This window comes from Mycolicibacterium flavescens (genome assembly GCF_001722335.1).
Classification (GTDB): Bacteria; Actinomycetota; Actinomycetes; order Mycobacteriales; family Mycobacteriaceae; genus Mycobacterium; species Mycobacterium flavescens.
In genome coordinates this window covers 1-113,382 of record NZ_MIHA01000014.1, presented here as the reverse complement: position 1 = coordinate 113,382, position 113,382 = coordinate 1, and the positions used below count along the sequence as shown (strand labels likewise).

112 protein-coding genes and 3 pseudogenes (1 of these 115 only partly in view) are annotated in these 113,382 nt (G+C 69.1%); 76 read left to right on the top strand and 39 right to left on the bottom strand.

From position 1 onward, the window contains the following. From eccCb to eccD, 7 genes are all read left to right on the top strand, one after another. Positions 1-793, top strand: the 3' end of a protein-coding gene (gene eccCb / locus BHQ18_RS18975) for a type VII secretion protein EccCb (RefSeq protein WP_069415196.1). Its footprint begins 989 nt before the window's first position; 793 of the gene's 1,782 nt are visible here — the last part of the coding sequence; its start codon lies beyond the left edge, outside the window; the stop codon is at positions 791-793. Between the two features lie 144 nt (positions 794-937). Then, the gene (locus BHQ18_RS18970; protein WP_069415195.1) at positions 938-1,231 is read left to right on the top strand and encodes a PE domain-containing protein; all 294 of its coding nucleotides are present in this window, start codon (positions 938-940) and stop codon (positions 1,229-1,231) included. 41 nt (positions 1,232-1,272) lie between these two features. Then, complete coding sequence (locus BHQ18_RS18965; RefSeq protein WP_069415194.1) at positions 1,273-2,556, top strand: PPE family protein; 1,284 nt, start codon at positions 1,273-1,275, stop codon at positions 2,554-2,556. Between the two features lie 100 nt (positions 2,557-2,656). Further along, positions 2,657-2,959: a WXG100 family type VII secretion target gene (locus tag BHQ18_RS18960; protein WP_069415193.1), complete on the top strand. Its 303-nt coding sequence runs from the start codon at positions 2,657-2,659 to the stop codon at positions 2,957-2,959. Positions 2,960-2,996: 37 nt separating this feature from the next. Continuing rightward, the gene (locus tag BHQ18_RS18955; RefSeq protein ID WP_069415192.1) at positions 2,997-3,284 is read left to right on the top strand and encodes a WXG100 family type VII secretion target; all 288 of its coding nucleotides are present in this window, start codon (positions 2,997-2,999) and stop codon (positions 3,282-3,284) included. Positions 3,285-3,371: 87 nt separating this feature from the next. Next, on the top strand, positions 3,372-4,763 hold the full coding sequence (locus tag BHQ18_RS18950) for a MinD/ParA family ATP-binding protein (protein WP_069415191.1): 1,392 nt from the start codon (positions 3,372-3,374) through the stop codon (positions 4,761-4,763). Then, entirely contained in the window at positions 4,760-6,286 is a 1,527-nt protein-coding gene (gene eccD / locus BHQ18_RS18945) for a type VII secretion integral membrane protein EccD (protein ID WP_069415190.1), read from the top strand. Before BHQ18_RS18950 ends, eccD begins: the two co-directional genes overlap by 4 nt. Here eccD and BHQ18_RS18940 read toward each other — a convergent pair. From BHQ18_RS18940 to BHQ18_RS18930, 3 genes are all read right to left on the bottom strand, one after another. Beyond that, the gene (locus tag BHQ18_RS18940; protein ID WP_069415189.1) at positions 6,283-7,095 is read right to left on the bottom strand and encodes a DUF427 domain-containing protein; all 813 of its coding nucleotides are present in this window, start codon (positions 7,093-7,095) and stop codon (positions 6,283-6,285) included. The two genes, eccD and BHQ18_RS18940, sit on opposite strands and share 4 nt — an antisense overlap. 10 nt (positions 7,096-7,105) lie before the next feature. After that, entirely contained in the window at positions 7,106-8,488 is a 1,383-nt protein-coding gene (locus BHQ18_RS18935) for an acyl-CoA dehydrogenase family protein (RefSeq protein ID WP_069415188.1), read from the bottom strand. A 99-nt stretch (positions 8,489-8,587) separates the two neighbouring features. Next, positions 8,588-8,887, bottom strand: a complete 300-nt coding sequence (locus tag BHQ18_RS18930; RefSeq protein WP_069415187.1) for a hypothetical protein — start codon at positions 8,885-8,887, stop codon at positions 8,588-8,590. Between the two features lie 188 nt (positions 8,888-9,075). Between BHQ18_RS18930 and BHQ18_RS18925 the strand changes: the two genes are divergently transcribed. Next, complete coding sequence (locus tag BHQ18_RS18925; RefSeq protein ID WP_234794235.1) at positions 9,076-9,633, top strand: hypothetical protein; 558 nt, start codon at positions 9,076-9,078, stop codon at positions 9,631-9,633. A gap of 32 nt (positions 9,634-9,665) precedes the next feature. Beyond that, the gene (locus tag BHQ18_RS18920) at positions 9,666-9,974 is read left to right on the top strand and encodes a hypothetical protein (protein WP_069415186.1); all 309 of its coding nucleotides are present in this window, start codon (positions 9,666-9,668) and stop codon (positions 9,972-9,974) included. A gap of 26 nt (positions 9,975-10,000) precedes the next feature. Here BHQ18_RS18920 and BHQ18_RS18915 read toward each other — a convergent pair whose 3' ends face one another. Further along, on the bottom strand, positions 10,001-10,270 hold the full coding sequence (locus BHQ18_RS18915; protein ID WP_069415185.1) for a hypothetical protein: 270 nt from the start codon (positions 10,268-10,270) through the stop codon (positions 10,001-10,003). 69 nt (positions 10,271-10,339) lie between these two features. Between BHQ18_RS18915 and BHQ18_RS18910 the strand changes: the two genes are divergently transcribed. After that, entirely contained in the window at positions 10,340-11,317 is a 978-nt protein-coding gene (locus tag BHQ18_RS18910) for a pirin family protein (RefSeq protein WP_069415184.1), read from the top strand. Here the strand turns inward: BHQ18_RS18910 and BHQ18_RS18905 are convergent. Beyond that, entirely contained in the window at positions 11,289-13,451 is a 2,163-nt protein-coding gene (locus BHQ18_RS18905; RefSeq protein ID WP_372516612.1) for an FUSC family protein, read from the bottom strand. The genes BHQ18_RS18910 and BHQ18_RS18905 overlap by 29 nt on opposite strands. A 16-nt stretch (positions 13,452-13,467) precedes the next feature. Further along, the gene (locus BHQ18_RS18900) at positions 13,468-14,034 is read right to left on the bottom strand and encodes a TetR/AcrR family transcriptional regulator (RefSeq protein WP_069415248.1); all 567 of its coding nucleotides are present in this window, start codon (positions 14,032-14,034) and stop codon (positions 13,468-13,470) included. A 146-nt stretch (positions 14,035-14,180) separates the two neighbouring features. On the opposite strand from BHQ18_RS18900, the gene BHQ18_RS18895 reads away from it, so the two are divergent. The 8 genes from BHQ18_RS18895 to BHQ18_RS18860 all read left to right on the top strand — a co-directional run bounded on the left by BHQ18_RS18895 (position 14,181) and on the right by BHQ18_RS18860 (position 21,611). After that, the gene (locus BHQ18_RS18895; protein WP_069415183.1) at positions 14,181-14,816 is read left to right on the top strand and encodes a TetR/AcrR family transcriptional regulator; all 636 of its coding nucleotides are present in this window, start codon (positions 14,181-14,183) and stop codon (positions 14,814-14,816) included. Positions 14,817-14,862: 46 nt separating this feature from the next. Beyond that, complete coding sequence (locus BHQ18_RS18890) at positions 14,863-15,798, top strand: class I SAM-dependent methyltransferase (protein WP_069415182.1); 936 nt, start codon at positions 14,863-14,865, stop codon at positions 15,796-15,798. A 75-nt stretch (positions 15,799-15,873) separates the two neighbouring features. Continuing rightward, the gene (locus tag BHQ18_RS18885; protein WP_069415181.1) at positions 15,874-17,277 is read left to right on the top strand and encodes an aldehyde dehydrogenase family protein; all 1,404 of its coding nucleotides are present in this window, start codon (positions 15,874-15,876) and stop codon (positions 17,275-17,277) included. Between the two features lie 72 nt (positions 17,278-17,349). Then, positions 17,350-18,213 carry an SDR family NAD(P)-dependent oxidoreductase gene (locus tag BHQ18_RS18880; RefSeq protein ID WP_069415180.1) on the top strand — a complete coding sequence of 288 codons (864 nt, stop codon included), beginning with the start codon at positions 17,350-17,352 and terminating at the stop codon, positions 18,211-18,213. A gap of 7 nt (positions 18,214-18,220) precedes the next feature. Continuing rightward, the gene (locus tag BHQ18_RS18875; protein ID WP_069415179.1) at positions 18,221-19,186 is read left to right on the top strand and encodes an NADPH:quinone oxidoreductase family protein; all 966 of its coding nucleotides are present in this window, start codon (positions 18,221-18,223) and stop codon (positions 19,184-19,186) included. Next, complete coding sequence (locus BHQ18_RS18870) at positions 19,183-19,890, top strand: haloacid dehalogenase type II (RefSeq protein ID WP_069415178.1); 708 nt, start codon at positions 19,183-19,185, stop codon at positions 19,888-19,890. Before BHQ18_RS18875 ends, BHQ18_RS18870 begins: the two co-directional genes overlap by 4 nt. A gap of 62 nt (positions 19,891-19,952) precedes the next feature. Further along, positions 19,953-20,438, top strand: coding sequence for a DUF456 domain-containing protein (locus tag BHQ18_RS18865; protein WP_069415177.1), 486 nt, complete (start codon positions 19,953-19,955; stop codon positions 20,436-20,438). A gap of 9 nt (positions 20,439-20,447) precedes the next feature. Beyond that, on the top strand, positions 20,448-21,611 hold the full coding sequence (locus BHQ18_RS18860; protein WP_069415176.1) for an LLM class flavin-dependent oxidoreductase: 1,164 nt from the start codon (positions 20,448-20,450) through the stop codon (positions 21,609-21,611). Here BHQ18_RS18860 and BHQ18_RS18855 read toward each other — a convergent pair. The 4 genes from BHQ18_RS18855 to BHQ18_RS18840 form a co-directional block, all read right to left on the bottom strand. Beyond that, complete coding sequence (locus BHQ18_RS18855; protein ID WP_069415175.1) at positions 21,608-22,405, bottom strand: tyrosine-protein phosphatase; 798 nt, start codon at positions 22,403-22,405, stop codon at positions 21,608-21,610. The two genes, BHQ18_RS18860 and BHQ18_RS18855, sit on opposite strands and share 4 nt — an antisense overlap. Beyond that, entirely contained in the window at positions 22,402-23,637 is a 1,236-nt protein-coding gene (locus BHQ18_RS18850) for an acyl-CoA dehydrogenase family protein (RefSeq protein ID WP_069415174.1), read from the bottom strand. Before BHQ18_RS18850 ends, BHQ18_RS18855 begins: the two co-directional genes overlap by 4 nt. 23 nt (positions 23,638-23,660) lie before the next feature. After that, entirely contained in the window at positions 23,661-23,915 is a 255-nt protein-coding gene (locus BHQ18_RS18845; protein ID WP_069415173.1) for a hypothetical protein, read from the bottom strand. A gap of 78 nt (positions 23,916-23,993) precedes the next feature. After that, positions 23,994-24,242: a hypothetical protein gene (locus tag BHQ18_RS18840; protein WP_069415172.1), complete on the bottom strand. Its 249-nt coding sequence runs from the start codon at positions 24,240-24,242 to the stop codon at positions 23,994-23,996. Between the two features lie 170 nt (positions 24,243-24,412). On the opposite strand from BHQ18_RS18840, the gene BHQ18_RS18835 reads away from it, so the two are divergent. Continuing rightward, positions 24,413-25,051 (top strand): response regulator, encoded by a 639-nt coding sequence (locus BHQ18_RS18835; protein WP_084294140.1) that lies wholly within the window; start codon positions 24,413-24,415, stop codon positions 25,049-25,051. Positions 25,052-25,054: 3 nt separating this feature from the next. Then, positions 25,055-26,275 carry a sensor histidine kinase gene (locus BHQ18_RS18830; RefSeq protein ID WP_069415171.1) on the top strand — a complete coding sequence of 407 codons (1,221 nt, stop codon included), beginning with the start codon at positions 25,055-25,057 and terminating at the stop codon, positions 26,273-26,275. Between the two features lie 42 nt (positions 26,276-26,317). On the opposite strand, the gene BHQ18_RS18825 is transcribed toward BHQ18_RS18830, so the two are convergent. Continuing rightward, positions 26,318-27,460, bottom strand: coding sequence for an acyl-CoA dehydrogenase family protein (locus BHQ18_RS18825; protein ID WP_069415170.1), 1,143 nt, complete (start codon positions 27,458-27,460; stop codon positions 26,318-26,320). 54 nt (positions 27,461-27,514) lie between these two features. Further along, entirely contained in the window at positions 27,515-28,408 is an 894-nt protein-coding gene (locus tag BHQ18_RS18820; protein WP_069415169.1) for a DUF4436 domain-containing protein, read from the bottom strand. 129 nt (positions 28,409-28,537) lie between these two features. Between BHQ18_RS18820 and BHQ18_RS18815 the strand changes: the two genes are divergently transcribed. The 8 genes and pseudogenes from BHQ18_RS18815 to BHQ18_RS18780 all read left to right on the top strand — a co-directional run bounded on the left by BHQ18_RS18815 (position 28,538) and on the right by BHQ18_RS18780 (position 35,430). After that, complete coding sequence (locus tag BHQ18_RS18815; RefSeq protein WP_069415168.1) at positions 28,538-29,650, top strand: Re/Si-specific NAD(P)(+) transhydrogenase subunit alpha; 1,113 nt, start codon at positions 28,538-28,540, stop codon at positions 29,648-29,650. Further along, complete coding sequence (locus BHQ18_RS18810; RefSeq protein ID WP_069415167.1) at positions 29,650-29,976, top strand: NAD(P) transhydrogenase subunit alpha part 2; 327 nt, start codon at positions 29,650-29,652, stop codon at positions 29,974-29,976. Before BHQ18_RS18815 ends, BHQ18_RS18810 begins: the two co-directional genes overlap by 1 nt. After that, positions 29,973-31,406, top strand: a complete 1,434-nt coding sequence (locus BHQ18_RS18805; RefSeq protein WP_069415166.1) for an NAD(P)(+) transhydrogenase (Re/Si-specific) subunit beta — start codon at positions 29,973-29,975, stop codon at positions 31,404-31,406. The genes BHQ18_RS18810 and BHQ18_RS18805 overlap by 4 nt, the downstream gene beginning before the upstream one ends. A gap of 16 nt (positions 31,407-31,422) precedes the next feature. After that, positions 31,423-32,039, top strand: a pseudogene (locus tag BHQ18_RS18800) (DUF3159 domain-containing protein). 147 nt (positions 32,040-32,186) lie between these two features. Next, entirely contained in the window at positions 32,187-33,029 is an 843-nt protein-coding gene (locus tag BHQ18_RS18795) for an ABC transporter permease (protein WP_069415165.1), read from the top strand. Then, on the top strand, positions 33,030-34,058 hold the full coding sequence (locus BHQ18_RS18790; protein WP_069415164.1) for a taurine ABC transporter substrate-binding protein: 1,029 nt from the start codon (positions 33,030-33,032) through the stop codon (positions 34,056-34,058). Between the two features lies 1 nt (position 34,059). After that, a complete protein-coding gene (locus BHQ18_RS18785; protein ID WP_109789344.1) occupies positions 34,060-34,857 on the top strand; it encodes an ABC transporter ATP-binding protein in 798 nt (265 codons plus the stop codon). A gap of 45 nt (positions 34,858-34,902) precedes the next feature. Further along, positions 34,903-35,430 (top strand): DUF2231 domain-containing protein, encoded by a 528-nt coding sequence (locus BHQ18_RS18780; RefSeq protein WP_069415162.1) that lies wholly within the window; start codon positions 34,903-34,905, stop codon positions 35,428-35,430. On the opposite strand, the pseudogene BHQ18_RS30560 reads toward BHQ18_RS18780, so the two are convergent. Then, positions 35,427-35,537 (bottom strand): annotated as a pseudogene (locus BHQ18_RS30560) (CAP domain-containing protein); the annotation flags it as partial. The gene BHQ18_RS18780 and the pseudogene BHQ18_RS30560 sit on opposite strands and share 4 nt — an antisense overlap. Before the next feature lie 140 nt (positions 35,538-35,677). Here BHQ18_RS30560 and BHQ18_RS18775 point away from each other — a divergent pair. Next, positions 35,678-36,349 (top strand): TetR/AcrR family transcriptional regulator, encoded by a 672-nt coding sequence (locus tag BHQ18_RS18775; RefSeq protein WP_069415161.1) that lies wholly within the window; start codon positions 35,678-35,680, stop codon positions 36,347-36,349. 3 nt (positions 36,350-36,352) lie between these two features. Here the strand turns inward: BHQ18_RS18775 and BHQ18_RS30790 are convergent, their stop codons facing one another. Further along, positions 36,353-36,487: a hypothetical protein gene (locus BHQ18_RS30790; protein ID WP_264010132.1), complete on the bottom strand. Its 135-nt coding sequence runs from the start codon at positions 36,485-36,487 to the stop codon at positions 36,353-36,355. Between the two features lie 37 nt (positions 36,488-36,524). On the opposite strand from BHQ18_RS30790, the gene BHQ18_RS18770 reads away from it, so the two are divergent. Continuing rightward, entirely contained in the window at positions 36,525-38,333 is a 1,809-nt protein-coding gene (locus tag BHQ18_RS18770; protein WP_069415160.1) for an acyl-CoA dehydrogenase, read from the top strand. A 3-nt stretch (positions 38,334-38,336) separates the two neighbouring features. Here the strand turns inward: BHQ18_RS18770 and BHQ18_RS18765 are convergent, their stop codons facing one another. Beyond that, a complete protein-coding gene (locus BHQ18_RS18765; RefSeq protein ID WP_069415246.1) occupies positions 38,337-39,443 on the bottom strand; it encodes an alcohol dehydrogenase catalytic domain-containing protein in 1,107 nt (368 codons plus the stop codon). A gap of 35 nt (positions 39,444-39,478) precedes the next feature. Between BHQ18_RS18765 and BHQ18_RS18760 the strand changes: the two genes are divergently transcribed. Both BHQ18_RS18760 and BHQ18_RS18755 read left to right on the top strand, forming a co-directional pair. Beyond that, on the top strand, positions 39,479-39,910 hold the full coding sequence (locus tag BHQ18_RS18760; RefSeq protein ID WP_069415159.1) for an acyl-CoA thioesterase: 432 nt from the start codon (positions 39,479-39,481) through the stop codon (positions 39,908-39,910). Between the two features lie 16 nt (positions 39,911-39,926). Continuing rightward, on the top strand, positions 39,927-40,367 hold the full coding sequence (locus BHQ18_RS18755; protein WP_069415158.1) for an SRPBCC family protein: 441 nt from the start codon (positions 39,927-39,929) through the stop codon (positions 40,365-40,367). Between the two features lie 5 nt (positions 40,368-40,372). Here the strand turns inward: BHQ18_RS18755 and BHQ18_RS18750 are convergent, their stop codons facing one another. Next, positions 40,373-41,047 (bottom strand): GntR family transcriptional regulator, encoded by a 675-nt coding sequence (locus tag BHQ18_RS18750; protein WP_069415245.1) that lies wholly within the window; start codon positions 41,045-41,047, stop codon positions 40,373-40,375. Between the two features lie 133 nt (positions 41,048-41,180). Between BHQ18_RS18750 and fadD5 the strand changes: the two genes are divergently transcribed. The 16 genes and pseudogenes from fadD5 (at position 41,181) to BHQ18_RS18670 (ending at position 60,009) form a co-directional block, all read left to right on the top strand. Next, positions 41,181-42,836, top strand: a complete 1,656-nt coding sequence (gene fadD5 / locus BHQ18_RS18745) for a fatty-acid--CoA ligase FadD5 (RefSeq protein ID WP_069415157.1) — start codon at positions 41,181-41,183, stop codon at positions 42,834-42,836. A 212-nt stretch (positions 42,837-43,048) separates the two neighbouring features. Next, the gene (locus BHQ18_RS18740; protein WP_069415156.1) at positions 43,049-43,846 is read left to right on the top strand and encodes an MlaE family ABC transporter permease; all 798 of its coding nucleotides are present in this window, start codon (positions 43,049-43,051) and stop codon (positions 43,844-43,846) included. A 1-nt stretch (position 43,847) separates the two neighbouring features. Continuing rightward, a complete protein-coding gene (locus BHQ18_RS18735; protein ID WP_069415155.1) occupies positions 43,848-44,717 on the top strand; it encodes an MlaE family ABC transporter permease in 870 nt (289 codons plus the stop codon). A gap of 2 nt (positions 44,718-44,719) precedes the next feature. Further along, a complete protein-coding gene (locus BHQ18_RS18730; protein WP_069415154.1) occupies positions 44,720-45,931 on the top strand; it encodes an MCE family protein in 1,212 nt (403 codons plus the stop codon). Continuing rightward, positions 45,928-46,959, top strand: coding sequence for a virulence factor Mce family protein (locus BHQ18_RS18725; RefSeq protein WP_069415153.1), 1,032 nt, complete (start codon positions 45,928-45,930; stop codon positions 46,957-46,959). Before BHQ18_RS18730 ends, BHQ18_RS18725 begins: the two co-directional genes overlap by 4 nt. Then, positions 46,956-48,533: a virulence factor Mce family protein gene (locus tag BHQ18_RS18720; RefSeq protein WP_069415152.1), complete on the top strand. Its 1,578-nt coding sequence runs from the start codon at positions 46,956-46,958 to the stop codon at positions 48,531-48,533. Before BHQ18_RS18725 ends, BHQ18_RS18720 begins: the two co-directional genes overlap by 4 nt. Before the next feature lie 11 nt (positions 48,534-48,544). Continuing rightward, entirely contained in the window at positions 48,545-50,200 is a 1,656-nt protein-coding gene (locus BHQ18_RS18715) for a virulence factor Mce family protein (RefSeq protein ID WP_069415151.1), read from the top strand. Continuing rightward, entirely contained in the window at positions 50,197-51,342 is a 1,146-nt protein-coding gene (locus tag BHQ18_RS18710) for a virulence factor Mce family protein (protein ID WP_069415150.1), read from the top strand. Before BHQ18_RS18715 ends, BHQ18_RS18710 begins: the two co-directional genes overlap by 4 nt. 3 nt (positions 51,343-51,345) lie before the next feature. Continuing rightward, a complete protein-coding gene (locus BHQ18_RS18705) occupies positions 51,346-52,911 on the top strand; it encodes an MCE family protein (protein ID WP_069415149.1) in 1,566 nt (521 codons plus the stop codon). Beyond that, entirely contained in the window at positions 52,881-53,513 is a 633-nt protein-coding gene (locus tag BHQ18_RS18700) for an Rv1363c family protein (protein ID WP_069415148.1), read from the top strand. The genes BHQ18_RS18705 and BHQ18_RS18700 overlap by 31 nt, the downstream gene beginning before the upstream one ends. Further along, positions 53,510-54,484 (top strand): RDD family protein, encoded by a 975-nt coding sequence (locus BHQ18_RS18695; RefSeq protein WP_069415147.1) that lies wholly within the window; start codon positions 53,510-53,512, stop codon positions 54,482-54,484. The genes BHQ18_RS18700 and BHQ18_RS18695 overlap by 4 nt, the downstream gene beginning before the upstream one ends. Further along, on the top strand, positions 54,481-55,032 hold the full coding sequence (locus BHQ18_RS18690) for an Rv1363c family protein (RefSeq protein WP_069415146.1): 552 nt from the start codon (positions 54,481-54,483) through the stop codon (positions 55,030-55,032). The genes BHQ18_RS18695 and BHQ18_RS18690 overlap by 4 nt, the downstream gene beginning before the upstream one ends. Next, positions 54,999-55,820 (top strand): mammalian cell entry protein, encoded by an 822-nt coding sequence (locus BHQ18_RS18685; RefSeq protein WP_084294139.1) that lies wholly within the window; start codon positions 54,999-55,001, stop codon positions 55,818-55,820. The genes BHQ18_RS18690 and BHQ18_RS18685 overlap by 34 nt, the downstream gene beginning before the upstream one ends. Positions 55,821-55,826: 6 nt before the next feature. Continuing rightward, on the top strand, positions 55,827-56,507 hold the full coding sequence (locus BHQ18_RS18680; RefSeq protein ID WP_069415145.1) for a YoaK family protein: 681 nt from the start codon (positions 55,827-55,829) through the stop codon (positions 56,505-56,507). Next, positions 56,504-57,279: pseudogene (locus tag BHQ18_RS18675) on the top strand (fructosamine kinase family protein). The gene BHQ18_RS18680 and the pseudogene BHQ18_RS18675 overlap by 4 nt, the downstream one beginning before the upstream one ends. Before the next feature lie 135 nt (positions 57,280-57,414). Then, positions 57,415-60,009 (top strand): hypothetical protein, encoded by a 2,595-nt coding sequence (locus tag BHQ18_RS18670; RefSeq protein ID WP_069415144.1) that lies wholly within the window; start codon positions 57,415-57,417, stop codon positions 60,007-60,009. Here BHQ18_RS18670 and BHQ18_RS18665 read toward each other — a convergent pair. Then, positions 60,006-61,088 carry a phosphodiester glycosidase family protein gene (locus BHQ18_RS18665; RefSeq protein ID WP_069415143.1) on the bottom strand — a complete coding sequence of 361 codons (1,083 nt, stop codon included), beginning with the start codon at positions 61,086-61,088 and terminating at the stop codon, positions 60,006-60,008. The two genes, BHQ18_RS18670 and BHQ18_RS18665, sit on opposite strands and share 4 nt — an antisense overlap. Positions 61,089-61,256: 168 nt before the next feature. On the opposite strand from BHQ18_RS18665, the gene BHQ18_RS18660 reads away from it, so the two are divergent. Further along, positions 61,257-61,550 (top strand): GlsB/YeaQ/YmgE family stress response membrane protein, encoded by a 294-nt coding sequence (locus BHQ18_RS18660; RefSeq protein ID WP_069415142.1) that lies wholly within the window; start codon positions 61,257-61,259, stop codon positions 61,548-61,550. Here the strand turns inward: BHQ18_RS18660 and BHQ18_RS18655 are convergent, their stop codons facing one another. Continuing rightward, on the bottom strand, positions 61,551-62,849 hold the full coding sequence (locus BHQ18_RS18655) for a PQQ-dependent sugar dehydrogenase (RefSeq protein WP_069415141.1): 1,299 nt from the start codon (positions 62,847-62,849) through the stop codon (positions 61,551-61,553). Then, positions 62,827-63,588 carry a pirin family protein gene (locus BHQ18_RS18650; RefSeq protein WP_069415140.1) on the bottom strand — a complete coding sequence of 254 codons (762 nt, stop codon included), beginning with the start codon at positions 63,586-63,588 and terminating at the stop codon, positions 62,827-62,829. The genes BHQ18_RS18655 and BHQ18_RS18650 overlap by 23 nt, the downstream gene beginning before the upstream one ends. Before the next feature lie 69 nt (positions 63,589-63,657). On the opposite strand from BHQ18_RS18650, the gene BHQ18_RS18645 reads away from it, so the two are divergent. Continuing rightward, complete coding sequence (locus tag BHQ18_RS18645; protein WP_069415139.1) at positions 63,658-64,104, top strand: MarR family winged helix-turn-helix transcriptional regulator; 447 nt, start codon at positions 63,658-63,660, stop codon at positions 64,102-64,104. A 136-nt stretch (positions 64,105-64,240) separates the two neighbouring features. Continuing rightward, on the top strand, positions 64,241-65,122 hold the full coding sequence (locus tag BHQ18_RS18640; protein WP_069415138.1) for a DUF559 domain-containing protein: 882 nt from the start codon (positions 64,241-64,243) through the stop codon (positions 65,120-65,122). Positions 65,123-65,202: 80 nt separating this feature from the next. Here the strand turns inward: BHQ18_RS18640 and BHQ18_RS18635 are convergent, their stop codons facing one another. Beyond that, complete coding sequence (locus tag BHQ18_RS18635; RefSeq protein ID WP_205866139.1) at positions 65,203-66,198, bottom strand: sigma-70 family RNA polymerase sigma factor; 996 nt, start codon at positions 66,196-66,198, stop codon at positions 65,203-65,205. 82 nt (positions 66,199-66,280) lie between these two features. Between BHQ18_RS18635 and BHQ18_RS18630 the strand changes: the two genes are divergently transcribed. From BHQ18_RS18630 to BHQ18_RS18615, 4 genes are read left to right on the top strand one after another with little or no spacing between them, the layout of a single operon-like run. After that, complete coding sequence (locus tag BHQ18_RS18630) at positions 66,281-67,120, top strand: alpha/beta hydrolase (protein ID WP_069415136.1); 840 nt, start codon at positions 66,281-66,283, stop codon at positions 67,118-67,120. Between the two features lie 26 nt (positions 67,121-67,146). Further along, positions 67,147-68,112 carry an alpha/beta hydrolase gene (locus tag BHQ18_RS18625; protein WP_234794231.1) on the top strand — a complete coding sequence of 322 codons (966 nt, stop codon included), beginning with the start codon at positions 67,147-67,149 and terminating at the stop codon, positions 68,110-68,112. 42 nt (positions 68,113-68,154) lie between these two features. Then, entirely contained in the window at positions 68,155-68,922 is a 768-nt protein-coding gene (locus BHQ18_RS18620; RefSeq protein WP_069415135.1) for a DUF2786 domain-containing protein, read from the top strand. Then, positions 68,919-69,413 carry a TIGR04338 family metallohydrolase gene (locus BHQ18_RS18615; RefSeq protein WP_069415134.1) on the top strand — a complete coding sequence of 165 codons (495 nt, stop codon included), beginning with the start codon at positions 68,919-68,921 and terminating at the stop codon, positions 69,411-69,413. The genes BHQ18_RS18620 and BHQ18_RS18615 overlap by 4 nt, the downstream gene beginning before the upstream one ends. Here the strand turns inward: BHQ18_RS18615 and BHQ18_RS18610 are convergent. Genes BHQ18_RS18610 through mycP form a run of 4 tightly spaced genes read right to left on the bottom strand, consistent with a single transcriptional unit; the run spans position 69,410 to position 74,066 of the window. Continuing rightward, entirely contained in the window at positions 69,410-69,748 is a 339-nt protein-coding gene (locus BHQ18_RS18610) for a YbaB/EbfC family nucleoid-associated protein (RefSeq protein WP_069415133.1), read from the bottom strand. The genes BHQ18_RS18615 and BHQ18_RS18610 overlap by 4 nt on opposite strands. Next, positions 69,745-71,271 (bottom strand): PPE domain-containing protein, encoded by a 1,527-nt coding sequence (locus BHQ18_RS18605; RefSeq protein WP_234794230.1) that lies wholly within the window; start codon positions 71,269-71,271, stop codon positions 69,745-69,747. The genes BHQ18_RS18610 and BHQ18_RS18605 overlap by 4 nt, the downstream gene beginning before the upstream one ends. A gap of 39 nt (positions 71,272-71,310) precedes the next feature. Further along, positions 71,311-72,708: a type VII secretion protein EccE gene (eccE, locus tag BHQ18_RS18600; protein WP_069415131.1), complete on the bottom strand. Its 1,398-nt coding sequence runs from the start codon at positions 72,706-72,708 to the stop codon at positions 71,311-71,313. Beyond that, the gene (mycP, locus tag BHQ18_RS18595) at positions 72,705-74,066 is read right to left on the bottom strand and encodes a type VII secretion-associated serine protease mycosin (protein ID WP_069415130.1); all 1,362 of its coding nucleotides are present in this window, start codon (positions 74,064-74,066) and stop codon (positions 72,705-72,707) included. The genes eccE and mycP overlap by 4 nt, the downstream gene beginning before the upstream one ends. Positions 74,067-74,547: 481 nt before the next feature. Between mycP and BHQ18_RS18590 the strand changes: the two genes are divergently transcribed. The 4 genes from BHQ18_RS18590 (at position 74,548) to BHQ18_RS18575 (ending at position 78,216) form a co-directional block, all read left to right on the top strand. Beyond that, positions 74,548-75,018, top strand: a complete 471-nt coding sequence (locus BHQ18_RS18590; protein WP_069415129.1) for a PPOX class F420-dependent oxidoreductase — start codon at positions 74,548-74,550, stop codon at positions 75,016-75,018. Between the two features lie 180 nt (positions 75,019-75,198). Further along, a complete protein-coding gene (locus tag BHQ18_RS18585; protein WP_069415128.1) occupies positions 75,199-76,434 on the top strand; it encodes an MMP alpha-(1->4)-mannosyltransferase in 1,236 nt (411 codons plus the stop codon). Then, entirely contained in the window at positions 76,428-77,159 is a 732-nt protein-coding gene (locus BHQ18_RS18580; protein ID WP_069415127.1) for a class I SAM-dependent methyltransferase, read from the top strand. Before BHQ18_RS18585 ends, BHQ18_RS18580 begins: the two co-directional genes overlap by 7 nt. Further along, positions 77,146-78,216 carry an MMP endo-(1,4)-3-O-methyl-alpha-D-mannosidase gene (locus BHQ18_RS18575; protein WP_069415126.1) on the top strand — a complete coding sequence of 357 codons (1,071 nt, stop codon included), beginning with the start codon at positions 77,146-77,148 and terminating at the stop codon, positions 78,214-78,216. Before BHQ18_RS18580 ends, BHQ18_RS18575 begins: the two co-directional genes overlap by 14 nt. 2 nt (positions 78,217-78,218) lie before the next feature. On the opposite strand, the gene BHQ18_RS18570 is transcribed toward BHQ18_RS18575, so the two are convergent. Then, positions 78,219-78,866: a class I SAM-dependent methyltransferase gene (locus BHQ18_RS18570; RefSeq protein ID WP_069415125.1), complete on the bottom strand. Its 648-nt coding sequence runs from the start codon at positions 78,864-78,866 to the stop codon at positions 78,219-78,221. 73 nt (positions 78,867-78,939) lie between these two features. Between BHQ18_RS18570 and BHQ18_RS18565 the strand changes: the two genes are divergently transcribed. After that, complete coding sequence (locus BHQ18_RS18565) at positions 78,940-79,509, top strand: TetR/AcrR family transcriptional regulator (protein ID WP_069415124.1); 570 nt, start codon at positions 78,940-78,942, stop codon at positions 79,507-79,509. Position 79,510: 1 nt separating this feature from the next. Here the strand turns inward: BHQ18_RS18565 and BHQ18_RS18560 are convergent, their stop codons facing one another. After that, positions 79,511-80,116: a TetR/AcrR family transcriptional regulator gene (locus BHQ18_RS18560; RefSeq protein WP_069415123.1), complete on the bottom strand. Its 606-nt coding sequence runs from the start codon at positions 80,114-80,116 to the stop codon at positions 79,511-79,513. Between the two features lie 95 nt (positions 80,117-80,211). On the opposite strand from BHQ18_RS18560, the gene BHQ18_RS18555 reads away from it, so the two are divergent. Further along, complete coding sequence (locus tag BHQ18_RS18555) at positions 80,212-81,582, top strand: cytochrome P450 (RefSeq protein WP_069415122.1); 1,371 nt, start codon at positions 80,212-80,214, stop codon at positions 81,580-81,582. Further along, the gene (locus tag BHQ18_RS18550) at positions 81,579-82,910 is read left to right on the top strand and encodes a cytochrome P450 (RefSeq protein WP_069415121.1); all 1,332 of its coding nucleotides are present in this window, start codon (positions 81,579-81,581) and stop codon (positions 82,908-82,910) included. Before BHQ18_RS18555 ends, BHQ18_RS18550 begins: the two co-directional genes overlap by 4 nt. A gap of 81 nt (positions 82,911-82,991) precedes the next feature. Here BHQ18_RS18550 and msrA read toward each other — a convergent pair whose 3' ends face one another. After that, the gene (gene msrA / locus BHQ18_RS18545) at positions 82,992-83,507 is read right to left on the bottom strand and encodes a peptide-methionine (S)-S-oxide reductase MsrA (protein WP_069415120.1); all 516 of its coding nucleotides are present in this window, start codon (positions 83,505-83,507) and stop codon (positions 82,992-82,994) included. Next, positions 83,504-83,965, bottom strand: coding sequence for a peptide-methionine (R)-S-oxide reductase MsrB (msrB, locus tag BHQ18_RS18540; RefSeq protein ID WP_069415119.1), 462 nt, complete (start codon positions 83,963-83,965; stop codon positions 83,504-83,506). Before msrB ends, msrA begins: the two co-directional genes overlap by 4 nt. Positions 83,966-84,024: 59 nt before the next feature. Between msrB and BHQ18_RS18535 the strand changes: the two genes are divergently transcribed. The 3 genes from BHQ18_RS18535 to BHQ18_RS18525 are packed head-to-tail and all read left to right on the top strand — an operon-like array spanning position 84,025 to position 85,974. Continuing rightward, entirely contained in the window at positions 84,025-84,423 is a 399-nt protein-coding gene (locus BHQ18_RS18535) for a hypothetical protein (protein WP_069415118.1), read from the top strand. Positions 84,424-84,463: 40 nt separating this feature from the next. Beyond that, on the top strand, positions 84,464-84,970 hold the full coding sequence (locus BHQ18_RS18530) for a nuclear transport factor 2 family protein (RefSeq protein WP_069415117.1): 507 nt from the start codon (positions 84,464-84,466) through the stop codon (positions 84,968-84,970). Further along, on the top strand, positions 84,967-85,974 hold the full coding sequence (locus BHQ18_RS18525; protein WP_069415116.1) for an NAD-dependent epimerase/dehydratase family protein: 1,008 nt from the start codon (positions 84,967-84,969) through the stop codon (positions 85,972-85,974). The genes BHQ18_RS18530 and BHQ18_RS18525 overlap by 4 nt, the downstream gene beginning before the upstream one ends. Before the next feature lie 288 nt (positions 85,975-86,262). Here the strand turns inward: BHQ18_RS18525 and BHQ18_RS18520 are convergent, their stop codons facing one another. Continuing rightward, positions 86,263-86,928, bottom strand: coding sequence for an enoyl-CoA hydratase-related protein (locus BHQ18_RS18520; RefSeq protein WP_069415115.1), 666 nt, complete (start codon positions 86,926-86,928; stop codon positions 86,263-86,265). Between the two features lie 37 nt (positions 86,929-86,965). Between BHQ18_RS18520 and BHQ18_RS18515 the strand changes: the two genes are divergently transcribed. Then, positions 86,966-88,282 (top strand): NAD(P)/FAD-dependent oxidoreductase, encoded by a 1,317-nt coding sequence (locus tag BHQ18_RS18515; protein WP_069415114.1) that lies wholly within the window; start codon positions 86,966-86,968, stop codon positions 88,280-88,282. Here BHQ18_RS18515 and BHQ18_RS18510 read toward each other — a convergent pair. Together BHQ18_RS18510 and BHQ18_RS18505 are read right to left on the bottom strand one after the other, a co-directional pair. Next, entirely contained in the window at positions 88,276-88,752 is a 477-nt protein-coding gene (locus tag BHQ18_RS18510; RefSeq protein WP_069415113.1) for an SRPBCC family protein, read from the bottom strand. The two genes, BHQ18_RS18515 and BHQ18_RS18510, sit on opposite strands and share 7 nt — an antisense overlap. 19 nt (positions 88,753-88,771) lie before the next feature. Next, a complete protein-coding gene (locus BHQ18_RS18505; protein ID WP_069415112.1) occupies positions 88,772-90,211 on the bottom strand; it encodes an HNH endonuclease signature motif containing protein in 1,440 nt (479 codons plus the stop codon). 68 nt (positions 90,212-90,279) lie between these two features. On the opposite strand from BHQ18_RS18505, the gene BHQ18_RS18500 reads away from it, so the two are divergent. From BHQ18_RS18500 to BHQ18_RS18490, 3 genes are all read left to right on the top strand, one after another. Then, positions 90,280-90,660 carry a DUF427 domain-containing protein gene (locus tag BHQ18_RS18500; RefSeq protein ID WP_069415111.1) on the top strand — a complete coding sequence of 127 codons (381 nt, stop codon included), beginning with the start codon at positions 90,280-90,282 and terminating at the stop codon, positions 90,658-90,660. A 19-nt stretch (positions 90,661-90,679) separates the two neighbouring features. Beyond that, positions 90,680-91,591 carry a DNA-3-methyladenine glycosylase family protein gene (locus BHQ18_RS18495; protein WP_069415110.1) on the top strand — a complete coding sequence of 304 codons (912 nt, stop codon included), beginning with the start codon at positions 90,680-90,682 and terminating at the stop codon, positions 91,589-91,591. An 81-nt stretch (positions 91,592-91,672) separates the two neighbouring features. Then, positions 91,673-92,236: a Dps family protein gene (locus BHQ18_RS18490; RefSeq protein ID WP_069415109.1), complete on the top strand. Its 564-nt coding sequence runs from the start codon at positions 91,673-91,675 to the stop codon at positions 92,234-92,236. A 67-nt stretch (positions 92,237-92,303) separates the two neighbouring features. Here BHQ18_RS18490 and BHQ18_RS30785 read toward each other — a convergent pair whose 3' ends face one another. Both BHQ18_RS30785 and BHQ18_RS18480 read right to left on the bottom strand, forming a co-directional pair. Next, complete coding sequence (locus BHQ18_RS30785) at positions 92,304-93,761, bottom strand: PGRS repeat-containing protein (RefSeq protein WP_165614574.1); 1,458 nt, start codon at positions 93,759-93,761, stop codon at positions 92,304-92,306. Positions 93,762-94,128: 367 nt separating this feature from the next. Next, positions 94,129-94,932 carry a PaaI family thioesterase gene (locus BHQ18_RS18480; RefSeq protein ID WP_069415107.1) on the bottom strand — a complete coding sequence of 268 codons (804 nt, stop codon included), beginning with the start codon at positions 94,930-94,932 and terminating at the stop codon, positions 94,129-94,131. A gap of 61 nt (positions 94,933-94,993) precedes the next feature. Between BHQ18_RS18480 and BHQ18_RS18475 the strand changes: the two genes are divergently transcribed. The 4 genes from BHQ18_RS18475 (at position 94,994) to BHQ18_RS18460 (ending at position 104,399) form a co-directional block, all read left to right on the top strand. Beyond that, positions 94,994-97,051 (top strand): heavy metal translocating P-type ATPase, encoded by a 2,058-nt coding sequence (locus BHQ18_RS18475; RefSeq protein ID WP_084294138.1) that lies wholly within the window; start codon positions 94,994-94,996, stop codon positions 97,049-97,051. A 400-nt stretch (positions 97,052-97,451) separates the two neighbouring features. Further along, complete coding sequence (gene gltB, locus BHQ18_RS18470) at positions 97,452-102,035, top strand: glutamate synthase large subunit (RefSeq protein WP_069415106.1); 4,584 nt, start codon at positions 97,452-97,454, stop codon at positions 102,033-102,035. Continuing rightward, on the top strand, positions 102,028-103,494 hold the full coding sequence (locus tag BHQ18_RS18465; protein ID WP_069415105.1) for a glutamate synthase subunit beta: 1,467 nt from the start codon (positions 102,028-102,030) through the stop codon (positions 103,492-103,494). The genes gltB and BHQ18_RS18465 overlap by 8 nt, the downstream gene beginning before the upstream one ends. Before the next feature lie 80 nt (positions 103,495-103,574). Beyond that, positions 103,575-104,399, top strand: a complete 825-nt coding sequence (locus BHQ18_RS18460) for a polysaccharide deacetylase family protein (protein ID WP_069415241.1) — start codon at positions 103,575-103,577, stop codon at positions 104,397-104,399. A gap of 394 nt (positions 104,400-104,793) precedes the next feature. On the opposite strand, the gene BHQ18_RS18455 is transcribed toward BHQ18_RS18460, so the two are convergent. Together BHQ18_RS18455 and BHQ18_RS18450 are read right to left on the bottom strand one after the other, a co-directional pair. Next, positions 104,794-105,642 carry an LLM class F420-dependent oxidoreductase gene (locus BHQ18_RS18455; protein WP_069415104.1) on the bottom strand — a complete coding sequence of 283 codons (849 nt, stop codon included), beginning with the start codon at positions 105,640-105,642 and terminating at the stop codon, positions 104,794-104,796. 144 nt (positions 105,643-105,786) lie between these two features. Further along, positions 105,787-107,283 carry a potassium/proton antiporter gene (locus tag BHQ18_RS18450; protein ID WP_069415103.1) on the bottom strand — a complete coding sequence of 499 codons (1,497 nt, stop codon included), beginning with the start codon at positions 107,281-107,283 and terminating at the stop codon, positions 105,787-105,789. 183 nt (positions 107,284-107,466) lie between these two features. Here BHQ18_RS18450 and BHQ18_RS18445 point away from each other — a divergent pair, with 183 nt between their 5' ends. Both BHQ18_RS18445 and BHQ18_RS18440 read left to right on the top strand, forming a co-directional pair. After that, positions 107,467-108,147 carry a potassium channel family protein gene (locus tag BHQ18_RS18445; RefSeq protein ID WP_069415240.1) on the top strand — a complete coding sequence of 227 codons (681 nt, stop codon included), beginning with the start codon at positions 107,467-107,469 and terminating at the stop codon, positions 108,145-108,147. A 30-nt stretch (positions 108,148-108,177) separates the two neighbouring features. Then, positions 108,178-108,753: a TIGR03086 family metal-binding protein gene (locus tag BHQ18_RS18440; protein ID WP_069415239.1), complete on the top strand. Its 576-nt coding sequence runs from the start codon at positions 108,178-108,180 to the stop codon at positions 108,751-108,753. On the opposite strand, the gene BHQ18_RS18435 is transcribed toward BHQ18_RS18440, so the two are convergent. The 4 genes from BHQ18_RS18435 to BHQ18_RS18420 form a co-directional block, all read right to left on the bottom strand. Further along, a complete protein-coding gene (locus tag BHQ18_RS18435; RefSeq protein WP_069415102.1) occupies positions 108,739-110,376 on the bottom strand; it encodes a SulP family inorganic anion transporter in 1,638 nt (545 codons plus the stop codon). The two genes, BHQ18_RS18440 and BHQ18_RS18435, sit on opposite strands and share 15 nt — an antisense overlap. Then, positions 110,373-110,750, bottom strand: a complete 378-nt coding sequence (locus BHQ18_RS18430; RefSeq protein ID WP_069415101.1) for an ArsR/SmtB family transcription factor — start codon at positions 110,748-110,750, stop codon at positions 110,373-110,375. Before BHQ18_RS18430 ends, BHQ18_RS18435 begins: the two co-directional genes overlap by 4 nt. A gap of 83 nt (positions 110,751-110,833) precedes the next feature. Continuing rightward, positions 110,834-111,175: a 2Fe-2S iron-sulfur cluster-binding protein gene (locus BHQ18_RS18425; RefSeq protein WP_069415100.1), complete on the bottom strand. Its 342-nt coding sequence runs from the start codon at positions 111,173-111,175 to the stop codon at positions 110,834-110,836. A gap of 6 nt (positions 111,176-111,181) precedes the next feature. Further along, entirely contained in the window at positions 111,182-112,540 is a 1,359-nt protein-coding gene (locus BHQ18_RS18420) for an oxygenase MpaB family protein (protein ID WP_069415099.1), read from the bottom strand. Positions 112,541-112,617: 77 nt separating this feature from the next. On the opposite strand from BHQ18_RS18420, the gene BHQ18_RS18415 reads away from it, so the two are divergent. Next, positions 112,618-113,259 (top strand): TetR/AcrR family transcriptional regulator, encoded by a 642-nt coding sequence (locus tag BHQ18_RS18415; RefSeq protein ID WP_069415098.1) that lies wholly within the window; start codon positions 112,618-112,620, stop codon positions 113,257-113,259. The last annotated feature ends 123 nt before the right edge of the window (positions 113,260-113,382 follow it).

The following is a 113,382-nucleotide window of genomic DNA, read 5'->3' as shown; positions in this document are numbered from 1 at the left end:
CCTGCACGACCTCGATCCGAACCCGCCCGGCCCGGATGCGGACTACCGCACCCGCTGGACGGTGCCGCTGGGGCTGCGCGAATCCGACATGGGGGTGGCTTACAACCACATGCACACCACCCCGCACCTGTTGATCTTCGGGGCGCCCAAGTCCGGCAAGACCCGCATCGCGCACGCGGTTTCGCAGGCGATCTGCGCGCGCAACAGCCCCGCGCAGGTCCGGTTCATGCTCGCCGACTTCCGGTCGGGTCTGCTCGACGCGGTGCCCGACAGCCACCTGCTCGACGCGGGTGCGGTCAACCGCAACAACGCGACGCTCGAAGAGGCGATCAAGGCGTTGGCGTTCAACCTGCAGAAGCGTTTGCCGCCACCGGATTTGACGACCGCGCAACTTCGTGCGCGGTCGTGGTGGAGCGGGCCCGACGTGGTGCTGCTCGTCGACGACTGGCACATGATCGTGGCGGCCAGCGGGGTCATCCCGCCGATGGCGCCGCTGTTCCCGCTGCTGCCCGCCGCCGCCGACATCGGTCTGCACCTGATCGTGACGTGTCAGATGAGCCAGGCGCACCGGGCCACCATGGACAAGTTCGTGGGCGCCGCCTACGGCGCCGGGTCCCCCACGATGTTCCTCTCCGGAGAGAAGCAGGAATTTCCTTCCAGCGAGATCAAGCTGAAGCGTCGGCCTCCTGGCCAGGCATTTCTCGTTTCGCCGGACGGGAAGGACGTCATCCAGGCGGCGTATGTGGATCCACCGGAAGAAGAAGTGCAGCCAGCACTCTCTGAGCGCGGTTAAGATATTAACCGGACGCGTCAGCAAACTTCATATCGCGTCAGCGGCAAAGGGGTCGGGGGACGATTCCTAGCTTCGGGCGACCGCAGCGCATGCGGTTCACAAGTCCATAACCTTTGTTATCTCGGCATTTGAGGAGCATTTGCAATGCAACCGTTGGAGCACAATCCCGGCGCCGTGGGCATCGGCGCGCAAGTTGTTGCAAACGGCGCGCGGGGTCTGGCGGGCGGCACGACGGCCACCGCCGCGGTGACCGCGCTGGTGCCTGCGGGCGCCGATGAGGTCTCGGCGCAGGCGGCGCTGGCGTTCGCGGCCGAGGGTGTGGAAACCCTCGCGATGAACACCTTCGCCCAGGAGGAAATGGCCCGCGCCGGTGCCGCGGTCATGGAGATCGCCGGGATCTACGCCGCGGTCGACAGCGCGAACGCCGCGAACTTCTGATCCCGGCCGACTCCACGTCACGTTCAAGGAAGTAGTCGACGATGTTCTGGCACGGGATGCCGCCCGAACTGAACACCGCCCGGCTGATGGCTGGCGCCGGTCCGGCGCCGATGCTGCAGGCAGCGGGCGGGTGGGAGGCTTTGGCGATTCTCCTGGAGACTCAGGCCGACGAACTGGCCGGGAGTCTGGCTGCCTTGTCGTCGACGTGGAGCGGCGCCGGTTCCGAACGCGCCGTCGCGGCGATCACCCCGATGGTCATCTGGCTGCGTACCGTCGCGGCGCAGGCGCAGAAGCGGGCGTTGCAGGCAACCGCGCAGGCGAACTCGTACAGCCTGGCGATGGCCACCACCCCGCCGCTGCCCGAGATCGAACAGAACCACATCACGCACGCGGTGCTGGAAGCCACCAACTTCCTGGGCATCAACACGGTGCCGATCGGTGTCAACGAGTTCGACTATTTCGTGCGGATGTGGAACCAGGCGGCCGGGGCGATGGATGTCTACCAGGCGGAGACGGCGCTGAACCTGCTGTTCGAACCGATCATGCCGATGAAGCCGATCGTGATCCCCGGGGTCGGGGAGAGCGCGGTGAGCGCCGCACTGGGTCAGGCGGCTGCGGGTGCGCCGGCCGCGGCGCTGCGCAACGCCTCGATCGCGCATGTCGGTGCGCAGGCCACGGTCGAGTCGGCGGCGCTGATGACCGGACGGATGGTTTCGCAGACCAACCAGATGGCCGTGCACGCCGAGAACCAGACCCAGCGCACCCAGAACTCGCAGCAGCTCGGCCCGCAGCAACAGGCCCAGCAGGGCATGCAGATGGGCATGCAGCTGGCGTCGCAGCTGGGTTCGACGCTGGGGCAGTTGCCGCAGCAGGCTTCGCAGATGGTGATGCAGCCGATGCAGCAGCTGACCCAGCCGCTGCAGCAGGTCACCTCGATGTTCAGCCAGATGGGGTCGCTCGGCGCCGACAAGGCGCAGATGGGGCTGATCGGCGCCAGCCCGTTGTCGAACCACCCGGTGGCCGGCGGCACGGGTGCGGCGGCGGGCGCGGGTCTGGTGCGCGCGGCGTCGCTGCCGGGCGCCGGCGGCACGCTGTCGCAGACCCCGCTGATGGCCAACCTGCTCGGCGGCGCCGACAAGTTGCAGCCGGTCGGCGCGGCGGCGGGCGGCAGCGGTGGCGGTCTGGCCCCGGTCGGCGCCGGAGGCGGCGGGGCGCCGATGGGCGGGATGGGCCAGCGCGGCACCAGCGGCGGCTCCAAACAAGGTCTCAAGGCACCGGGACTGTTGCCGCAGGACCTTGGTGAAGACGACGAAGACGATTGGTAAACAACAGAATTCGTCAACACAAGACTTCCCGGTCACCCGGCCGGAAAGACTCGCCATACCGATGTGGTGAGGACACGCAAAGAAAGAAAGAGTATCCAGCATGGCAGCTTTGAATACCGATGCCGCTGTCCTCGCCAAGGAGGCAGCGAACTTCGAGCGGATCTCCGGAGAGCTCAAGGGCGTCATCTCGCACGTGGAGGCCACCGCCGGCGCGCTGGCCGCCCAGATGGTCGGCCAGGCCGGCACCGCGGCGCAGGCCGCTCTGGTCCGCTACAACGAGGCCGCGGCGCGTCAGATCCAGGAGCTCAACGACATCTCGGCCAACATCCACACCTCCGGCATCCAGTACACCGCGTCGGACGAGGACGCAGCAGGCACGCTGCAGTCCGCGATGAACATCTGAGACCGCCGAACATCAACTGAGAAACGGAGATCAAGACATGACGGAACAGGTTTGGAATTTCGCCGGAATCGAAGGCGGCGCAAGCGAGATCCAGGGTGCTGTCGGCACCACCGCGGGTCTGCTCGACGAGGGCAAGGGCTCGCTGGCCGCGCTCGCCTCGGTGTGGGGCGGCAGCGGTTCGGAGGCCTACCAGGCTGTGCAGATGCGCTGGGACAGCACCTCCAACGAGCTCAACGCGGCGCTGCAGAACCTGGCGCAGACGATCAGTGAAGCCGGCGCGACGATGGCTCAGACCGAAGCCGGCGTGACCGGGATGTTCGCATAACACGACGCTGTGCGCCGGTGGGCGGGTCGACCACAGGGCACCCGCCCACCGCGCGCGTCGTCTCGTGTTTGACGATGAGAGGTACTCATGTCGGCCGACTATGACCGGCTCTTCCACTCCGGCGGCGACCCGGTGCAGACCGCCGACGACGGAGCCGACCGCGACGTCACCCCCCCGGCCGCGGCGGCGCCCGCCCCCGCCGGCCGCAGCGACGTGACGCCACCGCCGATGCCGGTAGGAGCCACGCCCCCCAGCACCGGACAGACCAAGTCCGCCGCGGCCCCGCCGCCGCGCGAAACCGAGGTCACCACCCAGATGCCCCCCGCGCGGTCGACCACACCGCAGCGACCACCGAACGCGATGCTGCGCACCCCGAAGGCCAACCCCGCGGGCGCCCGCTTCGAGCAGCCCCGTCAGGCACCCGCGCCCGCGCCGCGACCGGCGCCGGCCCCCGCGCCGAGCCAGCACTTCGCCGAGCCGCAGGCCGAGATCAGCGGAGCGTTCCGGGCGGGTCCGCCCGCGCCGACGTCGGCGGCCACCATCGGCAACCACCGCGCCATCGACGCGCTGTCGCATGTCGGGGTGAAATCCGCGGTGAAGATGCCGTCGCAGCGCGGCTGGCGTCACCTGCTGTACATGCTGACGCGGATCAACCTCGGGCTGTCGCCCGACGAGCTCTACGAGATGGAGCTGCACACCCGGATCCGCCGCAACGCCCGCGATTCGTACCAGATCGGCATCTTCGGGCTCAAGGGCGGCGTCGGTAAGACCGCGGTCACCGTCGCGCTGGGCTCGGCGTTGAGCAAGGTGCGCGGGGACCGGATCCTGGCCGTCGACGCCGACCCCGACGGCGGCAACCTCGCCGACCGCGCGGGCCGCCAGTCCGCGGCGACCATCTCCGACCTGCTGTCGGATCAGGAGTTGGCGCGTTACAACGACATTCGCGCATACACGAGCATGAACGCCGCCAACCTCGAGGTGCTGTCCTCGGAGGACTACAGCGGGGCGCGTCGGGAATTCAACGACGAGGACTGGAAGGGCGTGACCAACATCGTGTCGCGCTACTACAACCTGGTGCTCGCCGACTGCGGCGCCGGGCTGTTCCAGCCGGCGGCCCGCGGCGTGCTGTCCACGGTGTCAGGTCTGGTGATCGTGGCCAGCGCCTCCATCGACGGTGCCCGCCAGGCCGCGCTGACCATGGACTGGTTGCGCCAGAACGGATATCAGGATCTGCTCGGCCGCTCCTGCGTGGTGATCAACCACGTCGTGCCCGGAAAGCCGAACATCGACGTGGACGATCTGGTCGCCCAGTTCGAGCGCCACGTCGCGCCCGGCCGGGTCCTCGTGCTGCCGTTCGACAAGCACATCGCGGCCGGTACCGAGATCCAGCTGGACCTGCTCGGCAAGACGTTCCAGCGCCGGATCGTCGAACTGGCCGCGGCGCTGTCCGACGACTTCGACAGGCTCGAACGGCGTTGACGTCCACCGCCGCTGCAGCATCGACATCCAGCGTCACGCCGGGTCGGCCGGCGACGACGCGGGTCACCATCCTGACCGGACGGCGGATGACCGACCTGGTGCTGCCCGCGGCGGCACCGATCGAGAGCTACATCGACGAGACGGTGTCGGTGCTGGCCGAACTGCTCGAGGACACCCCGAAAGATGTGCTGGCCGGTTTCGACTTCACCGCGCAGGGGGTGTGGGCGTTCGCGCGCCCCGGCGCCCCGCCGCTGAAGGCCACCGAGTCGCTCGACGACGCGGGAGTGGTGGACGGCTCGCTGCTGACCCTGGTGTCGGTCAGCCGCACCGAACGGTACCGGCCGCTGGTCGAGGACGTGATCGACGCGATCGCGGTGCTCGACGAGTCGCCGGAGTTCGACCGCTCGGCGCTGAATCGCTTTGTCGGACTGGCCATTCCCGCGGTGGCCCTGCTCGTCACGGTGATGACGCTGGTGGGCTGGAGCCGCGGCGGCCAGCAGTGGTGGTGGGCCGTCGCGCTCGGCGTGCTCGGGCTCGGGCTGCTGGGCGCCAGCATGCTGGCCACCAACCGCTACCAGAACCTCGACATGGCCGAGAGCCTGCTGGCCGCGTCGCTGCCGACGTTGGCGGGCGCGACTGCGTTGGCCGTGCCGCTGCCGCGCGGCGTCGACTCGCTGGGCGCACCGCAGATCGCGGGGGCGGGCGCAGTGGTGCTGCTGGTGACACTGGCGACCCGCGGCGGGCCCCGGCGGCGCGCGGAGTTGGCGTCGTTCCTCGCCGTCGTCTCCATCGCGGTGACCGGTGCGGCCGTCGCGTTCGGTTACGGGTGGCAGTACTGGGTGGCCGCGGGCACGATCGCGTTCGGCCTGATCATCGTCACCAACGCCGCGAAGCTGACGGTCGCGGTGGCCCGGATCGCGTTGCCGCCCATCCCCGCACCGGGTGAGACCGTCTCCAACGACGAACTGCTCGACCCGGTGACCACGACGGTCAGCGACGAGGAGTCGCCGACGTGGCAGGCGATCATCGACTCGGTGCCCGACTCCGCGGCGCGGCTGCACGAGCGCAGCGAGCTGGCCAAGCGGCTGCTGATCGGTTTCGTCACCGCGGGCGCGTCGGTGCTCGCGGTCGGCGCGGTAGCGGTTGTGGTGCAGGGCCACTTCTTCGTGCACAGCATGATCGTCGCCGCTCTGGTCACCGCGATCTGCGGTTTCCGCTCGCGGCTGTACGCCGAACGCTGGTGCGCGTGGGCGCTTCTGGCGGCGGTGGTCGTGATCCCGTCGGGCGTGATGGTCCGGTTGTGCCTGTGGTACCCGGACTCCGCGTGGCTGGTGCTGGCCGGCTACCTCGGGCTGGGCGCCGTCGCGCTGATCGTGATCGGGGCGACCGCCGGTGTCCGTCGGGTGTCGCCGGTGACCAAGCGGATCCTGGAACTGCTCGACGGCGCGGCGATTGCCGCGGTGATCCCGCTGCTGCTGTGGATCGCCAGCGTCTACGACATCCTGCGCAACATCCGCTTCTAGCTCCAGGGTGTGGACGGCCGGTCGCGGCGCACACCGTCGACGGTGACGTCGACCCGTTCGTCGAAGAAGCAGATCCGGTCGCGGACCGGTTCACCGTCGTGCAGCGGGTCGCGGTAGCTCCAGGCGACGTCGCGCGGCCCGTCGGGAACCGAGAAATACGACGCGCGACCCTTGTAGGCGCAGTAGCTGACCGTGTTGCTGGGCTGCAGGCGGACCGCGACGTCCTCGCGCGGCAGGTAGAACCGCACCGGCAGCATCGTCTCGAACAGCAGCTTGGGGTGCGACGACTCGGCGAGCAGCGTGCCCTCGAACTCGACGCGCACGGTCCGGCTGCCGGCGAGCACGTCGATCCGCTTGAACGGGTCATGCGGGTGGCTGGTGATCGGCTCGTCCTCCTCGCGCCATTCGAAGGCGTCGAAGTCGAGGACGGCGTAGTCGGCGAGGTCGGGGTCGTCGGGCCGGAACGCCGCCGCGCCGGCGGTGTCGTCGCCGGCGATCACGTCGAATTCGGTGCCCGCACTGGAGTGGTGACCGAACGGAACCGACGGGTCGAGCAACGCGTGCGAGGTGCCCGGGCGGTCGGCGTCATCGTCGCCGGATTCGGCGCCGGCGGGTACCAGGTGCGCCGCGATGGCCGACCACGGCACCGCGTAGGTCGGCACGATGCGCCGCGGCTCCCACACCAGCAGAGCGTCCTGGGTGTCGGCGACCAGTTCACCCCCGCGGCACACCCGGATGCGTTTGGCGGTCGGCTCGAATCGCAGTGCGTCGTGGTTTCCGGTGAACAGATCCATCATCCGGACGGCCATGGGGGGCTCCTCACTTGCGGGGTGGGCGGAGAACGTTCATCGCCAACCGCATGATCGGCGCCGGGACGCGGTCCTTGGCGGCCAGCGCGGCGTCGGCCGCGCGTCCCCGCAGCGGTGTGCCGCGACCGAACGTGCGGTTGAACGGTCCACCGGTGGGTTCGAGGTCGAAGTGCAGCGGCGGCTTCCCGTCGGCCGCGCCGAGGGCGTTGGAGATCACGATGCGCTGGATCTCACTGGTGCCCTCGAAGATCGTGTACAGCTTGGCGTCGCGGTACCACTTCTCGACCGGGTGGTCCTTGATATAGCCCCAGCCGCCCATCGTCTGGATCGCGCGTTCGGTGGCGCGGACCGCGAGCTCGCTGGCAGCCAGCTTCGACATCGACCCCTCGCCGCGTTCGAAGGGCACGCCGCTGGCCGCCATCCAGGACGCCCGCCACGTCAGCAGCCGCGCCGCGTCCAGCCCGGTCGCCAGTTCGGCCAGCGGGAACGAGATCCCCTGGTTGTCGATGATCGGCGCGCCGAACGCCTCCCGCCGGTTGGCGTACTCGGTCGCGTATTCGATTGCGGCGCGGGTGATTCCCAGCGCCTGGGCGGCCACCATCGGGCGGGTCTGCTCGAAGGTGCCCAGCGTCGCGGACCCGGAGTGCTTGGCTCCCTCGACGGCTTCCCGGGCCTTGGCGAGCTTGTGGTCGAGTTTGTCCTGGCCGCCGAGCAGGTTCGCCGCCGGCACCCGGACCCCGTCGAACTTCAACTCCGCGGTGTGCGACGCGCGGCAGCCCATCTTGTCGAGCTTGCGGACCATCTCCAGGCCGGGGGTGCCGCCGGGCACGATGAACAGCGCCTGACCCTTGTGCCCGAGTTCCTGGTCGACGACGGCGTTGACGACGTGGACGTTGGCGATGCCCCCGTTGCCGATCCACATCTTGTGACCGTCGATGATCCAGTCGTCGCCGTCGCGCCGCGCAGTCGTGCGTAGGTTGCGGACGTCGCTGCCGCCCTCGGGTTCGGAGATCGCGAGCGCGGCGAGCTTGAGATCGCCTGGGGTGCCGAAGCATTCGGGCGCCCACTCGAGCATCTGCTCGGGTGAGGCGGCCTGGCCGATCGCCGAGAGCGCGAGCGCGGGCATCACCACCGCCAGCCCGATGCCGGCGCATCCCCAGAACAGTTCCTCCATGAAGATCGGCAGCGACAGCCCGGTCGGGTCGCCGATCAGGTCGCGGTAGAACAGCGGGCTGTAGAAGCCGCGCTGCGCGGCCTCTTCCAGGACCGGCCACGGAAACTCCTGGCGCTGGTCGTAGTCCAGGGCCACGGGCCGGACCACGTCGGCGGCGAAATCGTGGGTTCGTTGCGCCAGGTCATGCTGGGCCGCGGTGGGCGTGATGTCGAAGGCCACCCTGGGGGATTAACCGGCCGTATCGTTGGTGAAACACTTGTTCGCTGAAACGAACAGGCCCCCGGATGCCGTGGCATCGCGGGGACCTGTCCGGGGGGTCTACTTGACGTCGACGTAGACCGTCTTGTTCAGCACCCGGGTGGCGATGTCGTTGTCGTTACCCAGTGAGTCGGTCTGGGTGTACGTCTGTCCCTGGCGTACCGACACCACCGACGCCTTCTCCAGCGGGGCATTACCGATGCGGTTGACGATCACGTGGTAGCCCTGCGACTGCAGTTCGCTGATGGTCTGCTGCGCATTGCCCGGTCCCGACGGTGCAGCCTGGACCGGCGCAGCCAGGCCGATCAGGCCCGCGGTCAAGGCGGTGGCGGCGATAGTGGCGATCCCGAACTTCTTCATTTTCGAGCCCTCTTTTGTGTTGCGTTTCAATCCGAGCCGTGGCGTGTGTCGCGGTTCGTAGCTGCAGCTGATCTTGTAAACCGTCAGGTCAGAGGTTTAATTCCGGTGGCAGAAATTGATTGCCGGTTGGCAGCAATCATGCAGGGCGGCAACCGATTGCCCATGTTCGGCGACTCGAATTGGACCGGATGGGTGTGGCGCGCGCGACACTGGAGGCCATGAAGGTCAGCGGTCCCGTTCTGCGCCAGCGCGACGGCATCACGTGCGGGCCGACGGTCGCCCTGGTCGCCGGGATGCTGCTCGACCCGCGCCGTCGGACCGCGATGGCCGACGCGGCGTGGTTCGCGGCCGAACAGGGGCGGGTGCACGCCGAGGCCAACCGGGTCTGGCCGCGCCGGCTGGGTACGACGCCGCGCGGCCTGATCCGCGCGTTGGGCGCCCAGGGCGCGCGGTACCGCTGGCGGCTGTTCCGCGGCCGGGGCGACGCGTTGGCCGATGTGCGCGACGCGGTCGCCGACGGTTGGCCGGTGCCGATGCTCGTCGGCCGGGGCGTCCCGAGGCACTGGGTGCTGATCGTCGGCGTCGGCGACGCCTGGTTCGACGTGTACGAGCCGTCGTCCGGGCAGGTCCGTCGGATCGAGATCGACAGCGTCCGCGGTGCCCGGTTGCGCGGGCTCGGCTTCTCGCGGCCGTTCGGCTTCGTGCTGCCGATCAGGGAGCGGCACCGTGACGTCCGGGCGCTCTAGAGACGCGCACAGTTCGAACGTATGATCGAACAGTGGGCGAGCTGAAGGGCATCGGGTACAACGGTCAGCCCACCCAGCAGGCCTTCCGCCGGGTGGATCCACCGATCACCGTGCTGGTCGACCTCGCTGCGGTGTTCCCGCGCGAGCCGCATGCCGCCGGCGGCTACAACCCGGCGGGCCTGCAGATGCACGCCGTGGTCGAGGGCCGACTGTCCTGCTGGGGACTCTGCGAGCAGGGCTACTGGTGGGGGCTGGTCACGTACCAGATCGCCTACGGCGCGCGGCGCAAGCCCGTCACGCACTGGATCCCGGCCTGGACGCTGAAGCCCAAGGCCGTCTGACTAGGCCGTCTGACTATGCAGTCTGACTACGAGGCCGCCAGACCCAACCGGCGCTGCGCTTCGCCCGGCGAGATGCGCAGTCGCCGCGCGACGTCCCGCGGCGACGAGGCGCTGTCGGCGAGCAGCCGGCCGAACAACTTCTGGTCGAGTGCCGCGAGCTGCTGATCCAACTTGTCGAGGTGCTCGATCAGCGCATAGAGCTCGGTCCGCGACAGGCCGTCCAGCCGCAGCGCGGCCACGTCCTTGTATATCGACTCGATTCGGGTGAGTACGTCAACCACTGTATTCGAACGCATGTACGAACCATAACCGCGGGCACTGCCAACGGCGGGAATGTCGCGGACTGCAGTCCGGTTAGTAGGGGTATGCCTGCCATCACCGCCGACACCCTGACACTGCCCCGCATCGCGGCGGCTACCCCGTCGCAGACCCAGCGACCGGTCCGCTCGATCACCACCGGCCCCCGCGGCTACGAGGGCGAGGGCTTCCCCGTGGTCCGCGCGTTCGCCGGGGTGAGCGCACGCGACCTCGACCCGTTCATCCACATGGACCAGATGGGCGAGATCGACTACGAGCCCGGCGAGCCGAGGGGCACCGACTGGCATCCGCACCGCGGGTTCGAGACCGTCACCTACATGATCGACGGCCGGTTCGCGCATCAGGACTCGCACGGCGGTGGTGGACTGATCACCGACGGCGCCACCCAGTGGATGACCGCGGGGTCGGGAATCCTGCACATCGAGACGCCGCCCGCCGAACTCGTCGAGCGCGGCGGCCTCTTCCACGGCATCCAGCTGTGGGTGAACCTGCCCCGCGCCGACAAGTTCGCCACGCCGCGCTACCAGTCCATCGAGGGCGACGAGGTGACCCTGCTGTCCTCCGACGACGGCGGCGCGCTGCTGCGCGTGATCGCCGGCGACATCGACGGCAGGGGCGGCCCCGGTGCCACACACACCCCGATCACGTTGGCGCACACCACCATTCAGCCCGGCGCCCGCCTCGACATCCCGTGGAACCGGGACTTCAACGCCCTGGTGTACGTGCTGTCGGGCCGCGGGGCGGTCGGACCGGTCAGCCATCCCGTCGAGCAGGGGCAGCTGGCCGTGCTCGGCCCGGGTGACCGGATCACCGTTGCGGCGCAGGCGAATCAGGACTCCAACCGCCCGGCGCTGGAAGTGCTGTTGCTCGGCGGGCGGCCGATCCGCGAGCCGGTGTTCCAGTACGGCCCGTTCGTGATGAACAGCAAGAGCGAAGTGGTCCAGGCGTTCGAGGACTTTCAGGCAGGGCGGTTCGGCGCCGTCCCGCCGGACGCGCTCATGCCGCACCGTCCGTCGGCCTCCTGACGGCCTTCGGATAGAGCAGTTCGAGCGCACCGAGGTGCGCGGCGACGGCCACCAGCGGCAGCGCCGCCGACACCGCGAGCCCGTCGTCGGTGGCCTCGGCGCGCAAGGCCATCACCAGGTCGTCGCTGATCGGCGCCGGCGTGTCGGTGGATCCGTCGGTGGCCCGTGCGCTGATCGCGTCGGCGTGCGCCTCCAGCACCCGCCGCGTGCGCTCGTACACGCCCAGGGGTGGCGGGCTGACGTCGGCGATCAGTTCGGCCGCCGCCCGCAGCCGCACCGCCCGGTTGGCGGAGCGCACCGCGGGCGCCCGGATGTCGGTGGGACCGCTGCTCTCCGAGAGGAACTGCCGGACGGCGTCGTCGGCGGTGCGCGAGGCCTTGAGCGCCTGCTGACTCAACGAGTTCACCCGGTTCGTCGCGTCCTCGGAGTCTCCTCGGGTGACCCTGCGCACCGCGGCGGTGAGGAACTGCGCACCGACGGTAAAAGCTTCGTCGATGGCGCGTGACACCCGGGTGCGCGCGCCGCGCGGCCACAGCAGCACCGAGACCATCACGCCGACCAGGGCGCCGACCGCCACGTCCTCGACCCGGATCAGACCGACACTCCAACCCGTCGGCGCGATCAGGTTGAAGATGATCAACACCATCATGGTGAACGCCGCCTGCCCGGCGATGAACGAGGCGACCTCCGGCACGAACGCAGAACCGAACGCCACCACCGGAAGCAGCATCCACATCACGACCGGGTCGACCCCGAGCAGCTCGATCAGCACGACCCCGAGCAGGAAGCCGATCGCGGTGCCCGCCACCGCCCGCACCACGCGGGTGCCGGTGGTCAACGCGCTGCTGCGCAACACCGACATCGCGCCCAGCACGACCCAGAATCCTTGTTGCAGCGGGAACAGATGGGTCACCGTAACCGCCATCGACAACCCGAGTCCGGTGCGAAGGCTGTTGCGCAGCACCACGGCTCGGGTGGCGAAGAACCCTCGGGTGATCACCGCGACGGCCGTCGTCTCGGGCATCACCCAGTCCGCTGTGCCGGTCTTCGGCAGCCCCCGGCCGAGGATCCGCGCCCACACCGGGCGGGCGTCGGCCGCGGCGGCGTTGCGGATGATGCGCCCGGTGACTCCGACACTCGCCGAGAATGTACGGCGCGCCAACAGCTTCCGCCCCACAGCGACCGCGGCCGCGTCGTCCGAACACGCCAGGATCTCGGCGATGTCCTCGCGGTAGCGGCCCTGGGCGATCTCGCGTTGTTCGGTCAGCGCGGCGTCGAGGTCGCGGCTGCGGGCGGTCCTTCGGGCGACGTCGGGAACGCCGAGCACCGCGGCGCTGTCGCGCAGCACCCGCACCAACGGGTCGCGCATGTCGCCCAGCCACCGCCCGGTGTCGTCGGTGATGCGGTCGGCCAGCCAGCCGAGGTCGTCGACGACACGCACCAGAGCACGGCTGCCCGCGGTCAGCGCGACGGGCCGAAAGTCGGTGTTCAGGAACGTCACCCAGAGCTGGTTCATCGCCCGGGTCGCGTCCTTGGCGCCGGCGCGGCCCTGCAGGCAGTCGGCCAACCGGTTGCAGACCCGCGCCGCGTCGCCGCGCAGTTCGTCGTGATGGCGCGGCGGCAGCAGGAACAGCGCGGCGGGCACGCAGATCGCCAGCGCGATGAGCCACCCGAACAGCCGGTCGGGGATGGGCCCCGGCGGCGTACACGCCGGCAGCACGAACGTCAGCAGCGTGGCGCGTTGGCCGGCGGCGACGATCTCACTGAGCACACCGGAGAACGTCACGACGAACCCGAGCACGAACATCGCCGCCACGCTCACCCACGGATGCGGGGACACCAGCGTGCCGAGCGTGATCAGCAGCGCGCCGTTGAACCCGAGCCCGCAGTAGGCCAGCGCCCGCGCGGGCCGGTTGCCGGGGAAGTCGACGAGGATCAGCAGCGCGACCGAACCGAAGATGGTGAACATCGGCGTCTGCGAGCCTCCACCGACCGCGAAGCTGACCGCCGCCGCGACGGGCAGCACGATCGCCGCCCGCGTCGCGCGGCGCAGCGCATCCCGTTCCGGGTCGCGGGTGCGGATGCGGTCCGACGCGCGTTGCCAGAGCTGGGCGACGATGCCGGGACGTGTCACCCTCACCGGCCCGTTGCTAGCGGTTGTCCGGGACCGACTCGAACGCCCCGGCGTCCAGGGCCGCGATCAGCTGGTTGGCGATCCACTGCAGCGCGTCCGGATCACGGGTCAGGGTGGTCTGTTCGTAGCCGACGAACAGATACACCGCCCACGCCGCGAACAGCTGGGCCTGCCGTTTGTGCTTGAGGATCTCGTAGGCCGATTCGTAGAGGACGTCGAAGCGCTGCTGGTCGACGGCGGACTGCACCGCATGGACGTGCGGATCCAGCGAACTCCAGACCCGGATCGCGGCTTCCGCGCCGTGCGGCAGGTGCAGCCCGGTCATGATCAACGAGTCGATGCGGCGCCGCGGGTCGGGTTCGGCGTGCACCTGCTCGATGACGCGCACGGTGCGCACCTCCGTCCAGTGGGCCAGCAGGTCCTTGGTGAAGGCCGCCCAGTTCGGGAAATAGTGGTAGAACGAGCCGGTCGTGACGCCGAGGCGGTGACACACCTCGGCCAGCTTGAGTCCGCCGTAGCCGAGGTCGGAGAGGATCTCGAGCCCCGTGTCGAAGTAGGACTCCCGAGAGACGACGTTGGCCATGGGACGCGACATTAACGGCTCCAAGGTTGAATTTCTGCCGATGCGCCTTCGCCGGATGACGGTTCCTTTCTCCCCAAACGACATGCCCGGACAGCCGCGATCAGCCGGTGCCTGTTAACCCAAGTGACGTGTGGCACAATTTGACCGTGCCGCATACGGCTAGTAGAGGACCCGGTCGTCCCCCCGCAGCGAAGGCCGCCGAGACGCGAGAGCGCATTATTCAAGCCGCTCGCGAAGTCTTCAGCGAACTCGGGTATGACGCTGCCACGTTCCAGGCGATCGCAATCCGCGCGGATCTGACCCGGCCGGCGATCAACCACTACTTCGCAAGCAAGCATGTGCTGTGGCGCGAAGTCGTCGAACAGACCAATGCCGCAGTGGTCAACGCGGGCAGGGCGCGCGCGCAGGGCGAGACCAGCCTGCTCAACCGGCTGTCGGCGTACTTCACCGCGGCGATGCAAACGGAATCTGAAGACCGTTCGGCCGCAGCGTTTTTGGTGACCTCGGTGCTGGAGTCGCAGCGCCATCCCGAGCTGATCGGCGACGATCAGGACGCGCTGAGGAGTTCGCGGGAGTTCGTCGGGTGGGCGGTCAAGGACGCGATCCAGCGCGGCGAGTTGTCCACCGACGCGGAGGTCGACTCGCTGGTCGAGATGCTGGTCGCCGTGATGTGGGGGATGGGCTTCTACGCCGGTTTCGTCGGGACCCACGAAGAACTCAAGGCCGTCGTGCGCCAGTTCGAGCTGCTGATGGCCAACAAGCTCTGGCAGCTGCAGGGCTGACCCGGCACGAAAGTAGTCTGGCTAACTTCCGCGTTAACATGGCGCGATGAGTTCTCTGCGCACTGACGACGACACCTGGGACATCGCGACCAGCGTGGGCACGACGGCCGTCATGGTGGCCGCCGCCCGGGCCGCCGAGACGCTGCGCGACGACGCGCTGATCCGCGACCCGTTCGCGCAGGTGCTGGTCGCCGGCGCCGGGTCGGGGGTCTGGGAGAAGATGCTCGACCCCGAGGTCGGCGCGCAGGTCGCCGAGACGGACGCCGAGGTCGCCGCGATCTTCGAGCACATGGGCAACTACCAGGCGGTGCGCACGCACTACTTCGACGAGTACTTCCGCGCCGCGGCCGAGGCCGGGATCCGCCAGGTCGTCATCCTCGCGGCCGGCCTGGACTCGCGGGCCTACCGGTTGCCGTGGCCGGACGGCACCGTGGTCTACGAGATCGACCAGCCCAAGGTGCTCGAATACAAGGCCGCGCGGCTGGCCGAACATGGTGCGGGGCCGTCCGCGCAGCGGGTCGAGGTGGCGGTGGACCTGCGCGTCGACTGGCCGAAAGCATTGCGCGAAGCCGGATTTGACGCTTCCGCGCCGACAGCGTGGTTGGCCGAGGGCCTGCTGATGTATCTGCCCGCCGACGCGCAGGACCGGCTGTTCGAGCTCGTCACCGAGCTCAGCGCCCCGGGAAGTCAGGTGTCGGTGGAGACGGTGGGCGTGCAGGCCGAGGAGCGCCGCGAGCAGATGCGCGAACGGTTCGAACGGATCCGCGCGCAGATGGGCGTCGAGGAGACCGTCGACGTCGCCGAGCTGATGTACAACGACCCGGACCGCGCCGACGTCGCCGAATGGCTGGACGCGCACGGGTGGCAGTCCAGCGCGGTGACCTCGCAGCAGGAGATGCGTCGACTGGGCCGGTGGGTGCTGCCGCCGGAGTTCTCCGACGACAGCGGGTTCTCGTCATTCGTGATCGCCCGGAAGGGCTGAGCTTCGAGGGCCTACTGCGCGGCCCAACCGGTTGGTTAGGATCGGGTATTCCTCGGGTCAGGAAGGACACCCATCATGACCACAGAAATCGCCGCGCCGACGCAGTCTTCCGCCGACGACATCCCGGCCACCGTCCGCCGGTTGCGCGAGACCTTCAAGACCGGGCGCACCAGAGACCTCGAATGGCGTAAACGCCAGCTCAAAGCCATGGAACGGCTGGTCGTCGAGAATGAGACCGCGATCGCGGCCGCCCTCGAACAGGACCTCGGCCGCAACCGCTTCGAGGCGTGGCTGGCCGACATCGCCAGCACCGCGGGCGAGGCCAAGGACGCCGCGAAGAACGTCCGCAGGTGGGCCCGCCGGCGGTACCGGCTGCTCGAGATGTCGCAGCTGCCCGGCCGCGGCTGGGTGGAGTACGAGCCGTTCGGCACCGTGCTGGTCATCGGCGCGTGGAACTTCCCGTTCGTGCTGACGCTGGGACCGGCGATCGGCGCGATCGCGGCCGGCAACACCGTCGTGCTCAAACCCTCGGAGGTCTGCCCGGCGTCGTCGACGCTGATGGCCGAACTGGTGCCGCGCTACCTCGACAACGACGCGATCGCGGTCATCGAGGGCGACGGGGCGGTCAGCCAGGAACTCATCGCGCAGGGCTTCGACCACATCTGCTTCACCGGCGGCACGGAGATCGGCCGCAAGGTCTACGAGGGCGCGGCCCCGCACCTGACGCCGGTCACGCTCGAACTCGGCGGCAAGAGCCCGGTGATCGTATCCGCCGACGCCGATGTCGACGTCGCGGCCAAGCGGATCGCCTGGACCAAGCTGATCAACTCCGGCCAGATCTGCATCGCCCCCGACTACGTGCTGGCCGACGCGAAGATCCGCGACCGGCTGGTCGACAAGATCAAAGAGGCGGTGACGACGTTCGAGTCCGAGAGCCCCGACGGCAAGCGCATCGTCAACGAGCGGCACTTCGACCGGCTGACCTCGGCGCTGGCCGCCACCAAGGGTGAGGTGGTCATCGGCGGCGGCTCCGACGCGTCGAAGATCAGCATCCAGCCCACCGTCGTCGTCGACCCCGACCCGGCCGAACCGCTGATGACCGACGAGATCTTCGGGCCGATCCTGCCCGTCATGACTGTCCAATCCCTCGATGACGCAATCAATTTCGTCAACTCGCGGCCCAAGCCGCTGGCGGCGTACCTGTTCACCAAGACCAAGAGCATCCGGGAACGGGTGATCAAGGAGGTCTCGGCGGGCGGCATGGTGGTCAACCACCTGCTGTTCCACTTCGCCACCAACAAGCTGCCGTTCGGTGGTGTCGGGCCGTCGGGCATGGGCGCCTACCACGGCCGCTACGGCTTCGAGCAGTTCAGCCACAAGAAGACGGTGATGACCAAGCCGACCCGACCCGACGTCGGCGCGTTCATCTATCCCCCGTATACAGAGAAGGCTCTCAAGCTCGCCAAACGTCTGTTTTAGCGATTTGGGTGTCGTTGGTGGCGGCCAGCGCAACCGGCGACACCGAAATCGCGGAATGTGGAAAGGAAACTCATGCCAGGAGTGCAGGACCGCGTCGTCGTCGTCACCGGTGCCGGAGGCGGCCTCGGACGCGAGTACGCGTTGACCCTCGCCAAGGAGGGCGCCAGCGTCGTCGTCAACGACCTCGGTGGCGCGCGGGACGGCACCGGCGCCGGTTCGGCGATGGCCGACCAGGTGGTCGCCGAGATCAAGGAGGCCGGCGGCCGCGCCGTCGCCAACTACGACTCGGTCGCCGAACCCGAGGGCGCCGAGAACATCATCAAGACCGCGCTCGACGAGTTCGGCAAGGTCGACGGTGTGGTCTCCAACGCGGGCATCCTGCGCGACGGCACCTTCCACAAGATGGAGTTCGGCAACTGGGACGCGGTGCTCAAGGTGCACCTCTACGGCGGCTACAACGTGATCCGCGCGGCCTGGCCGCACTTCCGCGAGAACAACTTCGGGCGCGTCGTGGTGGCCACCTCGACCAGCGGGCTGTTCGGCAACTTCGGTCAGGCCAACTACGGCGCCGCGAAACTCGGCCTGGTCGGCCTGATCAACACGCTGGCCCAGGAGGGCGCCAAGTACAACATCAAGGCCAACGCGGTCGCGCCGATCGCGGCCACCCGGATGACGCAGGACATCCTGCCGCCGGAGGTCTTCGAGAAGCTGACGCCCGAGTACGTCGCCCCGGTGGTGGCCTACCTGATGACCGAGGAACTGCCCGACACCGCGTCGGTGTTCATCGTCGGCGGCGGCAAGGTGCAGCGCACCGCACTGTTCCAGAACGAGGGCATCACGTTCACCGACGTGCCGTCCGTGGACGACATCGCGGCCAAGTGGGGTGAGATCACCGATCTGTCGGCGGCGCAGCGGGCCACCTTCAGCATCGGCTGAGCCCGGTATGAAAGCGCTTGTCGCGCAGCAACTCTCCGGTCCATCCGGTCTGGAGTACACCGATGTCGACGATGTCGGCGGTGACGATCTGGTCGTCGTCGACGTCGGTGCCGCCGGCGTCAGCTTCCCCGACCTGCTGCTGCTGCGCGGGGAATACCAGATGCGGCTCGATCCGCCGTTCGTGCCCGGTATGGAGGTCGCCGGGGTGGTGCGCTCGGCGCCGTACGAGTCGGAGTTCAAGCCCGGCCAGCGGGTCACCGCGCTGTCGATGCTCGGCGGCTGGGCCGAACGGGTGGCCGTGCCGCCGGCCAGCGTCCGGCCCACGCCGGACGGACTCGACGACGCCGAATCGGTTGCGCTGCTTGGCAACTACCAGACGATGTACTTCGCGTTGGCCAAGCGCGGCGCCCTGCGCCCCGGCGAGACGGTGCTGGTGCTGGGATCAGCGGGTGGCGTCGGCACCGCGGCCATCCAGGTGGCGAAAGCGTTGGGCGCCAAGGTGATCGCGATGGTGCACCGGCCGCACGCCGTCGAATTCGTCGAGTCGCTGGGCGCCGACGTGGTGCTGCCGCTGACCGACGGTTGGCTGCAGGCGGTCAAGGACGCGACCGACGGTCGCGGAGTGGATCTGGTGGTCGACCCGATCGGCGGGGACGCGTTCGACGACGCGGTCCGCGCGCTCGCGGTCGAGGGCCGGCTGCTGGTACTCGGATTCGCCTCCGGCGGCGGCATTCCCGCGGTCAAGGTCAACCGGCTGCTGCTGCGTAACGTGGCGGTGATCGGGGTCGGCTACGGCGAGTACCTCAACCGCAAACCGGGCGCCCAGTCGGTGTTCGAATTCGGGGTCGCGCAACTGGTCACGGCCGGGCTGCGGCCGCCCCCGCCGGTCCGGTTCCCGCTTGCCAACGGCGCCGACGCCCTGCAGACGTTGGCCGACGGCGGGATCCTCGGCAAGGTGGTGCTGGAGCCGTGACCGTCCGGGCGCTGGCGTTCGACACCTTCGGGACCGTCGTCGACTGGCGCACGTGCATCATCGCCGAACTCGAGGCGTTCGGCCGCAGCATTGGTGCACAACAGGATTGGGCGGCCTTCGCCGACGACTGGCGGGCCGGCTACCCGCCCGCGATGGACCGGGTGCGCCGCGGTGAGCTGCCGTGGACCAACGTCGACGACCTGCACCGGATGATCCTCGTCGACCTGCTCGCGAAGGCGGGGATCACCGGGCTGGCCGACGAAGCCGTCGACCATCTCAACCGCGCCTGGCACCGCCTGGACCCCTGGCCCGACGCGGTGGCGGGGCTGACCCGGCTCAAGACGCGGTACACGATCACGCCGCTGTCCAACGGCAACTTCTCGCTGCTGACCAACATGGCCAAACGCGCCGGGCTGCCGTGGGACTGCGTGATCTCGGCCGAACTGTTCGGCCACTACAAACCCGACCCGGAGGTCTACCTCGGCTGCGCCGACCTGCTCGACGTCGAGCCGGCCGAACTGATGCTGGTGGCCGCCCACGCCAACGATCTGCGCGGCGCGAAGAGCGCCCGGCTGAAGACGGCCTACGTGGACCGGCCGCTGGAGTACGGGGAGGGCAGGCGCCGCCCGCCCAAGATCGCCGACGGCGAGTTCGACATCATGGCAACCGACTTCGGCGACCTCGCCACGCAGCTCGGTTCGTGAGTGAAAACGCTCGCCGAGCGAACGAAATCACTCACAAATCGCAGGTCGCGTAGATTGGCCGCATGAGTACCGGCGGCGTCGTGCTGGTCGCGCTGGCCATCGCGGTCGGCATCGTCGGCATCGTGGTACCGATCCTGCCGGGCACGCTGCTGGTGTTCGCCGCGATCGCGGTGTGGGCCGTCGTCGAGAACAACACCACCGCATGGGTGACGCTCGGCGTGGTGACCGCGCTGCTGGGCGCGGCGGCGTTCGTCAAGTACACCTGGCCGGTGCGGCGCATGCGTGAGGCCGACGTGCGCACCCGCAGCCTGGTCGCCGGCGCCGTGCTCGGCGTGATCGGCTTCTTCGTGGTCCCGGTGCTGGGCCTGGCGATCGGCTTCGTCGGCGGGATCTACCTCGCCGAACTGGCCTACCGGCGCGACCAGCGGATCGCGTGGGTGTCGACCAAGCACGCGCTCAAGGGCGTCGCGTTGTCGGTCGGCGTCGAACTGGCCGGCGCGCTGCTGGCCACCGTCGTTTGGGTCACGGGGCTATACCTGACGCAGTAGCTTGCAGGCATGGCCAGGCTGCGCTTCGGGTACTTCATCGCACCGTTCCACCGCGCGGGCACCAACCCGACGCTCGCGCTGCAACGGGATCTGGAGTTCATCGAGCACCTCGACGCTCTCGGCTACGACGAGGCGTGGATCGGTGAACACCACTCGGCGGGCAGCGAGATCATCAGCTCACCCGAGGTGTTCATTGCCGCAGCCGCGCAGCGCGCCAAGCGGATCCGGTTCGGCACCGGGGTGATCTCGCTGGCTTACCACAATCCGCTGTGGGCCGCGGACCGGCTGATGCTGCTCGACCACCTCACCCACGGCCGAATCATCGGCGGCGTCGGGCCCGGATCGCTGCCGACGGACTCGGCGATGATCGGGCTGACCCCGACCGACACCCGCGAACTGCTCGAGACCAACCTCGACATCGTCGTGCGGCTACTGGCCGGCGAGACCGTGTCGGCGAAGACCGCCACCCACGAACTCGTCGACGCGCGACTGCAATTGGCGCCGTACTCCGAGAACGGCATCCCGCTGGCCGTCGCGGCGGTGGCCTCGCCGACGGGCGCCCGGCTGGCGGGCAAGCACGGCATCGGGCTGCTGTCGATCGGCGCGACGCTGGTCGTCGAGGGGTTCGACGCGCTCGCCCACCACTGGGGCATCGCCGAGGAACGCGCCGCCGCGTTCGGCACCACCGTGGACCGCCGCAACTGGTCGCTGGTCTGCCCGATGCACATCGCCGAAACCTACGAACAGGCCTGCGCCGACGTCAGATTCGGGCTGGAGGCCTGGTACCTGTACTTCCAGAAGGTCGCGGCGTTCCCGCAGATGACCATGCCCGGCGACCGGATCGACGAGGTCATCGACATCATCAACGGCGCCGGCGCCGGTGTGATCGGCACCCCCGAACAGGCCCGCGCGCAGGTGCAGCGGCTGTGGGACCAGTCCGGCGGCTTCGGCTGCATGCTGCAGATGGGCCACGAGTGGGCCAACCCGGCGGCCACCCGCCGGTCCGCGGAGTTGTTCGCCGCCGAAGTGATGCCGCACTTCCAGGGCCAGGCTCAGCCGACGCTGGACGCCGCGGCGCGCGCCACCGAGGTGCGCGACGAACTGGCGCAGACCCAGCTGTCGGCGATCGAGCACATGACCACCAAGTACGAGGCCGAAAAGGACGCGAACTAGCCGAGCAGGGCCTCGCGCAGCCGACGCACGTCGTCGTCGGTGATCCCCGCAGCCCGCAGATAACCCGCGACCGACCCGTAGTTCTCCTCGATCGCGCGCCGGGCCGTCTGCAGGTACTCCTCGCGCACGCCCAGCACCGCGTCGGTCAGCCGGGCCTCGACGAACGTGACTTCCTCGTCGGTTTCCGTGCGCTCACGCACCGACCGCAGGATCTGTTCGCGCAGTTGCGGTACCGCTTCGTTGCTGCGCAGAAAGTCGGCCATCACGGCGTCCCGGTCGGCGCCGATCGCGTCGAGCACGGTGGCCACGGTGAACCCGGTGCGGTCCTTGCCCGCGAAGCAGTGCGCGATGAGGGGGCGCCCGTCGGCCAGCAGCGAGACCACCTGCCGCATTGCCCGCTGCGCGCCGGGCAACGTCGGGAAGCGTTGGTACTCCTCGGTCATGAAGCGGGCGGCGGCCGCCGACATGTCCTCGTCGTCGGGCTTCTCGCTCATCATTTTCTGAAACGCCGTCTCGTGCGGCGCCTCTCCGTTGGTGGCGGCGAGTTCGTGGAAGTGCAGCAGGTGCACCTCGACGCCCGGCGGGACCGCGCCGGCACCGTGCCGCTCCACTTCACGGGCCGAGCGCAGGTCGGCGACGTCACTGATGGCCAACCGGCGCAACGCGTCCCGGCCGGGATCGTCCAGACCGGTCAGCTCGCTGGACCGGAAGAACCGGCCGGGCCGGATGCCGGTGCCCGCGGCGACGTCACGGAAATTCCACGCCCCGGACAGCTCCCCGACCTCGGAGGTCACCTCTGCGTCACCGCCGCGGCGAAAGCGCTTTTCTCCCGGCCCAGTTCGGTGCGCGCGATGGTGCGCATGTGCACCTCGTCGGGGCCGTCGAACAACCGCATCGCGCGGTGCCAGGCGTACAACCGGGCCAGCGGCACGTCGTCGCTGACGCCCATACCGCCGTGCACCTGGATGGCGCGGTCGATGACGTTGCACGCCATCTGCGGAGCCACGGACTTGATCTGCGCCACCAGCGTCTGCGCCTCCTTACTCCTGTTGCCCTGCTCGTCGATGGTCCACGCCGCCTTGTGGCACAGCAGCCGGGCCTGGTCGATCTCGTTGCGCGACTTGGCGATCGATTCACGCACCACGCCCTGCTCGGCCAGCGGCTTGCCGAACGCCACCCGCTTCTGCACGCGGTCGACCATCAGCGCCAGCGCCCGTTCGGCCGCGCCGATCGCACGCATGCAGTGGTGGATGCGGCCTGGTCCCAGCCGGGCCTGGGCGATCGCGAACCCGCTGCCCTCTTCGTGCAGCAGGTTCTCGGCGGGCACCCGCACGTTGTCGAAGACGATCTCGCAGTGACCGTGCTGGTCCTGCCAGCCGAACACCGGCAGCGAGCGCTGGATGTCGACGCCCGGGGTGTCGGTCGGAACCAGGATCATCGACTGCTGCTGGTGGCTGGCCGCGTCCGGGTTGGTGCGGCCCATCACGATCAGGATCTTGCAGCGCGGGTCGGCGGCGCCGGTGATCCACCACTTGCGGCCGTTGATGACGTAATCGTCGCCGTCGCGCAGCATCGTGGTCTCGATGTTGCGGGCATCGCTGGAGGCGACCGCCGGCTCGGTCATCGCGAACGCGCTGCGGATCTCACCGGCCAGCAGCGGCTCGAGCCACTGCTTGCGCTGCTGCTCGCTCGCGAACAGGTGCAGCGTCTCCATGTTGCCGGTGTCGGGCGCCGCGCAGTTGGTGGCCTCCGGCGCGATCTCCATGCTCCAGCCGGTCAGCTCGGCCAGCTGCGCGTACTCCAGGTTGGTCAGCCCGGACTCGGCGGGCAGGAACAGGTTCCACAGCCCCCGCTCCTTGGCCAGCTTCTTGAGGTCCTCGACGACCGGCGGGACGGTGAAGTCCTTGGGGCCCTTCTCCTCGCGGTAGGCGTGGTAGTCCGCCTCCGCGGGGAAGACGTGCTCCGTCATGAACGAGGTGAGCCGGTCGTGGTAGTCCGCCGCCTTGGCCGACATCGCGAAGTCCATGCCCGCCACGATATGACAACCGGTCAGACGGGTTTGTGGGGCGTCGGGCTCTGGTCGGATTCCCACTTGGACTCCAGCGACCGCGTGACGCGGGTGCCGGCCGGGTAGCGCACCTCGAAGGTCTGGGCATCGGGTGCCTCGTAGGTGATGAGGAACCCGTCCTCGACGGCTTCCTTGTGCACCACCTTGGCCGCCTGGGTGCTGTTGTCGCGGTCGACGGCGACGAGGTCGCCGGGCGCCACGTCGTCGATCAGGTCATTGCTCGAGATGTTCGACATACCTCCGACGGTAGCCGCACAGGGCGAAGCCCTCCCCGGGAGTGCCACGTCGTCGGGGAGGGCTTCAGGTCCTGATGATCAGCGGCGGCCGGCCGCCAGATCCTGCGCGTAGGCCAGCCCGTGGTGGTGGGTGCCTGCCGGCATCTCGGGGGCCGGGTGCGCCTTGACGACCGGGCCGGCGACGATGCCGGGTCGCGGCGTCATGTCCTGGGTGTAGGTGCCTGCGCTGGCGGCACCGGCGAAGCCGAGGGCTCCGGCGGCGATCCCGGCGGCGACGGCCGGCAGGGCGAAGAAGCGGGCGATGCGGCGGGTGGTGTTGGTGTTCATGTCGAATCCTCCTGTGCTGGTGATCTTTTCGGTCTGTCTGCCGGTGTGTTCCGGTGATGAACCAAGAATGCGGCATCGCGGCGGCGCGGTCTGTCGACCGGCTGGGGGATGGTCCGGTGGATTCGCGTGTCCACCGATCGGGGGAACGCCTGCTGTGACAAGCTGATCGCGTGGTTGACCGGGTGCAGGTGGTGGTGGGCGACGACCACCCGATGTTCCGCGACGGCGTGGTCCGTGCGCTGGTCAACAGCGGCCAGATCGTGGTGGTGGCCGAGGCCGACGACGGGCCCGCCGCGCTGGAGGCGATCCGCGCGCACCGCCCGCAGGTCGCGTTGCTCGACTACCGGATGCCCGGGATGGACGGCGCCGAGGTGGCGGCCGCGGTCACCCGCGACGAATTGCCGACCCGGGTGCTGCTGATCTCCGCGCACGACGAGGCCGCGATCGTCTACCAGGCGCTGCAGAACGGCGCGGCCGGCTTTCTGCCCAAGGAGTCCAGCCGCGCCGAGCTGGTCAACGCGGTGCTCGACTGCGCAAAGGGCCGCGACGTCGTCGCGCCGAGCCTGGCCGCCGGGCTGGCCGGCGAGATCCGCAAGCGCGCCGAACCCGACCGGGCGGCGCTCAGCCCCCGCGAGCGCGAGGTGCTCAACCTGATCGCCTCGGGCGTCAGCATCCCGGCGATGGCCAAGCAGCTGTTTCTGGCCCCGTCGACGGTCAAGACCCACGTTCAGCGTCTGTACGAGAAGCTCGGCGTCAACGACCGCGGCGCCGCCGTCGCCGAGGCGATGCGCCGCAAGCTGTTGGACTGAGCTGTGGACCGTCTCACGCGTCTGCTGGCCGCCGAGCCCGTGCGCGTCACCGCGGTGCTGCGGCTGCCGCTGATCGCGCTGATCTGCGTGCTGGTGTGGGTGTGGGAGGTCGACCACTGGCTGCCCGAGGTCTACATCGTCGTGCTCGGCGTGTGGGCGGTGGCCGCGGTGCTGTGGCTGGTGCTCGTGACCCGGCGTCCGGTGCTGCCGCGGTGGGCGGACTGGGCGTCGACGGGCATCGACGTGCTGGTGGTGGTGGTGCTGTGCCTGGTGTCCGGCGGGGCCACCGAGGCGCTGCTGCCGGTGTTCTTCCTGCTGCCGATCGCGGTGGCGTTTCAGGACCGGCCGCTGCTGACCGCGCTGCTGGGCGTGGGGACCGCGGCGGCCTACCTGGCGGTGTGGATCGTCTACTCCAAACGCGACGACTCGGTCGGCCTGCCCAACGTGGTCTACACCCAGTTCGGCTTCCTGCTGTGGTCGGCGGTCGCGATGACGGCGCTGTGCGTGGTGCTGGTGCGACGGCAGGCCCGCGTCATCACACTGCAGGACGTGCGGCGGCAGTTGGTGTCGGAGGCGATGCAGGCCGACGAGCGGCACAACCGCGAGGTCGCCGAACACCTGCACGACGGGCCGCTGCAGACGCTGCTGGCCGCCCGCCTGGACCTCGACGAGGCGCGCGAACGCGTCGACGATCCCGCACTGGAGGCGGCCTACACCGCGCTGCAGCAGACCGCCGCGGCGCTGCGCTCGACGGTGACCGAGCTGCACCCGCAGGTGCTGGCCCAGCTCGGGTTGACGCCGGCGGTACGAGAGTTGGTGCGGCAGTTCGAGGCTCGCGGCGAGCACGTCGTCGACGCGGACCTCGAGGAGGTCGGCAAGCCGGACTCGCAGCAGCTGCTGTACCGGGCCGCACGCGAGCTGCTCACCAACATCGGCAAGCACGCGGGTGCGTCGACGGTGCGCGTCACGCTGTCGCGGGTGCACGACCGCATCGTGCTGACCGTCGCCGACGACGGGTGCGGTTTCGACCCCGCGGTCGTCGACCGGTACGTCGCCGACGGGCACATCGGGCTGGGCTCGCTGCTGGCCCGCTTCGACGCGATGGGCGGGTCGATGGAGGTGCGCTCCACCCCCGGGCAGGGCACGACGGTCATCGCCACCTCCCCGCCCGAGGGTGAACTTTCCCCTCGCGAGCAGACACAGAGTCGCATCGACAGCGCCTGAAACGTGCGATTCTGCGTCTGCTCGCGGTTGGAGGGGCGGCGGCTAAGAGGTGACCAGGCCGCGGGCGATGACCAGGCGCTGAATCTGGTTGGTGCCCTCGAAGATCTGGGTGATCTTGGCCTCGCGCATGTACCGCTCGACCCGGTAGTCGCGGGTGTAGCCGGCGCCGCCGAACACCTGCACCGCGTCGGTGGTGACCTTCATCGCGGCGTCGGTGGCGGTCAACTTCGCGACGCTGGCCTGCTGCGAGTACGGCCGGTCCAGGTCGCGGCGGCGGGCCGCGTCGAGGTACGTCGCGCGGGCGGTGGCCACGGCGGCCGCCATGTCGGCGAGCAGGAACCCGAGGCCCTGGTGGTCGATGATCTTGCGCCCGAACGTCGTTCGCTCGTTGGCGTAGGCGACGGCCTCGTCGAGAGCGGCCTGCGCCAACCCGGTCGCGACGGCGGCGATGCCGAGCCGGCCCGAATCCAGCGCCGAGAACGCGATCTGCAGACCCTGGCCCTCCGCGCCGATCAGCCGGTCGCCGTCGAGGCGCGCGTCCTCGTAGAACGCCGACGTCGTCGGCACCGCGTGCAGCCCCATCTTCTCCTCGGGCTTGCCGAAGCTCAGCCCGGGCAGGTCGCCCGGAACCAGAAAGCACGAAATGCCTTTCGAGCCCTCGCCCGTCCGCGCGAACAGTGTGTAGAAGTCCGCCCGCCCGCCGTGGGTGATCCACGACTTCGACCCGTTGAGCACATAGCCGCCGTCGGCCTTGGTCGCCTTGCACTGCAGCGCCGCCGCGTCCGAACCGGCCTGCGGCTCGGACAGGCTGTAGGCGCCGATCTGCTCACCGGACAGCATCCCGGGCAGCCAGCGCTGCTTCTGCTCGTCGCTGCCGAACACCAGCAGCGGGTGCGACGACAGGCTGTGCACGCTGACCGCCACCGCCACCGACGCCCACCGCGCCGCGATCTCCTCGAGCACCTGCAGGTACACCTCGTACGGCTGGCCGCCGCCGCCCCACTCCTCGGGCTGCGGCAGGCTCAGCAGCCCCGCCGCGCCCAACTGCGCGAACACCCCTTCGGGGTACGTCTCGGCTTTCTCGTGGTCGTCGACGATCGGGTCGAGCACCTTGTCGGCGATGTCGCGGGTCAGCGCGATCAGATCTTCGGCGTCCCGGGTGGGTAAAAGCCGGTCGACGGCCACCGTGGCCTCCCGTGGTCGAGGATGTCGGACAGTGAGGACTAACCATAGGACCGGTCAGTCGCAGCGCCGCCACCAGGCGACGAAGTACAGCACCATCGCCGCGGTCAACGCGAGCAGCACCCACAGCACGAGCACCTGGTCGATCCAGGCCCCCGGCGGCGGGGCGCCCGGCATGAAGTTGCGGATCGGCACGATCGCGAACAGCATCGCGGCGTACCAGGTGCCGAACGGTGGCAGGAAGTTCTTCCGGCCGCGCAGCATCTCGATCGAGACGAACAGCGCCAGCGCGGGCAGGGTGATCAGCACCAGGCACAGGCCCAGATCGAAGGCCAGCGCGCCGCGCGCCCGGCTGAGCGTCACCGTCTCGTAGTCACCCTCGCCCGACGACTGGGTCGCCGGCCCGCTGCGCACGCTGGTGACGTCCCACCCGTTCAGGGTGCCGGTCACCTCGACCCGGGCCGGTTCGAATGTGCGCTCGTCGCCGGATCCGACCAGGACGTCGGCGCCGAGCGGCCCGATCCGGTACGAGTCGAAGGGCCACTTGTCCGGATCGCCCTCGGCGAGGATCGTCGTGCTCATCTCCGCGGGCAACCGGCCGCTGGGTGTCTCCAGGTCCTGCGCGAGGTTGACCTCGTCGAGGAACAGCCGGACCGCGACGTCGGTGTTGACGACGTTGAGCTGCGGGTGCAGATGGTCTTCGGCGGGGAAGACCACCACCTTGGCCTCGACCGCGCTGTCGACCGTGTCGATCGAGTGCAGCGTCACCTGCACGACGGTGTCCTCGCTCGCGCCGAGATCGGGTGGCCCCAGCGACGCTTCGGACCCGGACACGTAGCGGTATCCGATCAGCGAACCGGCGTAGACAAGCACGATGATCAGCACGGTGCCGGCACCCGCCAGTTGCGCCCGGAGTCGACTGCGGGATTTCGACGGTGCGTCTGCCGGCATCCACGGGATGCTAATGACGCAGGCGCTGATTTCCGGGCGCCTCGGTCGGCGACACGCCGCGCCCGCCAGTTCCGCGACGAGCCGTACCGATATAGCTGTGACCTGCGGTAGCGGTTAGGGTGTTCCGTCATGACGCAGACGAGTGCCGAAGCCGCCGGTCCGGCGGCCGCGACGGTCGGGGTGGTGCGCGAGTCCGGCGCCGACGAACGCCGGGTCGCTCTGGTCCCCAAGGCGGTCGCGACGCTGGTGAAGACCGGGTTGTCGGTGGTGGTCGAATCGGGAGCGGGGGAGCGGGCGCTGTTGCCCGACGCGCTCTACGAGGAGGCGGGCGCGACCATCGGCGACGCGTGGGCCGCCGACGTCGTGGTCAAGGTGGCCCCGCCGAGCGCCGAGGAGGTCGCCCGGTTGCGCTCCGGGCAGACCCTGGTCGGGTTTTTGGCCCCGCGCGACGCCGACAACCAGATCGCCGCGTTGCGTGAGGCCGGGGTGCAGGCCTTCGCGGTCGAGGCGATCCCGCGGATCTCCCGCGCGCAGGTGATGGACGCGCTGTCCTCACAGGCCAACGTCGCCGGCTACAAGGCGGTGCTGCTGGCGGCCTGGGAGTCGACGCGGTTCTTCCCGATGCTCACCACCGCGGCGGGCACGGTCAAACCCGCCACGGTGCTGGTGCTCGGCGTCGGGGTGGCCGGTCTGCAGGCGCTGGCCACGGCCAAACGCCTCGGCGCGCGCACCACCGGTTACGACGTGCGTCCCGAGGTGGCCGACCAGGTCCGCTCGGTCGGCGCGCAGTGGCTCGATCTCGGCATCGAAGCGGCCGGCGAGGGCGGCTACGCGCGTGAACTGTCCGAGGAGGAACGCGCCCAGCAGCAGAAGGAACTCGAGCGCGCGATCACCGGCTTCGACGTGGTGATCACCACCGCGCTGGTGCCCGGCCGGCCCGCGCCGCGGTTGGTGACCGCCGCGGCGGTCGAGGGCATGAAGCCCGGCAGCGTCGTCGTCGATCTGGCCGGTGAGACCGGCGGCAACTGCGAGCTCACCGAACCCGGCCGCACCGTTGTCAAGCACGGGGTGACGATCTCGTCGCCGCTGAACCTGCCCGCGACCATGCCCGAACATGCCAGCGAGCTGTACTCGAAGAACGTGACCTCGCTGCTGGATTTGCTGATCACCGATGGTGTGCTGGCACCGGACTTCGACGACGAGGTCGTGGCGGCCTCCTGCGTCACCCGAGGAGAGAACTGATGTACGACCAGTTACTGGCCAACCTCGCGATCCTGGTGCTCGCCGGCTTCGTCGGTTTCGCCGTGATCTCGAAGGTGCCCAACACCTTGCACACCCCGCTGATGTCGGGCACCAACGCCATCCACGGCATCGTGGTGCTCGGCGCGCTGATCGTGCTCGGCGAGCTGCCTGCCGACGCGCCGTGGGGCGTGCGGATCATCGCGTTCGTCGCGCTGATCTTCGGGACGCTCAACGTGATCGGCGGCTTCCTGGTCACCGACCGGATGCTGGGCATGTTCAAGTCCCGCAAACCCGAACCCAAAGCCGTTGAGGTGGCCGACAAGTGAACTACCTCGTCACTGTTCTCTACATTGTCGCGTTCTCGCTGTTCATCCTCGGCCTGTCCGGGCTGACCGGCCCCAAGACCGCGGTGCGCGGCAACTGGATCGCCGCGACCGGTATGGCCATCGCGGTGGTCGCGACGCTGATCAAGGTGCGCGACACCGCGCCGATCAACTGGATCCTGATCGCCGCGGGTCTGGCGCTGGGCGTGATTCTCGGTGTGCCACCGGCGAAGAAGACCAAGATGACCGCGATGCCGCAGCTGGTCGCGCTGTTCAACGGCGTCGGCGGCGGCACCGTCGCGCTGATCGCGTGGGCGGAGTTCATCGAGACCGACGGGTTCGCGCACTTCACCCCCGAGCAGCACCCGACGGTCGCGCTCGTCGCCGGGTCGCTGCTGGCGGCGATCATCGGGTCGGTGTCGTTCTGGGGTTCGCTGGTGGCGTTCCTCAAACTGCAGGAGTCGATCCCGAAGAACGTCGAGAAGCGGCTTGTCGCCTCCGCCAAGCTGTTTCAGGCCGCCAACGTCGTCCTGCTGCTCGGCGCGACCGCTGCGGCGATCTACATCGGCCTCAACGCCGGCGTCGGCAGCGCGCCGTGGACCATCGTGGTGGTGCTGGTGCTCGCCGGCCTGATGGGCTTGTTCGTGGTGTTCCCGATCGGCGGCGCCGACATGCCGGTGGTCATCTCGCTGCTCAACGCGCTGACCGGATTGTCCGCCGCGGCAGCCGGTTTGGCGCTCAACAACACCGCGATGATCGTTGCGGGCATGATCGTCGGCGCCTCGGGCTCGATCCTGACCAACCTGATGGCCGTGGCGATGAACCGGTCGATCCCGGCGATCGTGTTCGGCTCGTTCGGTGGCGGCGCGGCCGCGGTGGCCGGGCCCGGCGGGGACCAGGGCACCGTCAAGTCCACCTCCGCCGCCGACGCCGCGATCCAGATGGCCTACGCCAACCAGGTGATCGTGGTGCCCGGTTACGGGCTGGCCGTCGCCCAGGCCCAGCACACCGTCAAGGAGATGGCCGACCTGCTCGAAAGCAAGGGCGTAGAGGTGAAATACGCCATCCACCCGGTCGCGGGCCGCATGCCCGGGCACATGAACGTGCTGCTGGCCGAGGCCGACGTCGAGTACGACACGATGAAGGAGATGGACGACATCAACGGTGAGTTCAACCGCACCGATGTCACGCTCGTCATCGGCGCCAACGACGTCACCAACCCGGCGGCCCGCAACGACCCGTCGAGCCCGATCCACGGCATGCCGATCCTCAACGTCGACGAATCGCGGTCAGTGATCGTGCTCAAGCGGTCGATGAACTCGGGCTACGCCGGCATCGAGAACCCGCTGTTCTTCCTCGACCACACCTCGATGCTGTTCGGCGACGCCAAGAAGTCCGTCGGCGAGGTCATCGAGGAACTCAAAGCCCTCTGACGGTAGACCGACCCGCATGACCGAACGACGTTCGCCGGTCGAGGCGCTGCTGACCCGCGCCGGCGGCATCCGCGGGTTGGTGTACTCCGCAATGCCCGTCGCGGTGTTCGCCGCGACGTCGACCGCGTTCGGGCTGCTGCCCGCCACCGGCGCGGCCGTCGGCGTCGCCGCTCTGATACTGGGTTGGCAACTGCTGCAAAAGGAGTCGACCCGACCGGCGCTGTTCGGGTTCGCCGGCGTCGCGGCCTGCGCGGCGGTCGCGCTGATCACCGGGCGGGCCAAGGATTTCTACCTGCCCGGCATCTGGATGTACCTCGGGCTGGCGATCGCGTTCACGGTGTCGCTGGCGGTGCGCCGGCCCCTGGTCGGCGTGGTGTGGGCGTGGATCACCGGCCGCGACGGCGCCTGGCGGCGGTTGCGCGGGTGCGCTTGGCATTCGACATCGCGACGGCGGTGATGGCCACCGCGTCCTGGTCGCGGTTCCTGGTGCAGTACCACTTCTACGACACCGATCAGGCCGGCCTGCTGGCCGTCGCCCGCGTCGCGATGGGCTGGCCGATCTTCCTGGTCACCTCCTCGGCGATCTACTTCGCGATCCGCACCGCGCTGCGCGCACTGCCCCGCTCCGCCTGAGCCCGCGAGTTTTGCTCGCGATGAGCGCAGCTCTTGGTGAGCGGGTCACCACCCGGTAGCAATACCGGGGTGAGCGCGACATTTCACTGCTGCGGTCGCTGAACCCCGCGTCCACCCGCAGCCCCTGAGCCCAGGAAGTCGCCCGTCGTGTCCACTCTCGTTGACCTCGCCCCCGAGGAACCCCTCGCCGCCGACCGCCGGCGCAGCGGCCGGGTGGCCCGCGCCGTGCTGCCGGTGCTGTCGCTGCTGGTGTTCTTCGCCGTCTGGCAACTGGTTGCGGTGAGCGGGATCTGGAACCAGACCTTCGTGCCTTATCCGAGCACGGTGTGGCGCGCCTTCGTCGACATCTCCACCACCCACGACGGGGTCCGCGGATACGCGGGGTACCTGCTGTGGGAGCACCTCTACATGACGCTGCGGCGGGTGCTGGCCGGCGTGGTGATCGGCGTCGTGCTCGGGGTGCTGCTGGGCCTGGTGATGGGCTCGGTCGGCTGGGTGCGCAGCGTGCTCGAACCGTGGCTGACGTTCCTGCGGGCGCTGCCACCGCTGGCCTACTTCTTCCTGCTGGTGATCTGGTTCGGCATCGACGAGGCGCCCAAGATCACCCTGCTGGCGCTGGCGGCGCTGCCCCCGGCCGCGGTGGCCACGACGACGGCGGTGCTGGCGGCGCCGGTCGGACTGCAGGAGGCCGCGCGGGCGCTCGGCGCGTCGCGACGCGAGGTGATCCGCGACGTCGTCGTGCCCTCGGCGCTGCCGGAGACGTTCACCGGCATCCGGCTCGCGGTCGGTATGGCGTACTCGTCGGTGGTGGCGGCCGAACTGTTCAACGGCATCCCCGGCGTCGGCGGCCTGGTCAAGGACGCCAGCAACTACAACAACACCCCGGTGGTGCTGGTCGGGATCTTCGCGATCGGCATCTCCGGTCTGCTGATCGACGGTCTCCTGCGTGCGGTCGAACGGCGCAGCGTCCCCTGGAGAGGAAAAATCTAGATGAAGTTCAAAACCCTTGTGGTGGCCGCGGTCACGGCTGCACTGGCGCTGGCGGGCTGCTCGGTCGACAACTCCGGGCAGTCCGCGGACAAGCCCACGATCCGGATCGGCTACCAGACCTTCCCGAGCGGTGATCTGATCGTCAAGAACAACCGGTGGCTGGAAGAGGCGTTGCCGGACTACAACATCAAGTGGACGAAGTTCGACTCCGGCGCCGATGTGAACACCGCGTTCGTCGCCAAGGAACTCGACTTCGGCGCGCTCGGGTCCAGCCCGGTGGCGCGCGGACTGTCCGCGCCGCTGAACATCCCCTACAAGGTGGCGTTCGTGCTGGACGTCGCCGCCGACAACGAGGCGCTGGTGGCCCGCAACGGCAGCGGCGTGAACACCGTCGCCGACCTCAAGGGCAAGCGGGTGGCCACCCCGTTCGCGTCGACCGCGCACTACAGCCTGCTGGCCGCGCTCGCCCAGAACGGGCTGTCGCCCAACGACGTTCAGCTCGTCGACCTGCAGCCCCAGGCGATCCTGGCGGCGTTCGACCGCGGCGACATCGACGCCGGGTACTCGTGGCTGCCGACCCTCGATCAGCTGCGCCGCGACGGCAAGGACCTGATCACCAGCCGGCAGTTGGCCAGCAGCGGCAAGGCCACCCTCGACCTCGCGGTGGTGTCCGACGAGTTCGCCTCGGCGCACCCCGAGGTCGTCGATGTGTGGCGCCAGCAGCAGGCCCGCGCACTCGACGTCATCCACGACGATCCCGGCGCCGCGGCCACGGCGATCGCCGCCGAAATCGGTTTGACGCCTGAGGAAGTCGCGGGTCAGCTCAAGCAGACCGGGTTCCCGACGCCGCAGGAGGTGGCGTCGGCCGAGTGGCTCGGCTTCGACGGTGAGCCGGGCAACCTGGCGGTCAACCTGCAGAGCGCGTCGCAGTTCCTGGCCGACCAGAAGCAGATCCCCCAAGCGGCGCCGCTGACGAAGTTCCAGGAGGCGATCTACACCAAGGGCCTGCCGGGTGTCCTCACCCAGTGACATCGAACCGGTTGCCGCACAGCGGGACAGGGTGCCCGGAGCGGTGCAGGTGCGCGGGGTGCGGCACCGGTACGGGCGCGGTGGCGACGAGGTCACCGCGCTCGGCCCGGTCGACCTGACCGTGGAACCCGGTGCGTTCCTGGTCCTCGTCGGCGCGTCGGGATGCGGGAAGAGCACGCTGCTGCGGCTGCTGGCCGGCTTCGAGACCCCCAGCGAGGGCTCGGTGCAGGTGGCCGGCGAGGCGCCGACACCCGGGGTGACCGCCGGGGTGGTGTTCCAACAGCCGCGGCTGTTCCCGTGGCGCACCGTCGGCGGCAACGTCGACCTGGCGCTCAAGTACGCCGGTGTGCCGCGCGAGCGGCGCGCCGAACGCCGCGACCAGCTGCTCGAGCGCGTCGGCCTGGGCGGCACCGCGGGCCGCAAGATCTGGGAGATCAGCGGCGGCCAGCAGCAGCGGGTCGCGATCGCGCGGGCCCTGGCCGCCGAGACACCGCTGTTTCTGCTCGACGAACCGTTCGCCGCGCTCGACGCGTTGACCCGCGAACTGCTGCAGGAAGACGTCCGGCAGGTCAGCGCCGAGACCGGGCGCACGACGGTGTTCGTCACCCACAGCGCCGACGAGGCGGCGTTCCTCGGTTCGCGGATCGTGGTGCTGACCCGCCGGCCCGGCCAGGTCGCGCTCGACATCCCCGTCGAGTTGCCGCGCACCGGTGTCGACGCCGACGATCTGCGGCGCTCACCGGAGTACGCGGCGTTGCGGGCGGAGGTGGGCCGCGCGGTCAAGGCCGCGGCGGCGTAGGCGGGCACGCGGTTCAGTACGAGCCGGTCGGGTAATCGGGCTGGCATGGACATGCACGCGCTACTACAGAAGCCCGAATCGGCCGACCGGCTGGACACCGCCGCGGACATCACCGCCGGCGCGGTGGACGTCGTCCTCGGCGACGGGGCGCTGGCCCGCGGACTGCGCGGGTCGTGGCTGGGGCACCCGACGCATCCGCTGATGGTCACGCTGCCGATCGGCGCGTGGATGTCGTCGGCGGTGCTGGACCTGGTCTTCAAGGACCGCGAGGCCGCGCGACGGCTGATCGCGATCGGGCTGGCCGCGACGCCGCCCGCGGTGCTGGCCGGGCTCGCGGAGTTTCCGACGCTGGGCCGGCGCCAACGCCGGGTCGGGTTGCTGCACGCGGCCGGAAACGCGGTCGGCGCGGCGGCGTTCCTGATCGCCTACCGCAAGTACAAGCGGGGCAGGATCGGCGCGGCGCGCGCGTTCAGCGTGCTGGGGTTGACCGCCGTCTCAGTGGGCGGCGCACTGGGCGGGCACTTGTCCTACGCGCAGGGTGCGGGTGTGCACCGCTGGCAGGTGACGGGTTAGACCGGCGGATAGGCGGGCGGCGGGTAGACGCCGCGCAGAATCCAGGCGAACCAGTTGATCCCGTATTCCAGCTCGTCGCTGGCGTCATAGTCCGGATTCGGATCCATCTGATCACCTCTCGATAACGGCTGGACTTCGGCAAGTCTAGACCCGGTGTTCAAGCGGCGACACCCCCAGCACCTAAACTGTCCAACCAGTTGATTGAAAGTCTGGGCCGCACCCGGACCCCTGCCTATAGTGAGTCGCCATGCCGCCATCGGAATCCAACGGGATGTCCCGTCGCGAGGAGTTGTTGGCTGTCGCCACCAAACTGTTCGCCGCGCGCGGCTATCACGGCACCCGGATGGACGACGTCGCCGAAGCGGTCGGGCTGAACAAGGCGACCGTCTACCACTACTACGCCAGCAAGTCGCTGATCCTCTACGACATCTACAAGGGCGCGGCCGACTTCACCGTCGACGCGCTGCACGACGACCCGTCGGCGTCGGCGCGCGAGACCATCTACCACTTCACCCGGCGGCTGCTGGTCGGCATCGCCAGCGACATCGAGCGGGCCGCGGTGTACTTCCAGGAGGGCCCCTACATCGGGGAGTGGTTCACCGAGGAGCAGGTGGCCTACATCCGGGAGAAGGAAGCCCAGGTCTACGAGCACGTGCGCGACGTCATCGACCGCGGCATCGCCAGCGGCGAGTTCTACGACTGCGACTCGCACGTGCTGGCGCTGGGCTACATCGGCATGACGCTGGGGGCGTACCGCTGGCTGCGCCCGCACGGCAGGCGCACCGCCCAGGAGATCGCGATCGAGTTCAGCACCGCGCTGCTGCGCGGATTGATCCGCGACGAGACCGTGCGCACCGACTCGCCGCTGGGCGTGCCCGTCGACGCGCTGCCCGGCGAACCGGACCCCGCCACCGCCTGACAGTCAACCCAGCGACCGGCGCAGCGACGGCAGCCGGGGCAGGTCGACCCCTTCCCACGGGACGCCCAGCGCGTCACCTGCGGCATAGGTGACGAGCCCGGCCCGCGTCCGCTCGGTCAGTTCCGTCGTCGCCGGCATCACCACCAACGTACGAGCCGACGGGCAAGATGGAAACGTGAAGTCGCTTCTGCTGTCCCGCCGCGATCTCGAATTCCTGCTCTACGAGTGGCTGCGGGTCGACGAGCTCACCCGGCGCGACCGGTTCAGCGAGCACTCCCGCGACACCTACGACGCGGTGCTGGACCTGTGCGAGCAGTTGGCGACGCGGTACTTCGCCACGCACAACAAGAAGAGCGACGCCAACGAACCCACCTTCGACGGCGAGAAGGTCACCGTCATCCCCGAGGTCAAGGAGGCCTGGGACGCGTTCGCGCAGGCCGACCTGATCGCGATGTCGATGGACGAACGGCTCGGCGGCGCCCAGCTGCCGGCCACCGTCGCCCAGGCCGCGTTCGCCTGGTTCTCGGCGGCCAACGTCAGCACGACCGGCTACCTGATGCTGACCATGGCCAACGCCAACCTGCTCTCCCGCTTCGGCAGCGACGACCAGATCGAGGCGTACCTCAAACCGATGCTGGCCGGGCGGTTTTCGGGCACCATGGCGCTGTCGGAGACCCAAGCCGGTTCCTCGCTGGCCGACATCACCACCCGCGCCGAACCCCAGGACGACGATTCTCAGGCTGGCAACTACCGGCTGTTCGGGTCGAAGATGTGGATCTCCGGCGCCGAACACGAACTGACCGACAACATCGTCAACCTGGTACTGGCGAAGATCCCCGGCGGTCCCGCGGGTACCAAGGGCATCTCGCTGTTCATCGTGCCCAAGTACGTGCTCGGCGACGACGGAACGGTCGGTGAGCGCAACGACATCGTGCTGGCCGGTCTGAACCACAAGATGGGCCAGCGGGGGATCACCAACACCGTGCTCAACCTCGGCGAGGGCGCGTTCACTCCCGGCGGCCGGCCCGGTGCCGTCGGCCATCTGGTCGGCGAACCGCACCGCGGCATCGCCTACATGTTCACGATGATGAACGAGGCGCGTCTCGGCGTGGGCATGGGCGCGGTGTCGCTCGGCTATACCGGCTATCTCAAGTCGCTCAAGTACGCCCGCGAACGCCCCCAAGGCCGCCCGGTCAGCGCCAAGGATCCGGCCGCCCCGCAGGTGCCGATCATCGAGCACGCCGACGTCAAACGGATGCTGTTGGCGCAGAAGGCCTATGCCGAAGGCGGCATGGCGCTGCTGCTGTACTGTAGCAAGCTCGTCGACCTGCAGGAGACCGCGCAGAGCGACGAGGAACGCGACCGCGTGTCGCTGCTGCTCGACATGCTGACCCCCGTCGGCAAGAGCTGGCCGTCGCAGTGGTGCCTGGCCGCCAACGATCTGGCGATCCAGGTGCACGGCGGATACGGCTACACCCGCGAGTACGACGTCGAGCAGCACTACCGCGACAACCGGCTCAACCCGATCCACGAAGGCACATACGGGATCCAGAGCCTGGACCTGCTGGGCCGCAAGGTGCCCATGCGCGGCGGGGCCGGGCTGGCAGCGCTGGGCGCCGAGATCGGTGCGACGGTCGAGCAGGCCGCCGCGCTCGGCGGTGAAATCGCCGCGCAGGCAACACAACTCGACGCCAGCTGGCAGCGGCTGGTCACGGTCACGGCCGAGATGTTCGCGCCCGGTGACGTCGACGCCGCGATGGCCAACAGCGCGATCTACCTCGAGGCGTTCGGGCACATCGTCGTCGCCTGGATCTGGTTGCAGCAGGCGCTGGCCGCCCACACCCGCACCGGCGACTTCTACGACGGCAAACGTCAAGCAGCGCAGTACTTCTTCCGCTACGAGTTACCTAAGACGGCGCCGCAACTGGATCTCCTCGCCGCCTTGGACCGCACCACGCTCGACATGCGCGACGAGTGGTTCTGAGGACTACTCGAACCGGATTACCTGGCGCACCGCGGCACCGTCGGCGAGTCGATCCATGCCGGTGTTGATGCCGTCGAACGGAATCGTCGACGACACCAGCGACTCCACCGGCAGCCGGCCCGCCCGCCACAGCTCCACGAACAGCGGGATGTCGCGCGACGGCACCGCCGATCCGAGGTAACTGCCGATCAGCGACCGCCCCTCGGCGACAAAACCCAACGGCGACAACGTGACCCGCGCGTCGGGGCGGGGCAGACCGACCGACACCGTGCGGCCGCCGGCCGCGGTGAGGTCGACGGCGGTCTCGAGCGCAGCGGGATGGCCCGCCGCCTCGATCACCACCTCGGCCTTCAGGCCGCCGTCGCGCGCCTGCTCGGGCGTGTAGACCGCGTGGGCGCCGGACTGCCGGGCCCGGTCGAGTTTGTCGGGCACCTGGTCGACGGCGGCGACGCGGACATCGTCCTGCGCGAGCGCGGTGAGCACCGCCGCCATGCCCACCCCGCCGAGACCGACCACGGCGACCGTGCTGCCGGGCCGGGGACGGCCCGCGTTCACCACGGCGCCACCGCCGGTGAGCACCGCGCAGCCGAGCAGCGACGCCACCACGGCGGGCACGTCGTCGGGCACCGGCACCACCGAGCGGCGGTCGACCACGGCGTGGGTGGCGAAGCCCGACACCCCGAGATGGTGGTGCACCGGTACGCCCTGGCGCGACAGGCGGCGCTCACCGGTCATCAAGGTGCCCGCATTGTTGGCGGCACTGCCCGGTTCGCACGGAGTCAGACCATCGGTGGCACACGCCGCGCAGACACCGCACCGCGGCAGGAACGTCATCACGACCCGGGTGCCGACCTGAACGTCGGACCCGCCCCCGCCGACCTGCTCGACGACGCCGGCGGCCTCGTGACCCAGCAGCATCGGCACCGGCCGCACCCGGTTGCCGTCGACCACCGACAGATCGGAGTGGCACAGCCCGGCGGCCTCGATGCGCACCAGCAGCTCACCGGCGCCGGGCGGGGCCAGGTCCAGTTCCCCGACCGACAGCGGCCGCGACTCGGCGTACGGCCGCTCGCGGCCGATCTCCTCGAGGACAGCACCGCGGATCTTCATGACCACCAGATTGCCCCTCCTGTAAGACTGCTGCCATGGCCGAGCCTGACATCTGCCCGTCGGAATTCCCGGTGCACTGGCCGGTGACCACGCGGTGGGCCGACAACGACATGTTCGGACACCTCAACAACGCGGTGTACTACGCGCTGTTCGACACCGCGATCAACGGCTGGATCAACACCACCGTCGGCATCGACCCCCTGGCCGTGCCGTGGCTGGGCGTGGTCGCCGAATCGGGCTGCCGGTACCTGGCCGAACTCCGGTTCCCCGAACCGCTTTCGGTGGGCCTGTCGGTGGTGCGGCTGGGCCACAGCAGCGTCACCTACCGGCTGGGGCTGTGGGCGCCCGACGGGCCGGTCGCCGCGGTCGGGCACTGGGTGCACGTCTACGTCGACCGGCAGAACCGCCGGCCCGTCCCGATCCCCGACGCGGTGCTGGCCCTGCTGGAGACGGCGCAGACCGGCTGATCGTTATGCTCGTGCGATGCCGCTCGTGAGCAAGACTGTCGAGGTGGCGGCCTCCGCCGAAGCGATCATGGGAATCGTCGCCGACTTCGAGGCCTACCCCCAGTGGAACGAAGAGATCAAAGGGTGCTGGGTGCTGGCCCGGTATGACGACGGGCGGCCCAGCCAGCTGCGGCTCGACGTCGTCGTGCAGGGGCAATCGGGCACCTTCATCACCGCGGTGTACTACCCGGGCGAGAACCAGATCTACACGGTGCTCCAACAGGGCGACCACTTCGACAAGCAGGAGCAGAAGTTCTCGGTCGTCTCGATGGGCCCGACGTCGCTGCTGACCGTCGACCTCGACGTCGAGACCAAGCTGCCGATCCCCAAGCCGATGGTGAAGAAGGCGATCGGCGACACGCTGGACTACCTGGCCGACAACCTCAAGGCCCGCGCCGAGCAACTCGCCGCGACCTGACCGCTTCAGAGGTGGTCGAGGCGCGCGAGTAGGCGCTCGGCGGCGTCGGCGAACTCGTCGGCGGTCAACCGGACCACCGTGTCGACGTCGCGGCCGCGCAGCGCGGCGATCAGCTCCCGGTGCCCGGCCACCGCCGAGGCGCCCCACCGCGGATCGCCCGCGTAGAGCTGTCCGGGCAGGTACCGCGCGACGTGCAGCAGAAACCACGCCAGTTTGATCCGGCCGGTCGACCGGTTGAACGCGCGGTGGAACGCGAACTCGGCGGCGGTGATCTCCTCGGTCGCGTGCCGGGCCACCGCGTCGGCCAACTCGTCGTTGAGCCGCTGTAGTTCGTCGATCTGCTCGTCGGTGATCCGCTGGGCCGCGGCCGCGGCCAACTCCTTGGCGATGGTGGCCTGCAGCCAGAAGATGTCCTCGACGTCGGCGCGCGACAGCGGGACCACGACGTGACCGCGGTTGGGCTCCAGCGCCACCATGCCCTCGCCGCGCAGTGTGCGCAGCGCCTCGCGCACCGGCGTGATGCTGACCCCGAGCGCGGCGGCGGTCTCGTCGAGCCGGATGAACGTCCCCGGCCGCAGCGCGCCGGTGACGATGTCGACGCGCAGCCGGTTGGCCACCTCGTCGGACAGCTGTTCACGCCGGACGCGCCGCTTGCGGTGGGTCGCGGCCGGTGTGTTCACGGTGCTCTCCGGTCCTTTCGAGCGCTTGACGAAATACTTGTCGCCGAACCGCCGAGGCCATAGTGTGACCGGGGCGACAACATATTTGATCAAATATCAACCGACCCGCAACCCCAGATGGAGCACTTCGACGTTGCTTGAGCCGGACCCGACCGCCCAGCCGTACCTCGCCCGCAGGCAGAACTGGACCAACCAACTCGCCCGCCACGCCCTCATGCAGCCCGACGCCACGGCGTTGCGCTACCTCGGGCGCACCATCACGTGGCGCGAACTCGACGAGCGGGTCAGCGCGCTGGCCGGCGCCCTGAGCCGGCGCGGCGTCGAATCCGGCGACCGGGTGCTGATCCTGATGCTGAACCGCACCGAGTTCATCGAGTCCTTCCTCGCGGTCAACAAGCTCGGCGCGATCGCGGTCCCGGTCAACTTCCGGATGACCCCGCCCGAGATCGCGTTTCTGGTCAACGACTGCCAGGCCAAGGTCGTCATCACCGAGGCCGTGCTGGCCAACGTCGCGACCGCGGTGCGCGACCTGGACGCGGCCCTGAGCACGGTCATCGTCGCGGGCGGGGCGACCGAGCAGAACGTGATCGGCTACGACGACTTGATCGCCGAACCGGGTGAGCCCGCCGCAGTCGTCGACATTCCCAACGAAGCGCCGGCGCTGATCATGTACACCTCGGGCACCACCGGACGCCCCAAGGGCGCGGTGCTCACCCACACCAACATTTCCGGTCAGGCGCTGACGTTCCTGTTCACCAACGGCGCCGACCTCAACCACGACGTCGGCTTCATCGGGGTTCCGCTGTTCCACATCGCCGGGATCGGCAACATGATCCCCGGCCTGCTGCTGGGCCGGCCGACCGTGCTCTACCCGCTGGGCGCGTTCAACCCCGACGAACTGCTCGACGTCCTCGAGGCCGAACAGGTCACCGGCATCTTCCTCGTGCCCGCGCAGTGGCAGGCGGTGTGCGCCGCACAGCGGGCCCGGCCGCGGCAACTGCGGCTGCGCGTGCTGTCGTGGGGCGCCGCCCCGGCCTCGGACACCCTGCTGCGGCAGATGGCCGAGACCTTCCCGGGCAGCCAGATCCTGGCCGCGTTCGGCCAGACCGAGATGTCGCCGGTGACCTGCATGCTGCTCGGCGAGGACGCGATCAGAAAGCTCGGCTCGGTCGGCAAGGTGATCCCGACCGTGGCCGCGCGCGTCGTCGACGAAGACATGAACGACGTCCCGGTCGGCGAGGTCGGCGAGATCGTCTACCGCGCACCCACGCTGATGGCCGGCTACTGGAACAACCCGCAGGCCACCGCCGAGGTGTTCGCCGGTGGCTGGTTCCACTCCGGGGACCTGGTCCGCAGGGACGAGGACGGTTACGTCTGGGTCGTCGACCGCAAGAAGGACATGATCATCTCCGGCGGCGAGAACATCTACTGCGCCGAGGTGGAGAACGCGCTGGCCGCGCATCCGGCGATCGTCGAGGTCGCGGTGATCGGTCGTCCCGACGAGCGCTGGGGTGAGGTGCCGGTCGCGGTCGTCGCATTGAACACCGGCGCGCTCGGCGCCGGCGGCGAAACCGATCTTGAGCTGCGTGATCTTGACGAATTCCTCACCGAGCGGCTGGCCCGCTACAAGCACCCCAAGGCGCTCGAGGTGGTGGAGGCGCTGCCGCGCAACCCGGCCGGCAAAGTCCTCAAAACCGAACTCCGTACGCGATTCGGCGCCGCAAAATCCGTTGACGCCGGCGAAAGTTCCGCTGCGCCAACGGTTTCTACTGCCGCACAGGAGAATTGAGTGCCCGGATCTCGTTTGCTAACGGTTACGTGCTCAATCCGCCGGATGCCCTGCACGCGACGAACGGCATCGGGTACATTCCTGTGGTCCGTCTTACTACCCACCGGTAGGGAGACGGCACTCACAACTGCTAGGTCGGGGCAAGGAGGGGTCGTGCGACTGGGGCTGCCGTTGAATCGCGACAGTCGCCGTTGCGCCGCGGGAGCACCCTGGTGACGGCGTCGACCGGCGTGGCCGGTTACGTACGGGACCAGGTCCGGCCGGGCCTCGAGGCGGTCGGCGGGTTCGTGCGCATGTGCGTGCTCGTCGCGAAAGCGTTGTTCAAGCCGCCCTTCCAATGGCGCGAGTTCATCCTGCAGAGCTGGTTCCTGATGCGGGTGGCGTTCCTGCCGACGCTGGCGGTGTCCATCCCGCTGACCGTGCTGCTGATCTTCACGCTCAACATCCTGCTGGCCGAGTTCGGCGCCGCCGACGTGTCCGGCGCCGGCGCCGCGATCGGCGCGGTCACCCAGCTCGGGCCGCTGGTCACCGTGCTCGTCGTCGCCGGGGCCGGCTCCACCGCGATCTGCGCGGACCTCGGCGCGCGCACCATCCGCGAGGAGATCGACGCGCTCGAGGTGCTCGGCATCGACCCGATCCACCGGCTGGTGGTTCCCCGCGTGGTGGCCTCCACCTTCGTCGCCGTGCTGCTCAACGGCGCGGTCATCACCGTCGGCCTGGTCGGAGGGTTCATCTTCGGCGTCTACCTGCAGAACGTCTCCGCGGGCGCCTACGTCTCGACGCTGACCCTGATCACGGGTCTGCCCGAGGTGATCATCTCGATCATCAAGGCCGGCACGTTCGGTCTGATCGCCGGTCTGGTCGGCTGCTACCGCGGCCTGACCGTGGCCGGCGGCGCCAAAGGCGTCGGCACCGCGGTCAACGAGACGCTGGTGCTCTGCGTGATCGCGTTGTTCGCGGTCAACGTCGTGCTCACGACGATCGGTGTCCGGTTCGGAACGGGGAGCTGACGTGTCGACGACAACGGTCCTGCGTTCTCGGTTCCCGCGGGGGTTCTCCCGCGCACAGAACGTCGCGTCCGCGCCCGCCCGGTTCCTCGAGAGCGTCGGGCACGTCGCATGGTTCGTCGTCACCGCGATCGGATCGATCGGTCACGCGCTGCGCTACTACCGCAAGGAGACGCTGCGCCTGATCGCCGAGATCGGCATGGGCACCGGCGCGATGGCGGTGATCGGCGGCACCGTCGCGATCGTCGGCTTCGTCACCCTGTCGGGGTCGTCGCTGGTGGCCATCCAGGGTTTCGCCTCGCTGGGCAACATCGGGGTCGAGGCGTTCACGGGCTTCTTCGCCGCGCTGATCAACGTGCGCATCGCCGCCCCGGTCGTCGCAGGCCAGGCGCTGGCGGCCACCGTCGGCGCCGGCGCCACCGCCGAACTCGGCGCCATGCGCATCAGCGAAGAGATCGACGCGCTCGAGGTGATGGGCATCAAGTCGATCTCGTACCTGGTGTCCACGCGGATCATGGCCGGCTTCATCGTGATCATCCCGCTCTACGCGATGGCGATCATCATGAGCTTCCTGTCCGCGCAGGTCACCACCACGATCTTCTACGGCCAGTCGATCGGCACCTACGAGCACTACTTCCGCACGTTCCTGCGTCCCGACGACGTGTTCTGGTCGTTCATCCAGGCGGTCATCATCTCGGTCATCGTGATGCTCAACCACTGCTACTACGGCTACTTCGCCAGCGGCGGCCCGGTCGGCGTCGGCGAGGCGGTCGGCCGCTCGATGCGCGCCTCGCTGGTCGCGATCGTCTGTGTCGTCCTGTTCGCCTCGTTGGCGCTCTACGGCGTCGACCCCAACTTCAACCTCACGGTGTAGCGATGACGGCCCCGCTGAACAACCCGCGCACCCCGCCGTACAAGCTGGCCGGCCTGGTGCTGAGCCTGCTGACGATCGTCGCGATCGTGCTGGTGTACTTCCAGTTCCGCGGCGACTTCCTGCCCCGCGAACAGCTGACGATGATCTCGGCGCGGTCGGGCCTGTCGATGGACCCCGGCGCGAAAGTCACCTACAACGGGGTGGAGATCGGCCGGGTGGCCACGGTCGACGCCGTCGACGTCGGCGGTGAACCGCGCGCCAAGATCATCCTCGACGTGGACCCCAAGTACATGCGGCTGATCCCGAAGAACGTCGACGCCAGCATCGACGCGACCACGGTGTTCGGCAACAAGTACATCAACTTCTCGTCGCCGGAAAACCCGACACCGCAACGCATCACGCCCGATGACGTGATCGACGTGACGACGGTGACCACCGAGTTCAACACTTTGTTCGAGACAGTCGTGTCGCTCTCCGAGCAGGTCGACCCGATCAAGCTGAACCAGACGCTGTCGGCGACCGCCGAGGCGCTCGACGGACTCGGGGACCGGTTCGGCCAGTCGATCATCAACGGCAACGAGATCCTCGACGAGATCAACCCGCGGATGCCGCAGATCCGCCGCGACAACCAGCTGCTCGCCGACCTCGGCGAGACCTACGCCAACGCCGCGCCCGACCTGTTCGACGGCCTGCAGAACGCGGTCACCACCGCGGCCACGCTCAACGAGCAGCAGGGCAACATCGACCAGGCACTGATGGCCGCGATCGGGTTCGGCAACAGCGGCGGCGACGTGTTCGAGCGCGGCGGTCCGTACCTGGTGCGCGGCGCCGAAGACCTGCTGGTGGCGTCGAAGATCCTCGACGAGTACAGCCCCGCGCTGTTCTGCACCATCCGCAACTTCCACGACGTGGAACCGAAAGTGGCTGCGTCGCTGGGTGGTAACGGCTACTCGCTGCGCACGCTGTCGGAGCTGATGGGCGCGGGCAACCCCTACGTCTACCCGGACAACCTGCCGCGGGTGAACGCCCGCGGCGGCCCCGAGGGCCGGCCCGGCTGCTGGCAGCCGGTGACCCGCGACCTGTGGCCGGCGCCCTACCTCGTCATGGACACCGGTGCCTCGATCGCGCCGTACAACCACTTCGAACTGGGCCAGCCGATCCTGATCGAGTACGTCTGGGGTCGCCAGGTTGGGGAGAACACGATCAACCCATGAAAATCACCGGAACCGCCATCAAGCTCGGCGCCTTCTCGCTGGTGCTGTTGCTGTTCACCGCGATCATCATCGTGGTGTTCGGTCAGGTGCGATTCGACCGCACCACCGGCTACTCGGCGATCTTCTCCAGCGCCAGCGGACTGCGCTCCGGCCAGTTCGTCCGCGCGTCGGGCGTCGAGGTCGGCAAGGTCTCCAACGTCGAGCTGGTCGAGGGCGGGTCGCAGGTCAGGGTCGAGTTCAACGTGGACCGCTCACTGCCGCTGTTCGAGGGCACCACCGCGCAGGTCCGCTACCTCAACCTCATCGGCGACCGGTACCTGGAACTCGAGCGCGGCGACAGCGACCGGCGGCTGCCGGGCGGCGGCACCATCCCGATCGAGCGCACCCAGCCGGCGCTCGACCTCGACGCGCTGATCGGTGGGTTCCGGCCGGTGTTCCGGGCGCTGGACCCCGAAAAGGTCAACACCATCGCCCAGTCGATCATCACGGTGTTCCAGGGTGAAGGCGGCACGATCAACGACATCCTCGACCAGACCGCGTCGCTGACCTCGGCGCTGGCCGACCGCGACCGTGCCATCGGTGAGGTCATCCGCAACCTGAATACCGTGCTGGACACGACCGTTCGTCATCAGCAGGAGTTCGACGAGACCGTGCAGGACTTCGAGAAGCTGATCACCGGGCTCAACAACCGGGCCGATCCGATCGCGGACTCGGTCGCCGAGATCAGCGACGCGGCCGGTACGGTCGCCGACCTGCTGGCAGACAACCGGCCGCTGCTGCAGAGCACCGTCGGACATCTCGAGGCCGTGCAGCAACCGCTGGTCGACCAGAAAGACGGGCTCAACGACTTGCTCACCCGGTTGCCAACCGCGTTCAAGATCATCGGCCGGGCAGGCGGTATCTACGGTGACTTCTTCAACTTCTACGCCTGCGACATCTCGCTGCGGCTCAACGGCCTGCAGCCGGGTGGCCCGGTGCGCACCGTGAAACTGTTCAGCCAGCCGTCGGGTAGGTGCACGCCGCAATGAGGACGCTCGAGGGATCGAACCGCATCCGAAACGGGTTGATGGGCATCATCCTCCTGGTGGTCGCGATCGGTGTCGGGCAGAGCTTCGCCAGCGTGCCGATGCTGTTCGCGACGCCGACGTACTACGCGCAGTTCTCCGACACGGGGGGCATCAACACCGGTGACAAGGTGCGCATCGCCGGCGTCGACGTCGGCCTGGTGCGCAGCATGGAGATCGACGGCGACAAGGTGCTGATCGGCTACTCGCTCGACGGCACCCAGATCGGCACCGAGAGCCGCGCGTCCATCCGCACCGACACCATCCTCGGGCGGCGCAACATCGAGATCGAGCCGCGCGGCTCGGACCCGTTGCGCGCCAGCGGTGTGCTGCCGCTCGGCCAGACCACCACGCCGTACCAGATCTACGACGCGTTCTTCGACGTGACGAAGGCGGCCTCGGACTGGGACACCGAGACGGTCAAAGAGTCGCTGAACGTGTTGTCCGAGACCATCGACCAGACCTCACCGCATCTGAGCGCCGCGCTCGACGGGGTGGCGCGGTTCTCCGATACCATCGGCAAGCGCGACGAGGACATCAAGAAGCTGCTGCGCAACGCCAACCAGATCGCGGGGATCCTGGGCAGCCGCAGCGAGCAGATCAACCGGTTGCTGGTCAACGCGCAGTCCCTGCTCGGCGCGATCAACGAGCGCAACTACGCGGTGAGCATGCTGCTCGAGCGGGTGGGCGAGTTCTCGGCGCAGGTCAAGGGATTCATCGACGACAACCCGAATCTGAACCGGGTGCTCGAGCAGTTGCGCGTCGTCTCCGACGTGCTGCGCGACCGCCAGTACGACCTGATGGACACGCTGACCACGGTGGCCAGCTTCGTCGCCTCACTCGGTGAGGTGGTCGCGTCCGGGCCGTACTTCAAGGTGATGCTGGTCAACCTGCTGCCGGGCCAGATCCTGCAGCCGTTCGTGGACGCCGCGTTCAAGAAACGCGGAATCGACCCCGAGAAGTTCTGGCGCGACGCCGGTCTGCCCGCCTACCAGTGGCCGGACCCCAACGGCCAGGGCTTCGAGAACGGCGCGCCGCCGCCGTCGCCGGCCGCCATCGAGGGCACCCCGGAGAACCCGGGCCCGGCCGTGCTCAAGGGCTCGCCGTGCTCGTACACCCCGCCTGCCGACGGACTCCCGCGGCCCGGCGACCCGCTGCCGTGTGCGGACCTGTCGGTCGGACCGTTCGGTGGTCCCGCGTACGGTCCGCCGAACGTGGCGACCTCGGACCCGAACGTGCACGGCCCGCAACCGTCACCGGGTGTGCCCGCCGCGGCGATCCCCGGTCAGCTGCCGCCGAATGTGCCTGGCGCACACGGACAGTTACCGCCCGCCCCGCCCGGTGCGCGCACCGTGCCGGTCGGGCAGGACCCTTTGCAGCCCCCATTACCCCCCGACTTCACCCCCGGCATCGCCCCGCTTCCACCGGCGCTGCCCGCACCGGCGGTGCCGGGACCGGGCCAGCAACTGGCGCCTGCCGGTCAGCCACCACTGCCGGGCAATCCGCCGTTCCTCCCACCGGGTTCGCAGCAGGGATAGGGGGATAGCAGATGTCGACAATCTTCAACGTCCGAAGCCTGAAGCTGCCGAACGTTTCTCGCGCGACGATCATCATCGGCGCACTGATCGTGGTGCTCGCACTGGTGGCGGCCTTCGTCGGCTACAACCTGTACAAGAAGCTGACGACGAACACCGTCGTCGCCTACTTCAGCGACACCCTGGCGCTGTATCCCGGCGACAAGGTGCAGATCATGGGTGTGCGGGTCGGCTCGATCGACAAGATCGAACCGGCCGGCGACAAGATGAAGGTCACCTTCCACTACGAGAACAAGTTCAAGGTGCCCGCCAACGCCACCGCGTCGATCCTGAACCCCAGCCTCGTGGCCTCGCGCACGATCCAGCTGTCCCCGCCCTACACCGGCGGCCCGTTGCTCGAGGACGACGCGGTGATCCCGCTGGACCGCACGCAGGTGCCGGTCGAGTACGACGAGCTGCGCGACTCGATCAGCCGGATCCTGACCGACCTGGGCCCGACGCCGGAGCAGCCGAAGGGCCCGTTCGGCGACATCATCGAGTCCGCGGCCGACGGCTTCGCCGGTAAGGGCAAGCAGCTCAACGCGACGCTGAACAACCTGTCCGAGGCGCTGTTCGCGCTCAACGAGGGCCGCGACGACTTCTTCGGCGTGGTCAAGAGTCTGGCCCTGTTCGTCAACGCGTTGCACCGCAGCGATCAGCAGTTCGTCGCGCTCAACAACGACCTGGCCGAGTTCACCAACGCGTTCACCAACACCGACCGCGAGGTCGCCAACGCGCTGCGTGACCTCAACCAGCTGTTGAGCACGACTCGCGCCTTCCTCGACGAGAACGCCGAGGTGCTCACCCACGACATCAACAACCTGTCGGAGGCGACAACCGCGATCCTGCAGCCCGAACCGCGCAACGGCCTGGAAACCGCGCTGCACGTGTTCCCGACGCTGGGCGCGAACCTGATGAACATCATCTCGCCGAACACCGGTGGCGTGATGAGCATCCCGGTGATCAACAACTTCGCCAACCCGCTGCAGTTCGTGTGCAGTTCGATCCAGGCCGGCAGCCGGCTCGGCTATCAGGAGTCGGCGGAGATGTGCGCGCAGTACCTGGCGCCGATCCTCGATGCGATCAAGTTCAACTTCCCGCCGTTCGGCCTCAACCAGTTCACCTCGGCGCTGACGCTGCCCAAGCAGATCGCCTACTCCGAACCGCGGCTGCAGCCCCCGCCCGGGTACAAGGACACGACGGTGCCCGGCATCTGGTCGCGCGACACGCTGTTCTCCCACGGCAACCACGAGCCGGGCTGGGTTTCGGCACCGGGCATGCAGGGCGTCGAGGTGCAGCCGTTCACCGCGAACATGATGACCCCGGAGTGCCTGGCCGAACTGCTCGGCGGGCCCAACTGCGTCGTCCCGGCCGCGCCGCCGGCGTTCGGCACCACCCGCGGCGGCAACCTGCCCGGTCCGCCGAACGCGTTCGACCAGAACAACCCGTTGCCCCCGCCGTGGTACCCGCAGCCGGGTCCGCCGCCGCCACCGGCACCGGGCGTCATCCCGGGCGATCCGGGCGGTGCGGCGCTGGCCGGTCCGGTGCCCGCGCCCTACGTCGGTCCGCCCGCACCGGCGGCCCCCGCCCCGGCCGGGCCGCCGCTACCCGCAGAGGCAGGTGTGCGATGAGTAGGTGGCGCAGGGTGGCGCAGCGAGTGCTGGCGATGGGCGCCGTGGCGCTCGTGCTGAGCTCGTGCAGTTCGTGGAAGGGCATCGCGAACGTCCCGCTGCCGGGCGGTCCGGGCACCGGGTCGAACAGTATGACGATCTACGTGCAGATGCCGGACACGTTGGCGCTCAACGTCAACAGCCGGGTCCGCGTCGCCGACGTCTACGTCGGGCGGGTGCGTGCCATCGAGCTGAAGAACTGGGTGCCGACGCTGACGCTGGACCTGGAGCCGGGAATCGAGCTTCCGCGAAACGCGTTGGCCCGCATCGGCCAGACCAGCCTGCTCGGGTCCCAGCACGTCGAGCTGGACACCCCGGAGGACCCGTCGTCGGAGGCGTTGCGCTCCGGGGACACGATCCCGCTGGAGAATGCGAGCGCCTACCCGTCGACCGAGCGGGTGCTGGCCAGCATCGCGACGATCCTGCGCGGCGGCGGGGTGCAGAACCTCGAGGTCATCCAGACCGAGATCTTCAACGTGCTCAACGGCCGGGCCGACCAGATCAAGGAGTTCCTCGGCAAGCTGGACGTCTTCACCGACGAACTCAACCAGCAGCGCGCCGACATCACCCGCGCGATCGACTCCACCGACCGGCTTCTGTCGATCGTCGCCCAGCGCAACGACACGCTGGACCGGGTGCTGACCGAGTTCCCGCCGCTGATCAAACATTTCAACGAGACGCAGGCGCTGTTCACCGACGCGGTCGTGGCGCTGGGCCGGATCAGCAAGGCCGCCGACGACGCGCTGGCGCCGGCGAGCGACAACCTGAACACCAACCTGCAGAACCTGCAGCGGCCGCTCAAGCAGCTGGGCCGGGCGTCGCCGTACCTGATCGGTGCGCTCAAGCTGATGCTGACCGCGCCGTTCTCGATCGAGAACGTGCCGAAGGTGGTCCGCGGCGACTACCTGAACGTGTCGCTGATGGTCGACCTGACCCTGTCGGCGATCGACAACGGCATCCTCACCGGCACCGGCGTCTCGGGCATGCTGCGCGCGCTCGAGCAGGCCTGGGGTCGCGACCCGGCGACGATGATCCCGGACGTCCGGTTCACGCCGAACCCGCACAACGCACCCGGCGGTCCGCTGGTGGAAAGGGGTGAGTGAGCGGTGCTGACCCGGTTCATCAAGATTCAGCTGGTGCTGTTCACGATCCTGACGGTCATCGCGCTCGTCGTGCTCGGCTGGTACTACCTGCGGATCCCGAGCATGGTCGGCATCGGCCAGTACGAGCTCAAGGCCGAACTGCCCCGCTCGGGCGGTCTGTACGGCACGGCCAACGTCACCTACCGCGGCACCCAGATCGGCAAGGTGACGTCGGTCGAGCCGACCGAGCGTGGCGCGCTGGCGGTGATGAGCATCGACGACCGCTACAAGATCCCCTCGGACGCGTCGGCCAACGTGCACTCGGTGTCGGCTATCGGCGAGCAGTACCTGGACCTGGTCTCCACCGGCAACCCCGGCACCTACCTGGAGCCGGGGACGACGATCACCAACAGCACCGTGCCCAGCGAGGTCGGGCCCGCGCTCGACGCCGCCAACGAGGGCCTGGCGGTGCTGCCGAAGGAGAAAATCGACGCTCTGCTGACCGAGACGTCGCAGGCCGTCGGCGGGCTGGGCCCGGCGCTGCAGCGGCTGGTCGACTCGACCACCGCGATCGCGCAGGGCTTCCAGGAGAACCTGCCGCAGGTCAACGACATCATCGAGAACGCGGCGCCGATCCTCGACAGCCAGGTCCGCTCCGGCGACAACATCGAGCAGTGGTCGCGCAACCTCAACGTGATCGCTTCGCAGTCGGCCGAACAGGACGCGGCGCTGCGCAGCGGGCTGCAGCAGGCGCCGCCGACGCTGGACCAGCTGAACTCGGTGTTCGGCGGGGTGCGCGAGTCGCTGCCGCAGACGCTGGCCAACCTCGCGGTCGTCATCGACATGCTCAAGCGCTACAACAAGGGCCTCGAGCAGACCCTGGTGGTGCTGTCGCAGGGCAGTTCGGCGAGCCAGGCCGGCACGCTGTTCGAGGACTTGGGCCAGCTGCCGCTGGCGCTGTCGATCAACCAGCCGCCCCCGTGTCTGACCGGCTTCCTGCCCGCCTCGGAGTGGCGCTCGCCTGCCGACACCAGCATGGCGCCGCTGCCGCGCGGCACCTACTGCAAGATCCCGAAGGACTACCAGGGCAACGTGGTGCGCGGCGCGCGCAACTATCCGTGCGTCGACGTTCCCGGCAAGCGCGCGGCGACCCCGATGGAGTGCCGCAGCGAGGAGCCCTACGTTCCGCTGGGCACCAACCCCTGGTACGGCGATCCCAACCAGATCCTGTCGTGCCCGGCGCCCGGCGCCCGCTGCGACCAGGGGGTCAACCCGGGCCGCGGCGTGATCCCGGCACCGTCGGTCAACAGTGGCCGCAACCCGGCACCGGCCAGCGATCTGCCCCCGCCGAACTCGACGGCGCCGGTCAGTGATCCGCTGAGCCCGCCGGGGCAGGGCAGCGTGAGCTGCAGTGGACAGCAGCCCAACCCCTGCATCTACACTCCGGCACCGGGGCCACCCGGCTCCACGGCGGTGTACAGCCCGACCAGCGGCCAGGTGGTCGGACCTGACGGCGTGAGGTACAACGTCAGCAACTCGAGTAACCCAGGAGACGACGGATGGAAGGAGATGCTGGCACCCGCCAGCTGAACCCCACCGATGCTGATGAGACGCCCGACGAGCCGTTAGCCCCGGAGCAGGACACAGACGAACAACAGACCCCAGACGAGACCCCGGCCGCCGAGCGCAGGCCCTCGCGGATCGGCCGCGGCCTGGCCGCCGGCATCTGCGCGACGCTGCTGGCGCTGGCGGCGGCCGGCGGGGTGGCAGGTTATTTCCTGCTGAAGTCCGACCGGCAGAACCAGGCCACCGAACAGGCCGAGGCAGCCGCGCTGCAGGCCGCCAAGGACTGCGTGGCGGCCACCCACGCCCCCGACACCGCCGCGATGACTGCCGCCCAGTCCAAGATCATCCAATGCTCGACGGGTGACTTCGCCGTGCAGTCGTCGCTGTACGCCGGGGTGCTGGTCGACGCGTACCAGGCCGCCAACGTCACCGTGCAGGTGGCGGACATGCGGGCGGCAGTGGAGAAGCACAACGACGACGGATCGTTCGACGTGCTGGTCGCCGTCCGGGTCAAAGTCACCAACTCCGACACCGCCGATCAGGAGCAGGGCTACCGGTTGCGCGTGCAGATGGCGCCCGACGAGGGCACCTACAAGGTCGCCAAGCTGGACCAGGTCACGTCGTGACCACGACGTCGACCCTGGCACCGGAGGAGACGGAACCCGAACGGGCCGTCGAGGACCCGCTCGCCTCCTGGGGCGCGCGGGCCGGCGCATTCGCCATCGACGTGCTGCTCGGGTGGGCGGTACTGGCGACGCTGGCGCTGGTGGCGTTGGCCGCGCCGGTGCGCAGTTCGCTGTGGTGGAGCTACACCGTGACCGCCGCGGTGGTGGTTCTGCTGATGGCGGTCAATCGCCTTGTGCTGCCGACGATCACCGGGTTCTCGCTGGGCCGCGCGGTCCTCGGGATCGCGGTGCGTCGGCGCGGCGGGTCCGCACCGGGGGTGTGGCGGCTGCTGTTGCGTGACATCGCGCATCTGCTGGACACCGCGGCGCTCTTCGTCGGCTGGCTGTGGCCGCTGTGGGAGCGGCGCAACCGCACGTTCGCGGATCTGTTGGCGCGCACCGAGGTTCATTCCGTTCCGCGGCCGCAGCGCCAGGTGCGCAAGATCGCCGCGGCGGCGCTGGTGGCCGCGACCGTCGTGTGCGCTGCGGCGATCGCGTTGAGCTACACAGTGGTCTACCGGCATGAGCGCGCCGTGGAGAACACCCGCGCGCAGATCGCCGAAGACGGACCGCGGATCGTCGAGGAGATGCTCAGCTACCGCCAAGAGTCGCTGCAGGAGGACTTCTCGCGCGCCCAGTCGTTGACGACCGACGGCTACCGACCGCAGTTGGAAGCGCAGCAGAAAGTGGTGCAGGAGACCGGCGGTGTCACCAACGAGTACTGGGCGGTCAGCAGCGCGGTACTGGCCGCGGCGCCCGACACCGCCGAGATGCTGCTGGCCATGCAGGGTCAGCGCGGCAACAAGACCGAGGAGCTCAAGTTCATCACCGCCACGGTGCGGGTGGAGTTCGAGAAGTCCGGCGACGGCCAGTGGCGCGTCGCGAATCTCACCGTGTTGAAGAAGCCGCAGATGAATGTGCAGGGGCAATGAGCCCGCGCCGCAGAGTCGACGCCGACGAGCAGGACTACTTCGAGGTGGCGCCACCGGCGCCGCGGCGGTGGGGCCTGCCGGTGGTGGCCGTCGTGACCGCGCTGCTGATGACCGCGGCGATCACCGCGGCGGCGCTGATGCTCGTCAGCCATGAGACCGACCGGCGTGCGATGGTCCGCGACGCCGCCGCGCTGGGCTACGTCAGCGAGTTCATGACCAACTACACGACGCTGGATCCGTTCAACGCCAACGCCTACGTGGACCGGATCCTCGGGGAGGGCACCGGTGAGTTCGCGACGGCGTTCAAGGAGAAGCAGAACGAGATCCTGATCCAGGTCGCCCAGGCCGAACCCACCACCGGCAGCGTGGTGGCCGCGGGAGTGCAGCGGTGGAACGACAACGGTAGCGCCGACATCCTGGTCGCCACCAAGATCTCCACCAAGGCGCCGGACGGCAAGTCCACGGTCGAAAGCGGAAACCGCTGGGTGGCAACGGCTATCAAGGAAGGACAGCAGTGGAAGATCAGCCAGCTGATCCAGGTGATCTGACCACCGACGCTGACGAGACCCCGGCCGACGACGTCAAGGCAGCCCCGCGTCGGCGCCGTTGGTTCAAGCGCCGCACGGTTACCCCGGAGGCGGAGGAGGTGGCCGCCGAAGAGCCTGCGCCCGCTCCGAAGATGCCGATGGGCAAGGCCGCCCGCACCGCGAAATCCGAACCGGAGCAGGCCGAGGACGTTGTCGAGGAGCCGACCACAGACGGTGAGCAGCCTGAGACCGACGAGGTGACGCCGCAGGAGGTTCGGTTCGTACCGCACCGGCCTGCGGGCCGCAGGCTGACCGTCGCGGTGTTGATCGCAGCGGTCCTGTTCGTCGGCGCGGCCGGGTTCGCGGCGGCAACGCTGCAGCCGTACCTCGCCGAGCGCGCCGAGGTCGACACCAAACTCGACGTCGCACTTACCGCCGCCAGCGCGATCTCGACGCTGTGGACCTACACACCCGAGAACATGGAACAACTGCCGGAACGGTCGGCCGGATTCCTCGGCGGCGACTTCGCTTTCGAGTACCGCAAGTACATCGACGCGATCGTCGCGTCGAACAAGCAGGCACAGGTCACCAACACTACCCAGGTGCTCGGCGCCGCAGTCGAGACGCTGACCCCGACCGAGGCCTCCGCGATCGTCTACACCAACTCGGTGGCCACCAGCCCGCTGACCAAGAACATCCCGTCGCTGCGGTATCTGTCGTACCGGTTGACGATGGAGCGCCGCGACGCGAAGTGGTTGATCACCCGGATGTCGACGATCACGTCGCTGGATCTCACGCCGCAGCTGTAGCCGGTCGTGGCAGTCGAATCGCCTCTGTCGCAACGGATGACGGTCGGCTGCCTGCTGCTGCTGACGTTCGCGACCGGGTTGGTCGACGCGGTCAGCGTGCTCGAACTCGGGCACGTGTTCGTCGCCAACATGACCGGCAACGTCATCTTCCTCGGTTTCTGGCTGGTGCCGCACTCCGGCGTCGACGTCACCGGCGCGCTGGTCGCGTTCGTCTGTTTCGTTCTCGGCGCCGTGATCGGCGGCCGGCTGTCGCGGCACCTCAACGCGCAGGTCCACCGCTGGTTGGCGATCACGATGGGCTTCGAGGTCGTCATGCTGTCCGCGCTGGCGGCCCTCGCCGGCGCCGGGATCCTCGACTACCACGACAACCGCAAGCTGCTGCTGATCGGCGGGTTGGCGCTGACGTTCGGTGTGCAGAACTCGACCGCGCAGCAGTTCGGCATCCAGGAACTGTCGACCACGGTGCTGACCACGACGATTGTGCGGATCGGATTCGACAGCCGGCTGGCGGGCGGCACCGGTCAGCGCGAGCGCCTGCGGATCGGCGTGGTGCTGACGATGTGCGCAGGCGCTGCGGTCGGCGCGACGATGACGCGCTTCACCGTCGCTCCCGTGATCGCCCTGGCGGCAGCGCTGGTCGCGCTCAGCGGCGCGATCCTCTGGCACGGCAGCCGAGTTCGCCGATGACGGCCGAATTCGTCAAACGCAACCAGGCCGCCCCGGCCGGGTTCTTCGCCTGTGAAGCCGCCGGGTTGCAGTGGCTGGCGAACGCCCCCGACGGCGTCCCGTGCGCACGGGTGATCGGCTACGACGAGGCCAGCCTGACCCTCGAACACCTGCCGAGCGGGCGTCCGGACTGGGAGGCCGCCGCGGAGTTCGGAGCGCGCCTGGCGCGCACCCACAACGCGGGCGCCGACCAGTTCGGCGCACCGCCCGCAGGATGGACCGGGCCCGGCTTCTTCGGACCCCTGCAGCAGCCGCTGCCGATGTCGCTGCGCGGGCATGACTCCTGGGGTCCCCCTACGCGCGCGAGCGCCTGCGGCCGATGGCCAAGCGAGCGGCGGCACGTCTCGGCGCGGACGCGGTTGCGACGGTCGACGCGGTCGCGGATCGCTGCGAGGCGGGGGAGTTCGACGACGCCGATCAGCCGGCGCGACTTCACGGTGACCTGTGGAGCGGCAACGTCACGTGGACGCCGGACGGGGTGGTGCTGATCGATCCGGCCGCGCACGGCGGGCACCGCGAGACCGACCTGGCGATGTTGGCGCTGTTCGGGTGTCCGCACCTCGACGCGGTGCTCGACGGCTATGAGTCGGTACAGCCGTTGCGGGAGGGATGGCGCGAACGGGCGGCCCTGCACCAGCTGTATCCGCTGCTCGCACACGTCGCACTGTTCGGCGGCGGCTTCGCCCGGCAGGCGACGGGCGCGGCGCGCAGTGCGTTGACGGCGGCGCGCTGAGAGGTTGCTCGGCGCCCTGCCGGGCAGCGTCACCGCCGTCTTTGTGTTAGCAAGAATTTGCGGGTTTTTCCATACCTTCAGGTCTGGAGTGTTACGGTCACGTCAATACGAATTTGCCTCGGAAAGGATGCTCTCGTGGCCGGACGACACGGAACGCACCACAAGCGCAGCGGTCAAGCCAAGAAGTTCGCTGCGCTCGGCGCCGCCACCGCGACCGCGACCGCGCTGACAGTCACCGCCCTCCCGCTTTCGGAGCCGCTCCCGGACCCAACAAACCCCGAGGTCAGGCGTGTAGTTGACGCGCAAGTCGACCTGCTGGCCGCGATCAACCAGTGGCCGGACCCGGACCAGATCCCCGACATCACCGGCGGTTTGGGCACCGTCGGCTACGACTTCGCGCAGTTCGTCAGCGACCTGCTGCTGCGCGCCGTGGTCGAGAACTTCAACCTGGCCGCGCTTGCCGACGCCGCCGGGCTCGACCTGCCCAGCCTGCTCGGCCAGCTGGTCGGCGACCCGAACTTCCTCCTCAACGAGATCCTCGGCGGAGTCCTCGGCGCGGTCCCGATCGATCTGACGCCGGTCCTCAACACGGTCCTCGGCCCGGTGCTCGCGGGCCTGCTCGTCCCGGTGCTGGACCTTCTCGGGATCACCAATGAAGACGGTGAGGTCACGCTGCTCGGCCTGCTCGGCCTGGTCGGTCTGGACCTGAGCGACCCGCTGAACCTCGCCAACCTCGACATCCCCGGGCTCAACGTCATCACTGCCAGCCCGATCTTCACCGCGCTGAAACTGCTCGGCGTCGACCTCGGCTGGGTGCCGTCGCTGCCAAACTCGGTCGCCGACGAGATCGACAACACCCCCTACCTCGGCGTCGGCAGCCTGGACCTGGTCGCCGACCTGGTCGGCCGGATCAATGACGTGCTGTCGGAGAACCCGCTGCTGGGTGTCACGCTCGGCCCGATCCTGAGCGGTCTGGAGGCCATCCTCGACAATCCGCCGATCGACCTTCCGGACGTCGTGCACCTGCGGGTCCCGGTCACTGTCGGCATCGGGATGGGCGCGTTCGCCGCGGGCGATGCCTACCAGCAGGTGGTCGACAACCTGGCGAACCAGCCGGGTGGGCTCGGCCCGAACGCGCAGGACGCGCTGTTGGGCAGCTTCACGGTGCTTCCGCTGATCCTGCTGCAGAACCCGGGCCGCGCGAACGGCGGTCTGCTCGCCCGGATGTACCCGCTGTTCCGGCTGTTCGGCATCGACACCGTCACGCCGGACACCGAGGTGCAGCACTCCGGCGGCATCCCGCTGCTGAACACCGGGCTGTCGGTCGGCGGCGCGAACCTGATCCCGATCAAGGTCGACGGCGCGATCGAGTACGACATCCTGTCCGACTTCGCGGCATGGCCGAACCCGTTCTCGTTGTTGAACAACCTCGCTGCGGGCCTGCTGCCGACCTACATGCTGCGCGGCATCACGCTGGACACGGTCACCGAGCAGATCCTTTCGCAGCTCGACGACATCCTCGGCCCGGTGCTCGGCCCGGATCCGTTGGCGATCAACCTGTTCCTGACACTGCCGTCGGCCACGCTGCCGCTGTTGGAACCGCTGTACCTGGCCGCCGACGTCGTCAACATCGTGACGCTGGGCGCGCTGGCTCGGATGAACCCGTTCAGCCTGGTGGCCAACGCGTTGGCGCCGGCGCTGACCAGTCTGGTGAACCTCGGCTACACCGACGTCGTGTTCAACCCGGAGACGGGCGCGTACGAGCGCACGCTCACCGAAGCGGGCATCCCGACGCCGTTCTTCTCGTTCCCGAACGTGAACTGGAGCGCGGTGCCGGGCGTGGTGTTCAACCAGCTGGTGGCCGGCATCCAGAAGGAGTTCTTCAGCGGCAACCCGACCACGGGCACGCCGAACGTCATCAGCAACCTGCTCAATATCCTCGCGGGCGGCGGGCTGGGCGGTCTGCTCGGCGGCGCCCCGAGCGGCGGCGGTCTCGGCGGCGGCCTCGGCGGTCTGATCGGTGGCGGCCTGCTCGGCGGACTTGTCGGCGGGCTCGAGGACATCGTCAACGACGTGGTGGGCGGTCTGCTCGGAGGTCTGCTCGGTGGGCTCACACCGCAGGCGTCGGCGCTGCGCAGCGGGTTGGCCGAGGCGTCGTCGCTGCCTGACTCGGGCGCACGCATGCTCTCGCTCGGCACCGGTGACGAGTCGCTCGGCGGCGACGAGCTCGACGGCACCGACGGTGAGGAGAAGGACGGCGACGTCGTCGACGACAAGGCCCCGGCCGACGAGGAACCGAACGAGGAGCAGCCGGCGGAAGAGCCCGCGCAGGAAGAAGAGCCGGCAGCGGAGACGCCGCCTTCGAGTGGCGACGAGCAGGACGGCACCGACCAGGACGGCACCGACGACGAGGACGTCGTCGATGAGGACGTCGTCGATGAGGACGTCGTTGACGAGGACGCCGTCGATGAGGACGTCGTTGACGAGGACGCCGCGGATGAGGACGCCGTCGATGAGGGTGCCGCCGACGACGGTGCCGCCGACGACGAGGACGAGGGCGCAAATCTCAAGAGCGGCAACAAGTTCGGGCCCAACGACGCCAAGCAGGGCAACGATGCGTCCACCACGGCGGTCGGTGGGTCGGCTCCGCAGCAAGTCAAGGCGGACAACGACTCGAACGACGACGGTGGCGCCGACAACGACGGAGACGCGGGCGGAGCCGCTGCCTAGTTGAAGGCGAGCCAGCTGGGAAGGGCGCGTTCCCGCGAGTCGCACAGCACCTGACGGGTGTCGCACGAGCCGCGGGGAACGCCCGCACCGGTCCACATGCCGCCGGTGTCGCGGCGCAGCACGATCGACGACGATCCGCCGCCGTCGAGCAGCACCGCGGTGTCACTTCCCAACCCCCGGAACAGGTCCTGGATCTGGTCGGGGGTGTAGCTGCCGCCCTGGAAGACGTACATCTCGTCCTTGTCCCGGGCGTAGGCGATCGCGGTGCGCGCCGCGCTGGGGCCGCCGTCGTTGAGCTGACCGGTGTCGCCCGGTGCGAGCAACCCGATCCCGGCGACCGCGACGAACCGCGTGCCCTTGTCGACCAGGTCCTGGATCACCGGTGAGGCCGCGTCGTAGTCGTCGGGAGTCTTTGGCGGAACCACGTAGGGGGCGCCGCTGACCGGCATGATCATCGTCGACAGCGCCCTCCAGTGCTCGTTGCCGCCGGAGAGCCCCTGCTTACCCGCGTAGGCGATGGTGCCGGTGACCGCGGCGTTGGCCTTGCCCTGACCGCGGGTGTTGTCGACGTAGGCGCCGAGCGGTGAACTGCAGCCGGTGGTTTTCCACGAGCCGCCCTTCTGGCCGCGCACGTCGAAGAAGTTGGCGTTGATCGCGATGGTCGGCTGGCCGAGCGCCTGCCACGCCTGCAGCGGTGTGAAGATCTCCGACGCCTGCCACAGGCCCTCACCGGTCCGGGCGCGCGGATCGCGCTCGCAGCGGGACTGATACCCGCGGTGCGAGTCGACCAGCAACCGGGGCGCCAGCCGGCTGGATGCGCCTTTGATGATCATCAGGCGGCCGCCGCCGTTCGCCTCGTACCAATTGCCGCCGGCGTTGAGCATCGGCGCGGGGTGCCCGGACCCGAAGTTGTAGACCAGGTACGCCCCGCGGGTCGCGGCGATCGCGTTGGCGAGCAGTTCGCGCGCGCCCGCCGCGGCCGCCGTCGGCACACCCGCCGACGTCGACATCACCGCGCACAGCAGCAGCGCCGCAGCTGAGACCGCGAATCGCCGGATGTTTGCGGTTGTCGAGGACACCGTCGACCCTTTCGGAACGCCAGCAGAAATAGAGACACCATCAATCACACCTTGAACACTGTCAACTTTCGTCACAGCGACATCACAATCGGGTCTCGCCTGAAGAGAAGCGTTTTTTACCGGGTTAACGGGTAATCGGCCAGCGACCGCACAACAGAGGGAGCAGAAATGATCGGCACCATCCTGAGCGCGCTCGTCGTCGGGTTGATCGTCGGCGCGCTGGCTCGGCTCATCATGCCGGGCAAACAGAACATCGGCTTGATCATGACGATCGTGCTGGGCGCGCTCGGTTCGTTCATCGGTAGCTGGCTTACCTACCAGGTCGGCTACTCGAATTCCAACGGCGGCTGGGAAGTGATCCCGTTCCTGGTCGGGATCATCGTCGCAATCGTGCTGATCGCGATCTACGTCGGCATCACCGGTAAGCGCACCGGGACGCCGCGCGGCACCGCGGTCCGGTAGCTAGCGGCCGGGTGGGGCCAGTCGGTACACCGCGTCGGCGTAGTCGTCGCTGACGTAGACCGCGCCGTCGGGACCGACGGTCGCGGCGACCGGACGGCCCCACCGGGATCCGTCGTCGGCCTGGAACCCGCTGACCAGCGTCTGCTGGTCGGCGAGTTCGCCGTTGCGCCAGGGGAAGAACGCGACCTCGGGGGCGAGCGGCGGTTCACGGTTCCACGAACCGTGCACGCCGATGAGGGCACCGCTGGCGTACGGCCCGGGTAGCACGCCGTCGGTGAAGGTCATCCCGAGCGGCGCAGCGTGCGCGGGAAGGCTCTGCTCGATCGGCGGGAGCGCCGCGCAGTCGAGACGGTCACCGTCGGGGTTGGTCTGCACGTCGCGGATCAGCGGCAGATCGGCGGGTCCGCCGTCGGGATTGCAGAAGGGCCAACCCAATTCGCGACCGGGCGTCAGCCTGGCCACCGACTCGGGAGGATGGCCGCTGACGTATTCGGTGGTGACCTCTCCGGTCGCGGGGTCGGCAACGTTGTCGCGGTTGTTGACTGCGGTCCACAGTGCGCCGTCCGGAGCGACGGCCAGGCCGGTGCCGTTACGCACGCCGGTCGCGAACGGTTCCGCCGGCCCGCCGTCGGGCGGTATGCGCATGATCGAGGCGCGCGGCGGGTCGGCGTCGCGGTCCTCGGCCGAGATGTTGCCGGTCGAGCCGATCGAGAAGTAGACGCTGCCGTCGGGTCCGACGGCCACCGACTTGAGCGCGTGGGCGTAGGCGCCCTTGAGGTCGGGGCTCTTCGCGTCCGGCAGGCCGTCGGCGAGGGTGCGTCGCTGGGTCACAGCGCCGTTCACGTAGACGTACGCGTCGACCTGGTCGCTCTCTGCGACGTAGAGCGTGTCACCGACGAAGGTCAACCCGTGCGGTTGGTCGAGGCCCTCGAGCAGGGTGGTCTGGCGCGGCGGCGACGTGCCGGGTTCGAGGCGGAGGACCGTGCCCGTGCTGGGCTGGCTGACCAGCAGTGCGCCGTCGGGTGCCCACGCCATCAGCCTGGCGCGGGGAATGCGGGCCCACACCGACATCGACCAGCCGGCCGGGATCAGCGCCTTGCGTGGCTCGTCGAACGGGGCCTGCGCGAGAGCGGGGTCGACGGCGACCGTCGCGGTTGTCAGGTCTTCGGTGCTCGCTGGTGTACTCGGAGGTGGGGTGGGTGACGGTTGCTGCGGGGCCGGGCTCGTCGCGCAGGCGGCCAACACTGTCGTCGCGAGCAGGCACCCGGCAATTGCGTTACGCCGCAGCAAGACTCGCATGCATCTCCCAGACCAGGATCTCGGCTGACTCGGTCGCGGTGACGCGCTGCCCGCCCGATGCGGTGAACCGCACGGCGTCGCCCTGGTGCAGCACGCCGGCACCCTCGAGCGTGACCTCGCCGCGGGGAACGAACAGGTGCAGATACGGCGCGTCGGGCAACGCGACGCTGTCACCGGCCTGCAGTCGGGCGCCGTGCAGCGCGGCGTACTTGTTGCGGATGGCGATCGCGGCTTGGTCGCGGTGCTCGGGCATGCCCGACGCGATGGTCACCAGGCCGCCGCGCAGCAGCTCGTCGTCGATTTCGAGTTGCTGATAGCCAGGATCGATTCCCGACTCGTCGGGCACCACCCACATCTGCACGAAATGCACCGGCTCGGAATGGGATTGCTCACCGGTCAGCGTCCAGGAGTCGTTCTTCTCCGAGTGCAAGATGCCGCGACCGGCCGACATTCGTTGCGCCAGACCGGGATAGATGACTCCGGAGTGTCCGGTGGAGTCCTGATGCACCAGCGAACCGCGCAGCACCCACGTCACGATTTCCATGTCGCGGTGCGGATGGGTGTCGAAGCCTTGCCCGGGTGTCACGATGTCGTCGTTGTTGACCAGCAGCAGACCGTGGTGGGTGTTCTCGGGTTCGTAGTGGCTGCCGAACGAGAACGAATGCTTGGAGTCCAGCCAGTCGATAGTGGTCTTCGCGCGCTCGTCGGCGCGGCGGATGTCGATGGTGGGGGCGGTCATGGCGTACCTCTCGCTCTGAGGGCCCAGCCTAAGGGCGGCTACTGGACGCGACAACATAGATGATGTGTCATGTATTCCGTGTGGTTGACGGCGCAGCAGCAGCAGGTGTGGCGGAAGTATCTGGCGGCGACGAGCCTGCTGCAGACCGCGATGCACCGACAACTTCAGCAGGACTGCGAGCTGTCGCTGGCAGACTACGACGTGCTGGTCGCGCTGTCCGAACGCGGCGAGCAGCGGGTCAACGAGCTGGCCGACACGCTCGGGTGGGAGCAGAGCCGGCTGTCGCACCAGATCCGCCGGATGCGCGGCCGCGGCCTGGTGCAGCGTCGGGACAGCGGCGACGACCGCCGCGGAGCGAGTGTCTCGCTGACCGACGGCGGCCGCACCACCTTGGAGAAGGCGGCGGCGGGGCACGTCGAGTTGGTGCGGACGACGGTGTTCGAGGGTCTGTCGCCGACGCAGTTGGAGGCGTTCGGAGAGGTGCTGGACGCGATGCTCGGACGGTTGGCCGGCTGACTTTTGGCCGAGTGGCCAGTTATCGCGCGGGTTTCGCGGGATCGCGCTGCATAAGTGGCCACTCGGCGTCCTAGCCCTGTGGATAACTGTTGGCTCGTCGGGCGGAGTTGTCGGTGCCGGCGGCGACGGTCGATCCATGAGAAGCGACCAGCCGTTTCTGGGGACTGAGGCGTTGACGAGCAGGCTGTTCGGGCCACGCACACTGCTGAGTCGAAACGACCGCATCTACCGCGACGTCTACCTGTCGAAGGACGCGGAGCTGACTGCGAGCAGCAGGGCGGTCGCGGCATGGCTGTGGTCGGGACGGCAGGCGACGATGGGCGGTCTGTCCGCGGCGGCGTTGTACGAGACCGAGTGGATCGACAAGCACCTGCCCGCCGAGATGTTCCGCCGCAACGGCAAGCCGACTCGCGGGATTCTGATCCACCGCGATGAGTTGTTGGACCACGAAGTGACGTCGGCGCGGGGCATCAAGCTGACGACGCCGGCACGCACGGCGTTCGACCTGGGTCGGTGGGGACCTTACGTCGAAGCGGTCACGCGGCTGGATGCCCTCGGACGCGCCACCGGCCTGGCCCCGGCGGCTGTGGGGAACGTGATCGAGGACCACCCGGGGGTTCGAGGGTTGGTGCAGTTGCGCCGCGCGTTGGCGGTGATGGACACCGGTGCGGAGTCGCCGCAGGAGACGCGAACGCGGCTGGTGCTGATCGAGGGCGGGTTGCCGAGACCGCAGACGCAGATCTGCGTGGACATCTGGCGGATCGACATGGGTTACGAGGAGTTCAAGGTCGGCGTCGAGTACGACGGCGCCCAGCATTGGACGGACCCGTTCATCCGGGCCAAGGACATCGAGCGGCAAGCACAGTTGCAGGCACGCGGCTGGCTGATCATCCGGGTCAGTGCTGAGATGCTGCGGTTCAGGCCGCATGTGATCCTGATGCGGGTGTGCCAGGCGCTGCATCAGGCCGGCGCCGAGTGGCCAGTTGTCGCGCAAATTCTGGAGGATCTTGCTGCGTAAGTGGCCACTGGCGGGGGGTTGGGCAAGCCCAATTCTCGCGAGTGGCCAGTTGTCGCGCGGGTTTTGCGGGTTGACGCTGCTTAAGTGGCCACTGGAAGAGTGTCGGGTAGGCCCCACTTCTCGAAGCTCGTCATGTGGAACGCCACCACATGGTTGATCCCGTCACTGCCAATGGCCAGCACGTGCAACTGCAGCGGCTCGAATACACCCGTCTCCCTGTTGAGCAGGTACACCGCCGCAGCGGTTTGACCATTGGCGGTGGTCCGCAGGAACCGCATGTCCCCAGGGCCCTGCGCCGGGCAGTGCGTCTTCGACAACAGCACGATGTCCTGCGGGCCCTGGTACCAACCATCGAACGGCGGCATCTCCCAGACCGCGTCCGCGGTGAACAACTCGACCAGCTGCTCGATGTTGTAGCTCTCGAACGCATCGATGTAGCGCGTCAGCAGATCCTGCGCTTCCGCGGAGTCCGGCAGTTGCAGCCCGTCGTCCTGGCTGGGCCCGACCTCGTCGAGCTGCGCGCGGGCCCGCTGGAGCAAGCTGTTGACCGCCGCGGTGGACGAGCCGATGGCATCCGCGACCTCAGCCGCCTTCCACTGCAGCACCTCCCGCAACACCAGCACCGCGCGCTGGCGCGGTGAGAGATGTTGCAGCGCCGCGACGAACGCCAACCGCACCGACTCCCGCGAGCCCACGATGTTCGACGGGTCCGTCGAATCGTCCGGCAGCGGCTCCAGCCACGGCACCTCACCGCGCGCGACGATGTCATCGGTCGGGTCCGAACTCGGCGCCCCCAACCCCGTCGGCAGCGGCCGGCGCTGGCGGCTGTCCAGCGCCGTCAGGCAGGTGTTGGTGGCGATCCGGTACAACCACGTCCGCACCGACGATTTGCCCTGAAAGTTGTTGTACGACTTCCACGCACGCAGATAGGTTTCCTGGACCAGATCCTCAGCGTCATGCAGTGAACCCGTCATCCGGTAGCAGTGCGCCAGCAGTTCCCTGCGGTACTGCTGAGCATCGGCGAGAAAGGCGTCTGCAGCGCTGCCGTCATCGACCTCGCGGGTCAGGACCGTCATGGCGGCGAGCATAATCACTGCCTCCGACAAGCGGAACGCAACCGACAGGCTGGTGTAGGTGCCTGCCCGCTAGTCTCGCTGGGTGGCCACTACCCGCAGCGAACGCAACTTCGACGGTGTCGGCGGTGTGCGCATCGTCTATGACGTCTGGACTCCTGAGGGAGATCCGCGCGGTGTGGTCGTGCTGTGCCACGGATACGCCGAGCATGCCCGCCGCTACGACCATGTCGCGCAGCGCTTCGGCGCCGCCGGGCTGATCACCTACGCGCTGGATCTGCGCGGCCACGGGCGCTCCGGCGGCAAACGCGTCTACCTACGCGACATCACCGAATACACCGCAGATTTTCACCACCTCGTGGGCATCGCCGCCGCCGAGCATCCGGATCTGCCGCGCATCGTCGTCGGCCACAGCATGGGTGGCGGCGTGGTGTTCACCTACGGCGTCGAGCACCCCGACGACTACGCCGCGATGGTGCTGTCCGGACCGGCGGTCTACGCCCAGGAGGCGGTGTCACCGGTGATGATCGCTGTCGCCAAGATCCTCGGCAGCATCGCACCCGGGCTTCCGGTCGAACAACTGCCGACCGAGGCGGTCTCGCGCGACCCGGAAGTCGTGTCCGCCTACCTGGCCGACCCGATGGTGCACCACGGCAAGCTGCCCGCCGGAATCGCCAAGGCGCTGATCAGGGTCGGTCAGACGATGCCGCAGCGCGCCGCCGCCCTGACCGCGCCACTGCTGGTCGTACACGGTGAACAGGACAAGCTGATCCCGGTGACCGGCAGCCGTCGGCTTCTCGAATGCGTCGGTTCCACCGACGTGCACCTGAAGGTCTATCCCGAGCTGTACCACGAGGTGTTCAACGAGCCCGAACGCGATCTCGTGCTCGACGACGTCACCGCGTGGATCGAGGCGAAGCTGTGAAACCAGCCAAAACAATTGCGGTCCTGTTGATTTCGGCTCTCATACCCCTGACCGCCTGTGCGCGGGACGAGCAGGCCCAGTGGGTCGACGAAGACGTCACCTTCACCGCCGACGGGCTGACCCTGCACGGCAGCTACCGCCACTCGTCCGCCGAGACGCCCGGCCCGGCGGCCCTGCTGATCTCCGAGAGCGGCGCCACCGACCGCAACGGCGACAACCAGGTCGCCGGACCCGTCGGCAACATGCGTCAACTCGCCGAACTGCTCTCCGACCGCGACGTGGCCAGCCTGCGCTACGACAAGATCGGCACCGGCAAGACCGGCCTCGGCCCGTACGCACAGCGGCCCACCGAGGTGGTGAGCGCGGTCTACACCACCGGCGCGAAGGCCGCGGCCCGATTCCTGGCTGACCAGGCGCGCACCGACGACGCGCGCATCTCGGTCTACGCATTGGGCGAGGGCACCGTCCACGCCCTGCAGTTGGCCGGCGACACCGCCGCGGGCGCGCCGAAGATCCACTCGCTGGGCCTGTTTCAGCCGCTGCCGGGCCGCTACCTCGACATCATCACCAACCGCGTGCGGGCCAGCGCCAGCCCGGAGGCGCTGTCCACCTGGCTGACCGCGGTCGAACAGGTGCGCACCGACGGCACGGTGCCGCCGAACCTGCCCGAGGGTCTGGGCGCGGTGCTCAACCCTGGCAATGTCAACGCCGTGATCGAGGCCGACAAGATCGACCCCGTGGCGCTGGCAGCCGACGTGCCCGCGGGCACCCCGGTGCTGCTGACGTGTTCGGACTCCGACAACCAGGCCGGCTGCGACGCGATCAGACCCCTCGCCGACGCGCTGGGCCACACCGAGCTGACCCTGGTCGAACTCGAGGGCGTCAACCACGTCCTGCGCGACGACCCCACCGACAACGTCGCCAACTACGCCTCCCAGGCCCCGCTTTCTCCACAGGTGGTCGAAGCACTGGACGGATTTGTCACGGAGTAGCCCTAGTGTGGATTCGCATGAGGGCAACGGAGTGGACCGGGTATGAGTGACGACAAGATGCTGGCGCGCATCGCGGCGCTGCTGCGCCAGGCCGAGGGCACCGACAATCCGCACGAGGCGGACGCCTTCATGGCGGCAGCGCAGCGGCTGGCCACCGCGACGTCCATCGATCTCGCTGTGGCCCGGTCACATTCGGAGCAGCGCACCAAATCGCAGATGCCCGTTCAGCGCACCATCACGATCGGTAACGCCGGCACCAGGGGACTGCGCACCTATGTCCAGCTGTTCACCGTGATCGCGCTCGCCAACGACGTCAAATGCGACGTGGCGTCGAACTCGACCTTCGTCTACGCCTACGGCTTCGCCGAGGACATCGACGCCAGCCACGCGCTGTACGCCAGCCTGGTGATGCAGATGGTGCGGGCCTCCGAGGCGTACATCGCCTCGGGTGCCCACCGCCCCACCCCGACGATCACGGCGCGGATCAACTTCCAGCTGGCGTTCGGTGCCCGCATCGGCCAGCGGCTCGCCCAGGCCCGCGAAGAGGCCCGGCAGGCAGCCACCGCAGGCGCCGACTCGCAGCCCGGTACGGCAATCGCGTTGCGCGACAAGGATCTCGAGCTGCGTGACTTCTACCGGCAGACGTCCGAGGCCAGGGGTACCTGGCGGGCCACCAGCGCGACGGCGGGCTACTCCTCCGCCGCGCGGCGCGCGGGTGATCGCGCGGGACGGCAAGCCAAGCTCGGCCCCAGCACCGAACTGGCGGGCGCCCGGTCGGCACTGACAGGTCGGCGCCGCCGCACCACGTGAGCCGACGAGACACGCAGCGGGCCAAGGTCTACGCGGCCGAGGAGTTCGTGCGTGTCCTGTTCGACCGCGCCGCCGAGCGCGGTTCGCGCGCCGTCGAGTTCTTCGGCACCTCGCTGACCCTGCCGCCCGAGGCGCGGTTCGCCTCGATCGACTCGGTGCAACGCTATGTCGACGACGTGCTCGCGCTGCCCGCGGTGCGGCAGCGGTGGCCGGGGGCCGGCCCCCTGCACATCCGGGCTCGACGCGGGGCGACGGCCGCGCACTACGAGCTCAGCGACGGAGGCGCGGTCGTCGCGGTTCCCGAAGCCCACAGCCGGTGGGCGCTACGCGAACTGGTGATCCTGCACGAGATCGCGCACCACCTCAGCGCGGTGCCGCCCCCGCACGGGCCGCACTTCGTCGCCACCTTCTGCGAGCTGGCCGAGACCGTGATGGGGCCGGAGGTGGCCCACGTGTTGAGGGTGGTGTACGCGAAAGAAGGGGTGCGTTAACCGCTTTCGCGAGGAAGGTCGGTGATCTGGGCGACGACGGCGTCGATGCGCTCGCGGTCGGCCTCGATGGAGGCGCTCGCCGCGGCGAGCGCGTTCTGCAGTGCCTCGTTGAGTCGCTGCTGGACCGTCTCGACCCCGAGCCGCAGCAGGCCGTCCTCGATGAACGCCCCGATGAGGTGGTGGTGACCGTTCAGCGTCACCTCGACGGTCTCGGATTCATCTGTGGCGGTGAATGTCTGGGTGTTCATCCGGTGCAGCTGATCGTCCATGACCGACTGCAGCCGCTGGGCCTGCCGCAACACGGCGGCCACCTCGGGATGCATGTCCTCGCTCATCTGGTGTCACCGCCCTCGCCGCTGTCACCCTTGCCGGCCTCTCGGCGACGGCGGTTACCGATGACCGCCTCCGTCCACGGCCGGTCTTCGACGTAGAGATCCTCATCGGGCGCCAACCGCGCGTCGCGCTTCTTCTCCTTGCCCTGCTGCGCGCCCGCACCGTGACCCATCGGCGCCATGCCGCCGCCCATACCGCCCATCGCGCCGCCGCCACCGCCCTGTGCGGGAGCCGCGGACGCGGCGGCCGGCACCGTCGGCGCGGGTGCCACCGTCTCGGCCGTCACCGGAGCCGACATCGGGGTGGCCGGCATCCCGCCACCGCCGGCGCCCCCGCCGGCCCCGCCGCCGGCGCCGCCACCCGCACCCGAGGCCGCCGCCGGACGCAGCGACGGGTCGGTCGGCAACTTCGGGGTGGCCGGTCCGCCGGGCACCCCGGACGGTGCGCCGCCACCGGAGCCGCTGCCGCCGGACGGGGAACCACCACCGCCGCCGGACGGCGCGCCACCACCCGCGGGCGCCCCACCAGCGGCCTTCGCAGGCGCGCCCGCGGACGGCCCACCGAGGGACTGCGCCATCTTCTCGGCCATCGCCTTCGGGTCACCGGTCGGCTGCCCGCCGTCGCTGCCGCCCCCGCCCCCGGCGGTGGTGGGGCTGTCCGCACCGCGGGCCTTGGGCAACTCGGGACGCACCGGGGAGAACGTCGCGGAATTCGCGTACTGCTCACGCACCTCGTCGGATTCGCGCTGCAGCACCTCCATCCGCTTGCGGATCATCTCCATCGCCAGCTGCACCGCGGCGGCGTTCTCGGCGGTGATCTCCGCGGCGGCCTTCTTGAGGAGCTCATCGAGTTTCTGGTACTCGGCGTGGATCTCGGTGTGCCGTGACTTCGCGGAGGTGTGGGCCTCAAGGATCTTGGCCGCCGCCTCGGCCAGGTCTTCCCACGCTTCCGACAGCTGGCGCAGATGCCCGGCGAACTCGGTCATCCGGGAGAACGCGGCGTCGGCGGCCTCGCCCTCCCAGTCGCCCGGCGGCGGGCTGGGCGTCTTGTCGGCCGCCCGCTTCGAGGCCAGCGCCCACTGCAGCATGGCCGTCTTCAGCGAAGCGCCGTCGTCAGGGGAGGTGAGATCGGCCTGCGTCTTGTAGACGTCGCTGTAGCCGCCCGCGTCCAAGGCCTGCGGGGAACCGACGGGCGTCGGTGTCGGGGCCGGCGGGGTGGACGGGGCGGGAAGCGTGATCGCTTCGACCGCGGCCCTGCGCTCCGGGTTGTCCATCGCCTGCCCGTACTGCTCGTCGACCCTGCGGTACCCCTGCGCGGCGATCGTCAGCATCTCGGCGATCCGCTTGTTCTCCGCCTCGGCCCAATTCTGGAACGCCAGCAGCGATTCGGCGTTCGCGTTGAGGTTGGCCGCCGCGGCGCTGGACGACGGCAGCGCGTCCGGCGGCTGGACGGCCTCGGCAGCGGGGTTGTGCCACGGTTGGCCGTCGTCCATCTCTTTCGCTTGCCGTTCAAGCGATTCGGGCACCACTCGCTGCTCACCAGAAATGACTACACCCCCGTCCTCTCAGCCTTCGAGCGCCATCTGATAGCGGCTTTCCTCGCGCGGATTGATCAGCCGGATCGGCAACTGCCGATGGCGCGGCGTGTCGATGAAGTTGTGCCGCAGCACAACCCGCCCGACACCCGGGTGCGGTCCCAGATACGTCGTCGCGGTCGGCCACGCCACCTTGGCCACCTGCCCGATCCGTGCATTGACGTATCCCGCGAACTCGGAGAACTGCGGCAGCAGCGTGATGACGGCGCCCGCGGCCGCCGACCGCACGATGAACTGGGTGAACAGCCGGGCATCGCCGAGGTTGATGCTGACGTCGACGTCGTCGAACGGCAGGTACACCGGGTAGCGGTCCGCGGTCTCCCCGACGAGTACGCCCGCCGACCCGATCGGCAGTTCGTAGTGCCGGTCGTTGACCGGGCTGATGCCGTGCAGCGCCGCCCGCTGCCCTCCGAACAGACACGAAAACCCGCGCGGTGTCGTCGGATTCGCCAAAGTGGTCAACAACACCGTCGAGGTGGGCGCGGTCCCGGGCCGCACCCGGACCCGGGTGATCGTGTGGTCCGCCCGCGCCGACCACCACACGTCCGGCCCGCCGGGCGCACTGTAGGCGGCGGTGAACGTGCTGCGCCCCTTGATCGCCGACCACGTCTCGCGTTCGAAGCTGATCTCGGTGGCGCGGTCGAGATCGTCGAAACTGCGCAGCGGGCGTGCATCGATTCCGTTGCTGGCCAGTTGATCTGCGATCCGTGTCGCGGAGGCCACCAGGTAGCGCGCCAACCCGGCGACACCGGCCTCGCGGCGCAGCGACGACCGGCGGGTGCTCTCGGGTTCGGCGCGCAGCACGATCCAGGTGCGGCGGTTGGCCGGCGCCGGATACGGCCCGATCACCTGCTCGTAGAGCGAAATCAGGGTGGCCGGAGCGGTTTTGCCGACGCGGTAGCCGGCCGACACGACGTCGGCCTCCAGATCGGGGCAGTGCGCGGCGATCAGCTGTTCGACGAGTCGGGTGTCGACGACGTCGTCGGTGAACGCCTCACCGTTGACGATGACCGTCGGGGTGAACGGCCGCGGGACCAGTTCGATGCCGGCCACCAGATGGTCGTCGTGCCAGCGCACCGCGACGTGGTCGCCCGGCATCACGGTGGCTCCGACCGCCGGCTCGGACGGCCGGTCGGGCACGTTGCGGTGCCGTCGCCGCCAGGCGAACACCGCGGCCACCCACCCGGTGATCCGACGGCCGCGCACGGTCACCACCGACCCCAGCGCGATCAGCACCGCCAGCGTGATGCCCAGCCACAGCAGGTCGAGGCGACCGAACAGCAGAATCACGGCCGGGATCAGCACCGCCGCCCAGATCGCGTGCCCGGTCGTGAACCTCAGGCCGAACCACCCCGCCACGTCGGTCATCGGCGCCCCTGGGGACGTCGGGTCAGGGCGCGTCGGGTCAGGGCGCCCAGGCCCAGCACCACCGCCAGCACCGAACCGGCGATCACCACGGCGGTGATCGGCCCGCGGTCCGGCGGCGGGATGTGCACGGGCGGCGGGATCTCCTTGACCTTGTAGGGCGCGCGCTCGGGGCCGGCGGGCACATCCCACGTCAGCGCTGCCACCGGGTCGACGACGCCGGCGCCGACGTAGTTGTCGACGCCGCCGCCGGGATGCCGTGCGGTGGCGGTGATCCGGTTGATCACCTGCGCGGGGGTCAGTGTCGGGAACCGCTGCTTGACCAGCGCGGCCAACCCGGACACGTACGCCGCGGCGAACGACGTGCCGCTGATCGGGATCAGTCCGTCCTGGCCCTGCAGGGCGTTGACCGGGTTGCCGTCGTAGCCGAGGGCCACCAGGTTCTCGGCGGGCGCCGCCGCGTCGACCCACGGACCCGCCATCGAGAACGTGCTGGGCTGGCCGTTCTGGGCGATGCCGCCGACGGTCAGCACCAGCGGCGAGTACCAGGCCGGGCTGACGATTGTCTGCACCTCGCGCCAGCCGCGCGGATCCGACGGCACCGCCGGGTCCGGCGGCGGGTTCTGCGTGCAGTCCTGGCCGGTGTTTCCCGCGGCGATGATGATCACCGAGCCTTTGACGTGCACCGCGTAGTTGATCGCGGCGCCCAGACCGGTCTCGTCGATCGGGCGGGTCACCTTGTAGCAGGCGGCCTCGCTGATGTTGATGACCTGCGCGCCGAGGTTGGCGGCGTGCACGACGGCGCGCGCCAGGCTGCGCAGCGATCCCGCGGTCACCGTGGTGTTCGGGTCGTTGGGGTCCGGGCGCGACCCGACCGGCTGGAACGCCGAGGACGTCTGGCGCAGCGAAAGGATGCGCGCGGCCGGTGCGACCCCGACGAAACCGTCGGTCGGGGAGGGCCGGCCCGCGATGATCGACGCGGTCAGCGTGCCGTGGGCGTCGCAGTCGGACATGCCGTTGCCGGCCTGGTCGACGAAGTCGCCGCCCGGTTCGGCCGGGACCCGCGGCGAGCCGTTGACCCCGGTGTCGATCACCGCGACGGTGATCCCGGCGCCGTTGGCGAACTTCTGCGCCTCGCTGATCCGCAGATAGTCATTGGCCCACGGACGGTCGGCGAAGTTCGAGTTCGGGAACACGTGCGGTGACGAGCACGCACGGCGCAGCTCCATCGGCTGGTCGGGCCCGGTCTCGTCGGGCGGAACGGCGCCCGGGTCGATGGTCGGGGGCTCGATCGCCACGGCGGGCGGGGCCGACACCAAGGCCAGCAGGACCGCCGCCAACAGCACACCGATACGCCGCACGCGTCACGCACCCCCCGGCGCGCGAGTGTGCTGGACGATACACAGCAAACTCTTAGGTACGCGGTTGGGGCGGCAAAGTCTCACGTCAAGCCGATCGGCCGAATGCACGCAGCCAATCTTAAGCGGCTCTCGGGGGCAGCAGTTCCGCATTCTTCGGCACCCGCGCCTTCCCCCATCCGCGAAACCCGGGATCGGTGCAGCTGAAGCCCCATGGAGTGGGGTGCCGGGCAGCCGCCGGATCGCGTGCCGACCGCGAGACCGGGCTGAGCCCAGGTGTCCCGGGCTTCTCGGTGGACCGGCAGCTCGGCGGCGGATCACGGGTCGTCGCGCTGCGACCGCCGACGGCGCGTACAGCGACGACGGGCCGCGCCGGCCGGGCCGCCCCGCGGGCAGCAGGACGTCAGCGCGGAGCAACTCGAAAGGTGCTTGCTGGGCGTGCGGGCGAGGGTGGTGTCCCGCCGCGCTGATTAGGGTCGACGGTATGGCCCGCACCTACGCGACCGCCGAGACCGTCGACCTGGCCGGACTCCTCGAGTTCGTCCGCCCCCGGCACCGCATGGTGCTGACCACCTTCCGCGCCGACGGGTCGCTGCAGAGTTCACCGGTGTCCGGCGGTGTCGACGGCGCAGGCCGCATCGTGATCGCGAGTTATCCGCAGCGCGCCAAATCGGCCAACGTGCGGCGCGCCGGCCGGGCCAGCGTCGTCGTGCTCTCCGACGAGTTCAACGGCCCGTACGTCCAGGTCGACGGCGACGCCGAGGTCATCGGCCTGCCCGACGCGGTCGAACCGCTCGTGGACTACTACCGGGCGATCGCCGGCGAGCACCCCGACTGGGCGGAATACCGCCAGGCGATGACCGATCAGGGCAAGTGCCTGATCCGGGTCAGTCCGCGGCGCTGGGGTCCGGTCGCCACCGGCGGATTCCCGCCGCCTCAAGATCAGGCGCGATGACCGGGCCGGGACGAGGCGGCGACGACGACTGTGTGATAGTCAGAGCAGCACGGCCGCGTTGCGTCCGATAGCACGTCAAACTATAGTCTGGACACATGTCCAGAAGGTTCGGAGTTTCTGCGTGACACCGTTTGTCCAGCTCAGCGGCCCTGGATATCTGCACACCGTCGTGAGCTGAACATGCGCATCGCCTTGTTGTCGTATCGAAGCAAGACCCACTGCGGCGGGCAGGGGGTCTACGTCCGCTACCTCAGCCGCGGACTCGTCGAGCTGGGCCACGACGTCGAGGTGTTCTCCGGCCAGCCCTACCCCGACGGCCTCGACCCGCGCGTGCGGCTGACGAAGGTGCCGAGCCTGGACCTGTACCGGGAACCGGACCCCTTCCGCATCCCGTGGCCGAATGAGATCAAGACCTCCATCGACGCCCTCGAACTGCTGACCACCTGGACCGCGGGCTTCCCCGAGCCGCGCACCTTCAGCCTGCGCGCCGCCCGCCTGCTGGCCGAACGCCGCGACGAGTTCGACGTCGTGCACGACAACCAGTGCCTGGGCACTGGGCTGCGCCGCATCGCCGCGCTCGGACTGCCCCTGGTCGCCACCGTGCACCACCCGATCACCCGCGACAAGGTGGTCGACGTCGCCGCCGCACCCTGGTGGCGCAAGCCGCTGGTGCGCCGCTGGTACGGCTTCGCCGAGATGCAGAAGCAGGTCGCCTGCGAGATCCCCGAACTGCTCACGGTCTCCTCGACATCGGCGGCCGACATCTCCGAGGACTTCGGCGTCGCGCCGAGCCAACTGCACGTGGTGCCGCTGGGCGTCGACACCGCGGCCTTCAAACCGGCCGCCGAACGCGTGCGCAACCGCATCATCGCGATCGCCAGCGCCGACGTCCCGCTCAAGGGCGTCAGCCACCTGCTGCACGCGGTCGCCCGGTTGCGTGTCGAGCGGGACCTGGAACTGCAGCTCGTCGCCAAGCTCGAACCCAACGGGCCGACCGAGAAGCTGATCGCCGAACTGGGCATCTCCGACATCGTGCACAGCTCCAGCGGGCTGACCGACCAGGAACTGGCCGATCTGCTGGCCTCCGCCGAAGTCGCCTGTATCCCTTCGCTTTACGAGGGCTTTTCGCTTCCGGCGGTGGAGGCGATGGCCAGCGGCACCCCGATCGTCGCGAGCCGCGCGGGCGCACTGCCCGAGGTCGTCGGCCCCGACGGCGAGTGCGCGCGCTTGGTCCGGCCCGCCGACGTCGACGAATTGACCTCGGTGCTCGGCGAACTGCTCGACTCCCCACGCGAACTGGCCCGGCTCGGCGCGAACGGGCGTAAGCGCGCGCTCGAGGTGTTCAGTTGGGAATCGGTTGCCGCGCAGACGGTTGCGGTCTACGAGCGGGCTCGTCAGCGGGTGGGCGCATGCTGACCGTCGACTTCGACCGGCTCGGTGTCGGCGCGGGCACCAAGGTGATCGATGTGGGCTGCGGCGCGGGCCGGCACAGCTTCGAGGCCTACCGCCGCGGCGCCGACGTGATCGCCTTCGACCAGAACGCCTCGGACCTCAACGACGTCGACGAGATCCTGACCGCCATGCGCGCCGAGGGCGAAGCCCCGCTGTCGGCCAGGGCCGAGACCGTCAAGGGTGACGCGCTCGCGCTGCCGTACGACGACGGGACGTTCGACTGCGTCATCGCCTCGGAGATCCTCGAGCACGTGCCGCAGGACGACGAGGCGATCGCCGAACTGGTGCGGATACTCAAACCCGGTGGGGCGCTGGCGATCACCGTGCCGCGCTGGCTGCCGGAGAAGATCTGCTGGGTGCTGTCCGACGAGTACCACGCCAACGAGGGCGGCCACGTCCGGATCTACCACGCCGACCGACTGCGCGACAAAGTCCTCGCACACGGTCTGCGGCTGACGCACGTCGACCACGCGCACGCCCTGCACTCGCCGTACTGGTGGCTCAAATGCGCGGTCGGCACCGAGAACCCCGACCACGTCGCGGTCAAGGCCTATCACCGGATGCTGGTGTGGGACATGATGAGTCGGCCGTGGTTGACGCGGACGGCCGAGTCACTGCTGAACCCGTTGATCGGCAAGAGCGTCGCGCTGTATTTCGAGAAGCCGGTGGCCGACGGTGCTGACCTCTGAGATCCCCGGCGTCCCGGGCGTACTGACGCCTGCGCAGTGTCGGCAGACCGCGCAGTCCATCGCGGCGACCCAGGAGTCCACCGGCGCGCTCCCGTGGTTCGACGGCGGGCACACCGACCCGTGGGACCACGTCGAGAACGCGATGGCGCTCACCGCGGCCGGCCTGCTCGAACCGGCCCGCGCGGCCTTCGAGTGGTCACGCAGGACCCAGCGTCCCGACGGGTCATGGCCCATCCAGTTTCGCAACGGCGTGATCGAGGACGCCAACAGCGACAGCAACTTCTGCGCGTACATCGCCACCGGCGTCTGGCACCACGTGCTGGTGACCGGTGACCGGCGCTTCGCCGAGACGATGTGGCCGGTGGTCACCAAGGCCGTCGACTTCGTGCTGGACATGCAGCTCAGCGGGGGCGAAATCGCGTGGGCACGCAGCGCTTCCGGGCTCGAACCCGAGGCGCTGATGACCGGCTGTGCGAGCATCTACCACAGCATCCGCTGCGCGCTGGCGCTGGCCGACTACTTCGACGACCCCCAACCCGAGTGGGAGGTCGCGGTCGGTCGGCTCGGACACGCGATCGCGCACCACCCCGAGGCGTTCACGGTCAAGGACCGGTGGTCGATGGAGTGGTACTACCCCGTCCTGGGCGGTGCGATACGCGGCGCGGCGGCCAGGGCTCGCATCGACGAGCGGTGGGACGACTTCGTCGTACCCGGTCTGGGCATCCGCTGCGTGGATGACCGGCCCTGGGTGACCGGTGCCGAAACCTGTGAACTGGTCCTGGCTTTGGACGCGGTCGGCGACTCGGTGCGGGCCCGCGAACAGTTCACTGCCATGCACCACCTGCGTGAGGACGACGGGTCGTACTGGACCGGCCTGGTGTTCGCCGACGGCAAGCGGTGGCCCGAGGAACGCACGACGTGGACCGGCGCCGCGATGATCCTGGCCGCCGACGCACTGTCGCGCACGACGCCGGCGAGCGGCATCTTCCGCGGCGTCGACCTGCCGCGCGGTCTCGAAGGTTCCTACGACTGCGAGTGCGCCACCAGCGACCGGTAGCGCTACAGCGCCTCCCCGGCCGTCCCGGCGGTCCGTTCCAGCACCCGCATCGACCCGGTTGCCGACACTTCGCGGAAATCTCCTGTCCGCAAAGCTCTTTGGTAGATGTGGAACGGCGCCTGTCCGCCTTCGTCGGGGTTGGGGAACACGTCGTGGATGATCAGCGCGCCGCCGACCTGCACCCATTTGGCCCAGCCGTCGAAGTCGCGCTGTGCGGCCTCCTCGGTGTGCCCGCCGTCGATGAACAGCAGTCGCAGCGGAGTGCGCCACCCGCGCGCCACCACCGGTGACCGGCCGACGACCATGACGACGTGGTCATCGAAGCCCGCGGCGTCCAGCGTGCGCCGCGCGGTGGGCAGCGTGTCGAACAACCCGGTGACCGCGTCGACCATCGACTCGTCGTGGTACTCCCAGCCGGGCTGGTGCTCCTCCGAGCCGTGGTGGTGGTCGACGGTGTAGATCACCCCGCCGGTCTGCTGAGCGGCCGCGCCGAGCAGCACGGTCGATTTGCCGCAGTACGTGCCGATTTCGACGCCGACGCCGTCGGCGAGGTAGGCCACGGCGGCGTCGAACAGGGCGCGGCCCTCGTCGGCGGGCATGAAACCGGTGACCTTCTCGGCCAGGGCGAAGAGTTCCTCAGTGGTGCGCATCGACGTCCAACTTACTGATCGGCCCGCAGCGGATCGTTGCTGGTGCCCGGTTGGTGTAGTAGCGTCCGGACATGTGTCCGAAACGGCCTTGGAGTCGACTCGGCGCCGATTGACCGCCAAGCAGGCCGACACCGTCGACCGCCTCGGTCGTGCAGCTGTCGACCTCCTGCACCAGGAGGGTTTCGCCGGCCTGACCGTGCGCCGGGTGGCCGCGCAGGCCGGTGTGGGTGCGGCTACCGCCTACACGTACTTCTCCAGCAAGGAACACCTGATCGCCGAGGTGTTCTGGCGTCGGCTGGCCGGATCTCCGCCGGCCGAACACACCTCCGGTGACCCCGCCGCGCGCGTGATCGAGGTGCTCCAACACATCGCGGCCCTGGTAGCCGACGAACCGGAGTTCGCGGGCGCCGTCACGACCGCGCTGCTCGGCCGCGACCCCGACGTCGAGGTGCTGCGGCAGCGCATCGGCGCCGACATCCGGGACCGGCTGGCCGCCGCGCTCGGGCCCGGCACCGACGCCGACGTCATCGACACGCTCGAGATGCTGTACTCCGGTGCGCTGGTGCGTGCCGGGATGGGGTACGCGTCGTACAGCGACATCGCCGAACGGCTGGAGAAATCGGCCCGGTTGATCCTGGGCTGACTCAGCGTCCGCCGAGGACTGCCTCGGATGCGGTGATCGCCGGTTCGATGATGCCCCGCAGATCATGACCGTCCTCGACGAGCAGCGCGGTCAGTTCGCGCAGTCCGCCCAGGATGATCAGGGCCAGCGGGCGAGAGACCGGCGCCAGGCCGGCGCGCCGGAAGCCGGGGTTGGCGGTCAGCTCAACCAGCATGTCGGTCAGGTGCTCCATCGCGGTGCGGTGCAGCGGGTGGGCCACCGCGCCGAGCGCGGGTGCCTCGCGGATCCAGGTCAGCGTGATCGCCTGGCGCGCGGAGATGTAGTCGACGTAGGCGGTGACGGCCTGGCGGACCTGTGCGCGCCAGTCGGTTTCGGGGTCGACGGCCGCGACGATGCTGGCGATCAGGTTGTCGTTGTTGCGGCGCAGCAGTTCGATCAGGCATTCCTCTTTGCTTGCGAACTGCTCGTAGAACGTGCGCTTGGAGGTGCGGGCGTCGCGCACGATGTCGGCGACGGTGGTGTCGCGGTAGCCGCGTTCGTTGATCGAGGAGGCCAGCCCGTCGAGGAGGCGGTCCCGGAACGGGTGGTCGGCGGCGGCGCGCGCACCGTTGTCCAGTGCTGTGCTCATTGCGCCTCCCGATAGACCCTTGCGGCCGCTGGTACCAACCGGTACCGTACTACACGAACCTGCGGTACATCGTAGTACCAGAGCCTGGGAGCGTCATGAGCGAATCCGTCACCGCCGAATCGCCCATCGAGGAAATCGCGCCGCCGCGCGCGGTGCGGCTGCCGCCCCGCCCGCCGATACCGAAACCACTTCTGGCGCTGGCATTCTCGATCTCACGCCGCCGGACGGTCGCCCTGTTCGCGCGCCGATACGGGTCGGCGTTCACGCTGAACCTGCCGGTCTTCGGTCCCACCGTCGTGCTCGGCGAACCGCAACTGGCCAAGCAACTGTTCATGGCCAACACCGACGACGTCGGCAACATCCAGCCGAACCTGTCGCGGGTACTGGGCCCCGGGTCGGTGTTCGCGCTCGATGGAACCGAGCACCGGCGTCGTCGCCGCCTGCTCACCCCGCCCTTCCACGGCCGCAGCATCAAGAACTACGAGAAGATCTTCGAAGAGGAGACGCTGCGCGAGGTCGCGGACTGGCCGCAGGGTCAGGCGTTCGCCACCCTCGAACCGATGATGAGGATCACGCTCAACGCGATCCTGCGCGCGGTGTTCGGCGCCGACGGTGAACAGCTCGACGAGCTGCGCCGCATCATCCCGCCTTGGGTGACGCTGGGGTCGCGGGTCGCCTCGCTGCCGGCGCCGTCGCGCACCTACGGCCGGTTCAGCCCGTGGGGCAGGCTGGCCGAGTACCGCAAGCGCTACGACGCCGTCATCGACAGGCTGATCGACCGGGTGGCCGCAGATCCGAATCTCGATGCCCGCGACGACGTGCTGGCGCTGCTGTTACGCAGCACCTACGAAGACGGATCGGCCATGTCGCGCAACGACATCGGTGACGAGCTGCTGACTCTGCTTGCCGCCGGCCACGAGACCACCGCCTCGACGCTGGCGTGGGCGTTCGAGCGCATCACCCGGCACCCCGAGGTGCTGAAGCGGCTCGTCGAGGAGGCCGCGACCGACGACGGCGACTACCGGCAGGCCGTGCTCGCCGAGGTCCAGCGCGCCCGCACGGTCATCGACTTCGCCGGCCGGCACGTCTACGCACCGACCGTGGAGCTCGGCGAATGGGTTGTCCCGCGAGGCTATTCGATACTGGCCAGCATCTCGCTGATGCACGACCGGGCCGACGACTTCGCCGACCCGGACCGCTTCGACCCGCAGCGCCACCTCGGGACCAGGCCGTCGACCTTCGCGTTCATCCCGTTCGGCGGCGGCACCCGGCGCTGCGTCGGCGCGGTGTTCGCCAACGTCGAGATGGACGTGGTGTTACGAACAGTGTTGCGTCACTTCGAGATCGAAACCACCAGTGCACCCGGTGAAAAGGTGCACTCCCGCGGGGTGGCCTACACCCCGAAGGACGGCGGTCGCATTGTCGTGCACCGCCGCGGTACCCCGCTGACAGAGGAGGGCCGATGACCAACGCAGCCGTCACGACACCGGAGACCGTCACGCCGGGCGGGCCGCCGCCCGCCGTGCCGCTGCCCCGACCGGTGCAGATGGTGCTGATGGCGGGCTTCCGCCGCTGGTACCTGCGCAACGCGATCAAGCGCTACGGGTCGGTGTTCGCGATCAACGTGCCGTTCTTCGGGCGCAGCGTCGTCGTCGCCGACCCGGCGTTGGCGCGGCAGGTGTTTTTGGCCAGCACCGACGACCTGATCAACGTGCAGCCCAACCTCAGCCGAATCTTCGGGCCCGGTTCGGTGTTCGCGCTCGACGGCTCGGAACACCGCAAGCGCCGCAAGCTGCTGGCGCCGCCGTTCCACGGGCAGAGCATCAAGAACTACGAGAAGGTGATCGAGGAGGAGACGCTGCGCGAGACGGCGTCGTGGCCCGAGCACACCGAGTTCGCCACGCTCGAACCGATGAACCGGGTCACGCTCAACGTCATCCTGCGCACCGTGTTCGGCGCGGACGGAGCCGAACTCGACTACCTGCGCGAGATCATCCCGCCCTGGGCCAAGCTCGGATCGCGGATGGCCACCCTGCCCGAACCGTCGTTCTCGACCGGCCGCTACAGCCCGTGGGGCCGGCTGCAGTCGTTCCGCCGCAACTTCGACCGCACGGTGTTCACGCTGATCGACCAGGCCGAGGCCGACCCGCGGTTCGAGGAGCGCACCGACATCCTGTCGCTGCTGCTGCGCAGCACCTACGAAGACGGCACGCCGATGTCGCGCCAGGACGTCTCCGACGAGCTGCTGACCCTGCTGGGCGCGGGTCATGAGACCACCGCGTCGACGCTGGCCTGGGTGTTCGAGCGGTTGCGACGCCACCCCGAGGTGCTGGCGCGGCTGGTCGGGGAGAACGACCGCGGCGAGACCAACGAGTACCGGCAGGCGTTTCTGCAGGAGGTGCAGCGCCACCGGACGGTCATCGACTTCTCCGGCCGCCACGTGCTGGCGCCGCACTTCGATCTGGGCCCGTGGCGGATCCCGCACGGCTACACGGTGATGATCGCGATCGCCAACGTGCACGCCAACGCCGACGTCTTCCCCGACCCGCAGCGCTTCGACCCCGAGCGGTTCCTCGGCACCCGCACGCCCACCGCGTGGATTCCGTTCGGCGGCGGCACCCGCCGCTGCATCGGCGCAGCGTTCGCCAACGTCGAGATGGACGTCGTCCTACGAACCGTGCTGGCGCACTTCACGATTGAGACCGACAACGCACCCGACGAGAAGGTCCACTTCCGCGGCATCGCGTTCACCCCGAAAGCCGGCGGCAAGATCACGGTGCGACGCCGGGTTTGACCGCGAACAGACGCAAACTGCCGCGAAAACTCGCGAAAGTAGGGCAGTTCGCGTCTGCTCGGCAGTGTCTGGGCCGGGGTGTCAGGCCTGGGCGTTCTCGCGCCGCGGCAGCTTCCAGCCCGGGCGCGGGAAGTGACACGTGTACCCGTTCGGGTAGCGCTCCAGGTAGTCCTGGTGCTCGGGTTCGGCCTCCCAGAACTCGACGGCCGGGCTCACCGCGGTGACGACCTTGCCGGGCCACAGCCCCGAGGCGTCGACGTCGGCGATGGTGTCCAGCGCGACGCGCTGCTGGTCCTCGTCGAGATAGAAGATCTCCGAGCGGTAGCTGGTGCCGACGTCGTTACCCTGACGGTTCTTCGTCGTCGGATCGTGGATCTGGAAGAAGAACTCCAGCAGCGCGCGGTAATCGGTCTGCGCGGGGTCGTAGACGATCTCGATCGCCTCCGCGTGCCCCGGATGGTTGCGATAGGTGGGGTGGTCGTTCTCGCCGCCGGTATAGCCGACGCGGGTGGACACCACACCTGGCTGCTTACGGATCAGATCCTGCATACCCCAGAAACAACCGCCCGCCAGGATCGCCTTCTTGTGCTCGCTCATGCCTGCGCCTCCTCCGTCTCGAAAAGCTTCCGGTACTCCCCGTATCCCTCGGCGTCGAGATCGTCGAGGTGGATGAACCTCAGCGAAGCCGAGTTGATGCAGTAGCGCAACCCTCCCCGGTCGCGGGGCCCGTCGGTGAACACGTGCCCGAGGTGGCTGTCGCCGTGCGCCGAGCGCACCTCGGTGCGGATCATCAGGTGCGAGAAGTCGCGCTTCTCGACGACGTTCGCTGCTTCGATCGGCTTGGTGAAGCTCGGCCAACCCGACCCGCTCTCGAACTTGTCGGTCGACGCGAACAGCGGTTCACCCGACACCACGTCGACGTAGATGCCCGGCTCGTGGTTGTCCCAGTACTCGCCGGTGAACGGCCGCTCGGTGCCGTTTTTCTGCGTGACGTAATACTGCTCCGGCGACAACGCGTTCACCGCGGCCGGATTCCTGTTGTATTGCTTTGCCATAGTGCCTGTATAACTGCCGAACCGACCGCGGTGTTCCAGCCGCCGATTACGGTTGTGTGATGCGCACACTGCTCGCTCTGACCGCCGCTGTGCTGGCCGTGTCGACCGCACCCGCCGCGTCGGCGGAGACCGCGGTGCTGCCCGAGCGGCCCGGCGGCGCCGGGGTGGTGTTCACCGACAACCCCGCGATCGTCGACCCGCTCCCGATGCGCGCGGAGTCGTTCAGCCGCGTCGCCGACGACCGGGCGGTCGCGGTGCACTTCACCACCGGGACGCCGCAGTGCTACGGCGTGCACGCCACCGTCGCCGAAACCCCCGAGACCGTCACCGTCGACCTGCGCAGCGGCACCCTGCCCGAAGCCGTCGGGCAGGCCTGCATCCTGATCGCCGTCGCAGGCACCGTCGACGTCCCGCTGCAGAACCCGCTCGGCGCGCGACAGGTGCTGACGGCGTTCTGACCCTCGACAAACCTTGGTAGAACGTGTTCTAGTTCTGGATGTGACGAGCAGCACCTTCAGCCGGGACGAACTCGCCGCCGCCTTCGCGACCTTCGAGGCGACCGTCGACCGCGCCGCCCAGACCCGCGACTGGGATCCATGGGTTGACCAGTACACCCCCGACGTCACCTACGTCGAGCACGCCGCAGGCACGATGCGCGGCCGCGAGGAGGTACGGCCGTGGATCTGGCGGACGATGGAGTCGTTCCCCGGCAGCTACATGACGTCGTTCCCGTCGCTGTGGACGGTGATCGACGAGGCCACCGGCCGGATCATCTGTGAACTCGACAACCCCATGCGCGACCCCGGCGACGGCAGCGTCATCAGCGCCACCAACATCTCGATCCTGACTTACGCAGGCGACGGCCTGTGGCGCCGCCAGGAAGACGTCTACAACCCGCTGCGCTTCGTCAAGGCGACGCTCAAGTGGTGCCGCAAGGCCGCCGAACTCGGCACGCTGCCCGCCGAGGCCGACACGTGGATGAAGCAGTACGGAGGCGGCGAGTGACCAAGCTGGTCATCGGGGCCAACGGGTTCCTCGGTTCACATGTGACACGGTTGCTCGTGGGTGACGGCCATCAGGTGCGCGCGATGGTGCGACCCACCGCGAAGACCACCGGCATCGACGACCTGGACGTCGAGCGTGTGCACGGCGACATCTGGGACGACGACGCGCTGCGCGCCGCGATGGACGGTGTCGACGACGTGTACTACTGCGTCGTCGACACCCGCGGCTGGCTCCGGGACCCGGCTCCGCTGTTCCGCACCAACGTCGACGGCACCCGAAACGTGCTCGAAATCGCCTGTGAGGCAGGACTTCACCGGTTCGTGTACACCAGCAGCTACGTCACCGTGGGACGTCGGCGCGGGCACGTGGCCACCGAGGACGACGTGATCGGCGACGAGAAGAAGCTGACGCCGTATGTGCGCTCGCGGGTGCAGGCCGAGAAGCTGGTGATGCAGTACGCGCGCGAGCGTGGACTGCCCGCGGTCGCCATGTGCGTGTCGACCACATACGGCAGCGGAGACTGGGGCCGCACCCCGCACGGCGCGATCATCGCCGGCGCGGCATTCGGCAAGCTGCCGTTCGTGATGAGTGGGATCGAACTCGAGGCCGTCGGCGTCGACGACGCTGCCCGCGCAATGGTTCTCGCCGCCGAACAGGGCCGCGTCGGCGAGCGCTACCTGATCTCGGAGAAGATGATCAGCAACGCCGAGGTGGTGCGGATCGCCGCCGAGGCCGCCGGAATGCCGGTGCCGCGCAGGTCGATTCCGCTGCCGCTGTCCTACGCGATGGCCACACTCGGCACGGTCAAGGCGAAGCTGACCGGCACCGACCAGCAGATGTCGCTGGGCTCGCTGCGGCTGATGCGCGCCGAGGCGCCCGTCGACCACAGTAAGGCAGTTCGCGAACTCGGTTGGCAGCCGCGCCCGGTGGAGGAATCGATCCGCGACGCGGCGCGGTTCTGGGCCGGTCTGCGCGACGCGCGGCGCCGCAGCAAGGCCGGCTGATGCGGCCATCCGGACACTAGGCCGCTGCGGCGCGGGGCGCGTCGGGCTCCGGGGTTCGCCGAGCGTCGGGTTTGTGGTGGGTTTTGGGCGAATTCGCGCCAATTTTCCGACGCTCGGTGCGGGGTCGCGTGGTCTGGTTGTCGGCGACGGTGCGCATGGTCCCGCGGCGTCGGGTTTCGGGGTTCGCCGAGCGTCGGGTTTTTGGTGGGTTTTGGGCGAATTCGCGCCAAACTTCCGACGCTCGGTGCGGGGTGCGACGCGGATGCGCCGCCCGGGCAGCCAGGCCGGCTACGAAACCCGTAGTTCGGCGATCACCTCGGCGTACAACCGCGCCTTGATCGTCCCGAACACCGCGCCCGCCTTGGCCGCCAACGCCTCAGCGCGCGCCACCGCGGTGTCGAGCAGCTCCGCCTCACCCGCCGCCGCAGCCGCGATACCGGCCGCGCAGGCGTCGGTGCCTCCGTAGCGGCGCGCGGTCGTCATCGCCTCGTGTGCGGTCGCGATCGGCAGCCGCGCCCGGATCAGCGCGTTCATCCCCGACGTGAACGGGATGCCGAGGTCGACCTCGGGCAGACAGAAGTAGCCGCGGTCCGCGCGCATCACGATCTGATCGTGGGCCAGCGCAAGCATGGCGCCCGCGGCGAAAGCGTGGCCCTGCACCGCGGCCACGATCGGCGCCGGAAACGCCAGCACCCGCGCGAACAGCGCGTGCACCTCCGCCAGGTTCGCCTCCGCCGCGTCGGGATGAGCCGCCATGAAGTCGAGGTCGAGTCCATTGGAGTAGAACTTGCCGACGCCCGTCGTCACCACCGCCCTGGGCCCGTCGGCGGCCTCCACCTCGTCGAGCGCGGCGTTAATCGCGCGCAGTCGGTCGGGGTGGAAGCGGTTCTCGTCGTCGCCGAGCGTCAGCACGAACACCGCGCCGCGCTTGTCCAACCCCGCCGCTTGCGTCATCAGCCGATTACACCACCGGTGCTGACAGAATCGGGCGGTGTCCCCTATCAACGGCGCGGTCTCGCACTGGTTCGCCGAAGAACCGCCGCCGCGCCCCGCGCTGCCCGGTGACCGTGACGCCGACGTATGCATCGTCGGCGCCGGCTACACCGGGCTGTGGACGGCCTACTACCTGAAGAAGGCCGACCCGTCGCTGCGGATCAGCGTGCTCGAAGCGCGCTTCGCCGGGTTCGGCGCGTCCGGCCGCAACGGCGAGCCCGCGGTGATCGCGTGGCAGCAGGCCCTCAACGACAGCGTCGACGAGGTGATCGCCGTCGCCGCCGCCGAAGGCATCGACGCGGGCATCGTCAAGGGCGGGACACTGCACGTGGCCCGCAACCGCGCCCAAGCCAGCCGGCTGTCCGTCGAAGTCGACGAGGAACTGGCATGGAAGGTCGACGGCATCACGCGGCTGTCCAAAGCCCAAGTGGCCGAACGTATCCAGCTCGACGGCGTGGTATCGGGCTACCACACTCCGCACTGCGCGCGCATCCAACCGGCCCGGCTGGCACGCGGACTGGCCGAGGCCGTACAACGGCTGGGCGTCGACATCTACGAACAGACACCGGCCGTCGCGATCGACACGGGCCGGGTGCGCACCCCGCACGGCGTGGTCCGCGCGCCGATAGTGCTGCGCGCGACGGAGGGTTTCACCGCGACGCTGCCCGGGCTGCGGCGCCGCTGGCTGCCGATGAACAGTTCGATGATCGTCACCGAACCGCTGCCGCCGCAGCGGTGGGCGGCGATCGGCTGGCAGGACCGTGCGACGCTCGGCGACACCGCGCACGGGTTCTTCTACGCCCAGCGCACCGTCGACGACCGGATCGCGATCGGTGGACGCAGCGTGCCGTACCGGTTCGGTTCGCGCATCGACCGCGACGGCCGGGTGCCGCCGCGCACCATCGGACACCTGAGCAGGGTGCTGCACTCCCTACTGCCGCAGATCCGCGACATCCCGATCGCACACGGATGGTGCGGCGTCCTCGCCGTGCCGCGCGACTGGCAGGCGACCGTGGCGTTCGACGCGCGCACCGGGTCCGGTTGGGCCGGCGGCTACGTCGGACACGGCGTCACGGCCACCAACCTGGCCGGCCGCACGCTGACCGATCTGGTGCTCGACCGGCGCAGCGCGCTGACCGACCTGCCGTGGGTGGGGCACCGGTCGCGCACCTGGGAGCCCGAACCGTTGCGCTGGCTGGGCGTGCGCGGGATGTACCTGGCCTACAAGGCGGCCGACTGGCACGAATCACGCGGGCGCACAACGACATCGCCGATCGCTGTGCTTGCCGACAAGATCGCCGGCCGACCTCACTGACCCGCTTCGGCGGCTTCCTTCAGGCGCTGCAGCGTCAACCGGATGTGCTCGGCGTTGGCGGCGTCACGGTCGCGCACCCCGGTGGCCCAGCCGGCGGGAACCTTGAACCAGCCCGGACGACGGTCCCAGGTGCTCTCGGTGACCCGGCAGGCCCCCTCACCGGTCGACTCGATGTCATACCGCCAGTGGGCGACCGGGATCACCGCGCTGCGCACGTCGAACGCGAAGACCCGGCCGGGCTCGGCGGCGGTGACGGTGCACCGCGTCGTCCACGTCCGTGAACCACTGCGGTTGTGGCCCTTGAAGACCGCGCCCGGTTCCGGGCGGTCGCCTTTCGACCACTCCATGGCGTGCGCCTCCTCGGCCAGCGACGCCATCGTCGGCAGATCGGTGATCATCCGGTACACCGTGGCGGCGTCGGCGTCGATGCTCACCTCGGCACGGGCGGACGGATTTCCGCGTTCGGTCATGCCGCGATAGTAACGTCGGTCAGAAAGGTGTCGGGGCGGCATTGCGCATCCGCTCGGCCCTGATCCGTGCGGCGAACTCAGCGGCGCGCGTGCGTTTTCGCTTCGGCATCTTCGCCATGCGATCAGGCCGCGGCGGCGAAACCAGCGGTGGGGGCGGGAGATCGGCGGTGGTCGTGTCCCAGTCGAAGAACACCATGCTGCCGGGACGGGTGGTGTAGGTGTGGCCGCTCGGTGAGGTCCAGATGACGGTGCCGTCCGGCAACTGAACGTCGCGCCACCCGTCAGGTCCCCCACGGAAAGTCTTCATCAGGTGGTTCTTGCGGCACAGACATTTGAGGTTCGACGGGTGCGTCGGCCCCAGCGGCCAGGGGATGGTGTGGTCGATGTCGCAGAGTTCAGCGGGCACGTCGCATCCCGGTGCGCGGCAATACATATCGCGCACCCGCACGAACAACGCCAGCGCCGCAGACGGGTGGTAGCCCGGTTCGGCGTCACTCCCTGGCTTCGCGACGGGACGGACCTTCGCGCCGCCGCGGATCAGCGAGGGTAAAAGGGACGGCGGCAGGGCTCCGCGGCCCAACAGCACCGCCGTACCCCTGCGCTCGGAAGCGACCCGCGGCTTGTCGGCGGGTTCGACAGCGTCACCGGCAGCATCGATTGCGCTCTGGTCGGCCACCACGTGCACGACGACATTCGACGTCTTCGGGCCGGCGGCGTCGCAGGTCGGCGATCCGCATGCGCAGCCCAACCGGTCTTGACCGGCGGCCAACGCGCCGAGCGCATCTGCCCGCCGCTCAGCCAGACTGCGCGGATCGTCGTCGCAGACGCCGTTGGCCATCTCGTCGAGCCGACGTTTGAGGACCGCGGCGTCAGTGGCCAACAACTTGCCCCACACCGATGTCGTGGCCGTCGGGTCGTCGACGTCACCGACATTGAAATCTCGGGTGCGCGTGGCCGTTTCGGTGTTCCGCACCGCGAGCGGATCGAACCGTAGGACCAGGGCGTCGATCGCCGATTCGAGGCGCTGCTCGGAGAGCGGCCCCAACCGAGACGCCCGTTGCGCGAGTACCGCGTCGATGAGCGCCAACGCGTCAGCGTCCTCGATCAGCTGCGTGCGCCACGTGATCGTCGAGACGATCCGCGCGCTGATTCCGCCCCGCTCGAACAACGCCGCCACCTGGGGGAGCCGCTCACGTAATGCCTGCGCGATCCGCATCTGCCCGGAGGCGCGCCGGTGACCGACCGTCATCGCCGCAGCCACCTCGGCCGCGACGCTGTCCCACGGATCGAACGCGCACCGATCGTGTCCGTCTTCGTCGGGATCGCGGACCTTGCGCCGAACGAATTCCGCAGTGGCGGCGAGCCGTCGCGCGGCGGCCTGCGCCTCCGCGCGGGTGCTTTCCGCGATCGCGGCGACGAGAGCGGCGTCGTCAACATCCGCGAACTGCGAGCCGAACATACGTTCGATACTAGATGGAGCGTGTGACAAGTCGGAATTCTCGCGCCACCTCGTGCGTTGGCGGTTTCATGAGCGACCGCCCAGTACTCGAACCCACCGCCGAGCATCCGATCACCGTGGAAGCGACGGGCTCGCGCGTCACTGTCCGGTTCGACGGCGTGGTCATCGCCGAGACCGACCGCGCGTTGACGCTGCAGGAAGCCGCGTATCCGGCGGTCCAGTACATCCCGCTCGATGACGTCGACGCCGAGCGCCTGCGGCCCAGCGACACCCATACGTACTGCCCCTTCAAGGGGGAGGCGGACTACTACCACGTCGTGGACTCGTCGGGCCGCACCGTCGAGGACGTGATCTGGACCTACCCGCAGCCGTACCCGGCCGTCGAGCAGATCGCCGGTCACGTCGCGTTCTACCCGGATAAGGCGGACGTCGCCGTCGCCGGGCCATGACCCGGCATAACCTTGGCCGGTGTCCATCTCGGTCAGCGTCCGCTTCGCCGGGCCGGTCAGCCCCGCGCTGACGCTGGCGCCGCTGCGGCGCGGCCGCAAGGATCCCTGCTTCTACGACGCGCCCGACGGCGCCATCTGGCGGACCAGCCTGATGCGCAGCGGTCCGGTCACCGCGCGGCTCACCCGCCCGGCCGTCGACACCGTCGACTGTGAGGCGTGGGGCGCCGGGGCGAGGGAATTCGTCGAGCGCGTGCCCGCGCTGCTCGGGGCGTTCGACGACGGCACCGGATTCGACCCGGCCGAGCCGACGATCGCGGCCGCGCACCGCCGGGTGCCGCATCTGCGCCTCGGCCGCACCGACCGTGTCCTGGAGGCGCTCGTCCCCGCGGTGCTCGAACAGCGCGTGTACGGCAAGGACGCCCGACGGGCGTGGCGCCTGCTCGTCACGCGGTTCGGGGCGCCGGCGCCCGGCCCGGCACCCCAACACATGCGGGTGCCCCCACCCGGGGACGTGTGGACCCGCATCCCGTCCTGGGAGTTCCACCGCGCCAACGTCGACCCCGGCCGGGCCCGCACCATCGTCGGCTGTGCGCAGCGCGCGGACTCGCTGGAACGGCTCGGCTCCCGTTCACCCGCCCGCGCGCGCACCGCGATGATGTCGCTGCCCGGGGTGGGGGAGTGGACGGCCGCCGAGACCGCCCAGCGCGCGTTCGGCGACCCCGATGCGCTCTCGGTCGGCGACTACCACCTGGCCAAGATGGTGGGCTGGAGCCTGCTCGGCCATCCGATCGACGATCCGGCGATGGTCGAGTTGCTCGCGCCGCTGCGCCCGCACCGCCACCGCGCCGTGCGGCTCCTGGAGACCAGCGGGCTGGCGGTGCTGCCGCGGTTCGGTCCGCGGATGGCGATCCCGAACCTCGTCGACCTGTGACGTCGCCGGCGTCGGTGATTATCGCGCCCCGGCAGCGGGTAGTCGGATGGGCGACACCGTTTGCGTGCGAAGGAGTTTTTGATGCCTCAATCTGAATACACCGTTCCCGGTATGACCGACAAGGACGCGGCCACGGTGGCCGAGCTGTTGCAGAAGCAGCTGAGCCGATACAACGATCTGCACCTGACCCTCAAGCACATTCACTGGAATGTGGTGGGACCGAACTTCATCGGCGTCCACGAGATGATCGACCCACAGGTCGAGCTGGTCCGTGGATACGCCGACGAGGTCGCCGAGCGCATCGCGACGCTGGGCTTCTCACCGAAGGGCACGCCCGGCGCGATCATCAGCGACCGGACCTGGGACGACTACTCGCTGGACCGTGACACCGTGCAGGCGCACCTCGCCGCGCTCGATCTGGTGTACGACGGGATCATCGAGGACACCCGCAACAACATCGAAGAGGCCGAGGACGCCGACCCGGTGACCGAGGACATGCTGATCGGTCATTCGGCCGAACTCGAGAAGTTCCAGTGGTTCGTGCGAGCGCATCTGGAGAACGCGGGCGGCCAGTTGGCCAACAAGGGCGCCTCCACCGAGAAGGGCGCCGCCAGCCAGGCCAAGAAGAAGTCGTCGGACAAGTAGCCGACGCACACAGCCGAAAACAGTGGGGGCCGGGACATTACGTCCCGGCCCCTGCTGTTGCTATCGGCTAGTCGTCGGCGCCGTCGCTGCCGTCGTTGTTGCCGCTGCCGTCGCCGCCGGCACCGCCGCTACCGTTCGGTGAGCCGCCGTCGCCGCCGTCGCCGCCCTGCCCGAGGCCGACGCCGGAGACACCGTCACCGCCGTCGCCGCCGTCACCGCCGCTGCTGAGCAGGCCGCCCGCGTTGCCGCCGTCGCCGCCCGTTCCACCACCGGCCGATGCCAGACCGCCGGTCGCGTCGCCGGCGTCGCCGCCCGCACCGCCGCCACCGAGCAGGCCACCGCCCTGGCCGCCTTCGCCGCCGTCGCCGCCTTCGGTGTCGATGTCCGGGTCTGCGGTGCCGATACCCGCGGCGGAGTCGCCGCCCTCACCGCCGACGCCGCCGCCACCGATCACTCCGGCGTCGCCGCCCTCGCCGCCGTCGCCGCCGTCAGACGTTCCGGTGCCGACCGCGCCCGCGCCGCCTTCGCCGCCGGTGCCGCCGCTGCTGATCACCCCGTTGCTGTCGCCGCCGTCGCCGCCGTCGCCGCCGGTGCCCGTGCCGTTGCCGGCCGTGCCGGAGCCGCCCTCACCACCGGTTCCGCCGTCGCCGAGCACGACACCACCGCCGCCGCCCTCGCCGCCTTCACCGCCGGTACCGTTGCCGACGCCGGTGGCGCCGCCGATCGGGATGACCTCGCCGTCGCCGCCTTCGCCGCCGGTTCCGCCGCCGCCGACAAGACCACCTTCGCCGCCGTCGCCGCCCGCGCCGCCGGTCGCGTCGCCGATGATCGTGGCCCCGTCACCGCCGGTGCCGCCCGTACCGCCGGCACCGATGATGCCGCCGCCGCCGCCGTCACCACCCGCGCCGCCGGTCGCGTCGCCGACGAAGGTGCCCGCCCCGCCGCCCGCACCGCCCGCGCCGCCGTCACCGAGGACGATGCCGCCGTGGCCGCCGTCGCCACCCGCGGTGCCGGTCACATCGCCCACTCCGGCGACGGGCGGCGTGTAGCCGGCGCCGCCCGCGCCGCCGGTGCCGATCAGGCCCGCGCTACCGCCGTCGCCGCCGGTCTGCGTGCCGTCCGCGGCCGCACCGCCGGCGCCGCCATTGCCGAGCAGCAGGCCGCCGTTGCCGCCGGTCTGGCCGGCCGCGCCGGTGGCGCCGCTGCCGATCAGCAGGCCGCCGTTCTCACCGGGCTCATCGCCGTTGCTGATCAGCGCGTGCACCAGGCCGCCGAGCAGCGCGCTGAGCGGGTCCGACGGCGGAGGTGCCGCCGCGACCGTCGTGGTCGTGGCGGGCTTGGGAGGCGTGAACAGCAGGCCGAACAGCACGAGCTCCACGTCGTGCTCCTGCTGCTGCACCACCAGGGGGTTCGGCTTGGCAACGGTCGCCGGGGGGTCGACGAGGTAGGCCGCGGCGCTGGCCGCGGCCAACGCGCCCATGGCCAGGGTCGCCGTTGCGACTGACTTCTGCTTGGCAATCTTCATTGCCGGGTCCTTTCGTGGAAGAGACCGCAGTGGACTCTTAGCTGACCAACGATACACAGGGTGTAACCACAATTTTTAGCACACAACAAGAGCCATGAATAGCTAATTCTGGCAAACAAATTCAATTGACTGACGGGTTAAATAATTACCGCAATGACATGGGCTTTCGATGCGCAGACCGGCAACATCGCCAGATCGGCGCCGCCAGTTTGCAAACATTTTTGGACAGATTCAGCAATCATTAAGGCCATCACGTGCGAAATTCACCGTAGCGGGCCCAAGTCACGCCCGAACGGAGCTTGAATGCGCAATGAGCAAACTGTCCAGCGAGCGTAAAAATCAGCCGGGGCGGCTGATGTGCCCGGGGTCAGCGGTAGGCGGTCAGGCGCGCGATGATCGCGGTCGCACCACCGGGGCCGATCGCCTGCGCCTCGCCGACGCCCGAGCCGCGTCCGACCCGCACGGGCGTTCCGACGTAGCGGGACTCGGCGCCACTGTGGAACGGCCGCAGGAAGTTGATCCGCAGCGACGCCGTGCGCAGCGGTTCGTCGTCGCGTCCGGCGTTGATCGCGGCCGAAGCCACCATTTCGAGGGCCATCGCCGACACGCCGCCGTGCACGATGCCGATCAAGTTGTTGAGAACCGGATCAGCGTCTTGTACGAGTGCCCGTGCGCTGCCGCCGCTTTCGGCGACCCGCACCCGCATCCGGTCTGCGAGTGTCCCCGGCGGCATGGGGCCGGTGGGGCCTTCGCTGAACGACTCGAGGTCGCCCGGCGTGCGGATGTAGAACGAACGCACGGTCGCGGTGCCCAGCACGGTGTCACGATGCGCGAGCTCGCAGAGCGCCAGCGCGACATCAATCTTCGTGCCGAACGGCCGGCCCGTGGCGATCACGGGTTGGTCGGGAGCCTCGGCGATGATCGCGGCTGCATCGGGGTCGACCTCGAGGGACAGTTCGCTCGACACCGTCCACTCATCGCCGTCGCGCCGGCGGTGGTTGACCAACCCGCAGGCGTGATCGACCAGCATCGCCAGCGGAGCGATCGTCGGGGCACCGGTCAGTGCGTTCACCATGCCGCCGGCCGGGATGGACGCCACGCATTCGGCGGGGCCGTCCACGGACGTCTCGATCCCGAACCGGCCCAGCGGTGTGTTCAGCGGATGTGGCATCGCGATACAGCGTGACCGACAGCCGTCGACAAGATACCCCCAGGGGGTATACGATCCCGACATGTCGGAACACGCAGCGATGACCCACGCCGAGCACGACGCCGGTCACGGCGAGCACGGGCATGGCGAGCACAGTCACGGCGAGCATGTCGCCCAGTTCCGCCGCCTGTTCTGGATCATGGCTGTGCTCGCCGTCCCCACGGTGTCGGCCTCGGGCATGTTCGCGTCGATCCTCGGCTACTCGCTGCCGACGGGCGTGACGTGGGTGTCGCCGGTGCTGGGCACCGTGATGTACGTCTGGGGAGGACGCCCGTTCCTATTCGGCGCGGTCGACGAAATCCGTTCGCGCGCACCGGGAATGATGCTGCTGATCGGTCTGGCGATCACGGTGGCGTTCGTCTCGTCGTGGGGCGCGAGTATCGGTGTGCTGCAGCATCAGCTGGAGTTCTGGTGGGAGCTGGCGCTGCTGATCGTGATCATGCTGCTCGGCCACTGGATCGAGATGCGCTCGCTGGCGCAGACCAGTTCGGCGCTCGACTCGCTGGCGGCGTTGCTGCCCGACGAAGCGGAACGGATCGTCGGGGACCACACCCAGACCGTCGCGCCTTCCGAGCTCAGGACCGGCGACACAGTGCTGGTGCGGCCCGGGGCCAGCGTGCCGGCCGACGGTGAGGTGGTCGACGGTTCCGCCGATGTCGACGAGTCGATGGTCACCGGCGAGTCCACACCGGTGCGCCGCAGCGTCGGCGATCACGTCGTCGCCGGAACCGTCGCCACCGACTCGGCGCTGCGGGTGACCGTCACCGCCACCGGAGACGACACCACTCTCGCCGGGATCCGCCGGCTGGTCGCCGAGGCGCAGAACTCGTCGTCGCGGGCGCAGCGGTTGGCCGACCGCGCGGCGGGGTGGCTGTTCTGGTTCGCGCTGACGGCGGCGATCCTCACCGCGGCGGTGTGGGCGTCCATCGGCCAGCCGTCCGAAGCGGTCATCCGGACCATCACGGTGTTGGTGATCGCGTGCCCGCACGCGCTGGGGCTGGCGATCCCGCTGGTGGTGTCGATCGCCACCGAGCGCGCCGCGCGGGCCGGGGTGCTGGTCAAGGACCGGCTCGCGCTGGAGAACATGCGCACCGTCCAGACCGTGCTGTTCGACAAGACCGGCACGCTGACGGAGGGCCGCCCGGCGGTCACCGGCGCGGTGGCCCGCGGTGGACGCTCCGAGGACGCGCTGTTGCGCCTGGCCGCGGCCGCCGAGGCCGACTCCGAACATCCGCTGGCCCGCGCGATCGTCGCGCACGCCCGCGAGCGCGGGTTGGAGGTGCCGGCTGCGACCGACTTCAGCTCCTCGCCTGCCGTCGGCGTCACCGCGCGCGTGGACGGTGCCACCGTGCGGGTCGGCGGGCCGCGGCTGCTGGCCGAACGTGGTCTGAGCGCACTCGCGGAGACCGCGCCGTGGCGCGACGAGGGCGCGACGGTGCTGCACGTCGTCGTCGACGACGAGGTGGCCGGCGCGCTGAAACTCGCCGACGAGATCCGTCCCGAGTCGCGCCAGGCGGTGGCGGCGCTGCACGACCTCGGTATCGAGACCGTGCTGATCACCGGCGACGCCGAATCGGTGGCGGACGCGGTGGCCTCCGAACTCGGCATCGACCGGGTGTTCGCTCAGGTGCGGCCCGAGGACAAGGCGGCGAAGCTGACCGAACTCGCGCGCGAGGGCCGCAAGGTCGCGATGGTCGGCGACGGTGTCAACGACGCCCCGGCGATCGCGGCGGCCGCCGCCGAGGGCGGTGTGGGTATCGCGATCGGTGCCGGCACCGATGTGGCGATCGCCTCGGCGGGGGTGATCCTGGCCGGGTCCGATCCGCGCTCGGTGCTCTCGGTCGTGCTGCTGTCACGGCAGGCCTATCGCAAGATGCGTCAAAACCTCTGGTGGGCAGCGGGATACAACCTCGTGTCGGTACCGCTGGCGGCCGGTGTGCTGGCCCCGATCGGGTTCGTGATGCCGATGTCGGTGGGCGCGATCTTGATGAGCGCGTCGACGGTGGTGGTGGCGCTCAATGCGCAACTGTTGCGTCGTCTGGATCTGAGCCCCGACGCCGTGCTGAGGACGCTTTCTTAAGAAGTTGGCTAGGCTTTATGCAAACCTCCAGCGAGACATTTGCGCAGTTCTTACGCCATGCGCTTAGAGTCCAGCAAACCTGCTTCCGGTGGCCGCGCTCGGTGTGACGAACGCCGCATCCACCCGACCCATTCGGGCTGCCGGTCAAATATCAATGCCAGCAACGCTTTTCATCGCTGACGAGCGCATGCGGCGATCGGGCCCGATCCAGCCGCTACGAGCCTAGTTAGGTATGACTAAGTTGGCATGTCACCCAATGTTTGTCATATCGTTTTCTTCACTTGAGGCAAGTGGGTTCAGGCCGGCGTTCGATGCTGCACGAAGGTACTCCACAGCCCGGACCGGCGAATTGCCGTTTGTCAGCGGCTGCCAGGCAGAAGCTTCGTATAGGTAGGTGGGAATGGCGCCCAGGATGCAGGGGCTTTACAACCCCGCGTTCGAGCATGACGCATGCGGTGTGGCGATGGTGGCCGATATGCACGGCCGTCGCAGCCGCGACATTGTGGACAAGGCCATCACCGCGCTGGTCAACCTCGAGCACCGCGGTGCGCAGGGAGCCGAGCCGAACACCGGCGACGGCGCCGGCATCATGCTCCAGGTTCCTGACGAGTTCCTGCGCGCGGTCGTCGACTTCGAGCTGCCCGAGCCGGGCAGCTACGCCACCGGCATCGCGTTCCTGCCGCAGTCGTCCAAGGACGCGGCGATGGCCTGCGAGTCCGTCGAGAAGATCGCCGAGGCCGAGGGCCTGCAGGTCCTCGGCTGGCGCGACGTACCGATCGACGACTCGGCGCTGGGAGCGCTGGCCCGCGACGCGATGCCGACGTTCCGGCAGCTGTTCCTGGCCGGCGCGTCGGGCATGGACCTGGAGCGTCGCGCGTACGTCGTGCGCAAGCGTGCCGAACACGAACTGGGCACCAAGGGGCCGGGCCAGGACGGCCCGGGTCGCGAAACCGTTTACTTCCCAAGCCTTTCCGGTCAGACCTTTGTCTACAAGGGCATGCTGACCACACCTCAGCTCAAGGCGTTCTACCTCGACCTGCAGGACGACCGGCTCACCAGCGCGCTGGGCATCGTGCACTCGCGCTTCTCCACCAACACGTTCCCGTCCTGGCCGCTGGCCCACCCGTTCCGGCGCATCGCCCACAACGGCGAGATCAACACCGTCACCGGCAACGAGAACTGGATGCGGGCCCGCGAGGCCCTGATCAGGACCGACGTGTTCGGCCCCGATCAGGATCTGGACAAGATCACCCCGGTCTGCACGCCGGGGGCGTCGGACACCGCGCGCTTCGACGAGGTCCTCGAACTACTGCACCTGGGCGGGCGCAGCCTGCCGCACGCGGTGCTGATGATGATCCCGGAAGCCTGGGAGCGCAACGAGTCGATGGACCCGGCCCGCCGGGCGTTCTACAAGTACCACGCGTCGCTGATGGAGCCGTGGGACGGCCCGGCGTCGATGACGTTCACCGACGGCACCGTGATCGGCGCCGTGCTCGACCGCAACGGGCTTCGGCCGTCACGCATCTGGGTGACCGAGGACGGTCTGGTGGTGATGGCGTCGGAGGCCGGCGTGCTCGACCTCGACCCGTCGACCGTCGTCAAGCGGATGCGTCTGCAGCCCGGCCGGATGTTCCTGGTCGACACGTCGGCGGGCCGGATCGTCGACGACGAGGAGATCAAGGCCGAACTCGCCGCCGAGCAGCCGTACCAGGAGTGGCTCGACGCCGGGCTGTTCAACCTCGACGAACTGCCGCCCGGGGACTACGTGCGGATGCCGCATCACCGAGTTGTGTTGCGCCAGCAGATCTTCGGATACACCTACGAGGAGCTCAACCTGCTGGTCGCGCCGATGGCGCGCACCGGCGCCGAGCCGCTTGGCTCGATGGGCACCGACACCCCGGTGGCGGTGCTGTCGCAGCGTCCGCGGATGCTCTACGACTACTTCCAGCAGTTGTTCGCCCAGGTGACCAACCCGCCGCTGGACGCCATCCGCGAAGAGGTGGTGACCAGCCTGCAGGGCACCGTCGGACCCGAGGGTGACCTGCTCAACCCGAACGCCGAATCGTGCCGCCAGATCGTGCTTCCGCAGCCGATCCTGCGCAACGCCGAACTGTCCAAGCTGATCTGCGTCGACCCCGACCACGAGATCCGCGGCCACAAGCACGGCATGCGCGCGGCGGTGATCCGCTGCCTGTATCCGGTCAACCGCGGCGGGCAGGGACTCAAGGAAGCGCTGGACAACGTCCGCGCCAAGGTGTCGACCGCGATCCGCGAGGGCGCGCGCATCATCGTGCTCTCCGACCGCGAGTCCAACGAGCAGATGGCGCCGATCCCGTCGCTGCTGTCGGTGTCGGCGGTGCACCACCACCTGGTCCGCGAACGCACCCGCACCAAGGTCGGGCTCGTCGTCGAGACCGGCGACGCCCGCGAAGTGCACCACATGGCGATGCTGTGCGGCTTCGGCGCCGCGGCGATCAACCCTTACATGGCGTTCGAGTCGATCGAGGACATGGTCGAGCGCGGCGTGATCTCCGGGATCTCCAGCGACCAGGCCAAAGCCAACTACGTCAAGGCCGCCGGCAAAGGTGTGCTGAAGGTGATGTCGAAGATGGGCATCTCGACGCTGGCGTCCTACACCGGGGCCCAGCTGTTCCAGGCCATCGGCATCAGCCAGCAGCTGCTCGACGAGTACTTCACCGGATTGACCTGTCCCGTAGGCGGAATCGACCTCAACGACATCGCCGACGACGTGGCCGCCCGCCATTCGCTGGCGTACCTGGACCGGCCCGACGAGTGGGCGCACCGCGAACTCGAGGTCGGCGGCGAGTACCAGTGGCGCCGCGAGGGCGAGTACCACCTGTTCAACCCGGACACGGTGTTCAAGCTGCAGCACTCCACACGCACCGGCCAGTACGACATCTTCAAGGAGTACACCAAGCTGGTCGACGACCAGAGCGAGCGGATGGCCTCGCTGCGCGGGCTGCTGAAGTTCCGCGACGGGGCCCGCCCGCCGGTGCCCCTGGAGGAAGTGGAGCCGGCCAGCGAGATCGTCAAGCGGTTCTCCACCGGCGCAATGAGTTACGGCTCGATCTCGGCCGAAGCTCACGAGACGCTGGCTATCGCGATGAACCGCCTCGGAGGCCGGTCGAACTCCGGTGAGGGCGGCGAGGCGGTGTCCCGCTTCGACCGCGACGAGAACGGCGACTGGCGACGCAGCGCGATCAAGCAGGTCGCCTCGGGCCGATTCGGCGTGACCAGCCACTACCTGAGCAACTGCACCGACATCCAGATCAAGATGGCCCAGGGGGCGAAACCCGGTGAGGGCGGTCAGCTTCCGGGCGGCAAGGTGTACCCGTGGGTGGCCGAGGTGCGGCACTCGACGCCGGGCGTCGGCCTGATCTCCCCGCCGCCGCACCACGACATCTACTCGATCGAGGATCTCGCGCAGCTGATCCACGACCTGAAGAACGCCAACCCGCAGGCCCGTGTGCACGTCAAGCTGGTCTCCGAGAACGGCGTCGGCACGGTGGCCGCCGGTGTGTCCAAGGCGCACGCGGACGTCGTGCTGATCTCCGGCCACGACGGCGGCACCGGCGCGACCCCGCTGACGTCAATGAAGCACGCCGGCGCGCCGTGGGAGCTCGGTCTGGCCGAAACCCAGCAGACGTTGCTGCTCAACGGTCTTCGCGACCGCATCGTGGTCCAGGTCGACGGCCAGCTCAAGACCGGCCGCGACGTCGTCGTCGCCGCACTGCTGGGCGCCGAGGAGTTCGGCTTCGCCACCGCACCGCTGGTGGTGTCGGGCTGCATCATGATGCGCGTCTGCCACCTCGACACCTGCCCGGTCGGGGTGGCCACCCAGAACCCCGTGCTGCGGCAGCGGTTCACCGGCAAGCCGGAATTCGTCGAGAACTTCTTCATGTTCATCGCCGAAGAGGTGCGGGAACTGATGGCACAGCTGGGCTTCCGCACCGTCAACGAGATGGTCGGCCAGGTCGGCGCGCTGGACACCACCCAGGCCGCCGAACACTGGAAGGCGCACAAGCTCGACCTCGCGCCGGTGCTGCACGAGCCGGAATCGGCGTTCATGAACCAGGACCTGTACTGCAGCTCGCGGCAGGACCACGGCCTGGACAAGGCGCTCGACCAGCAGCTGATCGTGATGTGCCGCGAGGCGCTGGACTCGCAGACCCCGGTGCGCTTCTCGACGACGATCGCCAACGTCAACCGCACCGTCGGCACGATGCTCGGCCACGAGGTCACCAAAGCCTATGGCGGCCAGGGCCTTCCGGACGGCACGATCGACATCACGTTCGACGGCTCGGCCGGCAACAGCTTCGGAGCCTTCGTACCCAAGGGCGTCACGCTGCGGGTCTACGGCGACGCCAACGACTATGTCGGCAAGGGCCTCTCGGGTGGGCGGATCGTGGTCCGCCCGTCGGACGACGTGCCCGAGAATTACGTCGCCGAGGACAACATCATCGCCGGCAACGTGATCCTCTTCGGCGCCACCAGCGGTCAGGCGTTCATCCGCGGTCAGGTCGGGGAGCGGTTCGCGGTGCGCAACTCCGGCGCGCACGCGGTGGTCGAAGGCGTCGGCGATCACGGCTGCGAGTACATGACCGGCGGCAAGATCGCGATCCTCGGACCGACCGGCCGTAACTTCGCGGCCGGGATGTCGGGCGGCATCGCCTACGTCTACGACCCCGACGGTGCGCTACCGGGCAATCTCAACGGCGAGATGGTCGAACTCGAAGGCCTCGACGACGAGGACCTCGAATGGTTGTCGGGCATGCTCCAAGCGCACGTCGACGCCACGGATTCCGCTGTCGGAGCACGGATCCTGACTGACTGGGACAACAACGTGAAGCACTTCACCAAGGTGATGCCCCGCGACTACAAGCGGGTACTCGAGGCGATCGCCGACGCCGAACAGCGCGGCGCCGACGTCGACGAGGCGATCATGGCGGCGGCCAGTGGCTGATCCCCGCGGTTTCCTCAAGCACACTCAGCGCGAGACACCGCAGCGGCGCCCCGTCCCGCTGCGGCTGCGCGACTGGAAAGAGGTCTACGAAGACTTCTCCCACGACACGCTGCGCGAGCAGGCCAGCCGCTGCATGGACTGCGGGATCCCGTTCTGCCACAACGGGTGCCCGCTGGGCAACCTGATCCCCGAGTGGAACGACCTGGTACGCACCGACCGCTGGCGCGACGCGATCGAGCGGTTGCACGCCACCAACAACTTCCCCGAGTTCACCGGCCGACTGTGCCCGGCGCCGTGCGAGGGGTCGTGTGTGCTGGGCATCAACCAGGATCCGGTCACGATCAAACAGGTCGAGGTCGAGATCATCGACAAGGCCTTCGACGAGGGCTGGGTCACGCCGCACCCGCCGGAGGTCAAAACCGGCAAGAAGGTCGCCGTCATCGGCTCCGGACCGGCCGGGCTGGCCGCCGCGCAGCAGTTGACCCGCGCGGGACACACGGTCACCGTGTTCGAGCGCGACGACCGCATCGGCGGCCTGCTGCGCTACGGCATCCCCGAGTTCAAGATGGAAAAGCGCCACATCGACCGTCGCCTCGAGCAGATGGCGGCCGAAGGCACCGAGTTCCGCACCTCGGTCAACGTCGGCGTCGACATCACCGCGCAGGAGCTGCGCAAGGAGTTCGACGCGGTGGTGCTGGCCGGCGGTGCCACGGCCCGTCGCGACCTGCCGATCCCGGGCCGCGATCTCGACGGCATCCACCAGGCGATGGAGTACCTGCCGTGGGCCAACCGCCTGCAGCTCGGCGACCCCGTCGGCGACGAGAACGGCCTGCCGCCCATCCACGCCAAAGGCAAGAAGGTCATCATCATCGGTGGCGGTGACACCGGCGCCGACTGCCTGGGCACCGCGCACCGGCAGGGCTGCGAGAGCGTGCACCAGTTCGAGATCATGCCGCGGCCGCCCGAGACCCGCGCCGACTCCACCCCGTGGCCGGTCTACCCGCTGATGTTCCGGGTGTCCTCGGCGCACGAAGAGGGCGGCGAGCGCGTCTACTCGGTCAACACCGAGGAGTTCATCGGCCGCGACGGACACGTCACCGGGCTACGCGGCCACGAGGTCAAGATGGTCGCGGGCAAGTTCGAGAAGGTCGACGGCACCGAGTTCGAGATGGACGCCGACCTGGTGCTGCTGGCCATGGGCTTCACCGGCCCGGAGCGCGAGGGGTTGCTCAGCGACCTGCGCGTCGAGATCAACGAGCGCGGCAACGTCACACGCGACGCGAACTTCGCGACGTCGGTGCCCGGCGTGTTCGTGGCGGGCGACATGGGTCGCGGACAGTCGCTGATCGTGTGGGCGATCGCCGAAGGACGGGCCGCGGCCGCGGGCGTCGACCGCTACCTGATGGGACACTCGGCGCTGCCCGCCCCGATCAAGCCGACCGCGGTTCCGCAGCGCTGACGGTTCGGCAGCCCTGAATACCGCCGCGACACGCGGCGCAATGGGCGGCTTTTCGGTGCCCGCGCGGGACAGTAGTGGCGATGATCGGCCGCTACCGAACCGCCGGTCCCGTCGTGGACCTCAACCGGCGCAACTTCCTGGTTGCGCTGTCGGTAGCAACGCTGGGCGCGGTCGGCCTGAGCCGGTGCGGCGCCGACGGATCTCCTGCGGTGACCGGGGTCGCCGCCGAGGTCCCGAAGCCGTCAGCCGGATTACTGCCGCCACCGCCGGGCTCGGCGCGGGTGGCGCTGCCCGGCGGCGTGTTGAGCCGGCTGCCCGGGGACGGGGACCTGTTGGCGCTGACGGTCGATGATGGGGTGAACAGCGAGGTGGTCCGCGGGTACACCCAGTTCGCGAAGGACACCGGGGCGCGGCTGACGTTCTTCGTCAACGGGATCTACCGGTCCTGGACCGACCACGTCGACCTGCTGCGGCCGCTGGTCGACAGCGGTCAGATCCAACTGGCGAACCACACCTGGTCACATCCGAACCTGACCAAGCTGCCGCTCACGGACGTTGCCGAGGAATTCCGTCGCAACCACGAATTCCTTTGGAAGACATACGGAGTCGACGTCAGGCCATACTTCCGGCCGCCGTACGGCGCGCACACCGCGCACGTCGAGAAGGTGGCCGGTGAGTTGGGCTACACGGTGAACACCCTGTGGTCGGGCACGCTGGAGGACCACGTCTGGATCCCGGCGCCGGAGGTGGTCGCCATGGCGGACCGGTACTTCACGGCGCAGACCATCGTCATCGGCCACCTCAACCATGACCCCGTCACGCAGGTGTACGGGCAGTTGGTCGACATCATCCGGGCTCGACGACTACGGACCGTCACGCTGGATGACGTGTTTCTGCGACCGTGACGGGCAGGGATTGAGTCACATCTGTCACTCCAGAAACATCTGATGATTTCTCGGCGCGCCTACCACAGTTTGCCAACGCACGGGTGTCTAATGACTTCCTGAGGGTGCTGAGGTAGGGTGAGCCCTTGGTCAGCAATCGGTATCGACGCAGGAGTCAGTTCCGTGTACCACAACCCGCTATCAAGGTCACGGGTGAGTCGAATCGCCTGGTCACTATTGCGACATCCCCTGAAGAGCCGCGAATTCCCGGCCAAGGCCGAGCGCCTGATCACCGCGGACGAACTCCGTCTGTACGGCGTCTAGCGAACAGAAGCTTCAGCAGGGCCGGCCAGCGACGCCGTGTAACCGCGCCTTTGCCGAATCGTTATATTTTCGTGACCGTCAGAACAGTTTGCTAGCCACGTAGCCCCGAGGCGGCGATTTCGTCGGCCAGCGGCTGGAGGACGGCCGGATCGTACGGCGGCGGAAGGTAGATGATCGCCAGGTCGAGACCCTCCTTGCCGAGTGCCCCGGCTTCCTCGACGACCTTGGCGTAGTTGCGCTCGGCGTCGAGGCGGACATGCGCCGACAGCATGATCTCCGTGGGGTCGCGGCCGATGTCGGCGCAGTGCGACGCGAGCACGTCACGCTTGTGGGCGAATTCCTCGGGGGTCCCGCCGACGAAGTTCCAGTGGTCGGTGTACTTCGCGGTGATCCTCAGCGTGCGCTTCTCACCGCTGCCGCCGATGCAGATCGGGGGATGCGGCTGCTGCGGACCCTTGGGCTCGTTGCGGGCGTCCTTGAGTTGGTAGTACCTGCCGTCGAACGTCGTCGTCTCCTGGCTCAGTAAACCGGTGAGCACCTCGCAGGCCTCCTCGAACCGGTCGAAGCGTTCCTTGACGGTGCCGAGTTCGATGCCGTACGCGTCGGACTCCTCCTCGTTCCAGCCCGCACCGATGCCGAGTTCGAGCCGACCGCCGGAGACGATGTCCAGCGCCGAGGCCATGTTCGCGAGAACCGCGGGATGGCGGTAGTGGATGCCGGTGACGAGTACACCGACCCGCAACCGCTTGGTGGCCTGCGCCAGCGCGGTCAGCGTGATCCAGCCCTCCAGACACGGGCCGGTCGGATCGGAGAAGATCGGGTAGAAGTGGTCGAAGGTCCACCCGGATTCGAAGACTTCGATGTCGTCAGCCGCCTGCCACACCGCGAGCATGTCCGACCAGGTGGTGTTCTGCGGTGACGTCTTGAACGCGAATCTCATTGTGTCCACGTTAGACCCGCCATCCTGGTAGCCGCCTGTGATTATCGCGGGCCTCAAGCTTGTCCCGCGGGTGGCCAGTTATGTGGCGCGTCCGAGCGGATTCCGCGCGGCAAGTGGCCACTCGGCGCCCGAACCCCCAGACGCCTACTCCGCTTCGCCGTACTCGTCGAACCAGTGCGCGAGCTTGCCGCGACGACTGACCGCGCGCAGCCGGCGTTCGGCGATGGCCCTGGTCGCCGAGGTCGTGACGATCAGGAGTTCGTCGCCGATCGCGATGCGGGTGTCGGGCTGCGGGACGAACGTGCGCCCGTTACGGATGATCAACGTGATCACGCTCGGGTCGGGCAGCCGCAACTCCAGCACGGTGACGTTGTGCAACCGCGACGGCGCCTGCACCGTCATCGTCAGCAGTTCGGCATCGAGCACGTCCAGCGGCGCCGACTCCACCTGGATCTCCCGTGTGGCCTCCTTCGGGATCAACCCCAGCCGGTGCGCGAGCGGACGCAGACTCGGCCCCTGCACCAGCGTGAATACCACGACGAGGATGAACACGATGTTGAGCAGGTACACGCTGTCCGGCACACCGCCGACGATCGGGAACGTCGCCAACACGATCGGCACCGCGCCGCGCAGCCCGGCCCACGACACGAAGACCTGTTCGCGCCACGGGATCCGGAACGGGATCAGCGACACCGCGACCGACAGCGGCCTGGCCACGAGCAGCAGCACCAGCCCGGTGACGATGCCCGGAACGATCGCCGCGCCCAGATCGCTGGGGTCGACGAGCAGACCCAGCAGCACGAACAGACCGATCTGCGCGAGCCAGCCCAACCCCTCGGCGAACGACCGAATCGCCGAGCGGTGCGGCAGCCCGGAGTTGGCGAGCACCACCGCGGCCAGATACGCGGCGAGGAACCCGCTGGCGTGCGCGCTGCCGCCGGCCGCGAACGCCACCATGCCCAGCCCAAACGTGGCCAGCGGGTACAGCCCCGAGGCGGGAAGGGCGATGCGGCGCAACGCGAGCGCGCCGAGGTACCCGATGCCCAGGCCCACCGCCGCGCCGACCACCAACTCGTAGACCAGTTCGACAAGCGCGTGTACCGGGGACAACTCCAGAGGGGTCACGCTGAACATCAGCACCAGGATCACCGCGGGCGCGTCGTTGAACCCGGATTCGGCTTCGAGCAGACCGGCCACCCGGCGCGGCAGCGGCACCACCCGCAGCACCGAGAACACCGCCGCGGCGTCGGTGACCGAGACGACGGCCCCGAGCAGCAGCGCCAATTGCCAGTCGAGCCCGATCAGCAGATGGGCGCCGACGGCGGTCACCAGCATGCTGACCCCGACCCCGACCGTCGCGAGCATCCCCGCGGGCGCGAGCAGCCGCCGGATGTCGGAGAACCGGGTGGTCAGGCCGCCCTCGATCAGGATGACCGCCAGCGCGACGGTGCCGAGGTGGTCGGCGAGCAGGTAGTTGTCGAAGCTCAGCCCCAACCCGTCCTCGCCGACGATGACGCCGACCCCGAGGAACAGCAGCAGGCTGGGCAGGCCGACGCGGCCGGCGGCCCGGGTGGCGACGATGCTGGCCAGCAGCACCACTCCCGCGAGCAGCAGTATCAGATACAGCTGCTCAAGGGTCATATTCTCGCCGTTCGGGACTGTGCGGTCGGTCTGACGTGCAGTAAACACCTACCACGCAGGCCGGACCGATGTTCTGACGTGGTCGCCGCGCGCAGGGCGGGCCGCATCGGTCAGTATGAAGTCGTGATCCGGCTCATCCGGCGGCGACCGCAGACCGCGCGCCCCGTCGACGAGCGCACGGTCATGCGGGTCGGCATCGCCGGGGCCGGTGCGGTCGGCCGGTCGGTCGCGCAGGAACTGCTCGGCTACGGCCACAAGGTGCTGCTGATCGAGCACAACACCCGCCACTACGAACCGAACAGCGTGCCCGGCGCCGAATGGCTGCTGGCCGACGCCTGCGAGTTGTCCGCGCTCGAAGAGTCCGGGTTGCAGATGTGCGACGTGGTGATCGCCGCCACCGGCGACGACAAGGTCAACCTGGCGGCGTCGCTGCTGGCCAAAACCGAGTTCGGCGTCTCCCGCGTGGTGGCCAGGGTCAACGACCTGCGCAACGAGTGGCTGTTCACCGAGGCGTGGGGCGTCGACGTCGCCGTGTCGGCGCCCAGCGCGATGGTCGCGGCGATCGAGGGCGCCATCGACATCGGGCACGTGGTGCGGCTGATGCAGCTGCGCCGCGGGCAGGTCAGCCTCGCGAAACTCACACTGCCCGAGGGGGATCGGCTGGTGGGGCGCCGGATGCGTGAGCTGCCGCTGCCGGACAACACGATGCTGGCGATCGTCATCCGCGACAGCGGGATCCTGCTGCCCACACCCGACGACGAGCTGCAGGCGGGCGACGAGATGCTGTTCCTGGTGGGCGGTTCCGGCACCGGCGAGGTTCGGGGGCTGGTGCAGGGGGCCCTCGATCCGCTGCCCGAGCGATGACTTCCCGCATCTGATCGAGTCGGTATGGGCATGATCGATCTGACTACAGCCTGCCAACGCACCGCCGATGTGCTGGTGCAGGTGACCGACGACCAGTTGACCGCGCCGACACCGTGCCAGGACCTGCGCCTTGACGCGTTGCTGGCACACATCGGCGGGCTCGCGCTGGCGTTCAACGCCGCCGCGCGCAAGGAGTTCGGCCCGCTGACCGACACCCCGCCCAGCTTCGACGCCCCGCTCGACGAGGACTGGCGCGTGCGCTATCCGGCGCGGCTCACCGAGTTGGCGCTGGCGTTCTCCCGCCCCGCCGCATGGCAGGGCATGACGCGGGCGGGCACGGTCGACTTCCCGGCCGAAGTCGCCGGGATGGTGGCGCTGACCGAGGTCGTCATCCACGGCTGGGATGTGGCGCGCGCGGCGGGCCTGCCGTATCAGGTCGACGCGGACACCGCCGCCGTCGTCCTGCCGCACGTCACCCAGATCGCCGCGGAGGGCCCGGTCGAGGGGCTGTTCGCGCGCGCCGTGCCGGTCGCCGACGACGCCCCGGCGCTGGACCGTCTCGTCGCGATGACCGGCCGCGACCCCGGGTGGTCACCCGGACGCTGACCGGACCGCGTGGCTGCGGGCGTGCGTGATCGCTTCGTCCAGCGAGTCGAGCAGGTGGTTTTCGTGCCGAAGTGATTCGAGCACACCGACATTGGTGAGCAGGTTCATGTGCTCGGGTTGGACGCCCTTGATGATGACGGTGATCCCGCGCGCCTCGAGTTCGGCGGCGATCTGGGCGAGCGTGTGCGCACCGGTGGCGTCGAGCATCCCCAGGCGTGACAACCGGATCACGACCACCGACGTCTGCGGGTGCCCGGTTTCGCTGATCGCGTTCGAGATCCGGTCGGCCACACCGAAGAACATCGCGCCGTCCAGTCGCAGGAGGGCGATCCGGTCGTCACCGGGCTGCGGCGGGCCGGGCAGCTCCTCGCGGACCACGCTGCTGCGGTTGGCGACGCCGCGCAGCGCGAAGAACGCGGCGACGAGGATGCCGATCACGACCGCGTCGACCAGGTCGAAGCACACGGTGATCACCGCGGTCAGCACGAAGGTCACCGCGTCAGAACGCGTCGAGCGCAGGATCGTTCGCGCCGTGCCCACCGAGATCATCCGGAACGAGGTGACCACCAGCACGCCCGCCAGCGCGGACAGCGGCACCGTCGAGACCGGGCCGGTGGCCAGGTAGACGACGGCCAGCAGCACCAGCGAGTGCACGATCGCCGCCATCCGGGTGCGCGCCCCGGACCGGATGTTGACCGCGGTGCGCGCGATCGCGCCCGTCGCCGGCATGCCGCCGAAGACCCCCGAAGCCACCGAGGCCAGGCCCTGGCCCACCAGTTCGCGGTCGGGGTCGTACGGTCCGGTCGGCGCCATGGTGGCCGCGACGCGCGCCGACAACAGAGACTCGATGGCCGCCAGCGCCGCGATCGCCAGCGCCGCGCCGACCAGCGTGCGCAGCGCCGCGACGTCGGCGTGCGGCAGCACCGGCGCCGGCAGCTGCGACGGCAACTCGCCGATGTCGGCGACGGGCAGGCTGAACACGGCGACGAGCACCGTGACCACGACGACGGCGGTCAGCGACTCGGGGATGCCGCGGTGCAGGCGGGGCAGCACCACCATCAGGACCGCGACGACCGCGACCACGCCCAGGGGGTAGATCGCCGCGGACCAGTCGGCGTGGCTGACCACGTGCCACGCCGCGACCAGGGTGCGGCTCCCGGCGGGAGCGTCCTGGCCGAAGGCCGCCGGGACCTGCTGAAGGCCGATGATCACCGCGATACCGAGCGTGAACCCCTCGATGACGGGCCAGGGGATGAACGTCACCGCGCGACCGAGGCCGGTGACGCCGGCGCCCAGCACGATCAGGCCGGCGAGCACGGTGACCAGCGCGATGCTGCCCAGCCCGTGCTGGGCGACGACGGGCGCCAGGATCACCGCCATCGCGCCGGTCGGCCCGGACACCTGGACGTGCGAGCCGCCGAAGACCGCGGCGACCAGGCCGGCGACCACCGCGGTGATCAGGCCGGCCGCGGCGCCCACACCCGAGCTGATGCCGAACGCCAGTGCCAGCGGCAGCGCCACCACGCCGACGGTGATCCCGGCCAGGATGTCCTGGCGCCAGGACCGGGGCAGCTCGGCGTAGTCACGGCGGCTGGGCAGCAGGCGCGCGGCGTGTTTGATCATTCGGGCCGTCCCAGCGGCGGCAGCGATTTGAGGGCCTCGTACTGATCCCGCTGCGACCCCAGGACGTCGGCGAGGAACGCCCGGGCGATGACCAGCAGCTCGGAGACCTTCGGATGCGCGAGCTCGTAGAGCACCGCGTTGCCGGTGCGCTCGGCGGTCACCACACGGTGGCGCTTGAGGACGGCGAGGTGCTGGGACAGCAGGGTCGGCTCGAGTTCGGTTTCGGCGAGGATCGTGCTGACCGGCGTCGGATGGGCGCTGGCGGAAAGGATTTCGAGGATCCGGATGCGGGCCGGGTGGGCGAGCGCCTTGAAGAGGTTGGCCTTGATCTCGTACAGCGGTCGTTCGGGGTTGTCGACAAATCGGTTCGGCATGGACTCAATTTCAGGACTTTACGGATTGAACAAATTCGCAATCCACTATACGTCGAGGTGAGCCGAGGTTCCAATCGCCGGGGTCAGAGGTCGAGGACGAGGTGGCTGCCGGGCTCAGCGCGCGAGACGCAGATGGTCATCACGGCACCGGAGCGACGTTGTTCGTCGTCGAGATACCAGTCGCGGTGCACGGGAGCGCCGCTGATGATCCGCGTCTCACAGCTGCCGCAGATACCGTTGCGGCAGGAGTTCGGCGCCTCGACACCGGCCGCCTCGATCGCCTCGAGCACCGAGACATCCTGTGCGACAGCGAGTTCACGCTGTGAGCGGTCCAGGTAGACGGTGAACTCCGGGATCCGCGGAGTAGCCGGTGGTGTCCCGTCGTCGCGGGCGACGAGCCGTCGTAGCCGGCCGAGTGCGCCCACCGCGCTCTACCCGGCCCGGTGCGGGCAACCGACACCGGTCTCTGCGGTGTGGTTGTGATGCGAGTACGACGTCTCGGTGACGCCCTTTTTCGCGGCGATGCGCTGGGTGTACCAGACGATCAGCCGCCAGAAGAGGTCCCCTTTGGCGAGTTGGCGTTCGGCGCGCCGGGCGGCCCCGGGAAGACGGTCGCCGAGCCGGCGGAACGTCACGTTGGCCGTCACCGCGCAGCGGGTGATGTTCTGAGACAACCGAATCGGCACGTCGCGCAGCGGTGTGTGCTCCAGCAGCGCGCGGACGGCGGGCTCGCCGCTGTAGTAACCGATGATCCCGAACACCGGCGCCGCGACGGCGGTCTTGAGGCGTCGGCCCAGTCCCGGTTCGCCGAGGTTCTCCGACGCGGTCGCGGTCATCGGCCCGGTCCACGGCGACGGGCCGCCTACGGTGCTGAACTGGTAGTGCAGTGCGTGCAGGGCCTCGTCGAGGCTCTCGGGGACCAGTTCCTCGGCCGCACCGAAGATGTAGCCGATGTACGCCCAGTACATCGTGACGTCGTAGAGGTCTTGACGGGTGTAGCGCCGCCCCAGCGCGTGGTCGAGAAGTACCGGGAACAAGCCGAACGACAGCGAGGCGCCCATGATCGAGGTGTTCGAGATCGGGTTGCCGTGGTGAGCGAAATGCTCTGTGCCCCAGGACCGGCGCAGGCCTGCCCGCACCTGGGCGTGCATCAGCCGGACCCGGATCGTGTCGTGGAACCGCGGCGAGGTACGCGAGACCGCGTCGGGTTCGGCCATGTTCGCGAACCACAGGTTGGTCTCGAGGTTTCGGGTGGCGAACTCCTCGACGTAGCGGCCGGTCGCACCCACCGCGCTGGAGACCTCCATCCCGACGAAGGTCGCCATGAAGTCGAGCACCGCCATGCACAACTTGCCGCTGAACGACGAGCGCGTCCACACCTGTCTGCCGCGCTCCCACTGGCGCGGGTCGTACCAGTCGGGCGGGTTGTCCAAGACTGCGAAGAGGTCGATGAGCGCCAGCGGGGCGTCTTCGACAGCGTCGATGCCGTTCTCCAGGGCGCGGTCCAGCATCGCCCGGCCCTGCTCCATGCCGATGCCTCGGAACGCCTCGACGACGGCGTCCATCAGCGCGTCGCCCTGCCAGAAGTGGTCGCCGAACAGGCGGTTCAGGCGGGTGTCGGCGGGCGTTTCGCGGGTGTCGAGCCATCCGGACAGCACCAGGTCGCAGGAGTGCTGCCACAGCCCGCCGGCGTCCTCGGTCCGCGGGGGAGCGGGCCGCAGCGGGGTGTCGGGCGTCCAGTAGTAGTCGTAGGGATGGGCCGACGTCGTAGCGCGAACCAGTTGGGCCATCGACAGGCTCCTTCGATCGGATGAGTCAATTAGTACCATAGTCGTCTCATCGATGCGGGATCACTACAGTTCCGGTCATGACCCGTCCCGGCGCGCCGATGAAAGATCTGCTGTCGGCCGCGGCGGGCCCGGACTTCCAGGCCCGCGCCTATGACGACGTCGACGTCCGGATCATGCAGGCCGGTCTCGAGATCCTGGCCGAACGCGGCACCCGCAGCGCGACGACGTCGCAGATCGCCGAGCGGGCGGGGGTCGGGCGGGCCACCCTGCATCGGCGGTTCGCGACCAAGGACGAACTGTTCCAGCACGCGTTGTCGCGCGAACTACGCACGATCCTCACCTCGTTCGGTGAGGTGCTGGCCACCCCGCTGGCGCCCGCCGAGCAGACCGCCGAGGCGTTCGCGCTGTGTATCCGGGCGCTGCGCCGCCCGCCGTTCCATCACGGCAGCGCCGCGCGCCGGGCCGAACTGGCGTCGGCGTTCACCGAGGGCGCACCCTCGCTGTTCGACCGCGGCCGCGACGTGGTGGCCGCCGCGATCGCCGCGCAGCAGGCGGCGGGGGTGCTGCCGCCCGGCGAGCCGCAGTGGCAGGCCGACGCGCTGATGCACGTCATCGTCGGCTACTACCTGCTGCCGGCGAGCGCGCTCGACCTCGACGACGAACAACAGGTTCTGCAGTTCGCCGAGCGGTTCATCAGCCCGATACTGCTGAGGCGCTAGGAGTCTGCTGAATTAGGGGTGTTTGGGGCGGGGTGCCTCGGAGCGCTCTGTGGCGCGTGGGTTTTAGTCAGACCCGCTGGGTCGACAGTACGAGGTCACCCCGCCGTGTTGAGCGTGGCACCT

Coding starts and splice junctions, on each gene's coding strand:
- BHQ18_RS18970 (WP_069415195.1), top strand. CDS start 938: ATGCAACCGTTGGAGCACAATCCCGGCGCCGTGGGCATCGGCGCGCAA.
- BHQ18_RS18965 (WP_069415194.1), top strand. CDS start 1,273: ATGTTCTGGCACGGGATGCCGCCCGAACTGAACACCGCCCGGCTGATG.
- BHQ18_RS18960 (WP_069415193.1), top strand. CDS start 2,657: ATGGCAGCTTTGAATACCGATGCCGCTGTCCTCGCCAAGGAGGCAGCG.
- BHQ18_RS18955 (WP_069415192.1), top strand. CDS start 2,997: ATGACGGAACAGGTTTGGAATTTCGCCGGAATCGAAGGCGGCGCAAGC.
- BHQ18_RS18950 (WP_069415191.1), top strand. CDS start 3,372: ATGTCGGCCGACTATGACCGGCTCTTCCACTCCGGCGGCGACCCGGTG.
- BHQ18_RS18940 (WP_069415189.1), bottom strand. CDS start 7,095: ATGGCCGTCCGGATGATGGATCTGTTCACCGGAAACCACGACGCACTG.
- BHQ18_RS18930 (WP_069415187.1), bottom strand. CDS start 8,887: ATGAAGAAGTTCGGGATCGCCACTATCGCCGCCACCGCCTTGACCGCG.
- BHQ18_RS18925 (WP_234794235.1), top strand. CDS start 9,076: ATGGGTGTGGCGCGCGCGACACTGGAGGCCATGAAGGTCAGCGGTCCC.
- BHQ18_RS18915 (WP_069415185.1), bottom strand. CDS start 10,270: ATGCGTTCGAATACAGTGGTTGACGTACTCACCCGAATCGAGTCGATA.
- BHQ18_RS18910 (WP_069415184.1), top strand. CDS start 10,340: ATGCCTGCCATCACCGCCGACACCCTGACACTGCCCCGCATCGCGGCG.
- BHQ18_RS18900 (WP_069415248.1), bottom strand. CDS start 14,034: ATGGCCAACGTCGTCTCTCGGGAGTCCTACTTCGACACGGGGCTCGAG.
- BHQ18_RS18890 (WP_069415182.1), top strand. CDS start 14,863: ATGAGTTCTCTGCGCACTGACGACGACACCTGGGACATCGCGACCAGC.
- BHQ18_RS18885 (WP_069415181.1), top strand. CDS start 15,874: ATGACCACAGAAATCGCCGCGCCGACGCAGTCTTCCGCCGACGACATC.
- BHQ18_RS18880 (WP_069415180.1), top strand. CDS start 17,350: ATGCCAGGAGTGCAGGACCGCGTCGTCGTCGTCACCGGTGCCGGAGGC.
- BHQ18_RS18875 (WP_069415179.1), top strand. CDS start 18,221: ATGAAAGCGCTTGTCGCGCAGCAACTCTCCGGTCCATCCGGTCTGGAG.
- BHQ18_RS18865 (WP_069415177.1), top strand. CDS start 19,953: ATGAGTACCGGCGGCGTCGTGCTGGTCGCGCTGGCCATCGCGGTCGGC.
- BHQ18_RS18860 (WP_069415176.1), top strand. CDS start 20,448: ATGGCCAGGCTGCGCTTCGGGTACTTCATCGCACCGTTCCACCGCGCG.
- BHQ18_RS18850 (WP_069415174.1), bottom strand. CDS start 23,637: ATGGACTTCGCGATGTCGGCCAAGGCGGCGGACTACCACGACCGGCTC.
- BHQ18_RS18845 (WP_069415173.1), bottom strand. CDS start 23,915: ATGTCGAACATCTCGAGCAATGACCTGATCGACGACGTGGCGCCCGGC.
- BHQ18_RS18840 (WP_069415172.1), bottom strand. CDS start 24,242: ATGAACACCAACACCACCCGCCGCATCGCCCGCTTCTTCGCCCTGCCG.
- BHQ18_RS18820 (WP_069415169.1), bottom strand. CDS start 28,408: ATGCCGGCAGACGCACCGTCGAAATCCCGCAGTCGACTCCGGGCGCAA.
- BHQ18_RS18815 (WP_069415168.1), top strand. CDS start 28,538: ATGACGCAGACGAGTGCCGAAGCCGCCGGTCCGGCGGCCGCGACGGTC.
- BHQ18_RS18810 (WP_069415167.1), top strand. CDS start 29,650: ATGTACGACCAGTTACTGGCCAACCTCGCGATCCTGGTGCTCGCCGGC.
- BHQ18_RS18790 (WP_069415164.1), top strand. CDS start 33,030: ATGAAGTTCAAAACCCTTGTGGTGGCCGCGGTCACGGCTGCACTGGCG.
- BHQ18_RS18780 (WP_069415162.1), top strand. CDS start 34,903: ATGGACATGCACGCGCTACTACAGAAGCCCGAATCGGCCGACCGGCTG.
- BHQ18_RS18775 (WP_069415161.1), top strand. CDS start 35,678: ATGCCGCCATCGGAATCCAACGGGATGTCCCGTCGCGAGGAGTTGTTG.
- BHQ18_RS30790 (WP_264010132.1), bottom strand. CDS start 36,487: ATGCCGGCGACGACGGAACTGACCGAGCGGACGCGGGCCGGGCTCGTC.
- BHQ18_RS18765 (WP_069415246.1), bottom strand. CDS start 39,443: ATGAAGATCCGCGGTGCTGTCCTCGAGGAGATCGGCCGCGAGCGGCCG.
- BHQ18_RS18760 (WP_069415159.1), top strand. CDS start 39,479: ATGGCCGAGCCTGACATCTGCCCGTCGGAATTCCCGGTGCACTGGCCG.
- BHQ18_RS18755 (WP_069415158.1), top strand. CDS start 39,927: ATGCCGCTCGTGAGCAAGACTGTCGAGGTGGCGGCCTCCGCCGAAGCG.
- BHQ18_RS18730 (WP_069415154.1), top strand. CDS start 44,720: ATGACGGCCCCGCTGAACAACCCGCGCACCCCGCCGTACAAGCTGGCC.
- BHQ18_RS18725 (WP_069415153.1), top strand. CDS start 45,928: ATGAAAATCACCGGAACCGCCATCAAGCTCGGCGCCTTCTCGCTGGTG.
- BHQ18_RS18720 (WP_069415152.1), top strand. CDS start 46,956: ATGAGGACGCTCGAGGGATCGAACCGCATCCGAAACGGGTTGATGGGC.
- BHQ18_RS18715 (WP_069415151.1), top strand. CDS start 48,545: ATGTCGACAATCTTCAACGTCCGAAGCCTGAAGCTGCCGAACGTTTCT.
- BHQ18_RS18710 (WP_069415150.1), top strand. CDS start 50,197: ATGAGTAGGTGGCGCAGGGTGGCGCAGCGAGTGCTGGCGATGGGCGCC.
- BHQ18_RS18700 (WP_069415148.1), top strand. CDS start 52,881: ATGGAAGGAGATGCTGGCACCCGCCAGCTGAACCCCACCGATGCTGAT.
- BHQ18_RS18690 (WP_069415146.1), top strand. CDS start 54,481: ATGAGCCCGCGCCGCAGAGTCGACGCCGACGAGCAGGACTACTTCGAG.
- BHQ18_RS18660 (WP_069415142.1), top strand. CDS start 61,257: ATGATCGGCACCATCCTGAGCGCGCTCGTCGTCGGGTTGATCGTCGGC.
- BHQ18_RS18655 (WP_069415141.1), bottom strand. CDS start 62,849: ATGCGAGTCTTGCTGCGGCGTAACGCAATTGCCGGGTGCCTGCTCGCG.
- BHQ18_RS18650 (WP_069415140.1), bottom strand. CDS start 63,588: ATGACCGCCCCCACCATCGACATCCGCCGCGCCGACGAGCGCGCGAAG.
- BHQ18_RS18645 (WP_069415139.1), top strand. CDS start 63,658: ATGTATTCCGTGTGGTTGACGGCGCAGCAGCAGCAGGTGTGGCGGAAG.
- BHQ18_RS18640 (WP_069415138.1), top strand. CDS start 64,241: ATGAGAAGCGACCAGCCGTTTCTGGGGACTGAGGCGTTGACGAGCAGG.
- BHQ18_RS18635 (WP_205866139.1), bottom strand. CDS start 66,198: ATGACGGTCCTGACCCGCGAGGTCGATGACGGCAGCGCTGCAGACGCC.
- BHQ18_RS18620 (WP_069415135.1), top strand. CDS start 68,155: ATGAGTGACGACAAGATGCTGGCGCGCATCGCGGCGCTGCTGCGCCAG.
- BHQ18_RS18610 (WP_069415133.1), bottom strand. CDS start 69,748: ATGAGCGAGGACATGCATCCCGAGGTGGCCGCCGTGTTGCGGCAGGCC.
- eccE (WP_069415131.1), bottom strand. CDS start 72,708: ATGACCGACGTGGCGGGGTGGTTCGGCCTGAGGTTCACGACCGGGCAC.
- BHQ18_RS18590 (WP_069415129.1), top strand. CDS start 74,548: ATGGCCCGCACCTACGCGACCGCCGAGACCGTCGACCTGGCCGGACTC.
- BHQ18_RS18585 (WP_069415128.1), top strand. CDS start 75,199: ATGCGCATCGCCTTGTTGTCGTATCGAAGCAAGACCCACTGCGGCGGG.
- BHQ18_RS18580 (WP_069415127.1), top strand. CDS start 76,428: ATGCTGACCGTCGACTTCGACCGGCTCGGTGTCGGCGCGGGCACCAAG.
- BHQ18_RS18570 (WP_069415125.1), bottom strand. CDS start 78,866: ATGCGCACCACTGAGGAACTCTTCGCCCTGGCCGAGAAGGTCACCGGT.
- BHQ18_RS18560 (WP_069415123.1), bottom strand. CDS start 80,116: ATGAGCACAGCACTGGACAACGGTGCGCGCGCCGCCGCCGACCACCCG.
- BHQ18_RS18555 (WP_069415122.1), top strand. CDS start 80,212: ATGAGCGAATCCGTCACCGCCGAATCGCCCATCGAGGAAATCGCGCCG.
- BHQ18_RS18550 (WP_069415121.1), top strand. CDS start 81,579: ATGACCAACGCAGCCGTCACGACACCGGAGACCGTCACGCCGGGCGGG.
- msrA (WP_069415120.1), bottom strand. CDS start 83,507: ATGAGCGAGCACAAGAAGGCGATCCTGGCGGGCGGTTGTTTCTGGGGT.
- msrB (WP_069415119.1), bottom strand. CDS start 83,965: ATGGCAAAGCAATACAACAGGAATCCGGCCGCGGTGAACGCGTTGTCG.
- BHQ18_RS18535 (WP_069415118.1), top strand. CDS start 84,025: ATGCGCACACTGCTCGCTCTGACCGCCGCTGTGCTGGCCGTGTCGACC.
- BHQ18_RS18520 (WP_069415115.1), bottom strand. CDS start 86,928: ATGACGCAAGCGGCGGGGTTGGACAAGCGCGGCGCGGTGTTCGTGCTG.
- BHQ18_RS18510 (WP_069415113.1), bottom strand. CDS start 88,752: ATGACCGAACGCGGAAATCCGTCCGCCCGTGCCGAGGTGAGCATCGAC.
- BHQ18_RS18505 (WP_069415112.1), bottom strand. CDS start 90,211: ATGTTCGGCTCGCAGTTCGCGGATGTTGACGACGCCGCTCTCGTCGCC.
- BHQ18_RS18500 (WP_069415111.1), top strand. CDS start 90,280: ATGAGCGACCGCCCAGTACTCGAACCCACCGCCGAGCATCCGATCACC.
- BHQ18_RS18490 (WP_069415109.1), top strand. CDS start 91,673: ATGCCTCAATCTGAATACACCGTTCCCGGTATGACCGACAAGGACGCG.
- BHQ18_RS30785 (WP_165614574.1), bottom strand. CDS start 93,761: ATGAAGATTGCCAAGCAGAAGTCAGTCGCAACGGCGACCCTGGCCATG.
- BHQ18_RS18480 (WP_069415107.1), bottom strand. CDS start 94,932: ATGCCACATCCGCTGAACACACCGCTGGGCCGGTTCGGGATCGAGACG.
- BHQ18_RS18475 (WP_084294138.1), top strand. CDS start 94,994: ATGTCGGAACACGCAGCGATGACCCACGCCGAGCACGACGCCGGTCAC.
- gltB (WP_069415106.1), top strand. CDS start 97,452: ATGGCGCCCAGGATGCAGGGGCTTTACAACCCCGCGTTCGAGCATGAC.
- BHQ18_RS18460 (WP_069415241.1), top strand. CDS start 103,575: ATGATCGGCCGCTACCGAACCGCCGGTCCCGTCGTGGACCTCAACCGG.
- BHQ18_RS18455 (WP_069415104.1), bottom strand. CDS start 105,642: ATGAGATTCGCGTTCAAGACGTCACCGCAGAACACCACCTGGTCGGAC.
- BHQ18_RS18450 (WP_069415103.1), bottom strand. CDS start 107,283: ATGACCCTTGAGCAGCTGTATCTGATACTGCTGCTCGCGGGAGTGGTG.
- BHQ18_RS18445 (WP_069415240.1), top strand. CDS start 107,467: ATGCGGGTCGGCATCGCCGGGGCCGGTGCGGTCGGCCGGTCGGTCGCG.
- BHQ18_RS18440 (WP_069415239.1), top strand. CDS start 108,178: ATGATCGATCTGACTACAGCCTGCCAACGCACCGCCGATGTGCTGGTG.
- BHQ18_RS18435 (WP_069415102.1), bottom strand. CDS start 110,376: ATGATCAAACACGCCGCGCGCCTGCTGCCCAGCCGCCGTGACTACGCC.
- BHQ18_RS18430 (WP_069415101.1), bottom strand. CDS start 110,750: ATGCCGAACCGATTTGTCGACAACCCCGAACGACCGCTGTACGAGATC.
- BHQ18_RS18420 (WP_069415099.1), bottom strand. CDS start 112,540: ATGGCCCAACTGGTTCGCGCTACGACGTCGGCCCATCCCTACGACTAC.
- BHQ18_RS18415 (WP_069415098.1), top strand. CDS start 112,618: ATGACCCGTCCCGGCGCGCCGATGAAAGATCTGCTGTCGGCCGCGGCG.